General features: G+C 65.1%; 98 protein-coding genes, 1 tRNA gene and 2 pseudogenes (2 of these 101 cut by a window edge). 21 read left to right on the forward strand and 80 right to left on the reverse strand.

Features of this window, described 5'->3' with window-relative positions; genetic code table 11:
- The 5 genes in view from tal to pgl are tightly spaced (each overlapping or abutting the next) and all read left to right on the forward strand, a layout consistent with a single transcriptional unit that may run on beyond the window.
- Positions 1–142, forward strand: the 3' end of a protein-coding gene (tal, locus tag G557_RS0100290; protein ID WP_028244509.1) for a transaldolase. It extends 968 nt beyond the left edge of the window; the window shows 142 of its 1,110 coding nt (coding positions 969–1,110); the start codon falls outside the window, past its left edge; its stop codon occupies positions 140–142.
- Positions 139–1,779, forward strand: coding sequence for a glucose-6-phosphate isomerase (locus tag G557_RS0100295; RefSeq protein WP_028244510.1), 1,641 nt, complete (start codon positions 139–141; stop codon positions 1,777–1,779). The genes tal and G557_RS0100295 overlap by 4 nt, the downstream gene beginning before the upstream one ends.
- Entirely contained in the window at positions 1,776–3,314 is a 1,539-nt protein-coding gene (zwf, locus tag G557_RS0100300) for a glucose-6-phosphate dehydrogenase (RefSeq protein WP_028244511.1), read from the forward strand. Before G557_RS0100295 ends, zwf begins: the two co-directional genes overlap by 4 nt.
- Positions 3,311–4,255 (forward strand): glucose-6-phosphate dehydrogenase assembly protein OpcA, encoded by a 945-nt coding sequence (locus G557_RS0100305; protein ID WP_028244512.1) that lies wholly within the window; start codon positions 3,311–3,313, stop codon positions 4,253–4,255. Before zwf ends, G557_RS0100305 begins: the two co-directional genes overlap by 4 nt.
- Positions 4,252–5,010, forward strand: a complete 759-nt coding sequence (pgl, locus tag G557_RS10620; protein ID WP_051223954.1) for a 6-phosphogluconolactonase — start codon at positions 4,252–4,254, stop codon at positions 5,008–5,010. The genes G557_RS0100305 and pgl overlap by 4 nt, the downstream gene beginning before the upstream one ends.
- A gap of 78 nt (positions 5,011–5,088) precedes the next feature.
- On the opposite strand, the gene secG is transcribed toward pgl, so the two are convergent.
- From secG to polA, 15 genes are all read right to left on the reverse strand, one after another.
- Entirely contained in the window at positions 5,089–5,337 is a 249-nt protein-coding gene (secG, locus tag G557_RS0100315; RefSeq protein WP_028244513.1) for a preprotein translocase subunit SecG, read from the reverse strand.
- Between the two features lie 55 nt (positions 5,338–5,392).
- Positions 5,393–6,229: a triose-phosphate isomerase gene (tpiA, locus tag G557_RS0100320; protein WP_028244514.1), complete on the reverse strand. Its 837-nt coding sequence runs from the start codon at positions 6,227–6,229 to the stop codon at positions 5,393–5,395.
- Positions 6,226–7,446, reverse strand: coding sequence for a phosphoglycerate kinase (locus G557_RS0100325; protein ID WP_028244515.1), 1,221 nt, complete (start codon positions 7,444–7,446; stop codon positions 6,226–6,228). The genes tpiA and G557_RS0100325 overlap by 4 nt, the downstream gene beginning before the upstream one ends.
- A gap of 3 nt (positions 7,447–7,449) precedes the next feature.
- Positions 7,450–8,460, reverse strand: a complete 1,011-nt coding sequence (gene gap / locus G557_RS0100330) for a type I glyceraldehyde-3-phosphate dehydrogenase (protein WP_028244516.1) — start codon at positions 8,458–8,460, stop codon at positions 7,450–7,452.
- Between the two features lie 235 nt (positions 8,461–8,695).
- Entirely contained in the window at positions 8,696–9,316 is a 621-nt protein-coding gene (locus G557_RS0100335; RefSeq protein ID WP_028244517.1) for a superoxide dismutase, read from the reverse strand.
- Positions 9,317–9,476: 160 nt separating this feature from the next.
- Complete coding sequence (whiA, locus tag G557_RS0100340) at positions 9,477–10,439, reverse strand: DNA-binding protein WhiA (protein ID WP_028244518.1); 963 nt, start codon at positions 10,437–10,439, stop codon at positions 9,477–9,479.
- Positions 10,440–10,445: 6 nt separating this feature from the next.
- A complete protein-coding gene (rapZ, locus tag G557_RS0100345) occupies positions 10,446–11,309 on the reverse strand; it encodes an RNase adapter RapZ (protein WP_028244519.1) in 864 nt (287 codons plus the stop codon).
- Positions 11,299–13,215: an excinuclease ABC subunit UvrC gene (uvrC, locus tag G557_RS10625; protein ID WP_051223956.1), complete on the reverse strand. Its 1,917-nt coding sequence runs from the start codon at positions 13,213–13,215 to the stop codon at positions 11,299–11,301. Before uvrC ends, rapZ begins: the two co-directional genes overlap by 11 nt.
- Before the next feature lie 2 nt (positions 13,216–13,217).
- Positions 13,218–16,097: an excinuclease ABC subunit UvrA gene (gene uvrA / locus G557_RS0100355; protein ID WP_028244520.1), complete on the reverse strand. Its 2,880-nt coding sequence runs from the start codon at positions 16,095–16,097 to the stop codon at positions 13,218–13,220.
- On the reverse strand, positions 16,097–18,142 hold the full coding sequence (gene uvrB, locus G557_RS0100360) for an excinuclease ABC subunit UvrB (protein ID WP_028244521.1): 2,046 nt from the start codon (positions 18,140–18,142) through the stop codon (positions 16,097–16,099). Before uvrB ends, uvrA begins: the two co-directional genes overlap by 1 nt.
- Before the next feature lie 67 nt (positions 18,143–18,209).
- The gene (locus tag G557_RS0100365) at positions 18,210–18,515 is read right to left on the reverse strand and encodes a GNAT family N-acetyltransferase (protein ID WP_028244522.1); all 306 of its coding nucleotides are present in this window, start codon (positions 18,513–18,515) and stop codon (positions 18,210–18,212) included.
- Between the two features lie 34 nt (positions 18,516–18,549).
- On the reverse strand, positions 18,550–19,149 hold the full coding sequence (gene coaE / locus G557_RS0100370) for a dephospho-CoA kinase (RefSeq protein ID WP_036960192.1): 600 nt from the start codon (positions 19,147–19,149) through the stop codon (positions 18,550–18,552).
- A 188-nt stretch (positions 19,150–19,337) separates the two neighbouring features.
- Positions 19,338–20,789, reverse strand: a complete 1,452-nt coding sequence (rpsA, locus tag G557_RS0100375; RefSeq protein WP_028244524.1) for a 30S ribosomal protein S1 — start codon at positions 20,787–20,789, stop codon at positions 19,338–19,340.
- Positions 20,790–20,968: 179 nt separating this feature from the next.
- Positions 20,969–21,979 (reverse strand): thiamine-phosphate kinase, encoded by a 1,011-nt coding sequence (gene thiL / locus G557_RS0100380; RefSeq protein WP_036960194.1) that lies wholly within the window; start codon positions 21,977–21,979, stop codon positions 20,969–20,971.
- Positions 21,979–24,729: a DNA polymerase I gene (gene polA, locus G557_RS0100385; protein WP_028244526.1), complete on the reverse strand. Its 2,751-nt coding sequence runs from the start codon at positions 24,727–24,729 to the stop codon at positions 21,979–21,981. The genes thiL and polA overlap by 1 nt, the downstream gene beginning before the upstream one ends.
- Before the next feature lie 125 nt (positions 24,730–24,854).
- Here polA and G557_RS0100390 point away from each other — a divergent pair, with 125 nt between their 5' ends.
- Complete coding sequence (locus tag G557_RS0100390) at positions 24,855–25,286, forward strand: PaaI family thioesterase (RefSeq protein ID WP_028244527.1); 432 nt, start codon at positions 24,855–24,857, stop codon at positions 25,284–25,286.
- Between the two features lie 50 nt (positions 25,287–25,336).
- Here G557_RS0100390 and G557_RS0100395 read toward each other — a convergent pair whose 3' ends face one another.
- Complete coding sequence (locus tag G557_RS0100395) at positions 25,337–25,969, reverse strand: ANTAR domain-containing response regulator (protein WP_028244528.1); 633 nt, start codon at positions 25,967–25,969, stop codon at positions 25,337–25,339.
- Between the two features lie 51 nt (positions 25,970–26,020).
- On the opposite strand from G557_RS0100395, the gene G557_RS0100400 reads away from it, so the two are divergent.
- Positions 26,021–26,103: transfer RNA gene (locus tag G557_RS0100400), tRNA-Leu, on the forward strand.
- 258 nt (positions 26,104–26,361) lie between these two features.
- On the opposite strand, the gene G557_RS10630 is transcribed toward G557_RS0100400, so the two are convergent.
- Positions 26,362–26,922: a hypothetical protein gene (locus G557_RS10630; protein WP_245542732.1), complete on the reverse strand. Its 561-nt coding sequence runs from the start codon at positions 26,920–26,922 to the stop codon at positions 26,362–26,364.
- Positions 26,923–27,048: 126 nt separating this feature from the next.
- Here G557_RS10630 and G557_RS0100410 point away from each other — a divergent pair, with 126 nt between their 5' ends.
- Positions 27,049–27,240, forward strand: a complete 192-nt coding sequence (locus tag G557_RS0100410; protein ID WP_028244529.1) for a hypothetical protein — start codon at positions 27,049–27,051, stop codon at positions 27,238–27,240.
- 152 nt (positions 27,241–27,392) lie between these two features.
- On the opposite strand, the gene G557_RS0100415 is transcribed toward G557_RS0100410, so the two are convergent.
- The 4 genes from G557_RS0100415 to G557_RS0100435 all read right to left on the reverse strand — a co-directional run bounded on the left by G557_RS0100415 (position 27,393) and on the right by G557_RS0100435 (position 30,696).
- Entirely contained in the window at positions 27,393–27,692 is a 300-nt protein-coding gene (locus G557_RS0100415; protein ID WP_156877033.1) for a hypothetical protein, read from the reverse strand.
- A complete protein-coding gene (locus G557_RS0100420; protein ID WP_028244531.1) occupies positions 27,689–28,069 on the reverse strand; it encodes a thioredoxin family protein in 381 nt (126 codons plus the stop codon). The genes G557_RS0100415 and G557_RS0100420 overlap by 4 nt, the downstream gene beginning before the upstream one ends.
- A gap of 598 nt (positions 28,070–28,667) precedes the next feature.
- Entirely contained in the window at positions 28,668–29,297 is a 630-nt protein-coding gene (locus tag G557_RS0100430) for a histidine phosphatase family protein (RefSeq protein WP_028244533.1), read from the reverse strand.
- 1 nt (position 29,298) lies between these two features.
- A complete protein-coding gene (locus G557_RS0100435; RefSeq protein ID WP_028244534.1) occupies positions 29,299–30,696 on the reverse strand; it encodes an FAD-binding oxidoreductase in 1,398 nt (465 codons plus the stop codon).
- Positions 30,697–30,812: 116 nt separating this feature from the next.
- Between G557_RS0100435 and G557_RS10635 the strand changes: the two genes are divergently transcribed.
- Genes G557_RS10635 through mnhG form a run of 6 tightly spaced genes read left to right on the forward strand, consistent with a single transcriptional unit; the run spans position 30,813 to position 37,091 of the window.
- Complete coding sequence (locus G557_RS10635) at positions 30,813–33,812, forward strand: Na+/H+ antiporter subunit A (protein WP_245542733.1); 3,000 nt, start codon at positions 30,813–30,815, stop codon at positions 33,810–33,812.
- Positions 33,809–34,288: an NADH-quinone oxidoreductase subunit K gene (locus G557_RS0100445; protein ID WP_028244535.1), complete on the forward strand. Its 480-nt coding sequence runs from the start codon at positions 33,809–33,811 to the stop codon at positions 34,286–34,288. The genes G557_RS10635 and G557_RS0100445 overlap by 4 nt, the downstream gene beginning before the upstream one ends.
- On the forward strand, positions 34,285–35,838 hold the full coding sequence (locus G557_RS0100450) for a Na+/H+ antiporter subunit D (protein WP_028244536.1): 1,554 nt from the start codon (positions 34,285–34,287) through the stop codon (positions 35,836–35,838). Before G557_RS0100445 ends, G557_RS0100450 begins: the two co-directional genes overlap by 4 nt.
- Complete coding sequence (locus G557_RS10640) at positions 35,835–36,395, forward strand: Na+/H+ antiporter subunit E (RefSeq protein WP_036960448.1); 561 nt, start codon at positions 35,835–35,837, stop codon at positions 36,393–36,395. Before G557_RS0100450 ends, G557_RS10640 begins: the two co-directional genes overlap by 4 nt.
- On the forward strand, positions 36,392–36,727 hold the full coding sequence (locus G557_RS10645) for a monovalent cation/H+ antiporter complex subunit F (RefSeq protein WP_084626867.1): 336 nt from the start codon (positions 36,392–36,394) through the stop codon (positions 36,725–36,727). The genes G557_RS10640 and G557_RS10645 overlap by 4 nt, the downstream gene beginning before the upstream one ends.
- Positions 36,717–37,091: a monovalent cation/H(+) antiporter subunit G gene (gene mnhG, locus G557_RS10650; protein WP_036960202.1), complete on the forward strand. Its 375-nt coding sequence runs from the start codon at positions 36,717–36,719 to the stop codon at positions 37,089–37,091. The genes G557_RS10645 and mnhG overlap by 11 nt, the downstream gene beginning before the upstream one ends.
- Before the next feature lie 147 nt (positions 37,092–37,238).
- Here the strand turns inward: mnhG and G557_RS13860 are convergent, their stop codons facing one another.
- The 18 genes from G557_RS13860 to rpe all read right to left on the reverse strand — a co-directional run bounded on the left by G557_RS13860 (position 37,239) and on the right by rpe (position 57,560).
- Positions 37,239–37,529, reverse strand: a complete 291-nt coding sequence (locus tag G557_RS13860) for a hypothetical protein (RefSeq protein WP_156877034.1) — start codon at positions 37,527–37,529, stop codon at positions 37,239–37,241.
- 52 nt (positions 37,530–37,581) lie between these two features.
- Positions 37,582–39,084: a pyruvate kinase gene (gene pyk, locus G557_RS10655; protein WP_051223957.1), complete on the reverse strand. Its 1,503-nt coding sequence runs from the start codon at positions 39,082–39,084 to the stop codon at positions 37,582–37,584.
- Positions 39,085–39,185: 101 nt separating this feature from the next.
- A complete protein-coding gene (locus G557_RS0100480; RefSeq protein WP_028244538.1) occupies positions 39,186–40,658 on the reverse strand; it encodes a glutamate synthase subunit beta in 1,473 nt (490 codons plus the stop codon).
- Positions 40,651–45,222, reverse strand: a complete 4,572-nt coding sequence (gltB, locus tag G557_RS0100485) for a glutamate synthase large subunit (RefSeq protein ID WP_028244539.1) — start codon at positions 45,220–45,222, stop codon at positions 40,651–40,653. Before gltB ends, G557_RS0100480 begins: the two co-directional genes overlap by 8 nt.
- A 189-nt stretch (positions 45,223–45,411) precedes the next feature.
- On the reverse strand, positions 45,412–46,341 hold the full coding sequence (gene lgt / locus G557_RS10660; protein WP_084626868.1) for a prolipoprotein diacylglyceryl transferase: 930 nt from the start codon (positions 46,339–46,341) through the stop codon (positions 45,412–45,414).
- A gap of 9 nt (positions 46,342–46,350) precedes the next feature.
- Positions 46,351–47,139: a tryptophan synthase subunit alpha gene (gene trpA, locus G557_RS10665; protein WP_051223959.1), complete on the reverse strand. Its 789-nt coding sequence runs from the start codon at positions 47,137–47,139 to the stop codon at positions 46,351–46,353.
- Positions 47,136–48,368, reverse strand: coding sequence for a tryptophan synthase subunit beta (gene trpB, locus G557_RS0100500; protein ID WP_028244540.1), 1,233 nt, complete (start codon positions 48,366–48,368; stop codon positions 47,136–47,138). The genes trpA and trpB overlap by 4 nt, the downstream gene beginning before the upstream one ends.
- 5 nt (positions 48,369–48,373) lie before the next feature.
- Positions 48,374–49,162, reverse strand: a complete 789-nt coding sequence (trpC, locus tag G557_RS0100505) for an indole-3-glycerol phosphate synthase TrpC (protein WP_028244541.1) — start codon at positions 49,160–49,162, stop codon at positions 48,374–48,376.
- A 5-nt stretch (positions 49,163–49,167) separates the two neighbouring features.
- Complete coding sequence (locus G557_RS0100510) at positions 49,168–49,419, reverse strand: DUF6704 family protein (RefSeq protein WP_051223961.1); 252 nt, start codon at positions 49,417–49,419, stop codon at positions 49,168–49,170.
- A 64-nt stretch (positions 49,420–49,483) separates the two neighbouring features.
- Positions 49,484–51,757 carry a catalase/peroxidase HPI gene (gene katG / locus G557_RS0100515; RefSeq protein WP_084626869.1) on the reverse strand — a complete coding sequence of 758 codons (2,274 nt, stop codon included), beginning with the start codon at positions 51,755–51,757 and terminating at the stop codon, positions 49,484–49,486.
- Positions 51,750–52,268, reverse strand: coding sequence for a Fur family transcriptional regulator (locus G557_RS0100520; RefSeq protein WP_028244544.1), 519 nt, complete (start codon positions 52,266–52,268; stop codon positions 51,750–51,752). Before G557_RS0100520 ends, katG begins: the two co-directional genes overlap by 8 nt.
- Before the next feature lie 35 nt (positions 52,269–52,303).
- A complete protein-coding gene (locus G557_RS0100525; protein ID WP_028244545.1) occupies positions 52,304–52,939 on the reverse strand; it encodes a Trp biosynthesis-associated membrane protein in 636 nt (211 codons plus the stop codon).
- Positions 52,932–54,494: a chorismate-binding protein gene (locus G557_RS0100530; RefSeq protein WP_028244546.1), complete on the reverse strand. Its 1,563-nt coding sequence runs from the start codon at positions 54,492–54,494 to the stop codon at positions 52,932–52,934. The genes G557_RS0100525 and G557_RS0100530 overlap by 8 nt, the downstream gene beginning before the upstream one ends.
- The gene (gene hisI / locus G557_RS10670; RefSeq protein WP_084626870.1) at positions 54,491–54,910 is read right to left on the reverse strand and encodes a phosphoribosyl-AMP cyclohydrolase; all 420 of its coding nucleotides are present in this window, start codon (positions 54,908–54,910) and stop codon (positions 54,491–54,493) included. The genes G557_RS0100530 and hisI overlap by 4 nt, the downstream gene beginning before the upstream one ends.
- Positions 54,907–55,689, reverse strand: coding sequence for an imidazole glycerol phosphate synthase subunit HisF (hisF, locus tag G557_RS0100540; RefSeq protein WP_028244547.1), 783 nt, complete (start codon positions 55,687–55,689; stop codon positions 54,907–54,909). The genes hisI and hisF overlap by 4 nt, the downstream gene beginning before the upstream one ends.
- Positions 55,689–56,546, reverse strand: a complete 858-nt coding sequence (hisG, locus tag G557_RS0100545; RefSeq protein WP_028244548.1) for an ATP phosphoribosyltransferase — start codon at positions 56,544–56,546, stop codon at positions 55,689–55,691. The genes hisF and hisG overlap by 1 nt, the downstream gene beginning before the upstream one ends.
- A gap of 70 nt (positions 56,547–56,616) precedes the next feature.
- A complete protein-coding gene (locus tag G557_RS0100550) occupies positions 56,617–56,880 on the reverse strand; it encodes a phosphoribosyl-ATP diphosphatase (RefSeq protein ID WP_028244549.1) in 264 nt (87 codons plus the stop codon).
- Between the two features lie 11 nt (positions 56,881–56,891).
- Entirely contained in the window at positions 56,892–57,560 is a 669-nt protein-coding gene (rpe, locus tag G557_RS0100555) for a ribulose-phosphate 3-epimerase (RefSeq protein ID WP_028244550.1), read from the reverse strand.
- A 328-nt stretch (positions 57,561–57,888) separates the two neighbouring features.
- Between rpe and G557_RS10675 the strand changes: the two genes are divergently transcribed.
- From G557_RS10675 to G557_RS0100580, 5 genes are all read left to right on the forward strand, one after another.
- Entirely contained in the window at positions 57,889–62,586 is a 4,698-nt protein-coding gene (locus G557_RS10675; protein ID WP_036960207.1) for a SpaA isopeptide-forming pilin-related protein, read from the forward strand.
- Positions 62,587–62,698: 112 nt separating this feature from the next.
- Positions 62,699–64,327, forward strand: coding sequence for a SpaH/EbpB family LPXTG-anchored major pilin (locus G557_RS0100565; protein ID WP_028244551.1), 1,629 nt, complete (start codon positions 62,699–62,701; stop codon positions 64,325–64,327).
- A gap of 51 nt (positions 64,328–64,378) precedes the next feature.
- Positions 64,379–65,404 carry a class C sortase gene (locus G557_RS10680; protein ID WP_245542734.1) on the forward strand — a complete coding sequence of 342 codons (1,026 nt, stop codon included), beginning with the start codon at positions 64,379–64,381 and terminating at the stop codon, positions 65,402–65,404.
- On the forward strand, positions 65,401–67,044 hold the full coding sequence (locus G557_RS10685; RefSeq protein ID WP_036960211.1) for a SpaH/EbpB family LPXTG-anchored major pilin: 1,644 nt from the start codon (positions 65,401–65,403) through the stop codon (positions 67,042–67,044). The genes G557_RS10680 and G557_RS10685 overlap by 4 nt, the downstream gene beginning before the upstream one ends.
- A complete protein-coding gene (locus tag G557_RS0100580; RefSeq protein ID WP_051223963.1) occupies positions 67,041–67,991 on the forward strand; it encodes a class C sortase in 951 nt (316 codons plus the stop codon). The genes G557_RS10685 and G557_RS0100580 overlap by 4 nt, the downstream gene beginning before the upstream one ends.
- A 153-nt stretch (positions 67,992–68,144) precedes the next feature.
- Here G557_RS0100580 and rarD read toward each other — a convergent pair whose 3' ends face one another.
- From rarD to G557_RS0100695, 23 genes and pseudogenes are all read right to left on the reverse strand, one after another.
- On the reverse strand, positions 68,145–69,065 hold the full coding sequence (gene rarD, locus G557_RS0100585) for an EamA family transporter RarD (RefSeq protein WP_028244553.1): 921 nt from the start codon (positions 69,063–69,065) through the stop codon (positions 68,145–68,147).
- Positions 69,062–70,441: a transcription antitermination factor NusB gene (locus G557_RS0100590; RefSeq protein ID WP_028244554.1), complete on the reverse strand. Its 1,380-nt coding sequence runs from the start codon at positions 70,439–70,441 to the stop codon at positions 69,062–69,064. The genes rarD and G557_RS0100590 overlap by 4 nt, the downstream gene beginning before the upstream one ends.
- A complete protein-coding gene (gene fmt / locus G557_RS0100595) occupies positions 70,438–71,367 on the reverse strand; it encodes a methionyl-tRNA formyltransferase (protein ID WP_028244555.1) in 930 nt (309 codons plus the stop codon). The genes G557_RS0100590 and fmt overlap by 4 nt, the downstream gene beginning before the upstream one ends.
- A 38-nt stretch (positions 71,368–71,405) precedes the next feature.
- Positions 71,406–72,242 carry a glycosyltransferase family 39 protein gene (locus G557_RS13150; protein WP_028244556.1) on the reverse strand — a complete coding sequence of 279 codons (837 nt, stop codon included), beginning with the start codon at positions 72,240–72,242 and terminating at the stop codon, positions 71,406–71,408.
- A gap of 167 nt (positions 72,243–72,409) precedes the next feature.
- Positions 72,410–74,275, reverse strand: a complete 1,866-nt coding sequence (locus tag G557_RS10695) for a primosomal protein N' family DNA-binding protein (protein WP_051223964.1) — start codon at positions 74,273–74,275, stop codon at positions 72,410–72,412.
- A 257-nt stretch (positions 74,276–74,532) separates the two neighbouring features.
- On the reverse strand, positions 74,533–75,732 hold the full coding sequence (metK, locus tag G557_RS0100610; protein WP_028244557.1) for a methionine adenosyltransferase: 1,200 nt from the start codon (positions 75,730–75,732) through the stop codon (positions 74,533–74,535).
- A gap of 53 nt (positions 75,733–75,785) precedes the next feature.
- On the reverse strand, positions 75,786–76,970 hold the full coding sequence (gene coaBC, locus G557_RS0100615) for a bifunctional phosphopantothenoylcysteine decarboxylase/phosphopantothenate--cysteine ligase CoaBC (RefSeq protein WP_028244558.1): 1,185 nt from the start codon (positions 76,968–76,970) through the stop codon (positions 75,786–75,788).
- 135 nt (positions 76,971–77,105) lie between these two features.
- Positions 77,106–77,357 (reverse strand): annotated as a pseudogene (gene rpoZ, locus G557_RS0100620) (DNA-directed RNA polymerase subunit omega); the annotation flags it as partial.
- A gap of 2 nt (positions 77,358–77,359) precedes the next feature.
- A pseudogene (gene gmk / locus G557_RS0100625) lies at positions 77,360–77,926 on the reverse strand (guanylate kinase); the annotation flags it as partial.
- A 414-nt stretch (positions 77,927–78,340) separates the two neighbouring features.
- Positions 78,341–78,799, reverse strand: a complete 459-nt coding sequence (locus G557_RS14405) for a helix-turn-helix domain-containing protein (protein ID WP_084626873.1) — start codon at positions 78,797–78,799, stop codon at positions 78,341–78,343.
- Positions 78,800–78,817: 18 nt separating this feature from the next.
- Positions 78,818–79,240 (reverse strand): hypothetical protein, encoded by a 423-nt coding sequence (locus tag G557_RS10705; protein WP_036960215.1) that lies wholly within the window; start codon positions 79,238–79,240, stop codon positions 78,818–78,820.
- Between the two features lie 191 nt (positions 79,241–79,431).
- Positions 79,432–80,544 carry a type I restriction endonuclease gene (locus G557_RS0100640; protein WP_028244561.1) on the reverse strand — a complete coding sequence of 371 codons (1,113 nt, stop codon included), beginning with the start codon at positions 80,542–80,544 and terminating at the stop codon, positions 79,432–79,434.
- A gap of 374 nt (positions 80,545–80,918) precedes the next feature.
- A complete protein-coding gene (gene pyrF, locus G557_RS10710) occupies positions 80,919–81,824 on the reverse strand; it encodes an orotidine-5'-phosphate decarboxylase (RefSeq protein ID WP_051223967.1) in 906 nt (301 codons plus the stop codon).
- Positions 81,824–85,123 (reverse strand): carbamoyl-phosphate synthase large subunit, encoded by a 3,300-nt coding sequence (carB, locus tag G557_RS0100650; protein WP_028244562.1) that lies wholly within the window; start codon positions 85,121–85,123, stop codon positions 81,824–81,826. Before carB ends, pyrF begins: the two co-directional genes overlap by 1 nt.
- On the reverse strand, positions 85,123–86,286 hold the full coding sequence (gene carA, locus G557_RS0100655) for a glutamine-hydrolyzing carbamoyl-phosphate synthase small subunit (protein WP_028244563.1): 1,164 nt from the start codon (positions 86,284–86,286) through the stop codon (positions 85,123–85,125). The genes carB and carA overlap by 1 nt, the downstream gene beginning before the upstream one ends.
- Positions 86,287–86,352: 66 nt before the next feature.
- Positions 86,353–86,883, reverse strand: a complete 531-nt coding sequence (locus G557_RS0100660; protein ID WP_028244564.1) for a PH-like domain-containing protein — start codon at positions 86,881–86,883, stop codon at positions 86,353–86,355.
- On the reverse strand, positions 86,868–88,202 hold the full coding sequence (locus tag G557_RS10715; protein WP_051223970.1) for a dihydroorotase: 1,335 nt from the start codon (positions 88,200–88,202) through the stop codon (positions 86,868–86,870). Before G557_RS10715 ends, G557_RS0100660 begins: the two co-directional genes overlap by 16 nt.
- A complete protein-coding gene (locus G557_RS0100670) occupies positions 88,199–89,152 on the reverse strand; it encodes an aspartate carbamoyltransferase catalytic subunit (protein ID WP_028244565.1) in 954 nt (317 codons plus the stop codon). The genes G557_RS10715 and G557_RS0100670 overlap by 4 nt, the downstream gene beginning before the upstream one ends.
- The gene (pyrR, locus tag G557_RS0100675; RefSeq protein WP_028244566.1) at positions 89,149–89,682 is read right to left on the reverse strand and encodes a bifunctional pyr operon transcriptional regulator/uracil phosphoribosyltransferase PyrR; all 534 of its coding nucleotides are present in this window, start codon (positions 89,680–89,682) and stop codon (positions 89,149–89,151) included. Before pyrR ends, G557_RS0100670 begins: the two co-directional genes overlap by 4 nt.
- A 439-nt stretch (positions 89,683–90,121) precedes the next feature.
- The gene (locus tag G557_RS0100680) at positions 90,122–90,478 is read right to left on the reverse strand and encodes a hypothetical protein (protein ID WP_028244567.1); all 357 of its coding nucleotides are present in this window, start codon (positions 90,476–90,478) and stop codon (positions 90,122–90,124) included.
- A 52-nt stretch (positions 90,479–90,530) separates the two neighbouring features.
- Positions 90,531–91,097, reverse strand: coding sequence for a hypothetical protein (locus G557_RS0100685; protein WP_028244568.1), 567 nt, complete (start codon positions 91,095–91,097; stop codon positions 90,531–90,533).
- Between the two features lie 780 nt (positions 91,098–91,877).
- A complete protein-coding gene (locus tag G557_RS0100690) occupies positions 91,878–92,567 on the reverse strand; it encodes a nucleotidyl transferase AbiEii/AbiGii toxin family protein (protein ID WP_028244569.1) in 690 nt (229 codons plus the stop codon).
- Between the two features lie 32 nt (positions 92,568–92,599).
- On the reverse strand, positions 92,600–93,292 hold the full coding sequence (locus G557_RS0100695) for a winged helix-turn-helix domain-containing protein (protein WP_028244570.1): 693 nt from the start codon (positions 93,290–93,292) through the stop codon (positions 92,600–92,602).
- Between the two features lie 1,045 nt (positions 93,293–94,337).
- Between G557_RS0100695 and G557_RS0100700 the strand changes: the two genes are divergently transcribed.
- Together G557_RS0100700 and G557_RS0100705 are read left to right on the forward strand one after the other, a co-directional pair.
- Positions 94,338–94,547, forward strand: a complete 210-nt coding sequence (locus G557_RS0100700) for a type II toxin-antitoxin system HicA family toxin (RefSeq protein WP_028244571.1) — start codon at positions 94,338–94,340, stop codon at positions 94,545–94,547.
- Entirely contained in the window at positions 94,544–94,951 is a 408-nt protein-coding gene (locus G557_RS0100705; protein ID WP_051223972.1) for a hypothetical protein, read from the forward strand. The genes G557_RS0100700 and G557_RS0100705 overlap by 4 nt, the downstream gene beginning before the upstream one ends.
- A 346-nt stretch (positions 94,952–95,297) precedes the next feature.
- Here the strand turns inward: G557_RS0100705 and G557_RS13160 are convergent, their stop codons facing one another.
- From G557_RS13160 to G557_RS0100795, 18 genes are all read right to left on the reverse strand, one after another.
- On the reverse strand, positions 95,298–96,224 hold the full coding sequence (locus tag G557_RS13160) for an FKBP-type peptidyl-prolyl cis-trans isomerase (RefSeq protein WP_169337730.1): 927 nt from the start codon (positions 96,222–96,224) through the stop codon (positions 95,298–95,300).
- A gap of 232 nt (positions 96,225–96,456) precedes the next feature.
- Positions 96,457–97,812 carry a DnaJ domain-containing protein gene (locus G557_RS13165; RefSeq protein WP_051223974.1) on the reverse strand — a complete coding sequence of 452 codons (1,356 nt, stop codon included), beginning with the start codon at positions 97,810–97,812 and terminating at the stop codon, positions 96,457–96,459.
- Positions 97,809–99,017 (reverse strand): hypothetical protein, encoded by a 1,209-nt coding sequence (locus G557_RS0100720; RefSeq protein ID WP_028244574.1) that lies wholly within the window; start codon positions 99,015–99,017, stop codon positions 97,809–97,811. Before G557_RS0100720 ends, G557_RS13165 begins: the two co-directional genes overlap by 4 nt.
- Positions 99,014–99,649, reverse strand: coding sequence for a protoglobin domain-containing protein (locus tag G557_RS10730; protein WP_084626874.1), 636 nt, complete (start codon positions 99,647–99,649; stop codon positions 99,014–99,016). Before G557_RS10730 ends, G557_RS0100720 begins: the two co-directional genes overlap by 4 nt.
- Positions 99,646–100,011, reverse strand: a complete 366-nt coding sequence (locus G557_RS0100730; protein WP_028244576.1) for a roadblock/LC7 domain-containing protein — start codon at positions 100,009–100,011, stop codon at positions 99,646–99,648. The genes G557_RS10730 and G557_RS0100730 overlap by 4 nt, the downstream gene beginning before the upstream one ends.
- Before the next feature lie 95 nt (positions 100,012–100,106).
- Positions 100,107–100,847 carry a type 4a pilus biogenesis protein PilO gene (gene pilO, locus G557_RS0100735; protein WP_028244577.1) on the reverse strand — a complete coding sequence of 247 codons (741 nt, stop codon included), beginning with the start codon at positions 100,845–100,847 and terminating at the stop codon, positions 100,107–100,109.
- Positions 100,847–101,557 (reverse strand): hypothetical protein, encoded by a 711-nt coding sequence (locus G557_RS0100740; RefSeq protein ID WP_036960222.1) that lies wholly within the window; start codon positions 101,555–101,557, stop codon positions 100,847–100,849. Before G557_RS0100740 ends, pilO begins: the two co-directional genes overlap by 1 nt.
- 2 nt (positions 101,558–101,559) lie before the next feature.
- Positions 101,560–102,633 carry a pilus assembly protein PilM gene (pilM, locus tag G557_RS0100745; protein WP_028244579.1) on the reverse strand — a complete coding sequence of 358 codons (1,074 nt, stop codon included), beginning with the start codon at positions 102,631–102,633 and terminating at the stop codon, positions 101,560–101,562.
- Between the two features lie 31 nt (positions 102,634–102,664).
- Positions 102,665–103,489, reverse strand: coding sequence for a prepilin peptidase (locus G557_RS0100750; protein WP_028244580.1), 825 nt, complete (start codon positions 103,487–103,489; stop codon positions 102,665–102,667).
- The gene (locus G557_RS0100755) at positions 103,489–106,389 is read right to left on the reverse strand and encodes a hypothetical protein (RefSeq protein WP_028244581.1); all 2,901 of its coding nucleotides are present in this window, start codon (positions 106,387–106,389) and stop codon (positions 103,489–103,491) included. Before G557_RS0100755 ends, G557_RS0100750 begins: the two co-directional genes overlap by 1 nt.
- A gap of 10 nt (positions 106,390–106,399) precedes the next feature.
- Entirely contained in the window at positions 106,400–107,248 is an 849-nt protein-coding gene (locus G557_RS0100760; protein ID WP_028244582.1) for a PilW family protein, read from the reverse strand.
- The gene (locus tag G557_RS0100765; protein WP_156877036.1) at positions 107,245–108,012 is read right to left on the reverse strand and encodes a hypothetical protein; all 768 of its coding nucleotides are present in this window, start codon (positions 108,010–108,012) and stop codon (positions 107,245–107,247) included. The genes G557_RS0100760 and G557_RS0100765 overlap by 4 nt, the downstream gene beginning before the upstream one ends.
- Before the next feature lie 237 nt (positions 108,013–108,249).
- Entirely contained in the window at positions 108,250–108,699 is a 450-nt protein-coding gene (locus G557_RS14350) for a prepilin-type N-terminal cleavage/methylation domain-containing protein (RefSeq protein ID WP_051223977.1), read from the reverse strand.
- 195 nt (positions 108,700–108,894) lie between these two features.
- Complete coding sequence (locus tag G557_RS10740) at positions 108,895–110,127, reverse strand: type II secretion system F family protein (protein WP_051223979.1); 1,233 nt, start codon at positions 110,125–110,127, stop codon at positions 108,895–108,897.
- A gap of 21 nt (positions 110,128–110,148) precedes the next feature.
- On the reverse strand, positions 110,149–111,741 hold the full coding sequence (locus G557_RS10745; RefSeq protein WP_245542735.1) for a type IV pilus twitching motility protein PilT: 1,593 nt from the start codon (positions 111,739–111,741) through the stop codon (positions 110,149–110,151).
- Complete coding sequence (locus G557_RS0100785; RefSeq protein ID WP_245542736.1) at positions 111,728–113,386, reverse strand: GspE/PulE family protein; 1,659 nt, start codon at positions 113,384–113,386, stop codon at positions 111,728–111,730. The genes G557_RS10745 and G557_RS0100785 overlap by 14 nt, the downstream gene beginning before the upstream one ends.
- Before the next feature lie 296 nt (positions 113,387–113,682).
- Positions 113,683–114,534, reverse strand: a complete 852-nt coding sequence (locus G557_RS0100790) for a type IV toxin-antitoxin system AbiEi family antitoxin domain-containing protein (RefSeq protein WP_028244585.1) — start codon at positions 114,532–114,534, stop codon at positions 113,683–113,685.
- Positions 114,535–115,287: 753 nt separating this feature from the next.
- On the reverse strand, positions 115,288–115,343 hold the 3' end of the coding sequence (locus G557_RS0100795) for a hypothetical protein (RefSeq protein ID WP_028244586.1). Its footprint extends 166 nt past the window's final position; the window shows 56 of its 222 coding nt (coding positions 167–222); its start codon lies off the right edge, out of view; its stop codon occupies positions 115,288–115,290.

Below are 115,343 nucleotides of genomic sequence, written 5' to 3' on the forward strand. Positions count from 1 at the left end.
CACGCTCGACCGCATTCAGGCCGTGGGTGTCTCACTCACCGAAGTCTCTGAAACCCTCGAAGCCGAGGGCGTGCAGAAATTCGTCGACGCCTGGCAGCATCTGCTTGCCACCGTCGAGACCGAGCTGAAGGAGCGCCGATGAGCACGATCACCGTCACCATTCCCGACCGTCGGGTCAGTGCCTCCGCGCAGGCGCTGCAGCGACTGATCGAGTCGTCATTCGCGTCTCGCCTGTGGAGCGGCGATGACACAATCTGGGGGGCCGAGGCACAGCCCGAGGCGTCGATTCGCCTGGGCTGGCTGCGGGCGGCCGAGATCAGCGCACCACTCGTGCCCGAAATTCTGGCTCTGCGCGATGCCCTCGCCGAGCGCGGCGTCGATCGCTTCGTGCTCGCTGGCATGGGCGGGTCGTCGCTGGCACCAGAGTTGATCACCCAGGCTGCGGGTGTGCGGCTGCACATTCTCGACACCACCGACCCCCAGCAGCTGCGCGCGGTCATCGAGCACGATCTCGACCGCACGGCCGTTGTGGTCTCTTCAAAGTCGGGCTCCACCCTCGAGACCGATTCGCAGCGCCGCGCCTATGAGCAGGCCTTCCGAGAAGCCGGCATCGACCCGGCCGAGCGCATCATCGTGGTCACCGACCCGGGGTCACCGCTCGACGAGAACGCTCGTGCAGCCGGGTACCGCGTGTTCAACGCCGATGCCAACGTCGGTGGCCGCTATTCCGCGCTCACCGCATTCGGGCTGGTGCCGTCTGGGCTGGCCGGTGTCGATATCGTCACGCTGCTCGATGAGGCCCGTGCGGCGTCAGCCGAGCTCGTGGCCGACAGCGTTGACAACCCCGCGCTGAGGCTGGCTGCGACGCTGGCAGCTGATCCCGCGCAGGTCGATAAATTCGCCGTGGCCGCCGGTGACGGCAAGCTTGCGCAGCTGCCCGCATGGATCGAGCAGTTGGTCGCTGAGTCCACCGGCAAACAGGGCGTCGGTGTGCTGCCGATCGCGGTTCGGGTGCACTCCCCCGAAATCACCAGCCCGACCGCCGATGTGCAGCCGGTGCTGGTCGGCACCTCGTTCGAGCCGCTTGCCGAGTACTCGCTAAGTGGTGCGCTGAGCGTCGTCGCACCGCTGGGCGCGCAGCTTCTGGTCTGGGAGGTCGCCACGGCGGCACTTGGCGCATTGCTCGAGATCAACCCGTTCGATCAGCCCGATGTTGAGAGCGCGAAGGCTGCGGCGCGTGCGTTGCTCGAGCATCCGCTCGACGACGCGAAGCCGGCGTATACCGAAGCCGGTGTGCGCGTCTATGCTCCTGGTGCACAGCCCGACCTGCACGCGGTGTCGTCGCTGACCGGTGCGCTCGAGGCGCTGTTCGCCACGCTCGACCCTGAGCTTGGTTACCTGGCCGTGCAGATCTACGCCGACCGACTGGGTCACAATGCTCTCGAGCAGGTGCGCGACGAGTTCGCGCAGGCGCTGAACCGCCCGGTGACCTTCGGATGGGGCCCTCGCTTCCTGCACTCTACCGGCCAGTATCACAAGGGTGGCCCTGCTGAGGGCGTGTTCTTGCAGATCACTCGGGTGAGCGACGATGCCTTGGCCATTCCCGACCGCCCGTTCGGGTTCGCTCAACTGCTGCGCGCCCAGGCCACCGGAGACGCCCAGGTGCTGGCCGATCACGGCCTGCCCGTGCTGCGCATCGAGATCGACGACGACGCACACTTGCAGCAGGTGCTGCAGACTGCCGTGTCTGTCGCTGGTCGGCAGGTCGGCGAGGCATGAGCCAGACGCAGCCGCTGGGGCTGAACCCGCTGCGCTCGGCCGATGACCGTCGCCTGTTGCGCATCGCCGGCCCCGGCGCGCTCGTGATCTTCGGTGTGACCGGCGATCTCGCACAGCGCAAGCTGCTGCCTGCGGTCTATGACCTTGCCAACCGGGGGCTGCTGCCACCGGGGTTCAGCTTGGTCGGCTTCGGTCGCCGCGAGTGGAGCCATGAGCAGTTTGCCGAGTTCGTCGCCCAGAGCGTGCGCCGATCGGCCCGCACGCCGTTTCGCGAGTCGGTTTGGCAACAGCTGTCAGCTGGGCTCCGATTCGTCAGCGGCGCCTTCGACGACCCGGCGGCCTATGCCACGCTCAGCGAGGTGCTCAGCGAACTCGAGAGCTCGCGCGGCACTCGTGGCAACGCCGCGTTCTACCTCTCGATTCCACCCCGCCACTTCTCTGATGTGTGCGATCGCCTGGCTCGTGAAGGTCTGGCCGACCACGACGAGAACACCTGGCGACGCGTGGTCATCGAGAAGCCCTTCGGTCACGACCTCGAGAGCGCGCAGCGTCTCAACGCCGTGGTCGAGCAGGTGTTCGCACGCGACGACATTTTTCGCATCGATCACTATCTCGGCAAAGAGACCGTGCAGAACATCTTGGCGTTCCGCTTCGCCAACAGCGTGTTCGAGCCGCTGTGGAATGCGAACTACGTCGACCACGTGCAGATCACCATGGCCGAAGACATCGGCATCGGCGGGCGCGCCGGATACTACGACGGCATCGGTGCAGCTCGTGACGTCATTCAGAACCACCTGCTGCAGCTGCTCGCGCTGACCGCCATGGAAGAGCCCACTTCATTCGACCCGCGCGCACTGCGTAGCGAGAAGATCAAAGTGCTGAACGCCGTCGGGCTGCCCGACGATCTCGCCGCCAACACCGCACGCGGGCAGTATCTCGGCGGCTGGCAGGGCGGTCGCGAAGTCGTGGGCTACCTCGACGAAGAGGGCACAGCGCCCAATTCGGTCACTGAGACCTATGCGGCATTCCGGGTGGATGTGCACACCAGACGCTGGGCTGGGGTGCCGTTCTATCTGCGGGCTGGCAAGCGTCTCGGGCGACGCGTCACTGAGATTGCTCTGGTCTTCAAGCGCATTCCTCAGCTGCTATTCACCGAGCATCAGACCGCGGCCCTCGGGCAGAACGCTCTGGTGATCCGCGTACAGCCAGAAGAGGGCATCACCATCCGCTTCGGATCGAAAGTGCCCGACACCAACATGGAGGTTCGCGATGTGAGCATGGACTTCGGGTACGGCCACTCCTTCACCGAGTCGAGCCCCGAGGCCTATGAGCGGCTGATTCTCGATGTGCTGCTCGGCGAGCCACCGCTGTTTCCGCAGCACCGAGAGGTGGAGCTGAGCTGGCGCATCCTTGACCCCATCGAGCGCTTCTGGGCGGCCTCGGGCCAGCCAGAAGGGTATCGCCCCGGAACTTGGGGCCCGGCCTCGGCCGACGCCATGCTCGCCCGCGAAGGAAGAACCTGGCGACGCCCATGATCATCGAACTCACCGACACCGACACCACCGCGATCTCGAAACAACTTGTGCGGGCACGCGAGCAGACCGGGCTGGGCACGCTCGGCCGTGTGCTCACGCTGGTGGTCTTCACCGACGCAGCACATGAGGCCGCCGCCATCGCAACTGCCGATGACACCGCGCGCGAGCACTCCATGCGTGTGATCGTCGTGGTGGCCGCGCCCGACGATACCGTCGATCGCGTTGATGCGCAGCTGCGTCTGGGTACCGATACCGGGGCCAGCGAGGTCATCGTGATTCGCGCCCGCGGTTCGGTCGCCTCAGCGCTCGACACCCTGGTTATCGGCCTCCTGCTGCCCGACACCCCCGTGGTGCTGTGGTTCACCGGCGGTCAGCCCATCAGTCAGGCGGGTGCCCTCGACACCTTGGCCGTGCGCCGCATCACTGATGTGTCGCAGACCGAAGACCCCGTGCGCGGCCTTCGTGAACTCGCCCGCGAATATCGGCCTGGCGCCACTGATCTGGCCTGGGCACAGCTCAGCCTGCTGCGCGGACAGCTCGCGGCCACCCTCGATCAGCCGCCGTTTCTGACCGTCACCCAAGTCGCCGTCAGCGGTGACCCGTGCAAGCCCGAGTTGCGGCTGCTTGCCGCATGGCTGGCTCAGCGTCTCGGGGTACCCGTGCAGATTACGCGAGCCGAGTCGGTGCTCTCCGTGCTCGAGGTGCGGCTGACCCGCCCCGACGGCGACATCGTGCTCACCGGCGACCCGCAGGCTGGTCTCAGCCGCCTGCAGGTGCCTGACCTGCCCGAGCAGACCATCCCGCTGACCCAACGCACCGCTGCCGAGTGTCTCTCCGAAGATCTACGCAGCCTCGATGAAGACACCGTCTACGCGCAAGTGCTGCGGCACGGCCTGCCACTGGTCGCCGACGCCGCCGACGCCGCCGTTCGCCGCTCATGACTCGAGTCTGGCGGCATCTGCAGGTCGCCGATCTCAATGAAGCCGTCGACGCGGCGGCTCGTGCGGTGCTGCACACCCTCGAGACGTGCGAACACCCGCAGATCGGGCTCACCGGAGGCACCGCCGGTACGCTGCTGACCAAACGCCTGGCTGCGACAGACACTCCCGGGTGGCGCCAAGCGACCCTCTGGTACGGCGACGAGCGCTGGCAGCCGCTGGAGCATCCTGACCGCAACGATCTGACTGCCGTGCAGCAGGCCAGCCTCTCCCCCGCCTTCGCGCAGGCCCGCCTCGAACGCGTCGCAGCGCCTGCGCAGATGACGTTGGATGCGGCTGCCGCAGACTATGCCGAGCGTCTCGCCGCAGCCGCCCCGGCCGACGCCCAAGGCACCCCCGTTCTCGATGTACTCGTGCTCGGCATCGGCCCTGACGGCCATGTGGCGTCGCTGTTTCCGCAGCACCCGGTGTTCACGAGTGATCTGCAGCTGCTCGCCGAGCACCGCCTCGAAGAGGGCGCGCTCACCCATGCGGTGTCGCACAGCCCGAAACCACCCGCACAGCGGGTCACGCTCTCACTGCGCACGATTCGCGCGGCACGTCAGGTGGTGCTGCTGGGGGCTGGTGCGCAGAAAGCCGATGCCGTCGCCCACGTGCTGCAGACGGCGCTGCGACCCGAGCCGATCGCCGATGCAACGGCTCTGCCCGCTGCGGTCAGTGTTGGAGCAGAGTCGACGCTGCTGATCAGCAGCGAATAACGGCCTGCCGCCTCGATCAGAATGCAGTCGAGGCCGACAGGCCGAAAAGGCGCCCGCAGGCGCAAGTGCTGGGTTGTATCAGAGCTGGTCGAAGCGAACGAGCAGACCGATGCCCACGATCGAGATGAACCAGACGCTGCTGATGATGATCGTGATGCGGTTGAGGTTGCGCTGAGCCACGCCCGACGAGTTGAAGCTGCTGGTGGTGCCGCCGCCGAACATATCGCTCAGACCGCCGCCGCGCCCCTTGTGCAGCAGGATGAGCAGGGTCAGCAGAATGCTGGTCACTGTCAGCAGCACGTTGAGGGTAATGATCAGAGCAGTCACATCGGCCTTTCGTCAGTCGCCCGTCGGCAACTCTCCAAGTATACGTATATGCGGTTCAGTTCGTGCGCACATGTTTGCGGAACTGGGCGATCTGCGCGAATTTGGTGGCGTCAAGGCTTGCGCCCCCGACCAGCGCACCGTCAATATCGGGCTGGGCCAGGAAGCCAGCCACGTTGTCGACCGCGACCGAGCCGCCATAGAGCACGCGCACGGATGCCGCCCAGGCCTGCGCCTGCGCCTCACCGAGCGTCGGGGTCAGCGAGTCTGCCACGGCAGCCCGCAGGCGCGCGATGACCTGTTGTGCCTGCTCTGGCGACGCCGCTTGGCCGCTGCCGATTGCCCAGACCGGTTCGTAGGCCACCACCAGCGGCGCAGCATCGGGCTCGACGCCGTCGAGATCGGCTGCAATGGTCTCAAGCACGGCGGTCAGCTGTGCCACTGGCACGGCTGCAGGCCCCTGCGCTTCGAGATCATCAGCGGTCTCGCCGACACAGATGACCGGCACGAGCCCGTTGCGACGCGCAGCGATGGTCTTCTGCGCCACGACCTCATCGGTCTCGTGATGGTACTGACGCCGTTCGGAGTGACCGACCAGGGCGTAGCGCGCGTCGAGCTTGGCGATGAACGCACCAGAGATCTCGCCGGTGTATGCACCGCTGTCGTGCACCGATAGGTCTTGCGCGCCGTAGGTGATCGGCAGACGGTCTGCGGCGACCAGCGACTGCACGCTGCGCAGGTCGGTGAACGGCGGAAACACCGCAACTTCGACGTCATCGAAGTCGTGATCTGCGTCACGAAGAGTCCAAGCGAGCTTCTGCACGAGCGCGATGGCGTGCAGATGGTCGATGTTGTTCTTCCAGTTGCCCGCGATCAGTGGGGTGCGGTTGCTCATGCGGCCTGCCACCCGAGCACCTCAAGGCCGGGCAGAGTCTTGCCCTCGAGCAGCTCGAGGCTCGCTCCCCCGCCGGTCGAGATGTGCCCGAAGTCGGTGTCAGAGAAGCCGAACGCCCGCGCAGCTGCCGCCGAGTCGCCGCCGCCGATGACGGTGTACCCGTCAGAGTCGGCCAGGGCCTGCGCCACCGTGCGGGTCCCCCCCGCGAAGGGCTCGAACTCGAACACGCCGAGCGGGCCGTTCCAGAAGACGGTCTTGGAGGCCTTGACCACTTCGGCATACTCGGTGGCGGTTTCAGGGCCCACATCGAGACCCAGCGCGGTCTTGCCCAGCGGGCTCGCCTCGATCGCATCGACCGGGGTGACCGCATGTGCCGCATCGGCAGCGAACTTGTCGGCAACCACAATGTCGACGGGCAGATGCACGTGCACGCCGAGCCGCTCAGCCTCATCGAGGTAGTCACGGGCACGATCGATCTGGTCGGCTTCGACCAAGGAGGCGCCGATGGCGTCGCCACGAGCTGCCAGGAACGTATAGACCATGCCCCCGCCGATCAGAATGTGGTCGACCTTCGGCAGCAGATTGTCGATGACGGCGATTTTGTCAGAGACCTTCGAGCCACCCAGCACCACGGTATAGGGGCGCTCCGGCGAATCGAGCAGACGGCCGAGCGCGGCGAGTTCGCTCTCGATCAGCAGCCCGGCTGCGTGCGGTAGCAGGGTGGCCAGCTCGTAGACGCTCGCCTGCTTGCGATGCACCACGCCGAACCCATCTGAGACGTAGGCATCGCCAAAAGCGGCCAGTTCGCGAGCGAACGCCAGGCGCTCGTCTGCGTCTTTCGAGGTCTCTGCGGCGTTGAAGCGCAGGTTCTCGAGCACCAGCACCTGCCCCGGAGCCAGCGCGGCGACCTTGGCCTGCGCATCGGCACCAACGGTGTCTACGGCGAAGGCCACCGGCCGACCGAGCAGCTCGGCGAGGCGCTCGGCTGCCGGACGAAGCGACAGCTCGGGCACTACCGCACCCTTGGGCCGACCAAGGTGAGCAATGATGACCAGCGCAGCCCCGGCATCCAGCAGTCGCTGATAGGTGGGCAGCGAGGCACGGATGCGGCCGTCATCGGTGATCACACCGTCGGCCAGCGGCACATTGAGGTCGCTGCGCACAATGACGCGGCGGCCGTTGAGGTCAGGCAGGGAGTCGAGCGTCTGCAGTGCCATGGATCAGGCGAGCTTCGAGGCGACGAGCGACGTGAGATCGACGACACGGCGAGAGTAGCCGTATTCGTTGTCGTACCAGCCGACGAGCTTGACAGTGTTGCCGATCACGCGCACCAGCGGTGCGTCGAAGATCGTGGAGTGGCCGTTGCCGACGATGTCGCTTGAGACGATCGGTGCTTCGCTGTATTCGAGGATGCCCGCGAGTTCGCCATCGGCAGCCTCACGGTAGACCTCGAGGATGTCTTCGACAGACACGGTGCGCGACGATTCGATGGTGACGTCGGTCAGCGAGCCGTCGGGCACGGGCACCCGAACGGCGAACCCGTCAAGTTTGCCTTTGAGTTCGGGCAGCACCAGGCCGATGGCCTTGGCCGCACCAGTCGAGGTGGGCACGAGGTTGACTGCAGCCGAACGGGCGCGGCGCAGATCTTTGTGCTTGGAGTCGACCAGACGCTGATCGCCGGTGTACGCGTGCACCGTGGTCATCAGGCCGCGCTCAATGCCGAAGTGGTCGAGGAAGGGCTTGAGCAGCGGCGCCAGGCAGTTGGTAGTGCACGATGCGTTCGAGATGACATGCTGGGTCTCGGGGTCGTACTGGTCGTCGTTGACGCCCATGACGAACGTGCCGTCTTCGTGCTTGGCAGGAGCAGTGATGACGACCTTCTTGGCGCCGGCCTCAAGGTGCGCGCGCGCCTTGTCTGCGTCGTTGAACTTGCCGGTGCCCTCGATGACGATGTCGACGCCGAGGTCGCCCCAGCCGAGTTCGGCGGGCTCGCGGGAGCTCAGCGCGGTGATCTCTTTGCCGTCGATGAGCAGCTTGCCCTCGGCGGTCTGCACGTCGTGGTTCCAGATGCCGTGCACGGAATCGTACTTGAGCAGGTGAGCCTGAGTCTCAAGGTCGCCCAAATCGTTGGCCGCCACGATCTCGAAGCCGGTCTCCGGCTGATCGAGGGCCGCGCGCAGGACAGTCCTGCCAATGCGACCGAACCCATTGATGCCAACTCGAACTGTCACGAGCGTTCTCCTTGATGTTCAGATTTCACGTGCACGACGGATTCCCCGCCGGTGTCATTCTACGGGAGATCACGGTCTGAATTCACCTGACACGGCGATGGAACCACCACCCGCACCGGTGGCAACCGGCGGCCGCAGACGCGACGAAGCCCCGCATCCTGGGGTGGATGCGGGGCTTCGAAACGCACTCGCGCGTAGCTTTCAATCTCTGCCGACCGGCGCGCGACGTCGAGGGTCAGCGAGCGATGAGGCCCTTGCCCGCGGTGCGAGCGGTCTCGAGACGAGCGGCAACATCTTGCCAGTTGGTGATGTTCCAGATGGCCTTGACGTAGTCGGCCTTGACGTTGAGGTAGTCGAGGTAGAAGGCGTGCTCCCACATGTCAACGAGGAACAGTGGCACCGTGCCGGTGGCGTGCTCGCTCTGGTGATCGTGCCACTGCTCGACCAGCAGCTTCTCGCTCAGCGAATCGTAGGTGAGCGCGGCCCAGCCAGAGCCCTGGATGCCCAGAGCAGCAGCAGCGAACTGGCCCTGGAACTTCTCGAATGAGCCGAAGTTCTCGGTGATGGCAGCGTCGAGCTCGCCCTCGGGGCGCTGGGTCTCAGGGGTGAGGTTCTCCCAGAACACGGTGTGGTTGGCGTGGCCGGCGAGGTTGAACGCGAGGTCTTTCTCGAGCTTGTTGATGTTGGCGAAATCGCCCGACTCGCGTGCGGCCTCAAGCTGCTCGAGCGCGGTGTTGGCGCCCTTTACATAGGTCGCGTGATGCTTGTCGTGGTGCAGTTCCATGATCTTGCCGCTGATGTTGGGCTCGAGCGCGCTGTAGTCGTAGGGCAGCTCGGGAAGTGTGTAGACAGCCATGAAGACTCCTCATTAGTCGTTCCGTGCGTGAGCCTCGGTTGGGGCTCGTTTCATTGAGTGTAGTCACCCAAGCGCCCGCGGGGCACGACATGCGGAAAGTTGTCACGACACGTTCACTGAACGCGAAATCGCGGGTGGATGCCGCACTCGCCTCGCGGGCTCAGGCCACGTCTTCGGGCACGTTCGAGTCAGTACCCGGCACACCGAGCTCTTCGGCCCGCTTGTCTGCCATGGCGAGCAGCCGGCGGATGCGCCCGGCGACCGCGTCTTTGGTCAGCGGTGGGTCGGCCAGGCGCCCGAGTTCGTCGAGACTGGCCTGCCGATGTGCCAGGCGCAGCTGCCCCGCATAGCGCAGGTGCTCGGGAATCTCGTCACCCAGAATCTCGAGTGCGCGCTCGACGCGGGCCCCCGAGGTGACCGCGGCCTGTGCCGACCGACGCAGGTTGGCGTCGTCGAAGTTCACCAGGCGGTTGACGTTGGCGCGCACCTCTTTGCGGCGGCGCACGTCTTCCCAGTCAGCCAGCGTATGCGTGGCGCCGAGCAGACGCAGCAGAGCGGCAATGGCATCGGGCTCGCGAACCACCACGCGGTGCGCGTTGCGAATCTCGCGGGCCTTGACGGAGACGCCCAACCGGCGGGCATTGCCCACGAGCGCCATGGCCGCCTCGTTCAGCGGCGCGGTGATCTCGAGCGAGCTGGAGCGTCCGGGGTCGGTGAGCACGCCTGCGGCGAGGAATGCGCCACGCCACACTGCCGCGGAAATCGCCGGCGACCCGTTGACCAACGCACTCGGCAGACCGCGGATGGGGCGGTTGCGAGCATCGATGAGCCCGGTCTGGCGGGCCAGAATCTCACCACCGCGAGAAATGCGCACGAGGTATTCGTCGGCCCCGCTGACCGCGTCGACCACCTGAGAGCGTGTGCCATAGAGCTCATAGAGAGCTTTCTGCACGCGATCGGTGAGCTCGGGCGAGTCAAGGGTCACCTCGACGACCAGTACGCCGGAGATCTGATGGAGCCCTCCCCCGAACCGCAGCGTGGTCGCCAGTTCAGCGGCACGCTCGCGCCCATGCGCGTATCGATGTCTGATCAGCTCGTGTTTGACCTGTGATGTCAACGGCACGGAGGGTCATTCCTTTCCGAGGTCACGATGCGTGACCTTGACCGAGAGTCGGGGATGTTGGGCCAGTCGTCTGGCCATCTCGATGGCGCTTGCCACCGAACGATGCTTGCCGCCGGTGCAGCCGAAAGCGAACATCGCGTGTCTCTTGTTCTCACGCAGGTAACCCGCCAGCACTGTGGTGAGCGCACGTTCGTATTCGTCGAGAAACTCTTTGGCGCCCGGCTGCGAGAGCACGAAGTCGCTGACCGCTCGGTCTTCACCGGTCTTGCTGCGCAGCGATTCGTCCCAGAATGGGTTGGGCAGAAAGCGCATATCGGCGACCATGTCAGCGTCGAGCGGCAGCCCGTATTTGAACCCAAAGCTGGTGATCGTCACCGTGACGGTGTCAGCCTGCGCCTCGCCGAACAGTTCGAACACGCGATTGGTCAGCTGGTGCACGTTCATGGTCGTCGTGTCGATGATGGTCTGCGCCCGACTGCGCAGGCCGCTCAGACGCTGCCGCTCCGCGCGAATGCTGTCGAGCAGCGTGCCACCGACCTGCAGCGGGTGGGGTCGACGAACCTTCTCGAAACGCCGCACCAATGACTCGTCGCTGGCTTCGAGGTAGACGACGTTGACGCGCACTTCAAGCCCGTCCAGCTCGTCGAGCTGTGCCTCGAGGTCACTGAACAACTCACCGCCACGCACGTCGATAACGACGGCGAGGCGGTCGATCTCGTGTGCCGGATCTTCGATGAAGTGCGCGAGCGGCACCAGCATCTTGGGCGGGAGGTTGTCGATGACGTACCAGCCCAGGTCTTCGAGCGCGTTGGCAACCGTGGAGCGCCCTGCACCGGAGAGCCCGGTCAGGATCAAGAACTCACTGCTCACTGGCTTTCCCTTCGCGACTGACCGTCTTTACAATAGCGGCATTTTCATGCTGCCACGTCACCAGCCGCTGAGCAGTGGTCGGCCCGATGCCTTCTACCTCGCATAGCTGCTGAACGCTGGCCTGGGCGATACGCGCTGGCGACCCAAAGTGTCGCAGCAGATCTCGAGCACGGCGCGCACCAACGCCGGGCACCGCGGCCAGGCCGGTCTCGTAGGCTTTGGTGCGGGAGTTGCGCTGATAGGTGATGGCGAAGCGGTGGGCCTCGTCGCGAATGCGCTGCACCATGAACATGGCTTCGCTGTTGCGACGCAGGATGACCGGGTAGTCGTCATCGGGCACCCAGAGTTCTTCGAGGCGTTTGGCGATACCCGCAAGGGCGATGCGCCCGCTCAGCCCCGCTTCGTCGATGGCGCGCTGAGCCGCCGCGACCTGTGGAGCGCCACCGTCGACGATGATCAGCCCCGGAAAATACGAGAACGAGGGTTTCTGCTGCCCATCGGTGTCGGGAGTCTCGTCGTTGAGGTGGGCCAGCCGCCGCGTGATCACTTGGTGAATGGAGGCGGTGTCGTCGGTGGTGCCGGTGATCGAGAATTTGCGGTAGTCGCGCTTCTTGGGCAGACCGTCTTCGAAGACCACCATCGAGGCCACCACATCGGTGCCCCCGAGGTGCGAGATGTCATAGCACTCCATGCGCAGCGGGGCCTCGGCGAGCCTGAGGGCATCCGCAATCTCGGTCAAGGCCATCGAACGGGCGGTGTAGTCGCTAGATCGCTTCATTTTGTACTGCCGTAGCGCTTCGGCCGCGTTCGCGGTCACGGTGTGCTGCAGCGAGAGCTTCTCGCCGCGTTGAGGCACGTGCAGGTGCACCGGGCCCTGACGGCGTTCGCGCAGCATCTCAGTGATCGCGTCGGCGCCGGCGGGCATCGTCGGCAGCAGAATCTGCACCGGCACCTCGAGTGGGTCGTCGTCTTCGTCGAGGTAGATGTGCTGCAGCGCCTGGTTCAAGAATTCGGCAGTGTCGACTTCGAGCTCTTTGTCGATCAGCCAGGTGCGCACGCCGCGGATGCGGCCACCGCGCACGGTGAACACATGCACCGCTGCGTTGAGTTCGTCTTCGAACAACCCCAGCACGTCGGCGTTGTCGTGGTCAGAGAGCACTACCGATGAACTGGCCAGCACCGAATCGAGTGCCTGCAATTGGTCGCGCAGTTTTGCCGCCTCTTCGAACTCCAATGCGTCGCTGGCCGCCTGCATGCGACCTCGGAGATCGCGAATGTACGTTTGGTCGTGCCCCGACATGAACCGGATCACGTCGTCGACAATGGCTCGGTGGGCCTCGATGCTGACTCGGCCGACGCAGGGTGCCGAGCACTTGCCGATATCGCCGAGCAGGCACGGCTTGCCGCTGCGCTGGGCGGCCTTCAGTGTGGAGGCTTTGCAGCTGCGCATCGGAAAGACCTTGAGCAGTGAGTCGATGGTGGTGCGCAGTGGGTACACCTTGACGTAGGGGCCGAAGTAGCGGTCGCCCCGCTTGTGCCGCCCACGGGTGATCGCCACCCGGGGAATCTCCTCAGAGGTGGTCACCGTCAGGTAGGGGTACGATTTGTCGTCTTTGAACTGCACGTTGAACGGCGGATCGAACTGCTTGATCCAGGTGTATTCGAGCTGCAGTGCCTCGAATTCGCTGCCCACGATGGTCCATTGCAGATCGCGTGCGGTGGTCACCATGCGGCGCGTGCGCTCGTGCAACGTCTCGAGCGGAGCGAAGTAGCTGCTCAGCCGGGCCCGCAGATTCTTGGCTTTGCCCACGTAGATGACACGGCCGCTGCCATCAAGCCAGCGATACACCCCCGGTTTTGAGGGAATGTCACCGGTACGCGGACGCCACGAGAGAGCGTCGGACATGGTCAGCTCGCCGCCGCACGATCGAGAATCTCAGCCAAGAATCGCCCGGTATGACTGCCCGGCGTGGCCGCGACCTGCTCGGGTGTGCCCTGCGCGATGACTGTGCCGCCGCCAGAACCACCTTCGGGCCCCATGTCGATGATCCAGTCGGCGCTCTTGATCACGTCGAGGTTGTGCTCGATCACGATGACGGTGTTGCCCTTGTCAACGAGCTCTTCGAGCACCACGATCAATTTGCGCACATCTTCGAAGTGCAGGCCCGTGGTGGGCTCGTCGAGCACGTAGACGCTGCGCCCGGTGGAACGGCGCTGCAGCTCGGTCGCGAGCTTTACGCGCTGGGCTTCGCCCCCAGAGAGCGTTGTCGCGCTCTGGCCGAGGGTCACGTAGCCCAGCCCAACGTCAACGAGGGTCTGCAGGTAGCGATGAATGGCGCGGATGGGCTCGAAGAACTCGGCCGCCTCGGCGATCGACATGTCGAGCACCTCGGCGATGTTGCGGCCTTTGTAGGTCACGGCCAGGGTGTCGCGATTGTAGCGCGCGCCGTGACAGACCTCGCAGTCGACATACACGTCGGGCAGAAAGTTCATCTCGATTTTCAGCGTGCCATCGCCGCCACATGCTTCGCAGCGGCCGCCCTTGACGTTGAATGAGAAGCGCCCAGGCTGATATCCGCGCACCTGCGCTTCAGGAGTTTGGGCGAAGAGCTTGCGAATGTGGTCGAACACCCCGGTGTAGGTGGCCGGGTTGGAGCGTGGGGTGCGCCCGATCGGGCTCTGATCGACATGCACGACCTTGTCGAGCTGGTCGATGCCGGTGACTCGCGTGTGTTTGCCGGCCACTGCCCGTGCACGATTGAGACGCTGCGCGAGCACGCGGTAAAGGATGTCGTTGACCAGCGTAGATTTACCTGAGCCACTGACTCCGGTGACTGCGGTGAGCACACCAACGGGGAACGACACATCGACATTACGCAGATTGTTCTCGCGCGCACCGACCACCTTGATCTGCCGCTGTTTCGAGGTTTTGCGACGCTTGGCCGGCACTGGAATGCTGCGACGACCGGCGAGATAGTCACCGGTGATCGACTCGCGGTTTTCGAGCAGCTCGGCATAGGTGCCGGAGTGAATGACCCGACCGCCTTCGACGCCGGCACCGGGGCCGATGTCGACGATCCAGTCGGCCGCCTGAATGGTCTCTTCGTCGTGCTCGACCACCAGCAGCGTGTTGCCTAGGTCGCGCAGCTTGAGCAGGGTCTCGATGAGTCGTCGATTGTCGCGCTGGTGCAGGCCGATGCTCGGCTCGTCAAGCACGTAGAGCACTCCGGTGAGCCCTGAGCCGATCTGGGTGGCGAGTCGGATGCGCTGAGCCTCACCACCAGAGAGCGTGCCAGCCGAACGCTCCAATGACAGGTACCCGAGCCCCACCTCGAGCAGGAAGTCGAGTCGAGCGCGAATCTCGCGCAGCACCGGGGCCGCGATGGCTGCCTGACGTTCGTCGAGTGTGAGCTCTGCGAAGAAACGCTGAGCCGCATCAAGCGGCATGCGCACGACATCCCAAATGCTCAGACCGTCGACCTTGACGGCGAGCACCTCGGGCTTAAGTCGGGCGCCGTGGCACACCGCACAGGGCACCTCGCGCAGGTATTGACCGTAGCGCTCGCGAGCCGCATCGCTCTCGGCCTCACGCCAATGGCGCTCGATATACGGGATCACCCCTTCAAACCCGGAGGTGTATTTGATGTCGCGCCCGAAACGGTTGCGATAGCGCACCTTGACCGAGAAGTCTTTGCCGTGCAGCACGATATCGCGAGCTGCCTGTGGCAGCCGGCGCCACGGCGTGGTCAGCGAGAAGTCGTTGTCGGCAGCCAGACTCCCGAGCACGTGCGTGAAGAAGTTCGACAGCCCCTTGCCTTGAGTGCTCCACGGCAGAATGGCCCCATCAGCGATCGAGGCGTCGGGGTCACCGATGATCAGATCGTCGTCGACAGCCATGGCGGTGCCGAGGCCTGAGCACTCGGGGCAGGCGCCGAAGGGCGCGTTGAACGAGAAGGTGCGCGGTTCGAAGTCGGTCACCGTGATGTCGTGACCGTTGGGGCACGACAACTTCTCTGAAAAGGTGCGCCGCCGCCCGGCGTCATCGGCTTCGAGCGAGACGAAGTCGGCGACCACCACACCCTCGGCGAGCTTGAGCGCCGTCTCGACAGAATCGGTCAGACGCGTCTCGATGCCCGGCTTGGCCACGAGTCGGTCGACGACCACATCGATGCTGTGCTTGTACGACTTCTTGAGTTTGGGCGCCTCAGACAGCTGCACCATCTCACCGTCGACCACAGCGCGGGCGAACCCCTGCGCCTGCAGGTTGGCGAACAGGTCGACGAACTCACCCTTGCGCTGCTGCACCACGGGCGCCAGCACCTGAAAGCGCGTACCCGTCTCAAGGCGCATCAGAGAGTCGACGATCTGCTGCACCGTCTGACGTTCGATGGGAGCGTCACACACCGGGCAGTGCGGTGTGCCGGCGCGGCTGAACAGCAGGCGCAGATAGTCGTAGATCTCAGTGATGGTGCCCACCGTTGAACGTGGGTTGCGGTTGGTCGACTTCTGATCGATCGACACGGCCGGGCTCAGCCCCTCGATGAAGTCGACATCGGGGCGGTCGACTTGCCCCAAGAATTGCCTCGCGTAGGCCGACAGGCTCTCGACGTAGCGTCGCTGGCCCTCGGCGAAGATGGTGTCGAATGCCAGCGAAGACTTGCCCGAGCCGCTCAACCCGGTAAACAGCACCAGCGAGTCACGGGGAAAGCTCACGTCGATGTTGCGCAGATTATGCACGCGTGCGCCGCGCACCACCAGCTGATTGTCGGTGTCGGGGGTCTTGTGCATTATCGTCCTGTCTGCCCGGCGGACTGTGCCGCACGCAGCTCGGTTTTGAGGTCACGCAGTTCGTCGCGCAGACGCGCTGCCAGCTCGAACTGCAGCTGTCTGGCGGCCTCGAGCATTTGGTCGTTGAGATCGGCGACGAGCTGCTCGAGTTCGCCGGCGGTATGCGCGTCACGCGGAGCTGGCCCCGTCTGCTCAGTGCTGCCGACTAGGCGCCGGGTGTCGCTGTCTTCGCGAATGAGCTGGTCGGTGATATCGGCGATGCGTTTGCGCAGCGGCTGCGGGTCGATGCCGTGATCGGCGTTGTACTTCTGCTGAATCTCGCGACGGCGGTTGGTCTCATCGATGGCCCTGGCCATCGAGTCGGTGATCTTGTCGGCATACATGTGCACCTCGCCGCTGACGTTGCGGGCGGCGCGACCAATGGTCTGCACCAGTGAGGTGGTCGAGCGCAGAAAGCCCTCTTTGTCGGCATCAAGGATGGCCACCAGGCTGACTTCGGGAAGGTCGAGCCCCTCACGAAGCAGGTTGATGCCCACCAGCACGTCGAACGATCCGCGTCTGAGCTCGGTGAGCAGCTCGACACGGCGGAGGGTGTCGACGTCGGAGTGCAGGTATTCGACGCGCACACCGTTCTCAGAGAGGTACTCGGTGAGGTCTTCAGACATCTTCTTGGTGAGTGTGGTCACTAGCACGCGCTCATCGCGCTCGACCCGCAGCCGGATTTGTTCGAGCAGGTCGTCGATCTGCCCCTTTGAGGGCTTGACCACGATGAGCGGGTCGATCAGCCCCGTCGGGCGGATGATCTGTTCGACAACACCATCGGCGTGGTCGAGTTCATAGTTGCCCGGAGTCGCTGAGAGGTAGACCGTCTGCCCCACCCGCTGCTCGAACTCGTTCCAGCGCAGCGGCCGGTTGTCCATGGCGCTGGGCAGGCGAAACCCGTGCTCGACGAGTGTGCGCTTGCGCGACATGTCGCCTTCGAACATGCCGCCGATCTGCGGCACGGTGACGTGCGACTCGTCGATGACGGTGAGAAAGTCGTCGGGAAAATAGTCGAGCAGGCAGTGCGGTGGCTCACCGGGTGATCGCCCGTCGATGTAGCGCGAGTAGTTCTCGATGCCCGAGCAGAAACCGATCTGCTCGAGCATCTCAAGATCGTAGGTGGTGCGCATTTTGAGGCGCTGGGCTTCGAGCAGTTTCTGCTGTTTGTCGAACACCTGCAGCTGCGCGTCGAGGTCGTCGCGGATCTCGTTCATGGCACGGCGCATCGTGGCGTCACTGGCGACGTAGTGCGACGCCGGAAAGATCGCGACCGACTCGATGGGTTTGATGATCTCGCCGGTAAGTGGATGCAGTTGACTCATCGACTCGATCTCGTCGCCGAACAGCTCGATGCGCAGCGCCACTTCGTCGTACATGGGGATGATCTCGATGGTGTCGCCGCGCACGCGGAAGTTGCCGCGTACGAACTCGACATCGTTGCGCTTGTACTGCATCGCGAGAAAGTGGCGAATCAGATCGTCGCGGTCGAACTGATCACCGACGTGCAGCGGCAGCATGGCTTGCAAGTATTCTTCGGGTGTGGCCAGGCCGTAGATGCACGAGACCGTCGAAACCACCACGACGTCGCGACGACTGAGCAGCGACCGAGTGGCCGAGTGCCGCAGGCGCTCGACCTCGCTGTTGATCGAGGAGTCTTTCTCGATGAAAGTGTCGGTCTGCGGCACGTAGGCCTCGGGCTGGTAATAGTCGTAGTACGACACGAAGTACTCAACCGCATTGTGCGGCAGCAGCTCGCGAAACTCATTGGCCAGCTGCGCAGCGAGCGTTTTATTGTGCGCGAGCACCAGCGTCGGCCGCTGCAGCCGTTCGATCAGCCAGGCGGTGGTGGCTGATTTGCCGGTGCCGGTTGCGCCAAGCAGCACCACGTCGCGTTCACCGTCTTGGATGCGGCGGGCAAGCTCGTCGATGGCCTGGGGCTGATCGCCCGACGGCTGATAGGGGCTCTCCACCTTGAAGGGGTGGACTTCACGAGTCGGCTGCACGCGTTCAGTGTACCAACCGAACAGCCCATATTCGAATCTTTGTTCGAATCGCCTGTGAACGGTTCGCTCAGGGCTGAGTATCGGCTCCGGCAAGCAGATCTGCATGCTCGGGATGCCGATCGAACCACTGTGCCGCATACCAACAGGTGGGTCGAACGGTACCCACCCGCGCATCCGTGCGCAGCTCGTCGACCACCGCCCGCATGAGGTCGGCAGCATAGCCGTGCCCACGCAGTGGAGCCGGTGTAAACACGTGGGTGAGGGCAATGCTGTCGCCATTGCGGGCGTAGTCGACCGCGCTAAGCAGCTTGCCGGACGCGTCGCGCAGCAGGTAACGCGAGTTCGCCTGATCGTCAGTGAGGGTCGTCGTCATGCCCTCATGGTAGCCGCAGAACGCTCAGATCGGTTCACAGGAAGGTGGCAGCCAGCTGGTGCCAGACCTGTCGCGCGTGGCGCTGGGTGTCTTCGAGCGAGCCTGAGGCATCGACCACGAAATCGGCAGCCTCTTCGCGCTCGGCATCGCTGGCCTGGGCCGCAACGCGCTGAGCGGCCTCTTCGGGGGTGTAGCCACGCTCGGCGATCAGCCGATCGATGCGCGCCTGTTCGGGGGCGCTCACCGTCACGATGGCATCGAAGGATCGCGGCAGGTTCGCCTCGACCAGCAGCGGCACGTCGTAGACCACGATCGACTCTTCCGGGGCCGAGTCGATGCGCTCGGCGACCCGCTGCCGCACCCGCGGATGCACGATGGCGTTGAGCTTCGCCAGCTGCTCGGGATCGCTGAACACGATGGCCGCCAGTGCATGGCGGTCGAGCGAGCCGTCAGCGGCGACGACCTGCGGCCCGAAGGCTGCCACGATCTCGTCGAAAGCTGGCTCACCCGGTTCGACGACCTCGCGCGAGACCTTGTCGGCGTCGATGACTCGCGCTCCCAGCTCAGAGAACAGGCGGGCCACGGTGGACTTGCCGGCGGCGATTCCTCCGGTCAGTGCGATGACTGTGGGCATGAGCGCCAGTCTACTCGGCAAGCGCGCGCTCGCTGGTCACACCGTGTGCTCGCTGGTCACTGCCTGGGTGCGTGCTGACCAACGACAACACACCGTGACCAACGAACGCACATTCGCACTGCAGACACAGAACGGGAGCCGCCCGAAGGCGACTCCCGTTGCTGTGTTCAGCTCAGTAAGACCTGAGCTCAGTTCTGCTCGAGCTGCTCTTTCAGAGCGGCCAGCGACGCATCGTCGGCCAGAGTGCCCTCGTGGTCGCTCGATGAGTACGAGGTTGCTGCCTCGCCCGGGGCCAAGCCGGCCTCGGCATCCTGAGCGAGCTGCTCGCGCACCTGCTCCTTGTGGCGCTCCCACAGAGCCTGAGCCTTGGCGTACTCCTGCTCCCACTGGATGCGAGCCTCTTCGAAACCGGGCTTCCACTCGTTGGTCTCGGGGTCGAAGCCCTCGGGGTACTTGTAGTTGCCCTGCTCGTCATACTCGGTGACCATGCCGTACAGCGCCGGATCGAAGTCGGTCGAATCGGGATCGACGCCCTCGTTGGCCTGCTTGAGCGACAGCGAGATGCGACGACGATCGAGATCGATGTCGATGATGCGCACGAAGACCTCCTGGCCCACGCTGACGACCTGCTCGGCGAGGTCGACGTGGCGGTTGGAGAGCTCGGAGATGTGCACCAGACCCTCGATGCCGTCGGCAACGCGAACGAATGCACCGAAGGGCACCAGCTTGGTGACCTTGCCGGGTGCAACCTGGCCGATGGCGTGGGTGCGGGCAAAGACCTGCCACGGATCTTCTTGAGTCGCCTTGAGCGACAGCGACACGCGCTCGCGATCGAGCTCGACCGAAAGCACCTCGACGGTGACCTCCTGGCCGACCTTGACCACATCTGAGGCGTGTTCGATGTGCTTCCAGCTGAGCTCGGAGACGTGCACCAGACCGTCGACGCCACCGAGGTCGACGAACGCACCGAAGTTGACGATCGACGAGACGACGCCCTTGCGGATCTGACCGGGGCGCAGTTCGTTGAGGAACGAGCTGCGGGTGGCCGACTGGGTCTCTTCGAGCAGCGCACGGCGCGAGAGCACCACGTTGTTGCGGTTCTTGTCGAGCTCGAGGATCTTCGCCTCGATCTCCTGGCCCAGGTACGGGGTCAGGTCGCGCACGCGGCGCAGCTCGATCAGCGATGCGGGCAGGAAGCCGCGCAGGCCGATGTCGACGATCAGGCCGCCCTTGACCACCTCGATGACCGTGCCCTTGACAACACCGTCAGCCTCTTTGATCTTCTCGACGTCGCCCCAGGCACGCTCGTACTGGGCGCGCTTCTTCGACAGAATGAGGCGGCCTTCTTTGTCTTCTTTCTGCAGCACCAGCGCCTCGATGGTGTCGCCGACCTTGACGACCTCGTCGGGGTTCACATCGTGCTTGATGGAAAGCTCGCGGGAGGGGATGACACCCTCGGTCTTGTAACCGACATCGAGGAGCACCTCGTCACGGTCGATCTTGACGACGGTGCCTTCGATGAGGTCGCCGTCGTTGAAGAATTTGAGCGTCTTTTCGACCGCTGCCAGGAAGTCCTCAGCGCTGCCGATGTCGTTGACAGCGATCTCTGCGGGGGCCTTCTGGTCTACATTGCTTGACATTGAGTGGGTACTCCAGTGTGTGTGCTACTCGGGCCGGTTGCTGCGGCATTGCGCTGGGCTTCCGGCAATGGATATGGACAGGCTTTGCGCCCAGTGTGCAACACTATCGGCTTTATGCGGCGCGGGCAAATATCTGAGCGCAACGACACGCCCGGATGTGAGCGGCGCGATCGGCGCGATCAGTGCGATCCGCTGAAGTGGTCGAACCCGAGATACTCGGTTTGTCGGCCGCTGAGCAGCACCCCGTGCTCGCCACGCGGCACGACCTCGCCAATGACCTCGAACCCCGCGGGCAGGTTGGCTCCCTTGGCGAAGGTCGCCAGCAGACCGAAGTCTTCGCCGCCGGCCATCACCAGCTCCCACGGGTCGACGTTGAGGGTATGCCGCACCCAGCCGAGCTCTGCGCAGTGCCCAGACAGCGCACTCGAGGCGAAGTCGAGGGTGACTTCAGAGGCCAGACCGATGCGCGCACCGTCGCGAGCGAGACCGTCACTTACATCGATCATCGCGTGTGCGCCGGCCGCGGCGGCCACGGCACCCAGCGCAACCGGCGGGGTCGGCCGCAGCTGAGCCTCCACCGCACGCTCGACGATGCCGGTGCGCTCGACGCCCTGCAGTTCGGCCGAGCGGTCGCGCTGCCCCACTAGGATGCGCAGACCGGCGGCGGCATACCCCAGCTGACCTGCGTAGGCGATGACATCGCCGACCTGGGCACCAGAGCGCGAGATCGGGTTGGTCACCACACCGTAACTGGTGGCCTGCGAGATCATCAGAGCAGAGTTGCTCAGGTCGCCGCCCCAGATCGACACCTCGGGGCTGATGCGCGCAACCGCCTCGCGCACTCCGCGCGCATAGCCGACCAGCTCGGCGACGGTCGATCGGCGGTTGATGCCGAGAGTCACGAGCAGCCCGGTGGGCGTGCCGCCCATCGCCCCGATGTCGGAGAGGTTGACCGCGGCGGTCTTCCAGCCCACGTCGTAGGCGGAGAACTCGGGAAACACGAAGTCTTCGTTTTCGATGAGCACGTCGCTGGAGGTGGCCAACCGCGCCTCGACCGGCACCGACACCACGGCGGCGTCGTCGTTGTCGATCTCGGTCGGATTGTCGCCCTTGGGATAGCTCGTGCGCAGAATCGCGATGATCTGCTCTTCTGAGAGCTCGGACAGCTGTGTGGAGAGAGAGACCTTCATCAGTGCGCCGCCTGTGCCCAAGTGGGGCCGACGCCGACATGCACGTCGAGGTGCACGTCAAGCGTGGCCGCCGAACCCATGGCGTCGACGAGCAGGTCGGTGACCGCGTCGCGCTCGCCGGGCGCCACCTCGACGATGAGCTCGTCATGCACCTGCAGCAGCAGCCGCGAGGTGAGCCCCTGGTCGCGCAGGCGTCGGTCAACGGCGATCATGGCGAGCTTGATGATGTCGGCGGCGCTGCCCTGGATGGGTGCGTTGAGTGCGGCGCGCTCGGCGTTATCGCGCAGCACCCGGTTCTTGGAGTGGAGGTCGCCGAAGGGCCGCCGCCGCCCGTAGATGGTCTCGGTGTAGCCGTCGACGCGCGCCTGCTCGACCACGTTGCGCAGGTAGTCGCGCACTCCCCCGAAGCGTCGGAAGTATCCCGACATGAGGTCGCGCGCCTCGTCGCGGCTGATGCCGAGCTGCTTGGCCAGCCCGAATGCGCTGAGTCCGTAGACCAGCCCGTAGCTCATCGCCTTGACCTTTGAGCGCATCTCGCTGGTGACCTCTGCCGGGGTGACCCCGAACACCTTTGAGCCCACATAGCGGTGCAGATCTTCGCCCGAGTTGAAGGCCTCGATGAGCCCTTCGTCGCGCGAGACGTGCGCCATGATGCGCATCTCGATCTGCGAGTAGTCGGCACTGATCAGGGTCTCGTAGCCCTCACCGGCAACGAACTGATCGCGGATGCGCCGCCCCTCTTCGCTGCGCACAGGGATGTTCTGCAGGTTGGGGTCGGTAGAACTCAGGCGGCCGGTGGCGGTGCCGGTCTGCTGATAAGTGGTGTGCACACGGCCGTCGTCGGCGATGCTGCGGCGCAGAGTCTGCACCATCTGCGCGAGCTTGGTGGCGTCTCGGTGTGCCCCCAGCAGCTCGAGGAATGGGTGCTGGGTCTTTTCGTAGAGCGCGCTCAGCGAGGCCTGATCAGTGGAGTACCCGGTTTTGGTCTTGCGTGTGGTGGGCATGCCCAGCTCGTCGAAGAGCACCTGCTGCAACTGCTTGGGGCTGGCCAGATTGGTTTCGTGACCGATGACTTTGTACGCCTCGCTGGCAATGTCGCGTGCCCGATCGGTGAAAGTGTCGGCCAGCGACTCGAGCCCCTCGGCGTTGACGGCGATGCCGGTGGCCTCCATTTGGGCGAGCACCGGCGCGAGCGGCTGCTCGATGTCGCGCAGCACCTGCCCGCCGCGGGTGGTGTCGAGCGAGCGCACCAGCGCACGACCGAGCAGCAGGGTCTGCCAGGCGGCGATCGCCGTCTCGGCGTCGGGCCCGGCAAGAGCGCCCTCGGCTGCGTCAGCGGTGTCGGCGAACAGCGCATCGGCGTCAGGATGCGCGAACTGGTGAGTGAAGTACAGCTGTTCGCTGGCCGCCAGCGAGTAGTCGCTGCGGGTGGAGTCGAAGAGATACCACGCCAGCTCGCTGTCGACCACCACATTGTCGATGGTGGCCTCGATGCGGGCCAGCTGGTGGATGGCCTGCTTCAGCCCGTGCACAGCTTTGGGCTGGCTGCCGCTCAGCCACTCGAGCAGTGGATGCCCGGCTGCGGCAGCGTCGTCGAGTGCAGCAAAGCCCACCCGCGTCGGCTGCCCGGCGGAGGCGACTGCCAGACCGAGCGCCACTGGTCGCTGGTCGACCGTCTGCAGGCTCACCCCGACGGTATCGTCGGCGGTGACTCCGGCGAGCCACTCGAGTGCGACGGCCTCGCTGGTGAGACGAGTCGGCAGCGGCGGCTCGTCGGTGATCACGGGCACACGAAGCTCGCCGGGAACGGCGATGGCCGACGGCGCGGCCGCAGTGGCTGATCCTTCGATGCCCTCGACAGGCACCGCGCGCTGCGAGCTGCGGTGCAGCTGAGCATCAAGCCCCTGCACACGTGCCTTCATGGTGCGCAGTTCGAGCGCGCTGAACACGGCCTCGACTCGCTCGTGATCGACTTCACGCACCTTGAGGTCATCGAGCCCGACCGGCAGCTCAAGGTCGCGGCGCAGACGGTTGAGTCGGCGATTGCGCTCGACATCGGCGATATGCTCGCGCAGGCTCTCGCCCACCTTGCCTTTGATCTGATCGGCGTTGGCGATGATCTGATACACGTCGCCGTAGGCGTTGACCCACTTGGCTGCGGTTTTGGGGCCCACGCCGGGCACACCGGGCAGGTTATCGCTGGTCTCGCCCACCAGCGCTGCGATATCGGGATAGTGCTCAGGAGGCACACCGTATTTGTCGTGAACGGCCTCAGGCGTGTAGCGAGTCAATGTGCTGACGCCCTTGACTGGGTAAAGCAGGGTGACCTGGTCGTCGACCAGCTGGAAGGTGTCGCGATCTCCGCTGACCACCAGCACTTTGGCGCCCGACTGCTCGCCCGTGAGGCTGAGCGTGGCGAGAATATCGTCTGCCTCGTAGTTCTCTTTGGTGAGCACCGTGATGTTCATCGCCTCGAGCACTTGCTGCAGATTTTCGACCTGCCCCTTGAACTCTTCGGGGGTGTCGCCGCGGGTGCCCTTGTACTCGGGGTACTCTTCGGTGCGGAACGAATGCCGCGACCGGTCGAAGGCCACGGCGATGCGGGTGGGGCGCTCTTTGTCGAGCAGGTTGAGCAGCATTCCCAGAAAACCGTGGATGGCGTTGGTGTGCTGACCCGATTCAAGCTGGAAGCTCTCGGGCGGCAGCGCGTAGAAGGCCCGGAAGGCAAGAGAGTGCCCGTCGATGATCATCAGGGTGTCGCGCGTCTCAGTCACGCCAGCCAGCTTACCCGCTGCCTGTGACACGCCGACGACCGTGTTAGCGTGAAGGGCACCGCGCCCGCGATGCAGCGGGCGCCCAACGCAAAGGAGCCGCCATGTCTTTCATCGATGCCGCACAGAATGACGCCGCCCGCCAGCTGCTCGAAGCCCGTGGCGACCTCGGTGAGCTCGCTGAGAAGCTCGGCATTGAGCTGGTGAGCCTCTCAGCTGAAGAGGCCGTGGCCACCATGCCGGCGGCTGGCAACCGACAGCCCTACGGCGTGATCAACGGCGGTGCATATGTGACTCTCGGTGAGACGCTTGGGTCGTTTGCTGCGAACGTGCATGCGCTCGGCCGCGACAAAGTGGCCGTGGGCATCGAGATCAACGCCACACACACCAGGTCAGTGCGGGATGGCGTGGTCACCGGAACTTGTCGGGCCTTGCACTTGGGCGGCACTTTGACTACTCACGAAATCGTGATCCGCGATGAGCAGGAGCGCCTCGTCTCGACGGTGCGCATCACAAACTTTCTACGCGACCGCTGAGCAGGTGCGGCCGCTGAACTGCGGCGAGCGCCCGGCCGTGGCGGTCGACCTCAGTGCTCGTCGGTTTTGTCGTGCTTGGAGTGCTCGGGATCGAGCTGGTCGATCACGGCCTGCGCCACTTGGTGCATGGTGAGACGGCGATCCATGCTCGCCTTCTGAATCCAGCGAAATGCCTCTGGCTCGGTCAGCTGCATGCGCTGGTTGAGCAGACCCTTGGCGCGGTCGAGAACCTTACGGGTCTCGAAGCGCTCGACGATGTCGGCCACCTCATCTTCGAGGGCCTTGATCTGTGCGTGGCGTGACAGGGCGATCTCGATGGCGGGAATCAGCTCCCCCGGGGTGAATGGTTTGACCACATAGGCCATGGCGCCGGCCTCTGCAGCGCGCTCGACCAGCTCTTTCTGGCTGAACGCGGTGAGCAGCACGACCGGGGCGATGCCTTCGGCCGTAATGTGTTGGGCCGCGGTGATGCCGTCCATTTCGGGCATTTTGACATCGAGCACCACGAGGTCGGGCTTAAGTTCACGAGCCAGCTCGACGGCTTTGGCTCCATCACCAGCCTGGCCGACGACGTCGAACCCGGCATCTTGCAGCGTGTCGACGATGTCCATGCGGATGAGCGACTCGTCTTCGGCGACAACGACGCGTCGCAGGGCTTCGGGGGTAGGGTTCTGATCACTCACGTGACCAGCTTACGATAAGATGGCTCAGGTCGTGGCTCACGCAGTCACTTGGCCCAAGTGGCGGAACGGCAGACGCGGAGCACTCAAAATGCTTTGTCCGAGAGGGCGTGTGGGTTCGAATCCCACCTTGGGCACTTCCTGCCTCACCTGTGTTCACAGAGGTGAGGCAGCACTGCGGAGCCACGACCGATGTGTTTTCGGCACAGCCAACTGCTAGTTCTCGCGCGGCTCGATCACTGCATTCAGGCCATCGTCAGGGTGATACGACCACGACACCTCAAATCTCCCCCATTCCTCCTCCTGACGACCGCCGAAAGCCCGGGTCTGCCCCATGCGAGTCACGATTGAAGAGGGTGCTTCCAGTCTGATCACGGCAGCCAGATGCCGCGCGATCAGCCTTGGGCCCGCACGTCGCGGTAGGCATCCTGACGGCGAGCCGGATTGGGGTACCAATCGCGCATCCGGTCGCTGGTCAAATAGTCGCCGACCCCGAGCAGCAGCACGCTGAAGACGATCTGTTCGATGGTCATCCACAGCGGGTACAGCCCCGGGATGGCTGCGATCACCAGCGTGACCACGGGAAAGATCTGGCTGAACAGGCGCAGGCGCCAGTAGGCCCACCACCATCCGCGTTGGGCGGCCCAGGCGAACCCGAACAGCGTCAGCGTCATCGCGAGCACGACCGATCCGCGAAACCAGGATGCCCAGGTCACCATGCCGGGCACGTCGCGCAGCACGAAGGCGACCACGAGGGTGGCCACGCCCACCAGCACTTCAAGACTCAGCAGCACAGTGATGGCTCGCCAGACTTTGGTGGCTTCTGGTGGCGTCGAGCGCACCTGCAGGCTCGACTTACGCCCGCCGATCAGGCGTGATGACAGCACGCGATCGATCGCAGAGAGCTCGGCGGTTGGGGCCTTGGCGCGCGGTGCCTGTTCGGGGGTGCTCAACATAGAGCGATTGTATGCCCGCGGGGCGCCGGGTTTGCGCGAGGTGCCGGGCTTGCGCGAGGTGCCTGCCCTACACGCGCGGTGTCGGTCCTGCGCTTGGTGACGGTGGGTGCCACTAGGGTCGGTGGCATGGATGTGATCGAGATCAACCCACAGCTGTGGCGCGTCGAGCGTGACGGGGCGGTTGTCGGCTACGTCGCCGAGGTGCGCGGCCGCTTCGGCGACCTGCGCTGGCGAGCGCACCGCATCGGCACGCGTCGTCTGCTGGGGGTCAAAGTGTGTGAGTCATGGCAACGCGACGAGGCGATCGCTGCGCTCTGAGCGCCATCAGTGCCACCTGCGTCGGCGCACCCCGAGCCCCTGCAACTTCGCTTGCCACCACGCACCATCGCTGGTCACAAGCACCACCCGCACTGACCAACGAACACACATCGTGACCAGCGAGCACACCAACTGACCAACGCGCGCACCCCTCACTCGCTGCGCGGCGCGTTCTGCTCCGCTTCGGGCGAGGTCGCATCGAGCGAGATTGCCTGCCGAGCCTCTGGGATGCCCAGGTCGTTGGGTGCCACGGCCTCCGGTTTGCGTTGAAACAGCGCGGTCGGACACCAACCCGTGATCGCACCGACCGCCATGCACAGGCTGCAGACGCCGGCCGGGATCGCACACCATAGATTGGGCAGTGCACCGAGGGCGAACGCTGCGGTGATGACCGACATCATTCCCCGACCTATGCGCTCAGCGGGTGTTGTCGCGCACGCTCCAGCGCTCATGCTCGCTCCTTCTCATCGCTTTCGGTCAGGCCGGCCTGGTGGCGAACCTGGGTCATGTCGAGATTGCGCACCCCGGTGATCAGGCGTTCGAGGGCGGCGGATGAGAGCGCTCCAGCCTGGGCGAACACCAGCACGCCTTCTCTGAAAGCCAGCAGCGTCGGAATAGAGGTCACGTGAAACCCCGCGGCCAGATCGCGTTCGGCCTCGGTGTCGACTTTGCCGAACAGCACATCAGGATGCTCGAGTGCAGCCTGCTCGAATACCGGTGCAAACGCGCGGCATGGGCCGCACCACGACGCCCACAAATCGAGCAGCACGATGTCATGCTCGCTGAGTGCTGAGGACAGCTCAGCTGCGGTGATGGGGACAGTCGCCATGCCAGCAACAATACCATAGGGGGTATTTGCTCAAGCCCTGCTTCTTCGCTTGCCACCACGCACCATCTCTGGTCACAAGCACCACCCGCACTGACCAACGACCACACCTACTGACCAACGAGCACTCATCACAGCGCACGCTGGGCTGCCGGAGCACGCATCTCAGCGCACGCTGGGCTGCCGGAGCACGCGCCTCAGCGCGCACACCGCATCAGCACACACCACCTGCGCCACCCGCACCACCTGCGTCGGCCGCACCCCGAGCCCCTGCTTCTTCGCTTGCCACCACGCACCATCACTGGTCACAAGCACCACCCGCACTGACCAACGAACACACCTACTGACCAACGAGCACACATCACAGCGCACGCTGGGCTGCCCGAACACACGCCTCAGCGCGCCCACCGCATCAGCACACACCACCTGCGCCACCCGCACCACCTGCGTCGGCCGCACCCCGAGCCCCTGCTTCTTCGCTTGCCACCACGCACCATCACTGGTCGCAAACACCCCCGACACTGTCAAACGAGCACACCTACTGACCAGCGAGCAGACATCGCGACCAGCACACGCACCTACTGACCAGCGAACACGCGCCTCAGCGCACGCTGGGCTGCCCGAACACCCGGTCGACCTGCCAGCCGGATGCCCCATCGCCGGCGAGCACAACCACTCCCCCGTTTTCGATGTGCACGGGTTCGGCGTGGCCGATCGCCTCCAACGTGCATCTGATGAACGTGCCATGTGCCACGGCAATCACCCCTGCGTCGGGTTCCGAGACGGTCATCCCTGCGAGATCGGCCAGCGCGCGCACGCCGCGAGCGCGCACCGACTCGATGGGTTCGGCTCGGTCTACCAGCCCCGCCGCGATCAGCCGGTCGAGTACGCCGGGGCGGCCGCGGTCATCCATCGGCACCTGCCATCGTTCGTAGAGTTCGGCGAAGGTAAGCCCTTCGGCGGCGCCGTAGCGGCGTTCGCACAGTTCGTCGAGGCTGGGCTGCACGGCTAGGCCGAGCTGGGTGCCGATGTGTGCTGCGGTCTCTCGGGCTCGTCGCTGGGGTGAGCTGGTGAGGGTGCACCAGTTGAGCCCGCAGGAGGCGAGTGCATCGGCGGCTCGTTCGGCCTGGTGCACTCCTTCGGTGGCGAGCGCGGCTTCGCTCTCGCCTTGGATGCGGCCGCCGAGGTTCAGCGCGGTGGCGCCGTGTCGAACGAGGGCGATGCGGGTCATGTCAGATCTTTCGGCCGGGGTTGAGGATGCCCTGTGGGTCGAAGGCGGCTTTGACGCGCACCTGCAGGGCGCGCACTGCGGGTGAGAGCTCGCGGGCGAGTGCGTTTCGCTTCATGTGGCCGACGCCGTGTTCGCCGGTGATGGTGCCGCCGAGTTCGACGGTGCGTTCAAGGATGATGTCGAAGGCTTGGGCTGCTCGGGCCAAGCTGTCGGCGTCGGCTGGGTCGTAGCCGATGATCGGGTGCAGGTTGCCGTCGCCGACGTGGCCGCCGGTGGCCACTGGTGCTCCGCTCTCGGCTGCGGCAGCTTCGATGATGGTGAGCAGTTCGAGCAGCCGGCCGCGGGGCACGGCGATGTCTTCGGTGAGTACTGCCGGGTAGGCGCGCATCAGCCCGGGGTGCAGGTTGCGGCGGATCTCGAGCAGCTGGTCGACTTCGGTGGCACTGCGGGCCAGGTCGATGCGCAGCGCGTGGTGGGCGCGGAAGACTTCGGCGTAGGCGTCGACGTCGGCTGCGGCGCGGTCGAGTTCGTCTGACTCGACGATGAGCATTGCAGCTGCATCGTCGGGCAGCGCTTCGAGCGTGCCCAGCGTGTTGATGGCCTGGATTGATGGGCGATCGAGCAGTTCGAGCGCACTCGGCCGACGTGGGCCGGAGCCGATTTCGGCGGCGGCCGAGAGCGCGTCGGCGAGGGTCGGAAACCAGGCTGCCGCACCGGCGGCATCGCCGGGTGCAGGCCGCAGTGCGAGGGTGGCCTCGGTGACCACGGCAAGCGTGCCTTCTGAGCCGACGATCAATGAGGTGAGGTCGAGCCCGGCGACCCCTTTGATCGAGTCATGGCCGGTGTGAATGATGGTTCCGTCGGCGAGCACTGCGGTCAGTGAGCGCACCGAGTCGCCGGTGACACCGTATTTGACGCAGCGCATGCCGCCCGCGTTGGTGGCGATGTTGCCGCCGATTGACGAGATGTGCACCGACCCCGGATCGACCGGGTAGAACAGGCCGTGCTCGCGCGCTGCATCGGCCAGGTGCTGAGTGATCACGCCGGGCTGCACGGTGGCGAGCTGGTCGGCGGTGTCGATGGAGATGATGCGGTCGAGCCTGGTGAGGTCGAGCAGAATCGCGCCGGGCACAGCATCCGCCGCACCGACGACCCCGGTGCGTCGCCCCTGCGGCACCACCGGCACCACGAAGGTGCTGGCGATGCGCAGCACGGCACTGACTTCGTCGGTGGATGCGGGGCTCACCACTGCGAGCGCGCGGGCTTGTGTGGCCGCGGTGCTGTGGTCGTGGCTGTGCTCGTCGAGGGTGGCGTCGTCGGTGTGCACATGGTCGTTGCCCACCGCCTGGTGAAGTGCTGTGAGGATCTGCTGCTGGGTGGCGGTGTGGGCGGAGTTCATGGGCTCAGGCTACCGCAGCCGGGCGGGTGAGAGAAAAACATTTGCCGAGTCGGGAATATGTCGGTACACAGTGTGGTTACAGCAGTCACACATCCCCCGACTGATGAGGTGAGCCTGTGCCGATCGCTTTCGCTCTGCTCGCTTTTGCCACGCTCGTGGCTTGGCCTGCGGTGCGACGGTGGGGTTCGCGCGGCTTTCTCGTGCCGGCGGCAGCTGTGGCGGGGTCTTTCGTCTCGGTGCTTTCTCTGGCACCAGCAGTCATTGGGCGCGGTGAGGCGCTGACTGTTTCGATTCCCTGGATTCCCTCTTTAGGTGTGTCTCTGTCTTTCCGCATGGATGCGCTGGCCTGGCTGGTGAGTCTGGTGGTCACCGGGGTCGGCGCACTGGTGCTGGTCTACAGCAGCGCGTACTTCAGCGATGACGAGCCGGCACTGCCGCGATTCGCGGCGCTGTTGACTGGGTTCGCGGCGGTGATGTTCGGCCTCGTGGCCAGCGACGACATCGTGGTGATGTTCATGTTCTGGGAGATCACCAGTGTGCTCTCATATCTGCTGATCGGGCATACTTCTGACCGGCGTGAGTCGCGTGGTGCCGCGCTGCAGGCGCTGTTGGTCACCACGTTCGGCGGTTTGGTGATGCTCGTCGGTGTGGCCATGCTCGTTGTCGACAATGGCACCACGTCGCTGGCGCAGATCGTGGCCGACCCGGTGATCACCTCACACACGTCGTGGGCGGTGGTGCTGGTGATCGTGGGGGCGCTCAGCAAATCGGCGATCGTGCCCTTCCATTTCTGGCTGCCCTCGGCGATGGCTGCCCCCACCCCGGTCAGCGCCTACCTGCACGCGGCGGCCATGGTGAAGGCGGGCATCTACTTGGTGCTGCGTCTGGCTCCCGGCTATGCCGGGGTGCCCGGTTGGCTTGAGACGCTGCTGCCGCTGGGTGTGGCCACCTTGCTGGTGGGCGCCTGGCGTGCCCTGCGTCAGTTCGATCTGAAGCTGTTGTTGGCTTATGGCACGGTCAGCCAGTTGGGTCTGATGATCACGGTCGCGGCCGTAGGCACTCACGACGCCATGGTCGCAGCTCTCGGCCTGCTCGTCGCGCACGCGCTGTTCAAGGCCACACTGTTCATGGTGGTGGGCGTCATCGATCACAACTGCGGCACCCGCGACTGGCGGGCGCTCAGCGGGCTCGGCCGATCGGCACCGTGGCTGGCCACCGTCGGAGTGCTGAGTGCTGCGTCAATGGCGGGCCTGCCGCCGCTACTCGGGTTCATCGCCAAAGAGGGCGCTCTCTCGGCCCTGCTTGAGGCACCCACTTGGCTGGCAACACCTGTGGTGGTCGGCGTCGTGGTGGGCTCCGCACTGACCTTCGGCTACAGCTGGCGTTTCGCCTGGGGTGCGTTCGCCACCCGGCGAGCCGATCCACGGCGCACGCATACGGCGAGCATTCCCACGTTGGTCGACTGCACCAGCCCACACGCCCGGGGCAACGCCGGCCTGACCGCACCCACCGTGCTGCTGGCGATCAGTCTGGTGCTGGCATTCTGGGTGACTCCGCTCGACGTGGTCGTGCAGGCCGCAGCCGCAGTGCTGCCGCAGCCCGAGCATCCTGCGCACCTGGCCCTGTGGCACGGGTTCACGCCTGCCCTGGCACTGACCGTGCTGGTCATCGTCGGCGGTGTGCTGTTGGCGGCGGGCCGCCGCCGCGTGGCACGCCTACAGCAGGCGGTGCCCAGCTGGATCGACCTGTCACGCTGCTACACCTGGGCGCTGACCGCCACCGATTGGGTGTCGGCCCGAGTCACCCTGTTCGCCCAGCGCGGCGGCCTGCCCGGGTATCTGGCCACCATCTTCTGGTCGCTGGTGATCGCCCTCGGCTACGCGGCGACTCGCGCGTTCGCCTGGCCGGCGCACTGGGTGATCGCCGACTCTTGGGGGCAGCTGGCGATCGCGGCGCTGATGGCCGTCGCCGGTCTGCTCGCGGTGCGGGCCAGCCGACGCATGGCGGCAGTGCTGCTCGTGGGGGTCACCGGCTACGGCATGGTGGCGTTGTTCGCCCTGCACGGCGCACCCGATCTGGCTCTCACCCAGCTGCTGGTCGAGACCATCAGCGTGGTCATTTTCGTGCTCGTGCTGCGGCGTCTGCCTCGGCACTTCGAGCGCGCCCAGGGCATTGTGCGGGTGTGGCCGCGGGTGCTGCTGGCGGTCTGCGTCGGCGTGGTGATGGCTGCGGTCGCCCTCGTTGCGGTGTCGGCCCGCACGGCCACCCCCATCTCTGAGCGCTTCCCCGAACTGGCCTACCTTGAGGCGCACGGGCGCAACATCGTCAACGTGCTGCTGGTCGACATCCGTGCCTGGGACACCATGGGCGAGATCTCGGTGCTCGTGGTGGTCGCCACCGGTGTCGCCAGTCTGGTATTCATCACTCAGCGCACCGGGCGGGCGCCCACCATCTCGGGTTCGCGTCGACACCGGCACGGCACCGCACGGCTGACCCCGGTGATCGAGCCGATTACCGCGGCCATCCCAGTGATTCGCACGGAGGCTGACGGCAGCACCACCAGCGATCTCGCGCCCGATACCCTCGATGCCGAGTCAACTCGGCGCAGCTGGCTGATGGCCGGCCGGGCTCTTTCTCCACACCATCGCTCGCTGATGGTCGAGGTGGTCGTGCGGCTGATTTTCTGGCCGATCATGCTGGTGTCTGTCTGGCTGCTGATCGCCGGCCACAACCAGCCGGGCGGCGGCTTCGCCGGCGGGTTGGTCGCCGGCCTCGCCCTCGTGCTGCGCTACCTGGCGGCCGGGCGATACGAACTCGGTGAGGCCCTGCCGATCGACGCCGGGCGTCTGCTCGGCGCTGGCCTGGCCATGGCCGTCGGCACCGGTGTGCTGTCGATGCTCTTCGGCGAGCCGATGCTCACTTCGCTGTGGTGGGAGGGCGAGCTGCCGCTGTTCGGCGAACTGGCATTGGGCACCCCCACCCTGTTCGACATCGGCGTATATCTCGTGGTGCTGGGGTTGGTGCTCGACATTCTGCGCTCTCTCGGTGCCGGGGTCGACGAACAGGCTGCCGACGACTCGTCGATCGTTGACGACTGGGCGGTTGATCGCTCATGAGCGTCTCTCTGGCCCTGATCATCGTGATGGCCGTGCTCTATGCGGCCGGCGTCTACGCCATGACCGAACGAAGCCTCAGCCGCATTCTCATCGGCTTTCTGCTGATGGGCAACGCCACCAACATTCTGTTGCTGATCGTCTCGGGTGCGCCCGGCGAAGCGCCGATCGTCACCGACGGGGTCGACAATGGGCAGATGGCCGACTCGCTGCCGCAGGCGCTGATTCTCACCGCCATCGTGATCACTTTCGGCATCAGCGCCCTGCTGCTGGCGCTGATCTACCGCAACTGGCGAGTGGCCCGTCAAGAGCATGTCACCGAAGACACAGCGGTGCCCGGTGCCGACAGTCACGATGACGACGAATCAGGGCAGGTCTCGGCCCAGACGCACGAAGATGACGAAGCCCTGCACGAGGCGATCGACGCCAGCGACGAACACGAAGACGATGAAGACGACGACACCGGGAGGCCCGCATGAACGTCGCCGCACTGATTCCGCTGATCGTCGCTCTGCCGCTGCTCGGTGCCGCCGTGTCTCTGCTGATCGGGCGGCATCCGCGCGCACAGATTGTGGCCACCATCGGCGCCTTTGCCCTGGTGCTCGCCGTGGCGATCACCGTGCTGCTCAACGTCGACCACAGCGGGCGCATGAGCGTGGTGATCGGTGGCTGGGAGGCTCCCTGGGGCATCGAGTTGGTCGCCGACCGGCTCAGCGCAATTCTGGTGGTGGTCGCCACACTGATGCTGCTTGGTGTGCTGATGTACGCCACTGGTCAGGGCGTCACCGACGGCGACGCCGAAACCCCGGTCACCATCTTCCAGCCCACCTACCTGGTGTTGGCCGCCGGGCTCTACAACGCATTTCTAGCCGGCGACCTGTTCAACATGTTCGTCGGGTTCGAGATCATGCTCGCCGCCAGCTACGTGCTGATCACCCTCGGCGGCACCGGTGCGCGCATCCGCTCAGGCGTGATCTACATCGTCGTGTCACTGGTGTCGTCCACCCTGTTCTTGACGGCGATCGCGCTGCTCTATGGTGCAACGGGCACCGTGAACATGGCACAGCTGGCCGAGCGCATCCCACAGCTGCCCGAGCCGGTGCAGCTGATCGTGCACTTGGCGCTGCTGCTCGGCTTCTGCATCAAAGCCGCAGTGTTCCCGGTGTCGTTCTGGCTGCCAGACTCGTACCCCACTGCCCCGGCGCCGGTGACCGCAGTGTTCGCCGGGCTACTGACCAAGGTGGGTGTCTACGCGATCATCCGCACCGAGACACAATTGTTCGCCGGCCACGACGTGAACACCCCACTGATGGTGCTCTCGCTGTTCACCCTGCTGATCGGCATCATGGGAGCCATCGCGCAGGCCGACATTCGGCGTCTGCTGTCGTTCACGCTGGTCAGCCACATCGGCTATATGCTCTTCGGCATTTCACTGGGCACCGAGGCTGCATTGGCCGCCACTGTCTATTACATGGTGCACCACATCACGGTGCAGACCACACTGTTCTTATCCATCGGGCTGGTTGAGCGCATCGGCGGCACCGCCTCACTGACCCGCCTGGCCGGCGTGCTCAGGGCATCACCGCTGATCTCTGCACTGTTTCTCCTCCCAGCACTGAATCTGGGAGGCATCCCACCGTTCAGCGGGTTCATCGGCAAGCTCGCACTCATCGTCGATGCGGCGGCCCTCGACACACCACTGGCGTGGGTGGGCATCGGCGTGATGGTCGCCACCTCCCTGCTGACCCTCTATCCGCTCATGCGCGTGTGGAACCTCGCCTTCTGGCGGCCGAGTGTCGACCCCAACCGCGCTAACACGGGGCTGCTGCGCTCGCTGCAGGAGAACCCCATCGCCAGCAGCACCGTCGCCCAGCGCTCGGTGTCACGCCTGATGGTCGGCGTCACCATCGCCATGGTGCTGTTGATGCTCGCGCTCACCGTGTTCGCCGGGCCGCTGTTCGGGCTGGCCGAACGCGCTGCCGACGGCATCATGAATCTGTCAGCCACCTCGATCGGGGGTCGCCGATGAACACGACGACCCGCTCTCGCGCTCTGCTGCAGGAGGTTGTCACCGTTGCGGTGATGACCGTGCTGTGGTGTCTGCTCTGGGGCAACGCGCACCCGTTCACCGTGGTGGGCGGTGCGGTGATCAGCTGGCTGCTGACCGTGATCTTCTACCTGCCACCGCTGCAGATCACCGGTCGGCTGCACCCGCTGTCAGCGCTGTGGGCGTTCGCCGTGCTGACCGTCGACATCGTGCGAGCCTCGCTGACCGTCGCCGCCCAGGCGCTCTGGCCGTGGTGGCACCCGGTGGGTGCGGTGGTGCGCATGAACCTGCACTCCACCGATGATCTGATCATCACGCTGACTGCAGAGTCGATCTCGCTGGTGCCGGGCTCGCTGGTCGTCGACATCGACCGCAACAACGGGGTGCTCTACGTGCACACCTTCGGCACCCGCACCCGCACCCAGATCGAACATGCCAGGGCCCAGGCGCTGGCGCAGGAGGCGCGCATCATCATGGCGCTCGGCACCGATGCCGATCGGGCCGCGGTGCGCAAGATACGACGAAGGAGGCGCGCATGAGTGACTGGCTGACCATTGCCCTGACCGCGGTCTACGCCACGACCGCCACACTGTGCGTGATCCGCATCGTGCGCGGACCCGGCGTGCTCGACCGCATCGTCGCCAGCGATGTGCTGCTGGTGACCCTGATGTGCGCACTCGGCACCGAGATGGCCGTCAACGGCCATACCGCCAACCTGCCGATTCTGCTCGTGCTGGCCATGTTCGGCGTGGTCGGCTCGTTCGCCGTCTCGAGATTCCTGGTGACCGCCAGCGATCCGTCACGTGACGACGAAGCCGCAGCCGGACATCCATCGGCCACGAACCATACCGGAGGCCCCGATGCACGCTGAAGAGATTCGCTGGATCATCGCCTCGGTGCTGCTCGGTCTGGGCGCACTGCTATCGCTGTCAGCGGCGGTGGGTCTGCTGCGCTTTCCCGACCTGCTCTCTCGCATTCATGCCGCCACCAAACCGCAGATTCTGGGTCTGATGTGCGTGGGTGCGGGCATCGCCGTGCTACAGCCGACGCCCGTGGTGATCGGCACCATCATCGTGGTGATCACCCTGCAGATGCTCACCGCGCCGATCTCAGCGCACATGGTCGGGCGGGCGCACTACCGCAGTGACGACCTGCGAAACGACCTGCTGGTCGTCGATGAGCTGGCCGAGGGCGTGGCCGCCCAGGAGCAGAGCACACCCGAGCCCCTGCGCTGAGTTCATGCGTCGGATGCACGAGTCGCTGGTGCAACAAATGCAGCGTCGTAGGCGGTTACCGTGTCACGAAGTCGCCAGATGCGTGCCAGCAAAGGAGCATGATCGAAAAGGCGAATGCCAAGATCACTGAAAATACTGATTGCCTGCTCAGCCTTCCTCGATCGAGTTGTACCCCGCTTGCACTCTGCGACAGAGAACCTGCAGAATTTCGATCGAAAGCAGCTGCGGTGCAGCGATCTTCCAATTCTGTGCTTCAAGATACCGCTGGACTTCACTGGCCAATGGCAGTGCCAGCAGCAGCTCGATCGCTGCGGAGGTGTCTAGGACAATCATCGCGCATCGCGCTCGGCCCGAGTAGATTCGGCAGCCGTCTGCAGCACGGATCTTCAATCTGCGGTGCAGATCTTCTGGCACATTACGTACTTGAATCAGGCTCACGCCATAATGATGACATCATCACATCTGCATGACCAGGGCAACGGCGGCATCATCACTGAATGATGGTCTCACGGGATTCCTCGACCGCATCACGCATCAGCTGCGAGGCGGTCTGCCGGTAGCCGGGCGGGGTCTGGGCCACAACCTCGCCTACGGTGAGCACTCGGAGATCGTTGGTCGACCCGGGCACCCCCGGCGGACTGCCGGCCACCACGATGACCCGATCGCCGGGTTTGGCGCGCTGCGATTCAAGCAGGTAGGTGTCGACGCTCAGCACGATCTCGTCGGTGGTCTGCAGAAATGGCACCAGCACCGACTCGACGCCCCAGATCGGGGTCATCGATCGACGTGTCGACTCGTCGTAGGTGAACACGAGCATGGGCAGCCCGTCGCGCAGTCTCGCGATGCGCCGGGCACTGTTGCCGCTGGCGGTGAACACGCACAGGTAGCGGGCGTCGATGTTGTGCGCCACCTCGACTGCCGCGCGCGTGATGGCTCCGGCCATGGTGTGCGGGCGGGTGCCCAGCGGCGAGATGCGGTCGAGACCGTGCACCTCGGTCGACTCGATGATGCTCGCCATCACGTCGACTGCGGCCACCGGATGCGCACCCACCGAAGTCTCACCGCTGAGCATCAGCGCATCGGCGCCGTCAAGCACCGCATTGGCGCAGTCAGAGGCCTCGGCTCGGGTGGGTCGAGCATTGGTGATCATCGACTCGAGCATCTGTGTGGCCACGATCACGGGCCTGGCGCAGGCGCGGGCCAATTCGATCGCGCGCTTTTGCACCACCGGCACCTGTTCCAGTGGCAGCTCGACCCCCAAGTCGCCACGGGCGACCATGATCATGTCAAAGGCCTCGGTGATCTCTTCAAGGTGGTCGACGGCCTGCGGCTTCTCGATCTTGGCCACCACGGGAATGCGCATGCCGTGCTCGGCCTGAATCTGCCGCACTCGGGTCACATCGTCGGCGCTGCGCACAAACGACAGCGCAATCAGATCGACCTGCTGTTCAAGCGCCCAGTGTAGATCGGCCTCGTCGCGTGCACTCAGTGCCGGCACGTCGACGGCGACGCCGGGGAGGTTGATGCCCTTGTGATCGGAGACCCAGCCACCGACGAGCACGCGTGTGGTCACGGTGGTGTCGCTGACCCCAGTGGCCTCGAGCACCACATTGCCATCGTCGATCAGCAGACGATCGCCCACATGCACGTTGGCCGGCAGCCCGACGAACGTGGTACCGACCAGTGCACGGTCACCGGGCACCTGGTCGGTGGTGATGGCGAACTGGTCGCCCGCAGCCAGCTGCTGCGGCCCGGAGGCGAACGTGGCGAGTCTGATCTTCGGCCCCTGCAGATCGGCCATGATGCCCACCGGTTTGTGCAGTCGCGCAGCCGTCTCACGCACCGTCGCGATATAGCGAGCATGCTGGGCATGGTCGCCGTGACTCATGTTCACACGCGCCACATCGAGCCCGGCTCGAATCAGCCGTTCGATGGTCTCAGCGGAGTCTGTGGCTGGCCCCAGCGTGGCGATGATCTTGGCCCTGCGACGCATATGCCTGCCCTCTCTGTGCCGGGTGCGCGACGAGCGCGTTGACCCTCACAGTCTAGCCAGTGCCGCTTGACGCGACAGGTACAGAATGGATGCCCAGGTCGTCAGACCCGCAGCGCCCGGTCGGTCGCGTGCACCGGCGCAGGCAGCACGGTCTGCCCCTCAAGGTAGGCGTCGACCTTGGCAGCCGCGGCACGGCCTTCGGCGATCGCCCACACAATCAGTGACTGCCCGCGCCCGGCATCACCGGCCACGAACACTCCGTCGGCTGCGGTCGAGTAGTCGGCCTCACGCTCAAACGCACCCTTGCCGGTGAACCCGAGCCCCAGCTGGTCGTCGGCCCCGTTGGCCTCCGGCCCGGTGAATCCCATCGCGATAAACACCAGATCAGCCGGAATCTCGACCTCAGTGCCGTCTTTGGGCCCACGTGAGCCGTCAGGCAGGTATTCGGTCTCAGCAACCTTCAGCGCGCGCACGTGCCCCTGGTCGTCTTTGACGAACTCGACGGTCGAAGCCAGCCACTTGCGCTCGCCCGAATGCGCATCGGCCTCTTCGTGCGAGGTCGACACTTCGTAGAGCTGCGGCATGGTCGGCCAGGGCTGCGACGCCGACCGGCTGATACCGGGCTGGCGGCCAATGGCCAGGTTGGTCACCGATGCTGCTCCCTGACGCACCGCGGTGCCGATGCAGTCTGAGCCAGTGTCGCCACCGCCGATGACCACCACGTGGCGGCCGGCGGCATCGATCGGGTCGGCCAGGCGCTCGCCGGCGACCTGCCGGTTGGCCTCGACCAGATACTCCATTGCATAGTGGATGCCCGAAGCGTCACGGCCAGGAATCGACAGATCGCGCGGCACGGTAGACCCGGTTGCCACTACAACGGCGTCAAAGCGCTCGCGCAGCTGCTGCCAGGTGACGTCGGTGCCGACATTGACACCAGCGCGGAAGCGGGTGCCCTCGGCCATCATCTGGTTCAGGCGCGCATCGAGGGTCTTCTTCTCGAGCTTGAAGTCGGGAATGCCGTAACGCAGCAGGCCGCCAATACGGTCATCGCGCTCATACACCACCACCGTGTGACCGGCGCGGGTCAGTTGCTGAGCGGCGGCGAGGCCAGCCGGCCCGGAGCCGATCACGGCCACAGCCTTGCCAGTCAGACGCTCCGGCGGGTGCGGCTGCACCCAGCCACGATCGTAGGCCTGGTTGATGATCGAGACCTCGATCTGCTTGATCGTCACCGCAGGCTGATTGATGCCCAGCACACAGGCCGACTCGCACGGAGCCGGGCACAACCGCCCGGTGAACTCCGGAAAGTTGTTGGTCTCGTGCAGCCGGTCAATGGCATCTTGGGGATGCTGCTGCCAAGTCAGATCGTTCCACTCGGGAATCAAGTTGCCCAGTGGGCATCCACTGTGACAGAACGGCACACCGCAGTCCATGCAGCGCGACGCCTGCCGCTGCAGCTGTGCCGGGTCTTGACGCTCGTAGATCTCTTTGAAATCTTGGATGCGCACATCGACCGGGCGACGCTTGGGCAGCTCGCGCTGCCGAATGTTGAGAAAACCGCGTGGATCAGCCATGAGTGACCTCCAGAATCTTGTGCCAGACCTCGGAGCCATCGGGATCGAGCCCGGCTTCGAGGGCGTCGGCCCGCGTGCGCAGCACACGTGCGTAGTTGGCCGGCAGGAGCTTGGTGAAGTGTGTGACCGACTCGTCGAAGTCGGCAAGCAGTCGGTCGGCGACAGCTGACCCGGTCTCGACGCGATGCCGCTCAAGCAGCTCGCGCAGGGTGGCCCGGTCGTCGGCATCGAGTTCGACCAACTCGATCTCGCCGGCGGCAACTGCCTCGACGTTCAGGCGCTGGCGGTCGAGGTCGTGCACGAATGCCACACCGCCCGACATGCCTGCGCCGATGTTGCGGCCGGTCGGCCCCAAGATCACTGCGAGGCCGCCGGTCATGTATTCGAGGGCGTGGTCGCCCACTCCCTCGACGACCGCGGTGGCACCCGAGTTGCGCACCAAGAACCGCTCGCCCACGAGGCCGCGGATGAACATGGTGCCGCTGGTGGCCCCGTAGCCGATGACGTTGCCGGCGATCACGTTGTCTTCGGCCACGAAGGTGGAGCTCTTCGGCGGGTAGAGCACAACCTGGCCGCCAGACAGCCCCTTGCCCACGTAGTCGTTGCTGTCGCCCTCGAGCCGCAGCGTGATGCCGCGCGGCATGAATGCGCCCAGCGACTGCCCGGCTGAGCCGTGCAGCGTGACGTCGATGGTGCCGTCGGGCAGCCCCTCAGCACCGTGCGCCTTGGTCACGTAGTAGCCGAGCATCGTGCCGACGGCACGCTCGGTATTGCGAATCGGCAGGTCGATATGGCTCGGCTCGCCGTGATCGAGCGCAGCCGAAGCCAGCGCGATCAGCTGGTTGTCGAAGTGCTCAGAGAGCTCGTGATCTTGGGCCACCAAGTGACGACGCGGAGCATCCGCCGGCACATCGGCACCCTCGAGAATCGGCGTGAGATCGAGGCCGCGGGCCTTGTAGTGCGACAGCGCCGGAGTGACGTCGAGCAGATCAGTGCGCCCCACCAGCTCGTCGATGGTGCGCACGCCGAGTTCGGCCATGTATTCGCGCACCTGCTGGGCAATGAACTGGAAGAACGTCACCACATGCTCGGCCTTGCCGCTGAAGCGCTCGCGCAGCTCGGGGTTCTGCGTGGCCACGCCCACCGGGCAGGTGTCGAGATGGCACACGCGCATCATGATGCAGCCCTCGACCACCAATGGCGCGGTCGCGAAGCCGAACTCCTCGGCGCCCAGCAGCGCGGCGATCACCACGTCACGACCAGTCTTCAGCTGACCGTCAGCCTGCACCACCACCCGGTCGCGCAGCCCGTTGAGCTGCAGCGTCTGCTGTGCCTCGGCCAAGCCGATCTCCCACGGAGTGCCGGCGTGCTTCAGCGAGTTCAGCGGGCTGGCACCCGTGCCTCCGTCGTGACCCGAGATGAGAATGACGTCGGCTTTGGCCTTGGCCACACCGGCGGCAACTGCGCCGATGCCGTTTTGGCTGACCAGCTTCACATGGATGCGCGCAGTCGGATTCGCCCGCTTCAGATCGAAGATCAGCTGCTTGAGATCTTCAATCGAGTAGATGTCGTGGTGCGGCGGCGGCGAGATCAGCCCAACACCGGCGGTGCTGTGACGCGTGCGTGCCACCCACGGGTACATCTTCTGCGGTGGCAGCTGACCACCCTCGCCGGGTTTGGCGCCCTGAGCGAGTTTGATCTGAATGTCGTCGGCATGCGTGAGATACATGCTGGTGACGCCGAAACGCCCCGAGGCCACCTGCTTGATGGCGCTGCGCCGCTCGGGGTCGAGCAGGCGATCGAGGTCTTCGCCTCCCTCACCGGTGTTCGACTTCGCACCGATGCGGTTCATGGCGATCGCCAGCGTCTCGTGTGCCTCACGAGAGATCGAGCCGTAGCTCATCGCACCGGTCGAGAAGCGCTTGAGAATCGACTCAATCGGCTCGACCTCGTCGATGGGAATGCTCTGCCCCGGCTCGACATGGAACTTCAGCAGACCGCGAATGGTCTTGAGCGACTCGGCCTGGTTGTCGACCAGCTCGGTGTACTCCTTGAAGATGTCGTAGCGGCGAGTGCGCGTCGAGTGCTGCAGGCGGAAGATCGTGTCGGGGTTGAACAGGTGCTCGGCTCCGTCACGCCGCCACTTGAACTCGCCGCCAGAGGGCAGGTGCTCGTGCACCGTGGCCGCCGGCTCGAGCGGGTAGGCCAGAGCATGACGCAGGCTCGTGTCGTGCTCGATCTCGACCAGGCCGATGCCGCCGAGCTTCGACACGGTGCCGGTGAAGAACTCGTCGATGACCTCTTGCGAGAGGCCAACGGCCTCGAAGGTCTGTGCGCCGATGTACGAGGCGACCGTCGAGATGCCCATCTTCGACATGATCTTGAGCACGCCCTTACCGAGCGCCTTGATGAGGTTCTTGACCGCGTCTTCGGCAGAGACGCCGGTGACGAAGCCGGAGCGCACCAGCTGCTCGGCGCTCTCCATGGCCAGGTAGGGGTTGACCGCGCTGGCGCCGTAGCCGAGCAGCGTGGCCACGTGATGCACCTCGCGCACATCGCCGGCCTCGGCGATCAGACCGACCCGCAGACGGCACTCGTGACGCACCAGGTAGTGGTTGACGGCACCAACGGCAAGCAGCGAAGGGATGGGCGCCTGGTCAGCGGTGGAATCGCGATCACTGAGCACGATGAACTGTGCTCCCTGCTCAACGGCGGCCAGCGCTTCGTCGCACAACTCGTCGAGGCGTCGACGCAGACCGATCGCCCCGTCGTGTACCGGGTAGGTGGAGCGCAGGGTGACCGTCTTCGTGAAGCCGGTGTGGCGATCCAGATGCTGAATCTTGGCCAGCTGATCGTTGTTGATCACCGGGAAGTCGATCTCGACCTGGCGAATGTTTTCAGGCTCGAGGCTCAGCAGGTTCTGCTCGGGGCCGATGCCCACCGACAGTGCGGTGACCATCTGCTCGCGAATGGAGTCGAGCGGCGGGTTGGTCACCTGGGCGAACGACTGCGTGAAGTAGTCGAACAGCAGGCGCGGCTTTTCGCTCAGCGCGGCAATCGGGGTGTCGGTGCCCATCGCACCGAGAGGCTCTGCGCCGGTGCGAGCCATCGGGCCGATCTGCAGTTTGAGGTCTTCTTCGGTGTAGCCGAAGGTGCGCTGACGGCGCAGCACCGACCCGGGCGTGTGCCGAATGTGCTCGCGCTCGGGCAGATCGCTCAATCGCACCTGCACGTCGTCGAGCCAGTTGCGCCACGGCTTGCTCTCAGCAAGTGAACGTTTGATCTCTTCGTCTGGCACAATGCGCCCGCCCGCGGTGTCGACCAAGAACATGCGGCCCGGCTGCAGACGGCCGCGACGCAGCACGTTGTCGGGCTCGACGTCGATGACGCCGGTCTCGCTGCCGACGACGACCAGGCCGTCGCGGGTGATCACGTAGCGCCCCGGGCGCAGACCGTTGCGGTCGAGGGTGGCGCCAACCAGGGTGCCGTCGGTGAACGAGATGGCGGCCGGGCCGTCCCAAGGTTCGATCACGGTGGCGTGGTACGCGTAGAAGGCCTTGAGTTCGTCGTCCATCTCGGTGTTGTGCTCCCAGGCTTCGGGAACCATCATCAGCACTGCGTGCGGCAGTGAGCGACCGCCCAGATGCAGCAGCTCGAGAGTCTCGTCGAAGGAGGCCGAGTCACTGGCGCCACCCGACACGAGCGGGGTCAGCGGCTTCAGATCGCCGAGCAGCGGGCTCGAGATCTGCGACTGGCGTGCGCGCATCCAGTTGCGGTTGCCCTGCACGGTGTTGATCTCGCCGTTGTGCGCGATCATGCGGAACGGCTGGGCCAGCGGCCAAGACGGGAAGGTGTTCGTCGAGTAGCGCGAGTGCACGAGGGCCAGTTCGGTCTCGAAGCGCGGGTCAGACAGATCAGGAAAGAACGGTTCGAGCTGCAGCGTGGTGACCATGCCCTTGTAGACGATGGTGCGGCTTGACAGCGAGGGAATGTATACCGAGGTAGCGAGGCTCGCCCGGCGACGCAGCCGGTAGACCACGCGGTCGAGGTCGAGGCCCGACGCGGTGGGCCCTCCGACGCCGAGCTTGGCGACGAAGATCTGCTCGAAGGCGGGCATCGTGGCCAGGGCCTGCTGACCGATGGTCGACGGGTCGGTGGGCACTTCGCGCCAGCCCAGTACGGTCAGACCCTCTTCTCGGGCGATCAGGTCGATGTCACGCCGGGCACGGGTGCGCTCGGTCTCATGGGTGGGCAGATAGACCATGCCCGCTGCGTACTGCCCTGCCTCGGGCAGATCGAAGTCGACGACCTCGCTGAAGAAGCGATGGGGAATCTGCGTCAGGATGCCTGCGCCGTCACCAGTGCCGGCGTCGGAGCCGACAGCGCCGCGGTGTTCGAGGTGGCGCAGGGCGTTGAGCGCATGGTCGACGATGTCGTGGCCGGCAGAGCCGCGCAGTGTGGCCACCATGGCCAGACCGCAGGCGTCTTTCTCGGCCGCACGGTTGTACATGCCGTGATCGTTGGGTAGATCACTGAACCTTTGCAATTCGGAGGTGTGCTGCATGTGAACTCCTTCGGCACGCATGTGGCGGCGTCAACGAAGGTGAAGTGCAGCGGCGAGAGTGGGGGCGTCTCGGGTGGCTCAATCCTGTCGTGTGTGCATTCCGTCACATAATCTGGGAGCTGTGACTCTACGGGAGTTTTGTTTCGGGAATGTTACACCGGCCTGAGTGCTGGCCGACAGCCCCCTGCACTACTGCTGTTCGGCAGTTGAGGGCTCGACCGTGGCCGGCCGCTGGCGAGCCAGACGCTCGGTCTGTGCGTCGACGACCTCGGGGTGCAGTTCGAGAAAATCGGCCCGGTACACATTGGGCTCGGCGCCGGGATGCTGACGGCCGCGAATGGCGATCACCAAGATGCCCACCGCCACGATGATCACTGCGGTGAGCTGGTTCACGCGCGAGCCCAGGAACACCAGGCTCGGGTCAAGGCGAATCGCTTCGATGAAGAATCGCCCGATGCCGTACCACACCAGGTAGAGCCCGAACAGACGCCCCCACTGCAGGCGCAGTTTGTGGCCGGCCCAGATGAGTACGAACACGCCCAGTAGATCCCACAGTGACTCGTAGAGGAACGCCGGGTGGAAGAGCGTGTCAGCGGGCAGACCGACAGGGAACGCCGAGTTGGTGGTCGGGATCTTGATGCCCCACGGCAGATCGGTGGGCTGGCCGAACAGCTCGTTGTTGAAGTAGTTGCCCCACCGGCCGAGGGCCTGCGCGAGCAGCACGCCGGGTGCGGCGGCGTCGAGCAGCGCGCCGAAGCGCAGCCCGCTCAGGTGCGAGCCAACCCACGCGCCGAAGGCACCGAGCACGATTGCGCCGAAGATGGCCAGGCCACCCTCCCAGACATACAGGATGGCCAGCGGATTGGCCCCGGCGTAGAAGTAGTCGCCCGGGTGGGTGAACACGTGATAGAGACGCCCGCCCAAAATGCCCAGCGGCACGGCCCACAGAGCCACATCGAGCACCAGCCAGCCGTCAGCGCCACGGCGCTGCAGTCGCACGCCGGTCAGGGCCGCCGCGAGGATGATGCCGACCGCGATGATCAGCCCGTAGAAGTGGATGGTCACCGACCCGATCGAGAACGAACTGATGTCGGGGCTGGGGAACGTCGCGAGATTCACGTGATGATCCTAGTCTCTTTTGCCTTGCGCGAGCTGAGAAGCACGTTCGGCAACGCCGCGCACTCCCCCGTCACCGAGCGCACGCACAAACGCGGAGCCCACGATGGCGGCGTCTGCGGTGGTGAGCACATCGGCGACCTGATCGGGCCGCGAGATGCCGAGGCCGACCGCCAGCGGCTGATCGGTGACGGCGCGCAGACGTGCAGTCAGCTCGGCGGCGCGCGAGTCGACCTCGGTGCGCGTGCCGGTGACGCCCATGGTCGAGACCACGTAGACGAACCCGCGCGAAGAGTCGGTGATCAGGCGCAGACGCTCGTCACTTGACGATGGCGCAGCCAAGAACACTCGGTCGAGATCGTGCGTTTCGCTGGCAGTGATCCAAGCGGCAGCCTCGTCGGGCACCAGGTCGGGAGTGATGAGGCCGTCGCCGCCGGCCTGCGCGAGATCGCGGGCATAGGCGTCGACACCGTGTTGCAGCACCAGGTTCCAGTAGCTCATTACCAGCACCGGTACGTCGACCCGCTCGCGAATACGTTCGATCGCCCGAAACACATCAGCGACGCGGAACCCATTCTCCAGAGCCTGCACGGTGGCCGCCTGAATCACGGGGCCGTCCATCACCGGGTCAGAGTAGGGCACGCCCAGCTCGATCACGTCGACGCCGTTTTCGGCCAACGCGACCACGGCATCCACCGAGGTGTCAAAGTCGGGGAACCCGACCGGCAGATAGCCGATCAGCGAACCGTGCTCGCCGCCGAGACCGGCTGCGCGGGTGCGAAGCAGTGGATCGATGCTCATGCCTGGCCTCCGTCGTGCTTGTCGAGATAGCCGAAGTAGCGCGCGGCCGTCTCCATGTCTTTGTCGCCACGGCCCGACAGCGACACCAGCAGCAGCGCATCGGGGCCGAGGCGTCGGCCTTCGCGAATGGCGCCGGCGACTGCGTGAGCCGACTCGATGGCCGGAATGATGCCCTCAGTGCGCGCCAGCTCACGGAAGGCGGTCATGGCGTCGGTGTCGGTGACGCCCTCGTAGCGGGCTCGGCCGATGTCGGCCAGCCACGAGTGCTCGGGGCCCACACCCGGGTAGTCGAGGCCGGCTGAGATCGAGTGGCTCTCGATGGTCTGGCCGTCGTCGTCTTGCAGCAGGTAGCTGTAGGCGCCGTGCAGCGCACCGGGGCGGCCACGTTCGATGGTTGCGGCATGGTGCGGCGTGTCGATGCCGTCACCGGCGGCCTCGATGCCGAGCAGCTGCACGTCGGCGTCGTCGAGGAAGGCGTGGAAGATGCCCATGGCGTTGGAGCCGCCGCCCACGCAGGCGATGACCTCGTCGGGCAGGCGCCCGGCCTTCTCGAGAATCTGTGCTCGCGCCTCTTCGCCGATGACCTTCTGCAGATCGCGCACGATTTCGGGGAAAGGATGCGGCCCGGCGACGGTGCCCATGAGGTAGTGGGTCGTGTCGAGATTCGCGACCCAATCGCGCAGCCCCTCGTTGATGGCGTCTTTCAAGGTGCGCGACCCGGTCTTGGCCGGAATCACCTGGGCACCGAGCAGCTCCATGCGGGCGACGTTGAGCGCCTGGCGCTCGATATCGACCTCGCCCATGTAGATCTGGCATTCGAAGCCGAACAGCGCCGCGGCGGTGGCGGTGGCCACACCGTGCTGGCCGGCACCGGTCTCGGCGATCAGGCGGGTCTTGCCCAGCCGCTTGGCCAGCAGCGCCTGCCCGAGCACGTTGTTGATCTTGTGTGCGCCGGTGTGGTTGAGATCTTCGCGCTTGAGCCAGATCTCGGCACCGCCGGCGACCTCGCTCAGCCGTGGCGCCTTGGTCAGCAGTGACGGCCGACCGGTGTAGTCACGGGCCAGTCGGTCGATCTCTGCGGCGAAGGCCGGATCTGCCTGAGCCTGGCGCCACGCCTGCTCGAGTTCGTCGAGGGCGCTGATCAGCGGTTCGGGCACGAAGCGCCCGCCGTATGCCCCGAAGTAGGGCCCGGTGGCGCTGCGCAGTTCGGCTGGCGTGGGTTCGGTCATAAGGGTCAGTGCTCTCCTTGTGGTGAGACGGCGACGAATTCTGCGAGTTGAGCGGCTGGATCGCCGGTGACGAGCGCCTGCCCGATCAGCACGGCATCGGCGCCCGCGTTGCTGTACGCGCGCACGTCGTCGACATCGTGCACGGCTGACTCGGCGACGCGCACGACGCCAGCCGGAATGTCGTCGACCAGCGACGCGAAACGCGACGGGTCTTCGGCGAAGGTGGTGAGATCGCGGGCGTTGACCCCGATGATGCGGGCGCCCGAGCGAATGGCTGTTGTCAGCTCGTCGCCGTCGTGGGTCTCGACCAGCGCGTTCATGCCGAGTGACTCGGCCAGTTCTCGCAGAGCGACCAGCTGCTCGAAGTCGAGCCCGGCCACGATCAGCAGAATGAGGTCGGCGCCTGCGGCTCGCGCCTCGTACACCTGGTATTCGGTGGCGATGAAGTCTTTGCGCAGCACCGGAATGTCGACGCGCGCACGCACCGCACGCAGGTCGTCGAGCGACCCGTGAAAGCGGGTGCGTTCGGTGAGCACCGAGATGACCGATGCGCCGTTGCGCTCGTAAATGGCGGCCAGATGCGCCGGGTCGGGAATGTCGGCCAACGCCCCGCGAGAGGGGCTGGCGCGCTTGACCTCGGCGATCACATGCACGTTGGTGCGCGGTGCGAGCGCCTGCAGGGCATCGAGAGCGGGAGAAGCAGCAGCCGCCTGGCGACGCACGGTCGCTAGGTCGGTCTGCTGCTCTCGCTCGTGGGCGTCGTTCAGGGCAGCCTCATAGAGGCTGGCCAGAATCGACATCAGTGGCCTTTGGCGTGGTACTTGGGGCCGCGCACGCCATAGCCGAGCTTGGCGAGCACGATGCCGACGATCACGCCGACTGCAGCGATCACCGTGGCGATGAGGATGCCCGTGCCGTTGCCGCTCTCAAAGAACAACGCGCCCACAACGAAGGCGATCAGCACTGTGATGTTGGCGACCCAAGCCGCCGGCGAGGTGCCGTGACCGGGGTTGATGATCTCGTCGCTGATCTGAGTGATCTCGCTGCTCATGGGACTCCTTGCACTTTCAGATGTACGCACACCAGTCTAGCGGGTCGAGCCCGCCCCGTTTCGGTCACGCCACGGTGGGTGTGCCGCGCTGCAGATCGAAGCGATCTGCGTTGATGACCTTGTTCCAGGCCGCCACGAAGTCGCGCACGAAGATCTCGTTCGCGTCGTCGCCGGCGTAGTACTCGGTGACCGCGCGCAGCTCCGAGTTGGCCGAGAACACCAGGTCGAAGCGGCTGGCGCGCCAGATCACCTGGTCGTCGCCGAAGCGAGTGGCCTCGAAGGTGTTCTGCTCATCATCGACGGCGTGCCACACCGTGCCGTTCTCGAGCAGGTTGCGGTACCAGTCGTTGCTCAGCACGCCCGGACGGGTGGTCAGCACGCCCAGATCGGTGTCTTTGTAGGTGACACCGAGGGCGCGCAGGCCGCCGATCAGGGCAGTGACCTCGGGCACGCGCAACCCGAGCAGCTGCGACCGATCGATCAGCAGGTTCTCGGCGGGCAGCGAGTGGCCGGGGCGCAGGTAGTTGCGGAACCCGTCGTTGGTTGGCTCCAGGTAGGCGAAGGTCTCGGGGTCGGTGTCGGCCTGAGTGGCGTCGACGCGGCCGGGGGCGAAGGGCACCTCGATCTCGACGCCGCCCTCGGCAGCGGCCTGCTCGATGGCCGCGGCACCGCCGAGTACGATCAGATCGGCCAGCGACACATGGCGCGGCGCGTTGGTCTCGTTGAAGTCACGCTGAATGCCTTCGTAGACGGCCAGCACAGTGTCGAGCTGCTCGGGCTCGTTGACTTCCCAGTGGCGCTGGGGCTCCAGCCGGATGCGCGCGCCGTTGGCCCCACCGCGGAAGTCGGTGGCGCGATAGGTTGATGCCGAAGCCCAAGCCGTCTTGATCAGCTGCTGTCGGGTCAGCCCCGAGTTCAGCACCGTCTGCTTGAGTGCGGCGATGTCGCTGCCGAGCAGGGGCTCACCGGTTGCTGCAGGCAGCGGATCTTGCCAGATGAAGTCTTCAGCGGGCACCTCGGGGCCGAGGTAGCGCGACTTCGGGCCCATGTCGCGGTGCACGAGCTTGAACCAGGCGTTCGCGAACTCCTTCTCGAACGTCTTGTGATCGGCCAAGAACTCGCGAGCAATGCGCTCGTAGTCGGGGTCGACGCGCAGGGCGAGGTCAGTGGTGAACATACGAGGCTCGCGGTGGCCGTCGGAGTGCGCCAGGGGCACCATGTCAGCGCCGGCACCGTCTTTGGGGCGCCACTGCCAGTGACCACCCTCGCCTTTGAACAGCTCCCATTCGTAGGCGAACAGAATGTGCAGGAACTCGTTGTCCCAACGGGTGGGGTGATAGGTCCAGGTGACCTCGAGGCCCGAGGTGATGGTGTCATCGCCGACGCCGGTGCCGAAGTCGTTCTTCCAGCCGAGGCCCTGATCTTGCAGCGGCGCCTCAGCGGGGCTCTCGTGCACGTGATCGCCGTCGGGTGCGGCGCCGTGTGCCTTACCGAAGGTGTGGCCGCCGGCGATCAGTGCCAGAGTCTCACGGTCGTTCATGCCCATGCGGGCGAAGGTCTCGCGAATGTCGTGTGCAGCGCGGGCCGGGTCGGGCTGGCCCTCGGGGCCCTCGGGGTCGACGTAGATCAGGCCCATCACAGTAGCGCCCAGCGGCTTTTCGAGCTCGCGCTTCTCTTCGTCGGTGATGCGGTCTTCAGTGCCCTTCCACTGCGGCTCTGAGCCCCAGTAGACGTTCTCGGGCTCCCAGGCGTCGATGCGCCCGCCGCCGAAACCGGTGGTCGGCAGGCCCATGATCTCGAGCGCGACGTTGCCGGCGAGCACGATCAGATCGGCCCAAGAGATACTGCGGCCATACTTCTGCTTGACCGGCCAGAGCAGGCGGCGGCCTTTGTCGGTGCTGACGTTGTCGGGCCAGGACTCAGTCGGCGAGAAACGCTGCTGACCGGTGCTCACGCCACCGCGGCCGTCGAACTGGCGGTAGGTGCCGGCGCTGTGCCAGGCCACGCGGATGATCAGCGGCCCGTAGTTGCCGAAGTCGGCCGGCCACCAGGGCTGTGAGGTGGTAAGCACCTCGGCGATGTCTTTTTTGACCTCAGCCAGATCGAGTGCCTCGAACGCGGCGCGGTAGTCGAACCCGCTCTCATGCGGGTCTCGCTCGCGTGGGTTTTCGTCGAGCAGGCCGACGTTGAGGTGCTTGGGCCACCAGCGGTAGCTGGCATCGCCCTGGGTAGGGTGCGGCAGCTCGTTCTGGGGCACGTTCCGCAGCATGACGCCAGGAGCGCCGGCAGCCACTGTTTCGCCGGTCTCGTGATTGATGGGGCATTTCGACTCAGACATGGGCGCTTCTCTCTGTTGGGGCCGCCGGGGCGGCGATTGATGGATGGTGTGAGTGGTCGTCGTCGTGTATCTCAGCCTCGCAGTCGGCGCACACGCCGCGATAGGTGACCTCGGCCACCAGCACACGTATGCCGTGCGTCTGCGAGGGGGTGAGGCAGGGCGCATGCCCCACGGCACAGTCGACATCTTCGATGCGACCGCACACCACGCACTGCACGTGGTGGTGGTTGTCGCGGGTGCGCGTCTCATAGCGGGCTGCCGTGGAGTCGGGCAGATCGATGCGTCGAATGAGCTCGTGCTCGGTGAGGTCGTGCACAATATTGTGCACCGACTGGGCTGAGATGCTCGGCAGCTGTGGCTCGAGCACCTCGAGCACTTCGGCCGCAGAGCTGTGCGGATGCGCCTCGAGGTATTCGAGCACCGCCACTCGGCCGCCCGTGACCCGCAGCCCGACCGCGCGCAGGCGATCAGCCCATGCGGGGTGTTCCGCTGGGATGCTCGGCGACGTCATGCATCCATGATACCGCTGATTTTGAATGACTCAAATCAACGCTGATCGGTGGGGTCTTCGCCAGCCGAGAAGGCATCCCAGACCTGCGCCGACTCCGCGGCGTCGATGGCGCTGCGACTGGTGAGCGGCTCACTGGCCCGCGTCTGAAAGCGGCGCGAGGGTTTGGGCCAACGGCGCGCCACCACCGCCACCCAGATCGCATGCACCCCGAGCAGCGCCGCGGCCACCAGTGCGGTCCAGAACCATCCGGTGAACGACACCGTGCCGCCTTGGGCGGCCCACGTCTGCTCGCCAGACACGCCGGTGAGCTCGGCCAGTCGGTCGATGCTCACGCCCAGCGCGTTGTCATGTGCATGCCATACCGACGAGACCGCACCGATCGCCAGTGCGAACTCGACCACCGAGAGCACCATGCCGGCGATGGGGCCTGCAAGGCTCAGCGCCGCCGAAACGGCGAGCACCGCGAGGGCAAAGGCCTGCACGCCAGCCGCAGCCTGCATGCCGGTGACGCTGACGGCGTCGGGCAGGATGTCGAAGTTCCACACCAGCCACGGTTGCGGCGTGATCAGCACGAGTGCGCCCCCGAGCAGCAGACCGAGCCCGGCGAGCGTCGACCGCGCAGTCAGTCGCCCGGGCTTGGCCGGCGCTGCCGTCGACGCCTGCTCACTCATCGGCGCCCGCTCGGCGGATCGTGCCGGCGATGGCTGCCGCGCGCAGGGGCGCCGCCGCCTTGTTCACCGACTCCTGGTATTCGGTTTCGGGCACCGAGTCGGCGACCAGACCGGCACCGGCCTGCACGCTGACCGTGCCGCCGCTGACGACGGCGGTGCGAATCGCGATGGCCAGATCGGCGTTGCCGGCGAAGTCGAAGTAGCCGACCACTCCACCGTAGACGCCGCGAGTCGAGGGCTCCTGCTCGGTGATGATCTCGAGGGCCCTGGGCTTGGGCGCGCCTGAGAGCGTGCCGGCCGGGAACGTGGCGGCCAGCACATCCACCGCATCGATGCCGTCGCGGGTGCGCCCCTCGACCGACGACGAGATGTGCATGATGTGGCTGAACCGCTCGATGATCATGAACTCGCTGACCCGAACACTCGTGGGCTCGCACACCTTCAGCAGGTCGTTGCGGGCCAGATCGACGAGCATCAGGTGCTCCGAGCGCTCTTTCTCGTCGGCGAGCAGCTCTTCGGCCAATGCCTGGTCACGCTCGGGTGAGGCCCCGCGCGGGCGGGAGCCGGCGATCGGGTGCGAGACCACTGCCCCGTCAGAGACCTTAACCAGCGCCTCGGGCGACGACCCGACGACATGCACGGGCTCGCCGTTGACGCCCAGATGCGTCTGCAGATACATGTACGGGCTCGGGTTCAGCGTGCGCAGCACCCGGTAGATGTCGAGCGGGCGAGCCGCGGAGTCGATGTCGAAGCGCTGGCTGATCACCACCTGGAACACGTCGCCGGCCCGGATGTGTCGCTTGGCGACCTCGACGCTTTCGAGGAAGTCGGCCTTGGCTGTGCGGTGCCGCGGCATCGCCTGCACGTCGAAGTCGATCTCGTCGAGGGATGCGGGGGTGGGCTTTGCGAGACTGGCGACCAGGGCATCCAGCGCCTGCTGCGACTGCGCCCAGATCTCGGCGAGGTCTCGGCCCTGGTCGATCAGGGCGTTGTGCACGAGCCAGACCGTGCCGTAGCGGTGGTCGATGGCCACCAGGTCGCGCACGAACGACAGGCTGACCGCGGCGGCCGGGGTCTCGACGGCACGCGGTTCGGGCAGGCGTTCGAGCTCGCGCACGGCCTCCCACGACACGTAGCCGATCAGCCCACTGGTCAGCGGCGGCACGCCGGGCACGCGGGCGGTGCGCCAGCGGCGGGTGACCGTCTGGATGGCGTCGAAGGCCCGGTCGGGCACCTCGCCTCCGAAGGCGCGCGCCTCGTCGACCGTCTCGGCGCCCAGATCGGCCGGCTGCCACACCGGCCGGCCGGCGCCGTCGGTGCTGAGGGTGCCGTAGGAGGAGGCGCCCACGAACGAGAAGCGGCCCCATTCGCCGGCCGAGTCGGCCGACTCGAGCAGGAACGTGCCGGGCCGCTCGTCGGCGAGCTTGCGGTAGACGCCCATGGGGGTCTCGGAGTCGCCGAGCAGGCGGCGCACCACGGGCACGATGGCGTGCGAGGTGGCGAGCTCGGCGAAGCGCTCGAAGGTGGTCTGGTGTGATCCGAAGGCGGTGGTCATGCGTGCTCCTCGTCTGATCCCGGGGCCTCGACCGCTGCCCAGACGAGCCGGTCGGTGAAGCAGGTGCGGGTGCCGGTGTGGCAGGCGGCGCCGACCTGGTCGACCCGGGCGAGCAAGGTGTCGGCGTCGCAGTCGACGGCCAGTGACACCAGCCGCTGGGTGTGGCCGCTGGTCTCGCCCTTGCGCCAGATCTCCTGGCGTGAGCGCGACCAGAACACGGTGCGCCCCTCGGCCAGGGTCAGTCTCACGGTCTCGGCGTTCATCCAGGCCATCATGAGCACCTCGCCGGTGTCGTGCTGCTGCACGATCACGGGCACCAGCCCGTCGGCGTTGTAGACGACGTCGTCGAGGCGACCGGCGTCTGCGCTGCCGGCGTCTGCGCTGCCGGCGTCTGCGCTGCTGGCCCGGTCGCTCATCGGTCTGCGGTCTCCGCCAGGCGCACCTCGAAGCCAGCCTCGGCCAGTGCGCGCTTGACCTCGTCGATGGCGATCTGACGGCGGTGGAACACGCTGGCGGCGAGCACGGCGTCGGCTCCAGCGCGGGCGGCGGCCACGAAGTGCTCGGGCCTTCCCGCACCACCCGAGGCGATCAGCGGCGCGCTCACCAGTGCGCGCAGGCGCTCGATGAGCTCCAGGTCGAAGCCGTCTTGCGTGCCGTCGGCGTCGATCGAGTTGACCAGCAGCTCGCCGGCACCCAGATCGACCGCGCGCTGCGCCCAGTCGAGGGCGTCGAGGTCGGTCTCGGTGCGGCCGCCGTGTGTGGTGACCACGAAGCCCGACGGGGTGCGGTCGGTGCGCTTGATGTCGAGCGAGAGCACGGTCACCTGCGCGCCGAAACGATCGGCGATCGCGGTGAGCACCTCGGGATGCGCGATGGCCGCCGAGTTGATGCTGATCTTGTCTGCACCTGAGGCGAGCAGCCGGGCCACATCATCGACGGTGCGCACTCCCCCGCCCACGGTCAACGGGATGAACACCTGCTCGGCGGTGCGCGAGACCACGTCATACATGGTGGCCCGGTTCTCGACCGTGGCCGTGACGTCGAGGAAGGTGACCTCGTCGGCGCCCTCGCGGTAGTAGCGGGCGGCCAGCTCCACCGGGTCGCCCTCGTCGCGCAGGTCTTTGAAGTTGACGCCCTTGACCACGCGGCCGTCGGCCACGTCGAGGCACGGGATCACGCGAATGGCCAGCGCCATCAGATTCTCGCGGTGTTGATCGTGCTGACCAGGATGGCGCGAGCCCCCAGCGCATACAGCGCATCGACGGTGTCGTTGATGTGCTCGCGCGGGGCCATCGAGCGTACGGCCACCCAGTCTGACTTGGCCAGGGGCGACACGGTGGGCGACTCGAGACCAGGGGTGAGCGCGGCGGCGCGATCAAGGTCGTCCTTGTGCACGTCGTAGTCGAGCAGCACATATTCGCGGGCCACCCGCACGCCCTGCAGCCGCTCGGAGAGGGTGCGGGCCTGGTCTTTGAGCTCGCCGTCGACGAGCGCCTGGGGTGCGCCGATGAGCACGGCGCTCGAGGCGAGGATCACCGGGCCGAAGATCTCGAGCCCGGCGTTGCGCAACGTGGTGCCCGTCTCGACGACGTCGGCGACCACATCGGCCACGCCCAGGCGAATGGCGTTCTCGACGGCTCCGTCGAGGTGCACGAGGTCGACCGAGATGTGCTTGTCGGCCAGGAAGTCGCTGACCAGTTTGGGGTAGCTGGTCGCCACGCGCAGCCCGTCGATGTCTTCGAGCGTCTGGAATCTGCCGGCGGGGCCGGCGAAGCGGAACCGCGAGTTGCCGAACTGCAGGTTGTCGACCTCGGCGGCCTGTGTCTCGGAGTCGAGCAGAAAGTCGCGGCCGGTGATGCCCACATCGAGCGCGCCGGAGCCCACATAGGTGGCGATGTCGCGGGGGCGCAGGTAGAAGAAGTCGACGTCGTTGTGCTCGTCGAACACGTACAGGTCGCGGGTGTCGCGCCGCACGGCGTACCCGGCCTGCTTGAGCATGTCGATGGCGGCCTGACTGAGCACGCCTTTGTTGGGAATGGCTACACGCAGCACGTTCGCTCCATGGTTCGTGGCCCGAGGGCCGATGACCTGCCCCCACGGGCGGGGCGCAGTGTGCTGAGACTCACAGCACCTTGTAGACGTCTTCGAGGCTGATGCCCCGCTTGATGAGCATCACCTGCAGGTGGTAGATGAGCTGGCTGGCCTCGGCGGCGAGCTCGGCGTCGGTCTCGTGCTCGGCGGCCAGCCACACCTCGGCGGCCTCTTCGACCACCTTCTTGCCGATGGCGTGCACGCCGGCGTCGAGCTCGGCGACGGTCTTCGAGCCCTCGGGGCGGGTGGCCGCCTTCTCGGTGAGCTCGCTGAACAGTTCCTCGAAAGTCTTCATCGCAGCCCATCTTACCGCGCGGAGGCTGCCACGGCGCGCAGGCTCGCGATCGCCTGCGCGGCGTCGTCGGCCGAGAACACGCTCGAACCGGCCACCAGCGAGGTGGCGCCAGCAGACACGGCGATGGCTGCGGTGTGTGCGTTGACCCCGCCGTCGACCTGCAGCACCAGGTCGTGCAGCCCCTGCTGTTCGGCGCGGGCGGCGAGGCGCTGCAGCTTCTGTGTGGTGCCGGCCTCGATGTATGACTGGCCGCCGAAGCCGGGCTCGACCGTCATCACCAGCACGCGGTCGAAATACTCGAGCAGATCGATCACCGTCTCAACCGGGGTGGCGGGCTTCAGCGCGATGCCGGCGGATGCCCCCAGTGAGCGCAGCGTTCGCGCCACACTCAGCGGAGAGGTGGCCGCCTCCAGATGGAACGTGACGGCGGCCGCCCCCAGCTCGGCGTAGGCGGGGGCCCAGCGATCCGGGTCTTCGATCATCAGGTGCACGTCGAGCGGGATCGGCGAGTACTGCTGAATGAACTTCACCACCGGCGCACCGAACGTGAGATTGGGCACGAAGTGGTTGTCCATCACGTCGATGTGGGCGGTGTCGGCGGTGGCGATCTGACGCAGGGTGGTGCGAAGGTCGCCGAGGTCGGCGTTGAGGATGCTGGGGCTGATCTGCACGGTGCTCACCCGTCGATTCTAAAGGTGCATTGGCCCGGCGAGGCGACCGCCGCATCCATTCGCGTACCCGACGCCGATGAGCACCGTGCCGAGCTGCGCGGTGCCGAACTACACGGTGCACAGGCGCACAGTGCCAAGCCGCACCTGTGTTGCCTGCCTCTGTGCAGTCGGTTAGAATTATGGGAGGTGTCATGCTCTATTACTGGTGCGTGTCACCGTCGTGCGCATGCAGGTGCGCACCAGGGGGAACCGACCACGTACGGCTGCGCAGACTGCGCCGCCGCCCGGCCGATTCGACATATTGGGGAGAACTGTTCGTCGTTTCTGGGGAACCGTCGTGTCGACCGCACTCGCGGCGACCGTCGTGCTGTCCACGTTTCTGCCGTCGTCGTCACTGACGGCGATCGCCAGCGAGAACGTCATCGACTCGACCGCCACCAGCGAGACCACCTCGCTCGATTCCGCCGCCGAGACCAGCGACGGCACGGCCACCACAGATGGCGCCGAGACCAGCGCCACCAGCGAGACCGACGAGAGCACGGGCACGGACGATGCCTCTGGCGACTCCGCCGGCACGAGCGCCCAGACGCAGAGCCTCGGTGCCACTGCACTCGCCGCTACCGAGGCCACCGAAGAGACCTCAGACTCCAACGATGTCAACGCCCCGGGTGTCGACCCCGTCGTCAACCCGTCGGGCGAGGCCGGCGGCCCGCTGCCCACGGTGACCAGCTCGTGGGTGACGACAGGCTCGACTTCGGGCTCCACCCGCACGTTCACCATCACCTACGAGAACAAGGGCTCGACGGCGATCACCAACGGACGCATCTGGCACCAGTTCATGGCCCGCGTCGGTCACAGCACGGCGTATTCTGTCTCGTGTGCAGCGTCGGGCACGAGCTGCCCGACCAACGGCACGAACGCCGGCATCCCCAGCGGCACCAACACCATCACCGGCAGCGACCACATCTACTACCGCACGTTCTGGGCCGTGGTCGACATTCCGGCGGGGGCGTCGCTCACCTTCACCATCACCACGACGACCACCACCACCACGTGTGCCGACAGCACCACGCCGATGATCGGCGGCTGGGCGCGCTTCAGCCGCACCGGCTTCAACATGCCCGACGACATCGACGCCAGCGCGTCGAACGCCGGCGTGATCACCGGCGTCACCCAGTGCGGTGACGGCACTGTGGCGATGACCAATGCAACGGCCTCCCCGCTCACCAACGGCACCCCGGTGCGTGTGCTCTCCGGTGACCAGCGCACCTTCACCGCCACGTGGACGAACACCAGCTCGACCGCCTCTGTCACCGTGCCGATCCGCTACACCTACTACGTGCCCTACACGGGGCAGGTGACCCAGGCCACGTGGTCCTGCGCGATGAGCGGCGGCGGCTCGTGCCCCACGTGGGCGACAAACACCGCGGGGCGCACGGTCAACCACGACAATGCGGGCGAAGACCCCGATGTGATCTTCGGCGATGCGGGCACGCCCAACCTCAACGGTGCGACGGTGACTGACAACGGCATCAACGTGACCCTCGCGGCGAGCCAATCGATCACGTTCACCATCACCTTGGCGACCACCATCAACACCTGCACGCAAGACGGCTACCTGCGCGTGCAGACCTATGCCGAGCGCGGAGCCACCGAGGGCGAGACCGGCACCTATCGCAAGTCCGCGCCGAGCGAGCTGGTCGAGATCGGCTGCTCGACGTGGCTGATGGATGAAACCTTTTCGGGAACGTCCGTCAGCGATTCGGCATGGAAGGGCCTCAACGAGGCGTGCCTGACGAAGTCGACGGGCGCCGCCACCTCTGGAACCGTGCTCGGCAGCTGCACGAATCGCACGCGAGTTCCTGCCACGAATTTCAACTCCGGGTCGACTGGCCTTCCCGCCGGATATCTGAAGCTCACCGACGACAGCACAGACAAAGTGGGCGCCGCTCTCTATGACCGTGCGCTTCCCTCCAAGAACGGGCTGGTGCTCGAGTTCACTCAGTATCAATTCGGCAACAGCACAGACGGCGACGCAGCCGACGGCATCGGCTTCTTCCTGACTGACGGCGCCTACAGTCTGACCAGCGCCGGCAGCAAGGGCGGAGCCTTGGGCTATGCCAACAAATCCAGTGACGATGGACTGGCTCATGCCTACTTGGGCGTCGGCTTCGATGAGTTCGGCAACTTCGCCGACACATCGACCGACATCACGCCGCAGTGCTATTCCGGCACACCAACACCGAAGAAGAACGCCGTGACGCTTCGCGGACCGGGCAATGGGCAGACCGGATACTGCGTGGTGGGTGCGACGAAGAAGGTCACCGATCTCAACGCCTCCTACTCCCTGCGCGCTCAGCGGACAGGCACTTCATATACGAATGCGAACATGCAATCGGTACTCCAGGCGTCGGCTCGCAAGACCCGCGTGACGGTGTATCCGTTGAAGGATGGCGAGACGAACCCCACGGTCACTGTGGAGATGGATTTCGGTGACGGCTATGTCACCGTGCTCAGTGAGACAATGACCGCAGCGGCACCCGATCTCATCAAGTTCGGCTTTTTGGGATCGACCGGCGGTTCGCGAGACACACATCTGATCAGCTCTGTGCGCGTCGGTACCGTACTGCCCATGGAGTCCCTCGATCTCGTGAAGAGCATCGACCCGACCGCGAGCTCGTACCAGGCGGACGGCACGTACGACGTCGCGCAGCAGATCCCCTACATGTTCACGGCGACCAATACCTCCGAGTCATCGATCTTCGACTTCACGCTGACCGATGCTCAGCTCGATGCCGCGGCGACGTGCACGCCATCCACGGGCGAGATCGCCGCAGGCGGATCCGTCACCTGCACGGGCGTGCACACCGTCACCACCTCCGACCAGAGCTCCGGTCAGGTGGTCAACACGGCGACGGCGAAGGCCAAGACCTCTGCGACAGGTGAATACAACCTCACCGCCACCGACACCAAGACCGTTGCGGTCAACCCCACGGCGGATGACGCCTCGCGGGTGATCAGCCCGGGCGGCACGACGACGTTCCAGGTGGTCGACAACGGCAGCACCGCCGGCATCGTCACCCCGGACGACGCGAGCAAGCTCACCATCGAGGTGTACAACCCGAACACGTCGCAGTGGGTCACCGTGCCGGCGAGTGGCGCGGCAGATGTCAGTATCACTGCCACGAATACGTCAAGCGAGACCGAGGGCACCTGGACGATCAAGGCCGGCAATACCGTGACCTTCACCGGTGCTAACGGCTACACGGGCACCGTGACCGACCTGAAATACCGCGCGACCAACGCATACGGCGGCACGGACGAGGGCCTGCTCAAGGTCACCATCAACGTGAACCCGCTGAACGTGTGCACCTCAGCCGAGCAGGCGGCCAGCGACAGCGTGTGGGCGTTCGGCGACGATGCCCGGTTCGACTGGGACACGTCGACGCAGGCTGTGACCGCCGGCACCTTCAGCGATCTCAGCGGCGCATCCAGCACGTTCACCGTGACCGACTCGACGGGTGAGCTGCAGTTCGTCGTTGACAGCGACGGCACGATCCGCAGCGCAGACGGCACGGCGATGACCGACACCAACAGCAGCGCTGTCTCGCTCGGCACGCTCACCGGGGCGTCCCCGGTGACGGCCTTCCCCGCCGCACAGGGCACCGGGAAGTACTACGTGGTGTGGAGCACCGCCGGCTCCACGGCAAGTGACGCCGGTCAGCTGAAATACCGCATCGTCGACATGACCAAGAACAATGGTGCCGGTGCGATCGAGACCGCTGAGGGAACGCTCTCCTCCTCGAACGCTTCGACCGCAGTGACTGCGGTGCCGAACGCTGACGGCACCGGCTACTGGGTGATCAACCCGCAGAAGGTCAACGCGAACATCAGCGGTGACGCCTACACCATCGACACGTATCTGTTTCACGCGAGCGGCTTCACCGGCACACACACCGTCTCTTCCGACCTCGGGTATTCGGTCGTCTCCTCTACGAGCAGCTATCCGGCCTCTGAGGACATCGTCTTCACCAGCGACTATGGGCGGTTCGTTGCCATGGCATCCGAGGATGGTCTGACGGACACCAGCTACGTGTACGTACTCAGCTTCGACGCGCTGAACGGTGAGTTCACGTTCATTCACGATCACTCCGCCACGCTTCTCACCGGGGTCGGGTACAGCGTGGCGCTCTCCCCAGATGACGCATACGTGTACTGGGCGTTGACCGGTTCGACGAACAGAGTGTACCGACACGCGCTGAACGACAACCTCACTTGGACGTTCGGCAGTGCAATTCACTCGAGCGGTTACGGCGGCGCGATCCGGCTTGGCGCGGATGATCGACTGTACTGGGCGCAGAGCGGGCAGAGCAGTGTGCCGGTGCTGACGAATCCTGAAGCGAGCAGCGGCTTGAACTGGACGACGCAGAGCCTCGCGGGTGGAACCACGTCGACAGCGGGCCTCACGAACACCCTCACCGACTGCGGCATTTCGCCTACGGGCTTCAAGGTGCAGAAGAACGACTCCTCCGGCGCCGCGGTTGACGGCGCCGAGTTCGCCCTCTACCCCGACAACGGCAATGGTGCTGCGTCAGACACCGCCACCGAGGCCACGTTCACCGCTGTCAGCGGCAGCACAGGGCTGTTCAGCATCGACGACCTCGCACCGGGCCGCTACTGGCTTCGCGAGACGAAGGCGCCCAGCGGGCATTCTCTGCTGGCGCAGGATGTGCGTGTCGATATCGAACTGCGCGGCGGCGTGGCCGTGGCGACCACGTCGAATCCTCAGGTGACACTCAGCGGAGATGCCACCACGGGATACACAATCACCGTCACCGACACGGCCGCGATGGGCCTGCCGCTGACCGGCGGGCAGTGGGCCGCGCTGCTGACGGCCTTGGGCATCCTGCTGCTGGCCGCAGCCGCCGCGGGCACCGCCTGGTGGCGACGCCGGGCCGGGGTGCGGCTGGCGACGACTTCCGGGGTGCAGCCGGCACCCGGGCAGAACCCGAGCGACGGAGGTGATGCGCACTGATCGGCCACATGCATGATCGGCCGCGGGCGCCCACGACCGCCCGACGCGCCGCCCTTAGGCGGGGCAGCAACCACAAACCCACAAACCACCACATCAACCAGAGGGGATGGAAATGAACACACACACCAAACGCCGAGGCATCTTCGCCTCGGTCGGCGCGCTGCTGACCGCAGCGGCGCTGGCGCTCACGGGAGCGGGGCTGGCGACGGCCGCGCCGACGATTCCAGACAGCGGGGCGACGGCGAACCTGCACATCACGAAGCTGACGACGCCGAGGGGCGGAGCCGAGGCGAACGCCAATGGCGCGCAGCAGGCGACGCCCGCCGGCAGCACCGGCATCGCGGGTGTGGGCTTCTCCGTCACGCAGATCCCGGGCATCAATCTGGGAACCAACGCCGGCTGGCAGACGGCCGCCACCTACACGCTCGACCTCACGAATCCGGAGACCCCGGTGGTCAAGGATGGCTCCAACTCCGCGGTAGACCTGACCGGAGCCACTTCATACACCGGCACCACTGGTGCAGGCGGCGTGCTCGACTTCACCGACAAGCCCATCGGCCTATACCTCGTGCAGGAGACCTCGACCCCGGCCGGCGTGACGCCGGCGGTGCCGTTCCTGGTCACCCTTCCGATCACGAATCCGACGGACAAGAACGCCTGGGTCTATAACGTGTACGTGTACCCGAAGAACTCCACGACCGCGATCACCAAGACCGTCGATGACTCGGCGGCCTGGAAGTCGGGCGACACCGTCACCTGGACGATCAAGGCCGACGTGCCCCGCATCCCCGGGTCCGCTGCGGGCGCCTACGTCAAGCCGACTGACTACGTCATCACCGATACGATCCCGGCGAATCTGAAGCCCACTGGGGTAACGGTCTCATCGGTGAAATCCGACGGCACCTCGGCGAGCACCACGCTCGACTCCGGCGACTACACCATCACCCCGTCCGACCTGTCTGCTGCTGCAGCCGGAGACGACGTCACCGTCACCTTCACCGCGACGGGACTCGGCAAGCTGCAGACCCTCGCAGCCACCGAAGGCACCAAGATCCAGGTGGTCGTGACCACTCAGGTGACCGGATCTGATCTCGGAGCCGTGTCGAGCGGCGCCGCACAGAACATCGAGAACAGTGCCTCCGTGAAGACCACAGCGAATGGAAAAGACACCACCGCCACCACCTCGAGCGACCCGGTGACCAAGTGGACGACGCTGAGCTTCACCAAGAAGCTCACCGACGGCACGACCACTTCTGCACTGTCTGGCGCCACCTTCACCCTGTACAAGACGAAGGCCGCCGCTGATGCCGGCACCACCACCGGTGACGATGTCCTGGGTGTCTCCACCAGTGCGGACTCCACGGGCACGGTGACCTTCGCGGGGCTGCGTGCCTCCGACTTCCAGAACAACGAGACGCTCACAGACGGCTCGCTGCGCGTGTACTGGCTGGCGGAGACCGCCGCACCTGCAGGCGCCGAGCTGCTCGCCGACACCGTCCCGGTCGTGCTCGGAAGTGATGGCAAGGTATACAACGCGACGAGCGTGAATACCACGACCAACACCGGCACCAAGGGCACCGAGCTCACCGAGATCGTCGACGTCGAGAAGAACGCCGGGTTCACCCTGCCGCTCACCGGTGGCACGGGCACCCTGGTGCTGACCATCGGCGGCATCGCGATCCTCGCAGTCGTGCTGCTGGTGGCACGCCGCCGCCGCAGCAGCGAGGCCGCGGCCGAGTAGTCGACCGCACCACCGCATCCATCGGCTGAGCATTAGAGAGGAGGTGTCGACATGGCCGAATCGAGCATCATCGATGAGCGTCGGGTCGACGCCTCCCCTGCCGCGGCCGGCACCCCCTCGGTGAGCACGTCGGCTCCGCATGCACAGCGTGTGCGGGGCCGGGGCCTGCTCGCCCCCATCAGTCTGCAGGTGATCGCCATGCTCGGCATCGGCGCCCTGCTCTACCCCACCGCGGCCGGCTGGTTCGCCACGCTCGGCCACGACTCCGAGATCTCGGGATACACCGAGGCCGTTGGCCGACTGAGCGACGCCACGCGCACCGCGAAGCTCGAAGCGGCCCGGGCCTACAACGCGACACTGCCGGCCGGCGTGCTGCGCGATCCATACACCGCCGGGTCGCAGGAGGCCGCCACCGCCGACGCCGACGCGTACGCCGCCTACCAGCGGGTGCTGCAGATCGACGGCACGGACGCGATCGGCACACTCTCGTACTCGGCCATCGGCGTCGCGCTGCCGATCTACGCCGGCACCGACGATGCCACGCTGCGCCGGGGCGTGGGCCACCTGTTCGGGTCGTCGCTGCCGATCGGCGGCGCGTCGACGCACTCGGTGCTCACCTCGCACTCGGGGCTGATCAACGCCTCGCTGTTCACCCCGCTCACCCGGGCGCAGGCCGGCGACACGTTCCAGATCAGCGTGCTCGGCGAGACCCACAACTACCAGGTGAGCGGCATCGAGACCGTGAGCCCCGAAGACACCGACTCGCTGCAGGTGGTCGCCGGGCAAGATCTGGTCACCCTCGTCACCTGCACACCCATCGGCATCAACAGCCACCGGCTGCTCGTGCACGCCACGCGCATCGCGGATGACGCGGCCGGCACCGCTCAGACCATCGCCGGAGACGGCCGCACGGCCGGATTCCCGTGGTGGGCTGTGATCTTCGTGGCCGCATCCGGGGTGATGGCGTGGCTGCTGTTCCGCCCCGTGCGCGCCCGCACCGCGCCTGCGGGCGCCACAGGCACTGCGGTCGCCCCCAGCGCGGCCGATACCGACTCAGCACAGGAGCTCGACGCATGAGATCCCCGCACACGCTCTTTTCATCTGCCGGCGCTTCACGCACCGGCGCCGCGGCCGGACGCCGCCCACTCGGCGCGGTGCTCGCCGCACTGACGCTGCTGGCCGCCCTGTTGGTCGTTCTGGTGCCCGCAGTGCGCGCCGACGCTGTGCCTGCAGGGCCCGCGGTGCAGCCGCAGGCCGCCATCGACCCCGACGCGACCACGAGCATTCAGGTGCACAAGTTCGCCCAGCCCGAACAGCTCGGCGAGCCCTCCAGCGGCCTCGAGCAGGACACCACCGGGCTCACCCCGGTCGCAGGCGCCACGTTCACCGCGACGAAGGTGCCCGGCATCGACACCACGACCGACGCCGGGCGCCAGGCCGCCGCGGACCTCAGCGTGGCCGAGGCCATCGCGGCGATCGGCTCGGCCGCGCCCGCGGCCACCGAGACCACCGACGCCGCCGGCGACGCACCGCTGACCGGGCTCGGCGTGGCGCTGTACCTCGTGCAGGAGACGTTCACCCCCACCGGCTACGTCGCCTCCGACCCGTTTCTGGTGCTGCTGCCGCTGACGAACCCCGGCACCGGCGACAACTGGCTCTACACCGTGCACGTGTACCCCAAGAACGCGCACGTGACCGCCACCATCGACGTGGACGACGCCGCGGCCGTCAGCGCGGCCGATGCGGTGCGCTGGACGTCGCACACCACCATCCCCCGTCGCACGTCCATCACCGCCTACGTGGTGCGCAACCTGGTCGACACCCGGCTGACCCTGCTCGATGCCGCCTCTGACATACAGGTGAGTCTGGAGTGCTCCGGTTGCGACTCCGGGCTGGATGCCTCGGACTTCACCACCTCGATCGTCACCTACGACGGTCACGAGACCATCGAGGTCGTGTTCTCCGAAGCAGGACGCGCCAAGCTTGCGACCGCTCGCGCGGCAGACCCCGATGCAAAGATCGACGTCAGCTATCGCACTGCGGTGACTGCCGCGCTGGCCAATGCCAGCGGCGCAGACCCGGGAGTGAATGGCACATTCACCAACGAGGTTCGTCTGTTCCCCGATTCGAATACGCTCGCCGGGCGCGGCACCGCAGCCAGCGATGCCACGAGCACGAAGTTCGGGCCGCTCGAGATCATTGTTCATGAGAAGGGCAACGATGCCAACCGTATTCCGGGGGCTCGTTTCCAGCTGTTCCTGACTGCTGAGGATGCGGCCAATCGCACCAACCCGGTGACCGTCTGGGGGGTCTCTGAATGGACCACCGATGCCGACGGATCGATCGTGATCGACGGGCTGCGCTTCTCCGACTTTGCCAACGGCCTCGACCGTGACTCGTCAGACCCGTTGTATCGCACGTACTACATTCGCATGATCGAGGTGCCCGCAGGGTGGACCGGCAGCACCGACCCGATCGGGCTCGTGGTCAACTCGTCGACCGAGGCGCAGGTCGCGCTCGTCGAGCTCTACCGGGCAGAGGAAGGCGGCTCCACTGGCGGGCTGGCGCTCACCGGCGGTCAGATCGCCGGAGCTTGGGTGCTCGGCGCGGTGCTCGTGGTACTCGGCATCTTGGCACTGCTCGCCCGGCGCAGAAAGCGTGAAGACAGCACCGCCGACAGCGCCACCTCCACGGGTGACGATCCGGGTGCCCGGTGAACGACTCCCCTGAACCGGCTGCCGAGCCGGTCACCAAGCGCCGAGCCCGCAGACGCCGCCGTACCCCGAAACAGCGTCGCCAGCTGATTCGCGGGCTGATTCTGCAGGGCATGGCGATGATCGGCATCGGGTTGCTGGTCTACCCAGATGCGGCAGACTGGTTTGCGACTCTGCAGCACAACTCCGAGATCTCAGGCTACATCGACAAGGTGCAGCAGACGCCCAGCGCCGAGCGGCAGCGCATTCTGCAAGCGGCATATGCCTACAATGATCAGCTGGAACCCGGGCCGCTGACCGACCCGTACATCTCGCAGAACTCCGACGAGGCCAAGCGCACCGCCGTGTACCAGGCCTACGAGGAGCTGCTGCGCATCAGCGGCACCGATGTGATCGGCACGCTGAGCTACCCGGCGATCGACGTGGCGCTGCCGATCTACCATGGCACGGCCGATGCGACGATCTCGAAGGGGGTCGGGCATCTCTACGGAACCTCGCTGCCTGTCGGAGGCCCCTCGACGCATTCGGTGCTCACTTCACACTCGGGGCTGCCTCAGGCGAAGCTGCTCACGAACCTCTCCAAGGCGCAGGTGGGCGATACCTTCTGGATCAGTGTGCTCGGCGAGGACCACTACTACCGTGTCGAGAGCATCGAGACCGTGCTGCCGGGCGAGACCGACTCGCTGAAGATCACCGAAGGCGAAGACTGGGTGACGCTGTTCACCTGCACCCCGATCGGCGTCAACAGCCACCGGTTGATGGTGCATGCCGTGCGCATTGACTCCCCTGACGATGACAGCGGGGCGGCCATCGCCGGCGATGGGCTGAAAGCGGGGTTCCCATGGTGGGCCGTGTGGTTTGTCGGCGGTTCGACGGTCACGGGGGTGATCATCTTCGCGCCGCCCCGGCGGCGCGGCAAGAAGAAGGTGCCTGCGACGAAGCAGTCGTGAGGGCGGGTGTACCGTCGTGCCCAGTGATCGCGCACTCTACGTTGCACGCGCGCTCCACACCGCGCGAGAATACAGGCTCCACCGTGCACCTCGCGCGACAGACCCCGCGATCGCTGGGCAGGAGTGCACGCCCCGACGAGAGACAAGGCTCCCTCAGTACACGCGGTGAGCTCGCGCCTGCCGCGCCCCATCGACGATGAGCACCACAATGGCCAGCCAGATCAGCGCGAAGCCGGCCCATCGCGCCGGTGGCATATCCTCACGCAACACCGCGACGCCCAGAGTGAACTGCAGCACCGGCCCGAGATACTGCAGAAATCCCAGCCAGGCCAGCGGCAGCCGGCGTGACGCCGAGGCGAAGGTCAGTAGCGGCACGGCCGTGACGATGCCGGTGCTGGCCAGCAGCAGTGAGTGACCGACGCCTGAGCTGCCGAATGTGAGCCCGCCGCCGATCGTCTGCACCAGCACCAGCACCACAGTGGCCACTGGCAGCAGCAGCGTGGTCTCGACGGTGAGACCGGTCAGCGAGTCGACCTGCCCGCCGACTCTGGCCTTGATGAGCCCATAGAACCCGAAGCTCAGCGCCAGACCGAGCCCGATCCAGGGCACCTGTCCGTAGGCCACGGCGAGCACCAGCACAGCCAGAGCCGAGATGCCCACGGCACTCCACTGCGCCACGGTCAGGCGTTCGCGCTGCACAAGCACGGCCAGCAACACGGTGAATACCGGGTTGATGAAGTAGCCGAGCGAGGCCTCGAGCACATGTCCGCTGGTGGCCGCGATGACGTACAGCTGCCAGTTCAGGTAGATGAGCCCGGCTGCCAGGGCGAACAGTCCCAGGGTGCGCGGCGAGCGGAACACCTCTCCGAGCACTCGCCAGGCCCGGGTGAACATCACCAGCAGCGCACAGAACAGCGCTGAGAAGACCACCCTCGCCGACACGAGCTCGAACGGCCCGGTGGGTGACATCGCCACGAAGTACAGCGGCAGCACTCCCCAGATCAGATAGGTGATGAGCCCATACGCCAAACCGCTGCGACGGGCGGTGCGGGGTGCTGAGCCGGCGGCGCTCACCTGCGCCTCAGCAGCGAGATGAACATTCCATCGGTGGCATGGATGTGCGGCCACAGCTGCACCCCGGGTGCACCGCTGCCGATGTCGAGGGATGCCGGGGCGACGGCATCGGCGAGCACACGCGCCGCGTCAATCACCTCGAGTTCCCCGGAATGCCGCTCGAGCGCCGCATCGACCTGCTGCCGGGTCTCGGCCAGATGCGGCGAGCAGGTGATGTAGGCGATCACCGAGCCGGGCTGGGCCGAGGCGACGGCGGCGTCGATGAGCCGAGTCTGCAGCGCGGTGAGCTCTCGCAGGTCGCCGGGCTGTTTGCGCCAGCGTGCCTCGGGGCGTCGGCGCAGCGCGCCGAGCCCGGTGCAGGGCGCGTCGATGAGCGCGCGCTGCCATCCGGCACCGACAAGGGCCTGGGCGCCGTCGAGTTCAGAGACCGGCACCGCGTCGAATCCGGCCTCACGCAGTGCCTGGCGCACGAGTTCGGCCCGGTGCGGCACCGGTTCGTTGGCTGCGACTTGGGCGGCAGGATGCCGCTGGGCCGCCAGCGCGGCCAGCAGCGCGGTCTTGCCACCGGGCCCAGCGCACACGTCGATCCACTGTTCGCTCTCGAGCGCCCCGGGGGCCGCTGGTGTCGCGGCCAGCGCGAGTGCGGCCAGCTGCGACCCCTCGTCCTGCACGCGCACTCCCCTGCCGGTCAGCGCGGCGGGGTCGCCGTGGGCCAGACGTGCTCCGAACGGCGAGAGCACATCGGGGGTGGTCTCAGCCAGATCGGCGCGCGTGGCCAGCCCGGGCAGGGCCACGAGATTGACCGCGGGCGGTTCATTGTCTGCGGCCAGCAGCGCCTCCAGCGTGTCGCCGCGCCCGTCGGCCTCGAGCGAGCGGCGCAGCGCGCGCACGATCCATTCGGGGTGCGACCAGCGCACGCTGAGGTATCGGTCGGCTGGCAGATCGGCCTTGAGCGTGGCAGCCCACTCGTCGAGGGTGTGCTCGCTCAACCGTCGGGTGGCAGCGTTGATCAGCCCCGACGCGCGGCCCGAGCGGGTGCGTTTTGCCAGCGTGACGGCCTCGTTCACGGCAGCATGTGCCGGAACGCGCATATGCAGCAGCTGGTGTGCCGACAGGCGCAGAATCTCGAGCACGCGTCGGTCGAGTGTAGCCGCGTCGCGTTTGGCTGCGCGCCCGATCAGCTCGTCATAGAGCCGCCGCCAGCGCAGCGTGCCGTAGACCAGTTCGGTGGCGAACCCACGATCGCGGGCGCTGAGAGCTGACTCGGCAAGACGGGTGGGCAGCAGCAGGTTTGCGTAGGCGTCGTTGGCGTCGACCTCTTCAAGCACACCGAGCGCGAGCGCACGAGGGTCGCTGCGGCGCAGATCTTCACTCATGCGAACACCGCCTCGCTCTGGCGCCCGTTGATCCATGCCCGAGCAGGCATGGCTGCGCGCCCGGCCGGCTGCACGGTCACCAGCTGCAGCCAACCGTCGCCCGTGGCAGCGAGCACCCGCTTGCGATGCAGCACCACACTGCCTGGGCTGGCCTGTTCGGCGGGCAGCGCCTCTGGGTCGTCGATCAGCGCAACTTCCACCACCTTGAACGTCGCATCATCGAGCGTGCTCCACGCGCCGGGCTCAGGCGTGGCCGCGCGCCAGCGGTTGAACACGTCGCGGGTGGGCAGGCTCCAGTCGAGGCGGCCGAAGTCGCGGTCGAGCTTCGCGGCAATGCTCACCGGCCCGGTCTGCGCGGTGGGATGCGCGGTGCCGGCAGCCAGCGCATCAACCGCCGCCAGCACATCCTGCGCGCCCTCATCGCCCATGCGTGCCAGCACCTGGCCGGCGGTGGCCCGTTCGAGCCCCGCGATGGGCCGCTGCGTGAGAATGTCGCCGGCGTCGAGTTCCGAGGTGACCTGAATGACCGAGAGCCCCAGCGGATCATCGCCGGCGGCGATCGCCCGCTGCACCGGGGCAGCCCCGCGCCACGCCGGCAGCAGCGAGACGTGCAGGTTGATCCAGCCGTGCTCAGGCACCGCAAGCAGACGGTCGGGCAGCAACGCACCATAGGCCACGACCACCCCGAGCTCAGGCGCCTTCGCCGCAACGGCGTCGACAACTTCGTCGGTGACCCGGGTGGCGCGCACCACAGGGATGCCGTGCCCCTCGGCCAACGCCGCGACCGGGCTGGGAGTGAGCGTGCGGCGGCGCCCGATGGGGGCATCCGGGCGGGTGAGCACGCCGACCACCTCGTGCGGTGAGTCGATCAACTGCTGCAGCACGGCGGCAGCAATGTCGGGGGTTCCAGCAAAGAAGATGCGCACCAGCACAGTCTAGCGAGCGCTGTGCGGGGCCGGGCGCCTCACTCGGCCGCGCGGGTGTAGTGGTCGAGGGTGAGGCCGTCGAAGGCGGTGACCATGGTCAGCGCGTTCGCGAGTGTCTCGATGCCGACGGGGCTGCCGTTGGCCGCGAGTGCACCGTTGGTGGCCTGCTGCGCGGCGACGGGCACCCACGGCGCGAATAGCAGCAAGGATGCGGCATATGTCCACAGCCACGGCTGACGGAACAGCGTGCGCTCGTCGTGGTTCCACCAGTGCGCCAGCAGCCAGATCGCGTGTGCCAGCCAGATCAGCACCGACACGTAGAGGGTGTACATGCCGGCGACGACGAGCAGGCCATAAAGCACCCAGTGGTGCCAGCGGCCGCTGCGCATCGCCCGCACCAACATGAGGGTGGCGAGCAGGCTGATGAGCGTGGCGAGCGAGTACATGCGCACCTCGAACCCGTAGCGCAAGATCAGCGGGTTCAGCGCGAACAGGGGCAGGGCGACAGCTGCTATTCGTGCATCGAACAGGCGGCGCAGCAGCGCGAACCCGGTGATAACGGCGAGCCCAGTCAGCAGCGCGGGCATCAGGCGCAGCGCGGGCAGGCTCGTGCCGAACACAGACACCCAGGCTTTGAGCAGCAGGTAAAACAACGGTGGATGCACATCGACGGCGGTCAGCGAGATGATGTCGGGCACCGAATGCTCGACAACCAGCACGGTGTAGGCCTCGTCGAACCAGATCGACTGGTCGCTGCCGAGCCAGAACGCAAGTGACGTTGATATGGCCCCCATCAGCACGGCGAACAGCCATGCGCGGGCGCTGCTGCGTGTGGCTCGATGCGGGTCTCGTGCGCGCAGGCGCGTCTCGGTCATGACTCACTCCCCTGCCAAGTGTGCTGCCTGGCCATTTAAGTGTATTCGAGTGCGACAGGGCGCACGACGGGGCTCGCGAGCGCTGAGCTGCCGCTGAGCTGGCTGCGGGGTGGCGCTGGGCTCTCAGTGGGCCAGCGCTGCGCTGCCGCCGAGCTGGCTGGGGCCGACTACTGCGTGATGAAGCGGCGCAGATCGTCGGCGTGCACGCGCAGGCGGTGCTGGCGTTTGGCTGGGCCGGTGGTGGCCCGCACCACGGCCGCCTTGAGCGCTTTGGCTGCGGCCTCGCCTGCGCTGTAGGGAACGCGTAGCAACGTGACCTCGTCGTCAGGTTCGCCCGGGGCGCCGGGCTCGAGCTCGGTGGAGAGCACCTGCACCTCGGTCGGCAGGCCGGCGTGCTCAAGCACGTGACCGGTGCCACCGGGGTCGGTGACGATCGAGAAGAAGCGCACCGCCGGCGGAAACCCGAGGCTCGCCCGCTCGGCCAGCTCGGCAGATGAGAACACTTCAGGGCTCCATGTGATGAGTGCGCGGGCGAGCCGCCCGTCGACCCCGGTAAGCACCACCTGCCCATCGGGAGCGGCCAGCGCGGCGGCGTTGAACCAGTGCCGCAAGGCATCTTCGCTGGCGAACAGCCCCTCACGAGACACGACTGAGAGTGCATCGAGTAGCAGCACGGCCTGGTAACCGTTGCGGCAGCGTGGTTCGGCCCCGGCCGTGGCGATCACCAGGGCGGGCGTGTCACCGACCTGGTCGCGCACCTGGTCGCCGGTGGCCACGATCACGGGGGTCTCGGCGAAGGCGCGGCCGAGTTCGTCGGCGGTGCGACCGGCCCCTGCAAGGGTGCGCGTGCCCTGCTCGGTCTCGACCTCACGCTGATACCCGGCGCGTGCCACTTGAATGAGCACCGGCCCCGAGCGCAGCGCCTGACGCGCCACCGCATATGCGATCTCGGGAATGCGCGCGGCACTCAGCAGCGGATCGTCTCCCCAGACCGCAGCGGCGGGAATCACGTGCGGGTGCGGCGGCACCGGGCCAGCCTGCACATAGCCGATCTCGACCAGGCGTTCGAGCGCCACCGAGCGCGAGTGCGCCAAGAAGGTGAGATCAGCCCCAGACTGCTGTTGCCGTATGAGCGCCACGTCGCGCACATGTGCATACGGAGCGTGGGGTTCGCGAAACGAGGGGTCTCCGTCGTCGACGAGAATGATCTCGCCAAGATCGGGCGCCGGCGCGTAAATCGCGGTGCGGGTGCCGACGATGATGCGGGAGCATCCTGCGAGCGAGTCAAGAAAACTGCGGTAGCGCGCGTCGTCGTCGATGCCGGCGTCGAGTCTGGCGACCGTTTCGTCGGGGAAACGCTCGGTGAGGGCGGCGGCCAGCTGTGCCACGTCGCGGAAGTCGGGCACGGCGACGATGGTGGTGCGCCCCCGCGCGAGCTGAGCACGCACCCGCTCGACCACGTCGGTGACCCAGGCCGAGACCACGAGCCCATTGGCCATGAAGTCGCAGCCGACGTGCGGGCGCTGGTGGATGCGCGCCGGCCGCCGTGCGGTGTCGGCGTCTGACGTCGGTGCTGATTCGGACCCTGAAGTCACATCTCGCTGAGGCGAACCGGAAGTGCTGTGCTCTTGCCCATCGGCCGGCTCTTGTGAGAGAGCTAGAGCAATCTCGGGATGCGCCTTGACCCAAGCGGTTTCGGTGCGCGCGTGGCGTGTGGGTATGGCCAGGCGCAGCACGTCAGAGACGATGCCGGCTTGTCGGTCTGCGACGGCTCGGGCGAGGCGCCAGACCGCGGCATCGAGCGGTGGAATACGCCCGACTACCTTCGACAGCTGCTGCAGCTGCCCCTCGAACGAGGCGGTGGGCGCCAGCGACACGATGTAGCCGTCGAGCTGTCTGCGGCGAAACCCGAAGGGCACCTTGACACGCGCGCCGACAACCGCCTGCTGCGCGAGCTCGTCGGGCACCTCGTATTCGAAGAGCCTGTCGAGGTGCGGCAGCGGCGAGTCGATACACACGCTGGCAACCTTCATGTGCTCAGGATACCGGCACCCTCTGAAGCCCTGCGCAACTCTGCACCACACATGTGCGATAGGGGTGAAGAAAACCCGAAATGCGCACCAGGGGTGAAACAGCCTCACCCCCACCGCAGGCTTTCACCCCCACGGCACACCACACCCCAGCTAGAACCCCGCAGCGCCTCGGCCACCCAGTGGCACGACCCCGCGGCACAGGCACCGCGGCACAGGCCCCGCGACGCGCCCAGCGGCACAGGCCAATCAGTACAGAGTTAGAGCCCCGCGGTCTCGCGCAGGTCGTCGACGCGGTCGAGCGCCTCCCAGGTGAACCCGGGCTCGTTGCGCCCGAAGTGCCCGTAGGCAGCAGTCTGCTGGTAAATCGGGCGGCGCAGGTCGAGATCGTTGATGATCGCCTGCGGGCGCAGATCGAACACCTCACTGATGATCTGTGCGATGCGCTGGTCGTCGAACGCCCCGGTGCCGAACGAGTCGGCGTACAGCCCCACCGGGCGCGCCTTGCCGATGGCATACGCGATCTGAATCTCGAGCCGATCGGCGAGCCCCGCAGCCACAGCGTTCTTGGCAGCATGGCGCAGCGCATATGCCGCCGAGCGGTCAACCTTCGACGGGTCTTTGCCGCTGAACGCGCCACCGCCGTGGTGCGCCGCACCACCGTAGGTGTCGACGATGATCTTGCGCCCGGTCAGCCCCGCGTCAGAGCCCGGCCCGCCCTCGACGAACCCGCCCGAGGGGTTGATGTAGTAGTCGACGTCACTGAGGTCGAGCCCGGTATCGGCCAGCACGGGGTCGATCACATGCTCGCGCACAAGCGCACGGATCTCGCCCTGGGTCAGCGACGGGTCGTGCTGCGTCGAGACGACCACCGCATCCACCGAGCGCGGCACCGCACCATCGTAGCCAAGGGTGACCTGCGCCTTGCCGTCGGGCCGCAGCCACGGCAGTTTGCCACTGTGCCGCAGTTCGGCCAGCCGCCGGGTGAGCTTGTGCGCGGTGGCGATCGGCGCCGGCAGATATTCGGGCGTCTCGTTGGTGGCGTACCCGAACATGATGCCTTGGTCGCCGGCCCCCTGGCTGTCGTAGGGGTCGGTCGACCCGAGCTCGCGCACCTCGTACGAAGTGAGCACGCCCTCGCGAATCTCGACCGACTGCTGCCCGATCGACAGCGACACACCGCAGCTGCGGCCGTCGAAGCCGATCTCGCTCGAGGTGTAGCCGATGCCGGTGATCACGTTGCGCACGATCTCGGGAATCTCGACGTACCCCTCGGTCTTGATCTCGCCGACCACGTGCACGAGCCCCTTGGTGGCGACCGTCTCGATGGCGGTCAGGCTCTGGTCGTCGACCTTGAGCAGCTCGTCGAGGATGGCGTCGGAGACCTGGTCGCAGACCTTGTCGGGGTGGCCTTCGGTCACCGACTCGCTGCTGACGAGGCGCAGGCGTGAATCAGTCATGGAAAAACTCCGTCTCTTGCGAATGTGAACGTCTGTGTGCCGGGAGGCCGCGTCTACAGCGAGAGCACGACCTGATCGAGCAGGGCCTCGGCGACCTCGCGCTTGGTGCCCGACGTCTGCGTGACGATCTGCCCCTCGCGATCGAGGATGGCCACAGTGTTGTCGTCGAACCCGAACGTCTTGCCCTCACCCACCTCGTTGACCACGAGCAGGTCGCAGCCTTTCTTGGCGATCTTGGCGCGTCCGAGTTCAAGCAGTTCGTCGCCCTGGGCAGTTTCGGCGGCGAACCCCACGATGAGGTTGTCGCGCCCGGCTTGGTGCGAGATCTCGGCAAGGATGTCGGGGTTGGCAACCAGCTTCAGGTTGAGTTCGCTGCCCTCGGTGGCCTTCTTGAGCTTGCTGCGTGACGGCTCGGCCGGTCGGTAGTCGGCGATCGCGGCGGCCATGATGACCACATCGGCCTCATCAGCGAGCGACACGATCGCCTGGCGCATCGACTCGGTGTATCGCGCCTTGATGACCTCGGCCCCGCGCGGCGGATGCACGTCGAGGTGCCCGGCCACGATGATGACCTCGGCACCGCGTGCGAGCGCCTCTTCGGCGATGGCGATGCCCTGCTTGCCCGACGAGTCGTTGCCGAGAAAGCGCACCGGGTCGACGCGCTCACGGGTGCCGCCCGCACTGACCACGACAGTGCGGCCGACGAGGTCTTTGGGGCGCAGCTGCTGGTCGACGGCCTGAGCGATGTCTTCGGGGTCGACCAGGCGCCCAATGCCCTGGTCGTCGCCGGTGAGCGCACCCACGTCGGGGCCCAGAATGCGCACGCCACGGTTTTTGAGCGTGGCGATGTTGGCCTGCGTGGCCGGATGCTTCCACATCTGCGAGTGCATGGCCGGGGCCAAGATCACCGGCGCATGCGTCACCAGCAGGGATGCGGTGAGCAGGTCATCGGCTTGGCCGGCGGCGGCACGGGCGATGAAGTCGGCGGTCGCCGGGGCCACAACCACAAGGTCGGCCTCAGCGCCTAGCGAGACGTGACGCACCTCATCGACAGACTCGAACAGCTCGGTGGTCACCGTGTTGTGCGAGATGGCCTCCCATGTGGGCTGGCCCACGAAGCGCAGCGCGTTGGGAGTGGGCACCACATGCACGTCGTGGCCTGCTTGCGTCAGCAGGCGAACGGCCTGCACCGCTTTATAGGCCGCGATGCCGCCGGTGACCCCGAAAAGGATGCGCACGTCAGTCGATCACTCGGCGTCGGCGTCTGCCGACGCGTCGGTCTCGGTGGTGGTCTGTGTCCCGGTGACCGCGTCGACAGCTGCGGCGTCTGCCGCGTCTGCAGCGGCGTCAGCGGCAGCGGCCTCGGCGGCGGGATCGATCTTCGTCAGCACGAGCTTGTCTTCGGCGATCTCGCGCAGCGCGATCGAGAGGGCCTCGTCTTCAACGCTCGAGTCGACGAGCGGCCCGACGTTGTTGAACAGGCTGCCGTCTTGCAGGTCGGCGTAGTAGTCGTTGATCTGTCGAGCCCGCTTGGAGGCGAAGATGACCAGCCCGAATTTGGAGTCGACGCGCTTGAGCAGCTCGTCGATGGGCGGGTTGATAATGCCTTCATACGTGTTGGCCATGTTCAGCGGGTCTCCTTCGTGGGGTTGATGCCCATCAAGTGTACGACTTCCTCTGCCGCACGTGCGACTGAATCGTTCACAACTTCGTCATCGAACTCGCTGCGTGCAGCAAGTTCGACCTTCGCGGTCTCGAGGCGACGGGCCTGTTCCTCGGGCGTCTCAGTGCCCCGCCCGACAAGGCGGTGCACAAGTTCGTCCCAGGATGGAGGCGACAGGAACACCAGCCGGGCGTCCGGTGCGTTGCCGCGCACCTGGCGCGCCCCCTGCAGATCGATCTCGAGCAGCACGGGCCGGCCCGCGGCGAGCGCCTCGTCGACGGGCCTGCGCGGGGTGCCGTAGCGGTACGAGTTGTGCACGGTGGCGTGCTCGAGGAGCTCGTGCTGGACGATCATGCGGTCGAACGCTTCATCGTCGACGAAGAAGTAGTGCACCCCGTCGATCTCGCCCGGCCGGGGCCTGCGCGTGGTGGCCGACACCGACAGCGCCACCTGCGGGTAGTGCTCGCGGATGTAGGCCGCGACCGTGCCCTTGCCCACGGCGGTGGGCCCGGCCAGCACGGTCAGGCGGGCGGGTGAGGATGCGCTGGTGTCGAACTCGGTCATGATCTGCAATTCTCCCACATCACCGTGCCCCCACCGTGGCAAAACCTGCCAACCCGCACCATCGCTGGTCACGACCAGCCCGGCGTTGACCAGCGAACGCGCGCAGTGGCACGTTGTGTCCCAGCCGCCGGCCCGCACCCGCCCGCCTGCGCGCACGGGCGACTTCGCCCCTGCATCTCTGCCCACCGATCGCGGCCAGACCGCCACCCTCCAGCACCTCCCACCCCCCCCGGAGACACGCGGGCGCGCCACGCCGGCCCCCACCACCGCACCGCGATCACCGGGCAGAATGCAGCACCCCACCCCGCCCCGGCAGCAGCGATCTTGCGGTGTCCGGCGATCGCGCGCAGCGGCAAGTTTTGCAGCGGCGACCGCCCGCGACTAGCGACCTGCGTGCACAGATTGCCTCACGCCAGATGCGGACGGGATTTCTCTCTCATCTGTCCGAGCTGTAGCTGGCGATTCCACAATCTGCAGCCGAGCGTGCACTGCGGTCGAAATGGCGACCAACGTATGCATGGTCGGGTTCCCGAGACCCCGCTCGACTGCACTGACATCGGTCTGTCTCACACCGGCGCGTGTTGCAACGTCCGCTTGACGCAGCCCGAGCTCGAGTCTGCAACGTTTGAGCGTCTGCCCGATCTGTCTGCGCAGATCGTCTTCATAGAGCGCGCGACTACCGGCAGCCATCGCGTCCGCGACTTCACGTGCCTCAGGGCGCCATGAGCGCTGAAGATCGTGTGAGAACTCCCCGTATGAGCGCCCCATCACCATCACCTCCGTAGTCGTTATACCGACTTTACCATCGTCAGGTCTCCTGCTCACCCCGTCGTTCTTCATCCCACCCTGGCGCTGAGCTCACCACTTTCGAATCACTCGCGCAGCAATGGTGCGCGCTGTGGCTATGGCCGCCTGCTGCTTCTTCTTGCTTGGGTCTCGGCCCTTGTCATACGCAGTCAACAACAGGATCAATCTTCGTCCGTGCGTCATGAAGAAAACACGTAGCGTCACTGTCTGTTCGTCTCCAGGGGCAGGCTTGTAGTCAGGGTCGACCCGCTGCATCACCTGCTTCTTAGATTTCTTGTGCACCCGGAATTCGTAGAGACCCTGCCCAAGAGGTTTGCCCCACTGTGTTCGGCAGACATCGACACCTTCCGTCAGCAGCACTCCCCGCACCGCGCCATCGAGCAGCTCCTGCTGGTACTCATTCAGTTCTCGAGTCACAGCCCGCTCATACTCAGGCTCCACCTCGATGCGCCATCCCTGCTCATCACCTGCCATGGTTCCCCCCTAACGAGCGAGATCGACATTGAGTGCTACCAAGCGCCCCCCAAATCTAACGATGGCAGCCGGTCCAACGCGGCCCCGCGAACAGAAGCCGATTTATGCTCCAGTGCCGCCGATGCAGTGTAGGACCCGGCCCAGCTAAGATTCAGTGTGCTCCCACGCCAGCTGCATCAGAATGTCTGCCATTAGTCATAGAAGTGCACTGTTTCACGAAGATGATCGGCAAAGCGATAGATCTCATCGAGAGAATCGATCGCCTCACGGGTCTCCTGCTTATCGGCATCGAACAAGCCGATGTACTTCTGCCCGGTGTTGAAGTGGAGTCGTGCGATCGGTTTCCGATTGTTATCGTCAAGCAGGATGCCGAAGTACGACTTGGTATCCCGCTGAGCGATGCGAGACGGTGAGACTTCACTGCAGACAATCGCCCGAACGATTTGGTAGCCTTCCACCTCCTCTAGTGTCGTTTCAATGCCTTTGTCAGTCTTCTCATCGAAACTGTCGACACTCGCCTGCGCCGCGGCGGCACTGGCTCCCGCGCCTGAAACCGTCCCATCGTCTGGCTCAGCCTGATAAGACTGGCTTCCCAGCGCAGCCTTCAGACGATCATTGACCTGGTCGGCGAGAAACTGCTTTTGCGCCTTCGGCACGAGCACACCGAAGAGTTCGCGAACCTTCTGCGTGAAGGCCCCATCGTAGACACGCGATGCCACGGCCTTGACCCAATCATCATCTGGTGCTTTGAACTGAGCGGCAAGGACACGTTTCAGTTCTCCGACATACTTCAGCTCTTCTGCCGCATTGAGCACTGAATCAAGATCGAAGACCTCTTTCGTCAGTTTGTTCAGTTCTGGAATCACCACAGGATCGAGGTCAGAGAGCTGGAACCGCAGGAAGGGCTTCTCATCCATTCGGTTCTGGCGATCGAGATCGGTGTAGAACCGGTACTCGTCTCCATTGGTGAGAATAGCGATACGCGCATTCGTCACCGCAAAGTAGCGAAAGAGCTGAGAGGCATGGTTGATATTGAGTTCTTCCCCGATCTTCTTGCATTCCACGAGGATCTGAACGACATCATCTTTGATAATCGCATAGTCGATCTTCTCGCCCTTCTTGGTCCCGATGTCTGCGGTGTATTCGGGGACCACTTCACTGGGGTTGAATACGTCATACCCCAGCACGAGAGAGATGAAAGGCATCACGAATGCATTCTTCGTGGCTTCTTCAGTTTCGATCGATCCTCGCTGCTTCTCGATCTTCAGTGCAAGGCTGTTCAGACGTTCAGTGATTTCGGACAAGGTAGTCTCCCAGTAAAGTTACGATTGTGAGAGATTCTACTTGGTGCCGCTGACACCCTCTCAAATCACTTTCTCCTGCACCGCACAGCGCAGCCGGCGGCAGTTCCCGTAGCAAACCTGCCATCCTGCATCAACACTGGTCACGATCGACCCCGTTCTGACCAGCGAACGCGCGCAGTGGCACGCGCTGTCTCACCTGCCCACCTGCACCCGCCCCCTGCACTTCTGCCCACCGATCGTGGCCAGACCACCGCCCTCCAGCACCTCCACCCCGGAAACACGCGGGCGCGCCACGCCGCCCCCGCCGCCACACCGCGATCGCCGGGCGGAAATGCAGCGCGCATCGACAGAACCTGCCGCGGGCCCGGCGGCGCTCAGCTCCAGGCACCGCGCAGCCGCTCCACATGCTCCGCGATGAGACGGCCGGCCTCGGACGCCGACGCACCCGCCACCGAGCGCGAGACGCTCGCGAGCAGGCGGGAGGCGCATCCCGGAAACAGCACCGCCGCATCTTCCAGCCGCGCGCCTTGAGCCCCGAAGCCGGGGGCCAGCACGGGGAGGGTGTTGCCCGTGGTGCGCACGTCGAGCCCGCGGCTGACCGGCGCCTGGGTGGCGCCGAACACGATGCCGAACGATCCGGGGGCGGTGGCGTTCCATATGCCCACCTCGTGCGCCACGTGCGCGGCGAGCGAGCCCTGCCCAACTCCCGCAGCCTGCCCCACACCCGCAGCCTGCCCCACACCCGCGGCCTGCCCGGCGCCTGCAGCCAGCCCCACGCCAGCGGCCTGCACCGGCTCGGCCTGCGGGTTGCTGGTGGCCGCCAGCACGAACAGGCCGGCGCCGTTTGCCCGAGCCGTCTCGTAGAGCGGGTCGAGCGCGTGCACGCCCAGGTAGGGCGAGACCGTCAGTGCGTCACTGGCCAGCGGCGCCTCGGCGGCCAGCCACGCGTCGGCGTAACCCTGATTAGTCGAGCCGATGTCGCCGCGCTTGGCGTCGGCGATCACCAGCAGTCCGGCTGAGCGAGCCTCCGTGATCACCCGCTCAAGCACGGCCAGCCCGGCCGCGCCGTACCGCTCGAAGAAGGCGACCTGTGGCTTGACAATGCCCACACGATCCGCCGCCTGCTCGACCATCGCAAGACTGAAGCGCTCAAGGCCGGCCACCCCGCCGGGCAGCCCCCACGCGTCGAGCAGGTGCGCGTGGGGGTCGATGCCGACGGTCAGCCCGCCGAAGCGGGTGATCGCCTGCGCGAGCCGGGTGCCGAACGAGGTGATGCCCATCAGGCGTCGAGGGCCTCGGCCGCAGCGGCGGCAGCGGCACGGTCGGCGGCGTACTCCTGCAGGGAACGCACCGAGAAGGGCCCGTCGACGACCTCGAGCGAGGTCACCAGCGAGTTCAGCGCGGCGATCGTGGTGAACACGGGCACGTTGTGCGCGGTGGCGGCGGCGCGAATCTCGTAGCCGTCGGTGCGTGCGGTGCGCCCTGACGGGGTGTTGACCACCATCGAGATCTCACCGCGGGTGATGCGCTCAACGATGTCGTGATCGCCCTCGCCGCGCTTGTTGATCGGCTGTGCGACGATGCCGTTGCGGCGCAGCACCTTGAGCGTGCCCTCGGTGGCCACGATGTCGAAGCCCTGCGTCTGCAGGCGCAGCACCGGCAGCACCACGTTGCGCTTGTCGTCGTCGGCAACCGACACGAACACCGTGCCGCGGCGCGGCAGCGAGCCGACCGTGGCGGTCTCGGCCTTGGCGAACGCGATCGGGAAGTTCGCGTCGATGCCCATGACCTCGCCGGTCGAGCGCATCTCGGGGCCGAGCAGCGAGTCGACCACAGTGCCCTCGGGCGTCTGGAAGCGGTTGAACGGCAGCACGGCTTCTTTCACCGAGATCGGTGAGGATGCTGGCACAAACGTGCTGTCGGCCGCCGGCAGCAGCCCCTCAGCTTGCAGCTCGGCGATCGAGCGCCCCGCCATGATCAGGCTGGCCGCCTTGGCCAGCGGCAGCCCCAGCGCCTTGGAGACGAACGGCACCGTGCGGCTGGCGCGCGGGTTCGCCTCGATCACGTAGAGCACTCCGGCGGCGATCGCGTACTGCACGTTCAGCAGGCCGTCGACGCCGATGCCCTGGGCGATGGCGAGGGTGGCCTCGCGCACGGCGCGCAGGTGCGAGTCGCCGAGGCTGACCGCCGGCAGCGAGCAGCTCGAGTCGCCGGAGTGGATGCCGGCCTCTTCGATGTGCTCCATGATGCCGCCGATGAACAGCTGCTCGCCGTCGTACAGCGCGTCGACGTCGAGCTCCACCGCGTCGTCGAGGAACCGGTCGACCAGCAGCGGGTTGGTCTCGGAGACCAGCGCCTGCCCGCCGATGCGTTCGAAGTAGTCGACGATCGACTCGCGGTCGTAGACGATCTCCATGCCCCGGCCGCCGAGCACGAACGAAGGACGCACGAGTACGGGATACCCGATGTGCTCGGCCACGTCGATGGCTTCGTCGACGTTTGTGGCGATGCCGTTGCGTGGTGCGAGCAGGTTGCCCTTCTCGAGAATCTCAGCGAACAGGCCACGCTCTTCGGCGAGGTCGATCGCCTCGGGGGTGGTGCCGAGAATCGGCACACCCGCAGCTTTGAGGCCCTTGGCCAGGCCCAGCGGCGTCTGCCCGCCGAGCTGCACGATCACGCCGACCAGCTCACCGGCCTGGCTCTCGGCGTGAATCACCTCGAGCACGTCTTCGAGCGTCAGCGGCTCGAAGTACAGGCGGTCTGAGGTGTCGTAGTCGGTCGAGACTGTCTCGGGGTTGCAGTTGACCATGATGGTCTCGTAGCCGGCGTCGTGCAGAGCGAACGAGGCGTGCACGCACGAGAAGTCGAACTCCACGCCCTGACCGATGCGGTTGGGCCCCGAGCCGAGAATCACAATGCGTTTCTTGCCCGAGTACGCAACCTCAGACTCCTGCTCGTAGGTCGAGTAGTGATACGGGGTGAGCGCCGGAAACTCGCCGGCACAGGTGTCGACCGTCTTGTAGACCGGTCGCAGCCCGGCGAAGTGGCGAATGTCGCGCACCTGCTGCTCGCTGGTGCCGCGCAGCTGGGCGATTTGAGCGTCGCTGAAGCCCTCTTCTTTGGCCACGCGCAGCACGTGCAGATCAAGCTCGTCGGCTGCGTGCACCCAGTCGGCGACCTCGTTGATGTGCACGATCTGGTCGATGAACCACGGGTCGATGCCGGTGGCCTCATGCGCCTGCTCGGGCGTGGCACCGGCTCGCAGTGCCTGCTGCAGGGTCACGATGCGACCGTCGGTGGGCACGGATGCTTTCTCAAGCAGCGTCGCCGCGTCACCTTCGATCTCGCCCCAGTGGAAGTTCGAGCCTTTCTTCTCGAGCGAGCGCAACGCCTTCTGCAGCGCCTGCGAGAAGGTGCGACCGATGGCCATCGCCTCGCCCACCGACTTCATAGTGGTGGTCAGGCGGGCGTCTGCGGCCGGGAACTTCTCGAACGCGAAGCGCGGCACCTTCACCACGATGTAGTCGAGCGTGGGCTCGAAGCTGGCCGGGGTGACCTGGGTGATGTCGTTGGGAATCTCATCGAGGCGGTAGCCGACCGCGAGTTTCGCGGCGATCTTGGCGATCGGGAAGCCGGTGGCTTTCGAGGCGAGGGCCGATGACCGAGAGACGCGCGGGTTCATCTCGATGACGATCACGCGGCCGGTCGCCGGGTCGATCGCGAACTGAATGTTGCAGCCTCCGGTATCAACGCCCACGGCGCGGATGATGCGGATGCCGATGTCACGCAGGTTCTGATATTCGAGGTCGGTCAGGGTCAGCGCGGGCGCCACCGTGATCGAGTCGCCGGTATGCACGCCGACCGGGTCGACGTTCTCGATCGAGCAGACGACCACCGTGTTGTCGGCGTTGTCGCGCATCAGCTCGAGCTCGTACTCTTTCCAGCCGAGAATCGACTCTTCGAGCAGCACCTCGGCCGTCGGCGAGGCATCGAGGCCGGCCCCGGCGATGCGGATCAGGTCTTCTTGGGTGTAGGCGAAGCCCGAGCCGAGCCCGCCCATGGTGAACGAGGGGCGCACCACCAGCGGGTAGCCGAGGTCTTCGGCGAAGGCGAGGCATTCGTCGAGCGTGTGGGCGATGTGTGAGCGGGCCACGTCGGCGCCGCAGTCGAGCACGAGCTCTTTGAAGGTCTCGCGGTTCTCGCCGCGCTCGATGGCGTCGACCTTCGCGCCGATGAGCTCCACATCGTATTTCTCGAGAATGCCCGCCTTGTCGAGCGCGATGGCGGCGTTCAGTGCGGTCTGGCCGCCCAGGGTCGGCAGGATGGCGTCGGGCCGCTCTTTGGCGATGATCGCCTCGATGACCTCGGTGGTGATCGGCTCGATGTATGTGGCATCGGCGAAATCGGGGTCGGTCATGATGGTCGCCGGGTTCGAGTTGACCAAGATGACTCGGATGCCCTCGGCCCGCAGCACGCGGCAGGCCTGGGTGCCCGAGTAGTCGAACTCGCAGGCCTGGCCGATGACGATCGGCCCGGAGCCGATGACCAGCACACTGTTGATGTCTGCTCTGCGTGGCATTAGTTTGCGGCTCCTTCGGTGGTGGCGGCACCCTCACGGGTGGCGACGATGAGGTCTTTGAATCGGGTGAACAGGTAGTCGGAGTCGTGCGGGCCGGCGGTGGCCTCGGGGTGGTACTGCACAGAGAACGCGGGGATGTCGAGGCAGTTGAGGCCCTCGACCACCTGGTCGTTGAGCCCGACGTGGCTGACCTCGACGCGGCCGAAGCCCGACGGCGAGTCGATCACACCCTCGGTGTCGGCCTTGACGGCGAAGCCGTGGTTCTGCGCAGTGATCTCGACCCGGCCGGTGGCCTTGTCGAGCACAGGCTGGTTGATGCCACGGTGACCGAACGGCAGCTTGTAGGTGTCGAGCCCGAGCGCACGGCCGAGCAGCTGGTTGCCGAAGCAGATGCCGAAGAACGGGATGCGCTGGGCGAGCACCTGGCTGAGCGTCGAGATGACCTCGCGGCTGGCCGCCGGGTCACCCGGCCCGTTCGAGAAGAACACGCCGGCCGGTTGCAGGGCCACGATCTGCTCGAAGGTGGCGCTGTACGGCAGCACATGCACGTCGAAGCCCTGCTCGCTGAGCTTGCGCACCGTGGCGCGCTTGACGCCCAGGTCGACGACCACGAGGTTGCCGAGGCTCTCGCCGACGGCGGGCACCACATACTCTTCGGGTGTGGTGACCTGGCCGGAGAGGTTCAGGCCTGCCATGCGCGGTGAGCGCTGCACCTGGGCGAGCTGCTCAGAGGCGTCGAGATCGGCGTCTGCGCCGGAGAAGATGCCGGCGCGCTGGGCGCCCTTGTCGCGCAGGTGACGGGTCAGTGCACGGGTGTCGACATGAGAGATGCCCACGATGTGCTGGCGCACCAGCTCGTCATTGAGTGAGCTGGTGGCCCGCCAGTTCGACACGATGCGGCTGGGCTCGCGCACCACGTAGCCGGCCACCCAGATGCGGCTCGACTCGTTGTCGACGTCATTGACGCCGGTGTTGCCGATATGCGGCGCGGTCTGAATGACGATCTGGCCCGCGTACGACGGGTCGGTCAGGGTCTCTTGGTAGCCGGTCATCCCGGTGGCGAACACGGCTTCGCCGAATGTGGTGCCGCGTGCGCCGTAGGCACGTCCGGTGAATCTGGTGCCATCTTCGAGAACGAGGATGGCCGGGTCGAACACTGGCATGTGCTTGCTCCTTGCTGTGTGAGGTTCAAAAGGTCTGAGTGGTGCGGGGGTGCTGCGAGCTGTGCGTCAGAACATCAGCTCGCGGCTTCGTCGCTCGGCGCTCGGCGGCGGGGTGAGCGCATTGACCGCGGCGATCACGGCAGGCCCATCGCTGGCCTCGCGGGGCCGCAGAAAGGTGGTCACGTCGAACTCGCCCCAGGCCCAGTGCACAGCGATCAGGCCGCCGCGCTCCACACCCTTGTCGATGGTCCAGTCGGCTGCCTCAGCACCCAGCAGCGACTCGCTGGCGATGAACAGCGGCTCGGCGCCGGCGCGTTCGATGACCACGCCCTCAGGGTGCACGAACACCTCGCCGTGCGCTCGAAAACCCAGCCTGCGCGCAGTGATGCGATCGAGTGGGTCGGTGAGTCGAGTGGTCGCCGCGTAGAGCACGCGAGCCTGTGCCACCACATCACCGAGCTGGGACGGCAGGGCGGGCAGGGGCGGGAGTTCGGCATCCTGCGAGCGCGTACGGCGCCGCCACCCAACCCACATGCCCACGAACGCGAGCAGCACGATGGCGATAGTGATCGTCGTCGGGATCACTTTTTCGTCCATTGGGCCACCTCCTCGGGGGTGCGCAGGTGGCCGTCGAGCACCGTCGGGGTGCCGGCGCTGATCGTGGCGACGACGCGGCCGGGCAGCTCACGGCCGACGAACGGTGAGTTGTCGCTCAGGCTGACCAGCTCGGCGGCGTCGAGCACGTGCGGGCTGGCCGCATCGTAGAGAGTGATGTTGGCCGGCTCGCCCACAGCGATGGGGCGGCCCTGGCGCTCGTCGCGGGCCAGCAGCGCCGGGGCGGAGCTGACCAGCCGGGCGATGTCGGCCCAGCCGAGCACACCGGTGTCGACCAGGGCGGCCTGCAGCACGGGCAGGGTGGTCTGCAGCCCGGTGACGCCGAACGCGGCGTGCACCCACTCGCACTCTTTGTCTTCGTGCGGGTACGGGGCGTGGTCGGTGGCGATCACGTCGATGGTGCCGTCGGCCACTCCGGCACGCAGCGCGTCGACATCGGTCTGAGTGCGCAGCGGCGGGTTGACCTTGAACCGCGGGTCGTAGCCAGTGATCTCGGCCTCGGTCAGCAGCAGATGATGCGGGGTGGTGTCGGCCGTGACTTGAAAGCCTCGGCCCTTGGCCCAGCGCAGCACCTCGACGGCGCCGGCGGTCGACACATGGCGCACATGGAGGCGCGAGCCCACGTGGTGAGCCAGCAGCACGTCGCGGGCAATGACCGATTCTTCGGCCACAGGGGCGAACCCGGCCAGGCCGAGACGGCTGGCCAGCTCGCCTTCGTTGGCTTGGGCGTCGCGAGTCAGCTGAGGGTCTTGGGCGTGCTGGGCGACGAGCCCGTCGAAGGCCTTGACGTATTCGAGGGCGCGGCGCAGCAGCAGCGAGTCGTTCACTCCCCCTTCGTCGGCGAACACCCGCACCTGGGCGGCTGAGTCGGCCATGGCGCCGATCTCGGCGAGGCGCTCGCCACGCTGGCCGACGGTGACCGCCCCGATCGGGTACACCTGCACGTAGCCGGCGGCTGCCCCTAAGCGGGCCACGAGTTCGACGGTGCCGGCGGTGTCGGCTGCCGGGTCGCTGTCTGCGGTGGCGTGCACGGCCGTGTAGCCGCCGAGTGCGGCTGCCTGGCTGGCGCTCAGCACGGTCTCGACCTGCTCGTGGCCGGGCTCGCGCAGGTGCGCGCCCAGATCGACCAGCCCTGGCAGCACCACGAGCCCGGCGGCGTCGATGGTGAGTTCGGCGCTGTCGGTGTCGATGCATCCGGCGGGTTGAATCGAGACGATGGTGTCGTCGGTGATGCGAATGTCGACCGGCCCCTGGTCGGGGGTTGACGTCAGCGTCGCAGTGGTGATGATCAGGGAACTCACGCGCCCACCTCCTCTCGTGGGCCGAGCAGGGTGTAGAGCGCGGCCATCCTGACCGAAACGCCGTTGGCGACCTGCTCGCGCACGGTGGCCTGCGGTGAGTCAGCGGCCTCGGAGCTGATCTCGAGGCCGCGGTTCATCGGGCCGGGGTGCATGATCAGTGCGCGCGGCGACAGACGTGCCAGCCGCTGCGGGCCGAGGCCCCAGAGGCGGGTGTACTCCTGGCTGGTCGGAAAGAATGCGTCGTGCATGCGCTCGAGCTGAATGCGCAGCATGATCACCACGTCGAAGTCTTCGACGAGCGCGGTGTCGAAGTCGTCGAAGATGCGCACTGGCCAGTGCTCGGCAGCGAATGGAATGAGCGTGGGCGGGCCGGCGAAGGCCACCTCTGCGCCGAGGGTGTGCAGCAGCCAGAGGTCGCTGCGGGCCACTCTGGAGTGGTCGATGTCGCCCACGATGAGCACGCGCACGCCGTCGAGGGCTTTGCCGCGCGAAGCGTCGCCGTGCAGGCGCTTGCGAATGGTGAACGCGTCGAGCAGCGCCTGGGTGGGATGCTCGTGGGTGCCGTCGCCGGCGTTGATCACGCCCGCGTCGATCCAGTCGGTCTGTGCCAGGCGATGGGCGGCACCACTGGCGCTGTGTCTGATGACCACGCCATCCGCCCCGATCGCGGCGAGCGTCTGGGCGGTGTCTTTGAGCGACTCGCCCTTGGAGACGCTGGAGCCCTTGGCGCTGAAGTTGATCACGTCGGCCGACAGGCGCTTGGCCGCGGCCTCGAACGAGATGCGCGTGCGGGTGGAGTCCTCGTAGAACAGGTTGACCACGGTGCGCCCGCGCAGGGTGGGCAGCTTCTTGATCTCGCGCCGGTTGACGGCGTCCATGTCTTCGGCCACGTCGAGCAGGCCGAGGGCCTCGTCGCGGCTCAAATCGAGGGTGCTCAGCAGGTGTCTCATGCGATCACCACGCGATCTTCGGCGTCGAGCGGGGTGAGTTCGACTTTGACCTGCTCGTCGCGCGAGGTCGGCAGGTTTTTGCCCACGTAGTCGGCTCTGATCGGCAGCTCGCGGTGCCCCCGGTCGACGAGCACCGCCAGGCGCACCGTGCGGGGCCGGCCGAGCTCTTGCAGGGCGTCGAGTGCGGCGCGCACCGACCGGCCCGAGTAAAGCACGTCGTCGACGAGCACCACGGTTTTGTCGTCGATGCCGCTGAGTGGAATCTCGGTGGGGTGCGGGTGTTTGAGGGGCCGGGCGCGCAGATCGTCGCGGTACATGGTGATGTCGATTGACCCGGTGATGGCCTTCGCGTCGGGCAGCGACTCAGTGTGGGCGATGCGCTCGGCGAGGCGAGCGGCAAGCGGCACCCCGCGGCTGGGGATACCCAGCAGCACAAGGTTCTCGGCGCCCTTGTTGCCCTCGAGGATCTCGAAAGCGATGCGGGTCAGGGCGCGATCGATGTCGCCCGCCTGCATGACAGTGGTGGCCATGGCTGGTCCTTTCCCGCCTCACAGGACGGTCGTTAAAGGATGATTCGGCTGACAGCCATGCTACACCGTTGCGATTTGTGACACGCGCGGCGTGCCGTGCCTCACCCCACCGTGCGCCGCAGGGGTGAATCACGTTCACCCCTACCGCACACCGCAGAGCCGAACCCGCACCGCAGGGGTGAAACCGCTCCGCAGGGGTGAAGAACCCCCGACATGCGCCGTAGGGGTGAACCACCTTCACCCCTACGGCAGGTTTTCACCCCTACTGCACGCCCGCCCCACACAGGTGTCAGCACATGCGGTTATCAGGCCACTTACCCACAAACCGTGACACCTGTACCCTGATATGCGGAATCCCACCATCGTGACACCGACGCGCATATCCGTGAGGCATGATGGTTAGCGCATCCCTCCATAAGGGCCGCCGAGCTCCATGGGATCACCAATGCGTACGCCGCGGCAGAGGCTGGACCGGCGGAGCAGGACTCCACAGCAGAGCGCCGGTGTCGCGGCAGTCCGTGGGCTGGCTGGGCAGTGAGCGCACTGCGGATGAGGTGGCCCCAGCAGCTGTCGTCAAGCTGGAACCTGCCAGATCGACGATCGACTCAAGGTCTGCGACCTGCCCGGGCGCGACCGCAACGATGTCGTTCTGCGTCACGCCGATGGTGGACAGCCCTCCGACCATGCCACCGATCTGTGTGATGGCCGCCGCCTCGTCAGCGGTGGTCCCCGTCGCCTCGTCAGCAGATGCAGCCGTGGTGGGTGACGCACCAACCAGCCCCAGAGTGAGCGCCACAGTTACGCCGCCGCCGTGTACGCACCGCCTCGCGCCCTCATGTTCGATGCTTTCATGACCCCTCCGACTTGATTCTCCGGCGAACGAACATGCTCGCACGGTCGCATGGATTGAAGTATGTACCGATCAGGAACAGTGCAGTGCACACCAGCGCAGCACTGTAATAGATAAACATGACAGTGTGCGCCCCCGCCAACGCTGCCTCCTGACTGACCCCGCGGGTGGGCGCCGCGACCCGTTCCTGTAGCAGTGGCTGCAGGTAGAGTTGCGCGAAAGCAAGTGCCCCGACCAGATAGATGGCTGCGACAGCGATTTCCCAGCCCAGTGCCGGGCGAAACCAGCGCAGCACCACTGATTGGAAATACTGCCAGTCATGACCAGAGTTATGCACCATCAGTACGGTGAAAATAGCGAAGGCGCCAACGGCAGTCATTCGGGTATCCCGCGGGTAGCGTGAAGGACCGCCCAGGGAAAGGACGAGTCCGTGGTCGTAAGCCACGTCGAACCAGACAATCGGGGTGATTAAAGCGATCGCGACTACTGCGATACCAATCCAGGCCTGCACACGGGAGTTACGTCGCCTGAGCTGGAGCTCATCCCAATCCTGCGAGACCTGCACGTCGGCGAGTGCCCGGTCGGTGGAGATCCTAGACTCATGAGGTACACCGCAGGCGCTGCATATATGCAGATCTCCCCGGTCAAAGTACCCACACGCTGCGCAACGCATTGGCTTGAACACCCACTACCCCCTTATCTGGAGTGTAGTTCCGCCTTCAGCGTGGATCAATGGAAGGTGTCAGACACCGTATACGCTGCAGCCCCGAGCCAGATCTGGGGAGACATCGACATCAGCGCGGCAGCTGTAGATCGACAGCGACAGCCACATCTCCTGGGTAGCACCCAAACCATGCAGGGGGTGAAGAACCCCCGAAATGTGCACTGGGGGTGAACCACATTCACCCTGACGGCGAACTTTCACCCCTACGGCAGACTTTCACCCCTGCCGCACGCCCACCCCAGCACAGGTGTCACCGCATGCGGCTATCAGGCCACTCACCCACAAACCGTGACACCTGTGCGTACCTCGCTCCGACTCCGCACAATCCAGGCATAGGAAACCAACCCGGAGCACCCACCCCACACCCGAGTCAGGGTGCCACTGTGCGCACCACCGTGCACTCCTGCCCAGTGATCGAACGCTCCAGCCTCAACTCCAGCCCAGAAAACCCCGCCGCGATCCGGCCGCGCCGCAAATCACCGCACGATCACTGGGCACGAAGGTACACCCCCACACGCAAAAAGAGGGTGACCAGGCGGTCTCCCGTCTCATCGCCCCTCAAAAATCCACGAGCACGCCCCGCCCCCACCAAGACGCCGGCATACTTCTGCACACACGTGCTCAGAACACGAGCTGTCGCAATATTGACGGCTGCCTGTCTTTCCAATAGGCGACGACATCGTCACGGCTGACTGGCAGACCCGGATCTTCAGCCACATCATCGAAGTAACCGAATGAACGCACGATCATCTCGATCTGCTGCGCCGGAACAGCCGGCCGATACTTATCCAAGTACATGCGCACACCGTCGACGACATTGAGTTCAGTGTCCGTCTCTATACGCATGAGATCGAAATAGTCGCGCAGCTCGGCACGATCGACAATCACTTTAATCTTCGTAGCGAGAACATCTTCTACTGAAGAGACCCGCAAACCAGCCACTGTCTCCGTCTCGTGCAACAACTGCAATTGCGGTGCGGCGAGAAACTGCACTTTGGTACTCCCGATCACACCATTGACGGTGCCAGCCGCTACCATCTGAGGCACGAAGTCAGAAAAACGCTGCGAAAGCGTCGCAGCAAGCACCTCGGCATCAAAGTCACGTTCAGCGAAGAGGTCAAGGTCTCGGCTCACTCGGTGATGCAAGTGAACGGCCAAGGCCGTGCCTCCCGAAAGATAGAACCAATCTGGAACAATAGGCGCCAGTCTCAGCCAAGCCTGTGTGGTTCCTTCGGGTAGGCAGGCGGCATGGGCTTCAAGCTCATCTTTCAACTTCGCTGCCAAGCCCTCATCGAGCTCCTGAGATTCCATCCAGCCTCCTTCCAAACGCCTAAGCGCGATGATCAATGCCTGAACCAGTTATCAACCAGAGCGCTGACGCTTGGGTGAATACCGCGCCCCCGCACGGCCGCTCTCACCTCTGCCTCAGGAATATGCTGCAGCGCCCAAAGCTCCGCTCCCGGGTCGAACGAGGTCAGCATTCTGCGCGCGATGTACTGGCCGTCTGTGCCGACGCGGAGCTTCGCAGGATCGGCGTTCCAGAACAGATGCCAATACCCTCGTGGAACTTTCTGCTCAGGCAGGCTCTTCGGCATCAACCGCTCTCGGTGACGATTCAGCAGCGGTCGCATTTCTTGCCAGAACGGCCCGTCAACAGCGCGAATCACTGGAACGGTGTGAACATCTCCCCCATCAACTCGCGCCTCATCTCGTTCATCGACCAGGCCGAGCCGAATCATGCGGTCAACGTATCTGCTGGCCGTGGTCGGGCTCACTCCGGCCCGTCGCGACAGCGCACGCCTCGAGACGTACCCCAGTGGTGCAGGCCAAAGCGCCGTGAGGATGCGCAGCTCGGTTTCCGAAACACCTTCCGAAGCATCGTTCAAGATGGCTGTCGCAGCGGCGGCAGGCACAGCCCGGGCACTGCCCCGGCCACTCCTAGGCACACCCTGTTGATCGAGCAGCTTGTGCACGGTTGGCAGCGACACGCCAGCCTCAGCCGCGAGTTGCGGTGCGGTCATCATGCTGCTGTCCATATCGTTTATTCTACGCGAGACACACCGTTTGAGGAGCGACGCATCTGAGCCTCATCGCAGCAGCCTTCGCAACTGCACCTGGGCGCGTCCGCCACCTTGGTCAGCCAGCGACAGTTCAGCCACATCCCCAAAGAGCTAAAGTTCAGCCGCATCAGTCCGGCTGCAACAGCCACATCGCTCAGGCGGCACCCAAACCATGCGGTAGGGGTGAAGAATGCCCGAATTGTGCAGTGGGGGTGAAGGATTTTCACCCCTACGGCAGGCCTTCACCCCTACCGCACAGGCCACCCCACACAGATGTCACCGCATGCGACTATCAAGCCGCATACCCACAAACCCTGACACCTGTGCGCCTTTTGCTCCGACTCTGCACCGTTCAGTCGTCGAGGACACCACCACACCTCACGCCCCACGCCCGTGCAACGGTTCCGCTTCGCACCCTGCCGTGCACTCTTGCCCAGTGATCGAACACTCCTGCGCAGAAACCCCGGCTACGGCCCGGGCGAACTGCACTTCACCACGCGATCACTGGGCACGAAGGTACAGCCTTGGAGAATACACAAAGAGAGGGCGACGAGGCGACCTCCCGTCTCATCACCCTCTTCCAGTTCGGCCACATCAGCCAAGCAGCTACATCTCAGCCACATCAATCGCACAGGACTCAAAACCTACGAGCAGACGGCGCCCGGCGAGAGCACCACTGTCCATCTGCCAGGCTCTGAGCACACACAACGCTGACACGGACTGCCTGACGACGGCACGTCTCGCCAAGAGGACGAACTAGAAGAGGAGACCGGATTGCCGCGGACTATCACCCACTCTCCGATCTACCTTCTCGTAGCCCAGCCGAGCCTTAAAACCTTCCTGACGCTGACATCGCGCCTTTCGCACCCTCTGGATAGGTCAAGCGCAAGGCGAAGTAGACCCTCGTCGTCCGACGAGTTGGGTACGTCGCTCAGCACGAGTCGACGTAGCAGGACCCCACACCATCAAGTTGATGCTTAGCCGCTTGACACTTGACATGCTTAGCCGCTAAACAGTAGACATGAAGGCGAAAGAGCTCATGAAATGCATCGAACAAGCCGGTGAGCAATTGATCAGACAACGCGGCTCACACCTTCGCTACCGGCTCGAACGAGACGACATGACACTCTTCACCACAATTCCGCAGCACGGCGGGGACATCCCCACCGGAACGCTCTCGGCCATAGACCGAGACCTCGCACCGATCCTCGGAAAAGGATGGACACGATGACCACCTACCATGTACGTGCATATCGCGACGGCACCCAGTGGTCCGTCGATGTCGCAGAGGCACCCACTGCACACACCTTCGCTGGCAACCTCACAGCCCTCGATCGGAATGTCCGCGAGGCAATCGCTGTCACCGACGACCTGCCCGAGGGCGCCGAGGCAACTCTCGATCTCGTGTGGGACTTCGAACACGTCGATCCTGCGATCGCAGAAGCCGCCGCTGTGGGACGGCAGCGCCGCCGCGCACTCCACGATGTCGAGGCCGCCACCGCACGTGCCCGCAAGGCCGCTATAACCCTTGCCGCAGCCGGCTGGTCACAGCGTGACATCGCTCCTCTGCTAGGCCTTACTGCGGGGCGAGTCTCGCAGATCCTCGCTGAGAAGCATGATCACGTCCGTAGCTAACGGGTCAACTTTCCCTTACTCACCCCCACGGCAGACTTTCACCCCTACCGCACAGGCCACGCAGCCACAGCCACCTCGGCAGACCCCGCGGGCCCAGCGACAGCCACCTCGGCAGACCCGGCCGCAGCCGCCCCGGCGCCACCCAAACCATGCAGTAGGGGTGAAGAAAGGCCGAAACGTGCCGTGGGGGTGAAGCACTTTCACCCCTATGGCAGGCTTTCACCCCTACCGCACAGGCCACACAGCTACAGCCACCACGGCAGACCCGAGAACACGCAAAAGAGGGCGACGAGGCGGTCTCCCGGCTCATCGCCCTCTTGTGGCTCAGTCACCGCAGCCCAGCGGCCTACTCGGTCGCGGCCGCGGTCGAGTCGATCGTCAGCACGAACACCAAGGCCTCATGCTGCAAAGTGTGCCCTGAAATAGATCCATATGCCTCCGACGGAGGGATCACAGCAAGCACTGTCGAACCAACTTTTTGTCCTACCATCGCAGTCACGAACCCCTGGATAGACCCGTTGCTGTCTTCGGAATCCGCAACAGTCGTATAGATATTGTCCGCGTCGCCATAGTTGGTCTCGATCTGCTTGCCGTCACGCAGACGCGTTAGCTGGTAGTACACAGAAACCGTGTCACCGGCAGCAACGGTGTCTCCGTCGCCCTCTTTGATGACCTTCACCTGGGTGGTCGACGGCGTCACGCCAGTCGTGATCGTAGTGGTCGGCGTGCCCGAATCATCGAGCGTCACCGTCGGAAAATCCGCGTCGGTGAAGGTGTCAGACAGCTCCGGGTCAGTGGTCTGCACGGAGTCCACCAAGTCGACCACAGTCACCAGCGGGTCGCTGTCTTCCATCCCGAGAACTGTCGAGGCGTTTCCTTCACCTGTGAGGTCAGCTGCTGTACTCACAATGCTCAATCGGGTTCCGTAGGTCTTCCCCTCGAGAAGATCAGTCAGAGAGGGGAAATAACTCGACAGAGTTGTCGTAGTGTACCCGGTGCTGTAAGCCGCCAACTCAGAACCTGCGGTCGGGTCGTAAATGGTCAGCCCCACCTCAGCGTTGTCATCGCTGTTGAACGTGTCACCATCGCCCGTAATCAACTCTCGCGAGCTCAGCGACGACGTATCAAGATCGCCCGACACGCTGACAGTTGCCGCAGTGCCGAAGTCACCGGTGACCTCGACACCCTTCTGCGCGCCAGTCGCCGATGAGCATCCGACGAGCCCGACGGCCGCCACCGCGGCCATGATCCCTGCTGCAAGCTTCTTGTGCACGCGCACTCCACCACTCTCCTGAAGACCCCGCAGGATCACTCTGTCGTCGCGATGCATCTCACCGCGACCCCACACCATTGTCGCCGACCTCACTGGCCGGTCAGTCAGTGGCTCCGATGAATCCGCTGTGCATCGCAGGCCGAGGTCGCCGCAAGCCTGACGCAGCAAGCCCGCAGCAGCAAGCCCGCCGCAGCAAATCCACACCCGGCAGCGCCTCAAACCACCCCGCACCTCAGCGTGTGCGCGGCACGATTCTTGTCTGCCCGTCACCCGGGTGGTTCTCGCTCAGCCACTCGAAGAAGCGCCGTTCGGGGTCGGTGATGCGTCGCGGCGTGATCACCCTGGCGATGAGCCGCAGGTCTCCGAAGCCGCCCTCGCCGTCGGGCGCGCCTTGCCCGGCGACCACCAGCACGTCATCGGTCTGCGTGCACGCGGGCACCTGCACGGTACGCGTCTCGCCCCGCGGCGTCGTCACCTCGACCGAGGTGCCGAGCACCGCATCCGCCAGCGGAATGTCAAGCTGCCCCACGAGCCCCTCGCCGTCGTCGGCGAACAGTTCGCCGCCGGCTTGCGGCTGGTCATTGGTCACGACCGTGGGCGTCAGGATGTCCACCAGCTCATCCGGCGACAGCACCACGCGCACATTGCGCTCGAGGAGTCGAGTCGAGCCTGTGTTCTCGCGCTCAGGTGCGGCGGCTGGTTGGGGTTCCAGCACAGTCTCTGTCACCTGTACACCACGCGCGACCTCTTCCGTGAGGTCGCTGTGATGGCTTTGCTTCTTCAGCTCTTCGGCGGCACGCCGAGCTTTCTCCGCCTCGGCGAACAACCGAGCGGTCTCAGACTCAACATCGGCGGCACGCTCGTCGACAGACTTCGCCGCGCGCGCCTCCTCAGCGATGCGCCGCGCCTCTTTCTCAGCCTCGGCGGCACGACGTGCCTCTTCGGCTTCGGCGAACAGTTTTGCGATGCGAGCCTCAGCCTCATGGTCTGCGGCATGCCGGGCGGCGACCTCAGCAGCCTCGGCCTCGGCTCGGGCAGCACGCTGCGCCTCTTCTGCTGCTGCACGTCGCTGCGCCTCGGCCGCAGCCTCAGCCCGGCGGCGCTCTTCGGCGGCGGCTGCCTCTGCGGCAGCGCGACGAGCCTGCTCGGCTTCATCGGCACGACGTTGCGCCTCAGCAGCGGCCGCAGCAGCAGCCTCGGCTTGAGCTGCCTCTGCAGCGGCACGTCGACTCGCCTCGGCCTGCTCGGCGGCGCGGCGCGCGGCATCGTCAGCAGCAGCGTGCGACGACGCACCAGCTTCGGGCGCGGGCTCGGGTGCCGACTCTGGCACAGGCTGCTCACCAGCACCAGCACCAGCACCAGCACCAGCGGCATCTTCTCCGCGCGGCTGCCAGAACTGATGGTATTTGCGATCTTCTTGAATCGCCTCGTAGGCGGCGGTCACCGCTTTGAACTGCTCAGCAGCGTTCTCGTCGTCGGTGACATCGGGATGCAGCGTGCGCGCGAGCATCATGAACGCGCGGCGCACCTGCTTGTCGGTGGCGTCAGGCCGCACCCCGAGCATGGCATATGCGGTTGTCGCAATCATTCACCCGCGCCCTTCGACTCTTTGCCAAGCTGCGACCGCAGATCGTCGATCGTGCGCTCCGAAATCACCAGCTTGCCTTCCAGGTCGCGGCGTTTGCGACTCTCTTCGGCCAACTTCGTGGTCAGCTGATCGATGTGAGCCTCGCTCGAGTTGATCGCATCTTCAAGCGCTCGCAGAGCACCCGACTCGAGCTCGCCATACTGAGCGGCATAGGTGCGCTCAATCTCGTCGATGCGACGCTGGTACTCCTCGCGAATCGCGTCTTCGGCCCCGTCATCGGCTACGGGCAGGTATGCACCACCGACCCTGATGCCTTTGGCTCCCTCTGCGTGCTGATCACCCTCAGGCGCAGCTTGGGTTTCGCCCGTCGCTGCGGCTGCGGTCTGCACCGGCACGGCTCCGGTGGCCGTGCTGACCACGTTTGCGGTCACTGCAGCGGCGACCGTGCGCACGGCCTCGACGAACTCCTCCGGAAACTCTTCGGTCTGCGGCGCAGCCTCAGGGTCGCTGTGTCGCCCCTGCCTGCGTTTCTGGTCAGTGATGATCGGAATGCCCGAGGTCGCCAGCTGTGCCAGCACACTGCGCACCTGGGCGTCAAGCGCCTCTTGGTCGACCGGCGCAGCTGGCACGGTGGATGCCGCAGCCTGCGTCGCGCCAACCGGCGGCGTGGTCTCAGGTGACTCGACGCCCTGGGGCTGTGCGACCGGTTGCGCTGCAGCCTGCGGCTCAGCAGTCAGCCCCTCAGGCTCTGCAGCGCTCTCCGCTGCAGCACTGTCTGCTGAATCGCTGTCGCCTGCAGCAGCATCTGACGCATCGTCTGCTGCCGGAAACGCCCGAGCGACCCAGTCACGGCCCGTATCGTGCACCGCAGCAACAGTCTGCTCAGGTTCGTCATCGCCTAGTGCAGCCGCTGGCTCGTGCAGTCCGAGGGCGGCAGCGGTCCGGTCGGGAGCCGGCAGCTCACCCGCGATGCGGGGTGGCTCGGGCTCTCGGGTGGGGGCCGGCGTGGGGGGCGCCTGCCACTGGTAGCCTCCAGCTTGCGGAAAGATCGGCGAGCCGTCTGAAGTGGCTGCCCGCTTGGCGGCCAGCTCCTCTCGGGCTTGCTTCTCACGACTGCGCTTGCGCAGCAGCACCACACCGAGCACGACCAGGGCGACGACGGCGATGACGCCGGGGACGGCGATGGCGATCAGGAAGGTGCTCATGACTGAATCTGCGGCCCGATCTCCCCACGCACACGCACCAGAGCCTGTGAGATCTCCTGGTCACGCAGGCGGTGCAGCAGTGCCATCGGCATGCCGGCCACGTCGAACAGTGCAGCCTCGGTGGCCACGTCGTAGCCGTGGGCGATCACGGCAGACACCGTGCTCATCAGGCGGCCGAATGAGGCGTTGAGGCGGTCTGCGTCGGCTTCAGAGAGCTGCTCATCGGCCTGCTGTGCGACAACCTCGGCCACGTGATCGCCCATCGAGAGCATCATCGGGTTGGTCACGCCGCGCAGCACGTGCACGAGGCCGACCATGGCCATCCAGTTGAAGTACGAGTCAGTGAGCGGGCCGTTAACGGTGCGCTCCCACCAGTCGGCGAGCGTGCGCTCACGAGCGGCGCGCTCCCCTGCCTTGAAGATCGCCGCAGTGGGCGGGTAGGCGTAGAGGGTGTCATAGAACTTGTGCAGCAGCAGCGGGCCGAGCGAGTACAAGAAGTCTTTGTAGTCACGCAGCACATCGGCATCGTGCTCGGTGAACGAAGTGCCCGGGGGCATCTGCTCACGCGCGGTGCGCGCCACCAGTTCAACGTCGAAGCTGTCGTGCGGCTGGTTCGATCCTTCGCTGCTCATCGCATTGCCTCCGTGATCTTCGCTGAAGCGGACCGTGCTTCGATGCGCATCAGTCCGAGGTTGCTGTTGGCCGGGCCGCTGAGCACGAGCACGATGGACTCTCCGCAGGGGTAGACGACCAAGTAGCCGTCGCGGCCGCGGAACACGCTCTCGGCGAGTTCGCCGAGGTTGGTGCGCTCGGCAACACGGTGGCCGAGGCCCAAGGCGGTGGCCGACATGGCGGCCAAACGGTCTGCCTCAGATTCAGGAAAGTCGTGCACAATCGGCAGACCATCTGAAGTGGCGACCATCACACCGGTCAGGGTCGGAATCGAGCTCCGAATATCTCCGATGATGTGAACCAGGTCATCTTGACGGCTCATCTGAGTGGGTTCCTCTCTAGGGTGGAGATTGCCGTAGGGGACAGCTTCTCTGTTCTTATGGTTTTCATTTTACGCTCACAGGATGACACTCAGTTTCACCCTGCGTCAGGGCGAATGAATGTGTAGCCGCTCAGCACCGCGGTGAACTGCGTTGCACCGTCACTGCTGCTGTCTTGGCTGACGTTGATGCCGTTGACCCAGTAAATGCGGTCGAGGTGTTGCGCCGACGAAATGAACCCGGCCATCCTGTCGAATGTGCCGGTGACGGTGATGCTCACCGGCACTGCCTGCAGCTGAGTATCGCTCACCGCGGCTTCAAGCGCCGCATTGACCTGGGCGTAGACCTTCTGCTGATCGGCGGTCACGCTGGTCGGCTGCACCGGGTAATCAGCGACGATTTTCGTGAAGTCCGCGAACGTGATCGCGTCTTTCCAGTTGATCGACCCGAGTGAGACGGCGTTGCTGCCGACGATGTCGTTGACCTTGCGCAGAAAGCCCTCTTGGTCGATCTGTGTGGGAATCTCACTCTGCAACTGCGCCAACGTCTCCTGCAGCGCGGCCAACTGGGTATTCTGCGCCTTGGCCTCGTTGATCTGCTGCTGCAGCGACGCCTGCGTCGACTCTTCGGCAGCGATCTCGCTGCGCGTCTGCGAATTGTTGCTGTACATCGGCACGAGCACGAACAGCACGATCAGCACCTGCACGAGCAACAGCCCGATTACTGCCACCAGCGTCAGGGATTTCGGCGACAGTGACAGCGAACTCTTCGGCTTTGCCGCCGGGGCAGGTTGAGGACTCGGCTCGGTCTCCTGCAGATCTGGCTGAAGCTGAGTCATCACTCGCCTCCCTGTTCGGTGCTGACGAATCGGTTCGTGAAGCGGGCCGCGCTCACGGTGATGGTCAGCTGTGACTGGTATGTGGTGGCTGCCGAGGTCGACGAGCTGTCAGTCTGGCTGTCGATCTGCTGAGCCGACACGTCGCTGACTCCATTGATGGTGCGCACGTTGTCGATCCACTGGCTGATATTGGGCAGGTCATTGCTCTCTGCAGTGACTTTCACCGTACCGATGTTGTCGGCGCTGGGAGTCGTGGCAGACGACGAGCTGCCGCTGCTGGATGACCCAACGGTCTGCAGGTTGAACACTGTGATGGTCATGCCAGACGGGGTGGCTGCGGTGACCTGCTGCAGCAGATCGTTCCAGTCTCCTTCGCGTGCGGTGACCGCGATACGGTCTTGTTGCAGCTGGTCAATGTCAGACGAGATTGTCAGTGCGTCGGAGTTCTGCTTCAGCGTGATCTGCATCTGCTGAGTCGTGCTCTTGGCTGAAGTGAGTTCTGACGAGGCACCGTTCTGAATAAAGGTGCCGACGCCGATGAGCAGGCCGTTGACGACCACGAACGCAATGCCGAGGCCAAGGGCGGCCTTGCCCGACTTCTGCAGGTCGAGCGACTTGTGCACGCTCGGCGGCAGCATGTTGACCGTGGGCACAACGGGCAGCTGGTCATCGCCGCTCTGCTTGGAGGTGCGCTTGAGTTTGATTGCCATGGTCAGACCTCCGTGCATCCGATAGCCACCGCTGTGGTGGGCAGGTGGTCGTAGGCGCGTGATTCCACTTCTGCAGATTCGAACGTCACGCCTTTAAGCGGCTCGCCGAGGTAGACCGGCAGACCCAGCATGTTGACCAGCTGCTGCTGCAGACCGGGCATGCGCGATCCTCCGCCGGTGATCGTCACTCGGTCGACGTTCTCTAGCCCAGCGGTCGTGTTGCGGAAGAACGAGATCGTGTCACCGATTGATGCCATCAGACGGTCGGTCACGGCGACCAGCGACATCTCGGTCGGCGTGCTCGCAGCTGTGCCCAAATATCCTCTGGTGTGCTTGAACTGTTCGGCTACTTCGAACGGCATGTCTTCGGCTCCGGCGATCACCTCGGTGATGTCGTCGCCGCCGGTGGGCAGCATGCGCACAGCGAGCGGCCGTGCGCCTCGAGCGGCCACGATCTGCGTCGTGCCGGCACCAAAGTCGATGATCAAATCGGTGACCACGCGCTCGATCGCGCTGCCGCTGCCCGAGGTGGTGCTGTTCGCCTCGGCACGACGAGGGTCAAAGGCTCGCACCAGAGCGAGTGCGGTCAGGTCAACACCCACCAGCTGCATCTTGGCCTTGCGAATGGCATCGGCGACCTGCTCGAGTGGCTCAGTTTCGGCCGCGACCAGCAAGCCCGTGTAGGTGGGCTGACCTGCGGTGACGCTCTGCGAGGTCGGAAAGAAGTCGAGCATCGCCTTGTCGGGGTCGATGGGCAGCAGGTCGTCGATTTGGTAGCGCAGGCTGTCTTTGAGCATGTCCAGCGGCACACGCTGCACCGTGTGCTCACGCACATAGACGTGGCGGTTGCCAACTGCCAGCCGCGCCTGGCGCGCGGTGAACTCCCCCTCGTCATGCAGCTGTTTGAGTGCAGCGGTCAGGGTGCTCACATCATGCACATCGCCTTGGCTGATCACGCCACGCGGCAGCGGCACTTCGTGATATTGCACCACGGTGGCCTGGCCGCGCTGGTAGCGAACTTGGGCGCCGCGTACGGCGGTCTGGCCGATGTCGAGACCGATTATCTGTCTGGGCATGTGTTCTCCTCAGCTGAGCAGTTGGCTTTCATCAGGCTAGCCCCCAAAGGGCGAGATACCAGGTGAGCAGGGGCTTACCCCACAGCAGTGTGATCGTGGCGCCGAGACTCATCGATGGGCCGAACGGAATGCCGGTCTTACGGCCCGCACGCCGAGCGAGCAGCAGCACGATGGCAACGACTGCACCGATTAAGAACGGCAGGATGATGCCGGTCACGGTCATTCCCCACCCATGCCACCCGAGAGTGAGGCCGATCAGGGCGGCGTACTTCACATCGCCAAGGCCCATGCCACGTGGTGAGATGAAGGCGACGAGCAGGTAGAGCCCACCAATAGTTACCAAGCCGAGCACAACGGTGAGCAGGTTGCCCCATGCACCGCTGAACATTGCCGCCACCGTTTCAAGTACTGCGATGACCACGATGCTCGGATAGATGATTCTGTTGGGCAGTAGCTTCGTGCGCAGATCGATCGCGGCCAGCGCGATGGCTGCCGCTATGAACCACAGCGCAGCAAGCAGCACGGCCACTGCGGCGATGATCTGCGCCGGGTCAGTTGCCTCGACGATGGGCTGACCCACGGTGTAGGCGGCAACGCCGAAGAGCACTGCGGTGAGCGCTTCGACCGCCGGATACTGCACCGAAATGCGCGTGCCGCAGCTACGGCACCGACCGCGCAGAGCGAGCCAGCTCAGCAGCGGGATGTTCTCCCACCAAGCCAGCCGATGACCGCAGCTCATGCAGTGGCTGCCCGGCTGCGAGAGCGACTGTTTGTCGGGCAGGCGGTAGATCACCACATTGAGGAATGAGCCGATCACCAACCCGAGCACAGCCGCCAGAGCAATGAGAACCGTCATCACTCGTCCTTGGTCAGGCGGTTGATGACCTGCACACGCGCTGCGTAGAGCTTGCCGTCATTGCTGGGCAGTCCGGTGCCGGTGCCATTGATGACCTTTGCAGGCATGTCCATGCTGGGCACAAACCAGACTTGGCGATTGTCGACGGCATCTCTGATGTACGTCATGCCCGCAACGATGCTGCCGCGGAAGGCCACATTGTCATTCAAATCGACAGTGCATGGAGTGAATGCATAGACGTTGATTTCGTCAGAGAATACGAAGTCGCCCTGACCGCCAAACTTGATGACCCCGTTGGGTCCGTCTGCCTCACTGAGCTGCGTATCAGAGAAGACCGTATGCCCGTCGGGGTTCTTCGTCGGGTCGTAGACCACTTGGGTCATCGTGTCGCCCGTCGCATCCTTCACTATGTTGCCGTCATCATCAGTTTTTGGCTTTACGCAGTAGTTCGTTTGGCTGGCATAGTCGTCAGAGCCCGGATCGTTGTAATCAGTGGGCACTAGCAGGTAGAGGTTGTGGTTGGGATTCATCGCGGTTGACTCGGTGCCGCTCGACAGCATCCTGAAGCCGCGATCAGAGACTATGGCGACATCTTGAGTCTGACGGATGCGATCCAACGTTGACGTGATCGTTGTGGAGTCGACGGTCAGCGGCTGTTCACAGTCAGCAATGAGCATCACATTCTGTGTCTTGTCCCACCCCTGAGAGCCCACTGCGTTGAGCAGGCTGCCGGCAAGATCGGTACAGGTACCGAGATAAGTCGCGCCGCGGTACCACGAGTTCGAAGTGTCTTTGCGCTTTTCATCAGCGAAGTAGTACTTCTTCCAGGTCGCCAGCGTCGACTCTTGCAGAATGTACTTCTTGGTCATCACTGGCTGCTTCTTCTGCTCTTCGACAGTTGTCACCGTGTCCCAGCCGTCCGGCAGGTGCAGAATACCAAGATCCACGTCAGAAACGACTGGAGCAGCACCACAGGCCGGTAGTGAGTCCCGCCATCCAACGTTCGTGGGGCTAGGGCTCGTCGCCGCGCACGAACGTCGCGATGAAAGAGAGGATCCAGTCCCGTCGGTCACGTCGCCGTAGTGACTCCCACTCCAATAGTTATACGGAAGCGCCGAGGTGTTGTTATACGCGTGGATGCCGTTTTGAGCCACCAATGTGACAGAGTTGCTCTGGGTCTGCAGCTGCCCGAGCCCCGTCTGACCGATGAAAGAGGCACCACCATCAGGGATTGAGAATTTCTGATGAGTTGCAGCATCCGAATCACAGATAGATGGATTCTCTGGGGTATCGCAGTAGATGTAAGGATATGGATCGCCATATTGAACATTGCCATTCAGTACATAGACGTTGCCATAAACAGTCGGGTTCGCACGTGAGCTGTACGCATTCGAGTGAGCGTAATACAAGCCATTTCCTGCCCAAACGTCACCATGCACTTGATCATTATTCCAATACCCTGATGTATAACCGCTACCTGTGACTTCTTGTCCATCTTTGAGGTTTTGTAGGCTGACCCAGCCGGTCTGCGCGGTAACATTTCCACCGTAAACAGTGACACGTCTCAACATCACATTCTGTTTCGCCCAGATCGATCCACCAGAGGCGACCAAGAATCTGGTTGCGTATACAGACCCTTCTAGCGAGACCACATTTCTTTTGACGTTGTAGCCGCAGTTATCGCCAGTACAGGCAGTCCTGCTCCACACAACAGTGACGTCTTTTTTGGCAACCAAGTCTTCGCCTACGGTGAATTTTCCGGCCATTTTGATGCTGCCACCTGCATAAACGCTGGCCGCGTAATTGACTTCCGTGTCACCCTCAGAAATCGAGATGATGTCACCATCAACCTTGACATCACCTTCGATGTTGAAGTTGCCATCAAGATAGAGGTTGCCACCGACATTAACCGTTGACCCGTACTCTGTAACTAGTCCAGCTCCAGAAGGGGATTTAACAGTCAAATTGCCCTGAACTGTAATGCTCTGAGCTACGTTACATTTCATCTTGTCCAAGTCAGGAGTCTTATACCTCCCAGAACCCTTATAGATGATGTCCTTGGTCCCCAGCGTCGCATCCCCTGTCACCGTCAATGTGCCTTGCACATCGGTGCCCATACAGCCGTCAAGGTTGCCGTCGACGTAGACGTTCACGTCGGGGTTGGCAGTATCGGCGCCTGTACCGTTGGGGTCACGTGTGCCAAAAGTAGTGTTGATCAGGTTCGTATCACCACGGCTGATATAGGTGTCTTCGCCGTTCACGCAGCCAAAGAGCGTCGGATCGCTGGTGCAGTCGACCGTCGTGCCTCCGCGCGAAGGCTGCACCACGATATCCGCAGTCGTAGCATTCGTCACCGGGTCTCGAGTGCGCATCGACAGAGCGGTGCTGGTTACCGTCGCCTCAGAAATAAGAGAAAGTGTGAACGTATCGGTCTCGAGCGGTGCCGCAGCTCCTGTGTCATCGTGAGCATCCTGTGCGTTCTGCCAGGTGTTGTTTGTGGCATACACATGTGCGTTGGAGAGCCAATCAGGCGCACTGATTCCACTCAGATCATGCAGCAGGTCTGTTCCCGCACGATAGACATGCTCAGAGTCATCATCATTCGTTTTGGCTGCTTCGACCCCTTGAAGGGTCGACGTCGAGATCTGCCCGCTCACGATCGCGCTGCGAACGAAGTCGAGCGCCGCATTCGCCTGCGAGGTCGCTTCAGACTCGGCCTTGGCTGCTTCTGCCACGCCGTTGGCCGCCAGTGCCGTAGACCCCACCGACCCAACGATCAGCGAGGTGATCGCCAGCAGTAGGATGACCGTTGGCAGCGCGATGCCCGATTCTGGGTCTCGCAGGTCGCTTGGAGCGAAGGTGCGGAGCCAGCTGCGATGATGCTTGCGAAAGAGCTTCATGAGTGTTCACCTATCTGCTTCCCAGGCAAGATGCATTGGCATCCCACCGAATGGTCGTGCCCGCTATTGAGAGAGCCGTGCCGGTCGAGAATCTAGAATCCATTGTGATCGCAGTTGAGGCAGAGCTGCTTCGCCACGTCTGTGTGCTGATCGAGTAGTGCAGTCGCACGGCACTGAGCTGTTCGGCTCCAGTCGATGCAGTTACCGAAGTCGCTTGTTCCTGCTCGGTAAAAATCAGCGAACCGTCTTCCACTGGGTCAATCGAGGCCACATCTGGATTATTACTGCCGTCGACTGTGCCCCCAGCGACTCTCCGCCACCCGCTCATATCGTCGCCGTCGATGGCGTCAACCGGGTGATCGATCTTCGTGCCCTCAACACTTACGGTGACCGTTTGCGCGGCAGAAGCGTCGCGCACGAAGACGGCATGTTCCGAGGGCACATAGGCCCACACCCGACAGGTGCCCGTCACCGAGGTAATGGTCACCTGGTCGTTGTTTGTGGCATCAGGGTCGCTGGCTGCGCCGTCAGTGGTGACGAATGCCGAGAGGTACTGCACGCCGTCTCGCGCAGACACGCTGTCAGTGGGTTTTGGGGCCGTCTGCACGAGCACCGCGTTGCCGAGTTGCTGCTGCAATGACCGCGAAAGCACGCTCGCTTGAGTGTTCATGTTGCTCGTGCGAGTAACTGTACTGTCAACGTGCATCGACGAGATCATGAGGCCGCCCGCGACAGCCAGCACAACTACGGTGAATGCTCCAGCAATCAGCAGCTCCACCAAGGTGATGCCTGCTTGCGTGTCACCGCCGAATCGCTCGCGAAGCCTGGCCGCGACTGCCCGAACCCGCGTGGTGATCATGAGATACCTCCCACGCGAACCGGCACCACGGCATGCTGCGAGGTGAGCTCAGTGCCGTCAGCGCTGTCAAGCTTCACCGTGACGGTGTACTCCAGCCAACCAATGCTGCAGGTGGTAGTTGAGTTGCATTTCTCAACGGTCACCGTCGGCGCGCACAGCGAGTTTACCGATCTTGTGTTCTCAGAATCTGTGCTGGCGGCGATCGACTGATTCTTAATTGGATCATCTGCTCCGGGGAATGAGACTGTCACGTTCTGCTCGATATACAGCTTGCCAGCACGGCCACCGAAATCGCGCACACCGACGAATGCCGGGTGCTCCGCCCTGTTGTAAATCAATCCCCCCTCTGGGCCGAAGAGCGTCTTTAGGCGCTCGTCATTGGCTTGGCCCTCGCTCAATACGTAGCTGCTCTTCTCCTTGTCGGTACCGGTCGAGAATGCTTGATTGGCGATGATCGCAATGTTCTGCAGTGTGGTGCCGCACGTATATGTCGAAGCACCCGAGGTGTTCGAAGCATCGACGTCGTTGGAGTTTGCGGTGGCCATGACGCCAGAGACCTGGCCAGAGGCAAAGGTGCTCGCAGCTGATGTGGCCGCACTGATGCGGGTGAGGTTCAGTACCGAAAGAATGGCCGGGACGATGAAGATTGCGACCAAAGACAAGATACCCAGCGAAATGATCACTTCAGTGAAGGAGATACCGTGCTGGCGCTCGTCCGCCGGTCTCAGATGCCGGCGGGGCTTCCCCTGGGATGCTGTGCTCACTGACTCCGCCTCACAGTTTTAGATACTTCCACGAAGCTTTCGTTGCGGATTCGATATAAACCGATCTGGGAGCCCCTCCAAGAGAGAATGCACATTACTTTGCATGATCAGCATCACCGCACGTTCTTCAAAGACTCACACGCCCTGCACACCGCCATGTGTATGAAGTTGAGCTTTTGACAGGAAGCGCTTGGGGATGGCCTAATGCCACCCCCAAGCGCTGGTCACACGACTGGACTACTTAGTAGTCGTTGTGTACGTGATCTCGCCGTTTTCAGCTACTTTCATAACCACCGTAGTATTATTCTGAGTGCCAGTGAGCGTGTAGGCACCGGTAATTTCTGACAACTTCTTGTCCTTATCCGCATCTGCAGCAGTGATCGTGATGCCATTGCCGGTTGCAGTGGCGCTGTAACCCGCCTTTGAAATGGCCGCTGTCAGGGTTTCAGATGGAGTGCTAACTGAATCTGCTGCAATTGTGTTCTGCACACTCTGCAGTGCACTCTTGACGGCGGATTCCCGAGCAGAATTCTGCGAGTTCATGTACAGCGGGATAGCGACTGCCGCCAAGATCGCGATGATCGCGACAACGACGAGCAGCTCGACCAGCGTGAAGCCCTTCTGATCGTCGCCTCGCTCACGCAGAGCCTTGGAACGGGCAGCCATTGCATTGGCCAACTTCTTCATAAGAATCCCCTAGATTCTCTCATATTCCATGGCGCCAGCCGAAGTTGGTGACACCAGCACAGCTCTACGCTGTACACCAACAAGTGTAGGAGAAATCCGCCGAAAAGGCGAATTCTCGATGACTTTTTTTCGACACGACACGAGTAAGCCAAGGCTGCACATACCTATCAGGTAATATGCCTCGCCGCGCACTTGTCAGGCATTGCCCACCATCGAGTTAATCTGGAACATCGGCAGGTAGAGTGCAACCACCATGCCACCGATGATCACACCGATGACCACGATCATTATTGGCTCCATCATGGCCGTCAGTCGTTCCGTTGCCGACTGCACCTCTTGATCGTAATAGCCGGCGACTTTGCTCAACATGCTGTCGAGTTCACCCGAGGCCTCACCAGCCGCAACCATCTGCACTGCTGTGTTCGGAAAGACCGTTTCGGCACGCATAGCTGAGGCGAACGACTCACCGTTGCTCACCGCCGTGCTGATACGCGCAATGGCGTCTTCGACTACGGCGTTGCCCGCCGTACCGGCCACGGTGTTCAAGGATTGCGTGAGCGAAACACCGGCGCGCGAGAGCACCGACAGGTTGCGCATAAAGCGGCTGATCGCGACCTTGCGCGCGAGCTCACCAAAGACGGGGGTCTTCAGCACAATCGGGTCAACTATGTGCCGGAGTTTCGGGTTGTCACTATTGGCCTTGTAGAGCATAATGCCCGCCACACTCACCACGATAATGAGTGGGCCGAGCCAGGGCATGACGTGGCTGAGATTGACCAATACCTGCGTAGGCAGTGGAAGTTCTCCGCCCAGTTGCTCGAACATGTCCTGGAAGATCGGCACGATGAACCACGTGATGCCGATGACCGCGAGGATCGCGATCACGAGCACGACTATAGGGTAGGTCATCGCTCCTTTGATCTCCGACTGCAGTTTTACCTGACGTTCATAGGAGTCGGCGATGCCAGAGAGCGCAATGTCAAGGTTACCGCTGACCTCGCCAGCCGTCACCAGCTGCACGAACAGGTCGGGAAACACTTTTGGATACTGCCCGAACGCGCTGGAGAGCGACACACCCTGCTCGACCTGCAGCCGCACACCGTCGACCGCCTCGCGCACGGTTTTGTTTTCGATCTGATCTTTGGTGATGTTGAGCACCGTGACCAGCGGCAGACCGGCAGCAACCAGCGTTGACATCTGTCGGGAAAGCAGTGCCAGATCGCCGAGCTTGACCCCTCCGCCGAAGCCGGGGATTTTGATCTCTTTGTTGAGACCAGTGTGCTCAATCTCGGTCATGCTGGTGGGCAGCACACCGATGCTCGTCAGCTTGTTGGCCGCGGCATCCTCATTGGCCGCCGTGATGCTGCCCTTGACCTTCTTATTGCGTCGGTCGAGCCCGACATACCGAAACTCGGATTCCTCAGCCATGCGGTTACTCCTTCAGAAGACTCAGTAGTTCGAAATGCGGTTGCGCAGCGAGCGGAACGCTTGCGGGTCTTTCACATAGACCTCTGCCTCGGAGCGCTCCACCTGACCGGTGCCCACCAGCTCGGCAAGGTTCTGGTCGAGCGTGTGCATACCGTATTGCGACCCGGCCTGCAGCGCAGTGTAGAGCAGGTGGGTCTTGCCTTCGCGGATCATGTTGGCCACGGCGCTGGTGCCCAGCAGAATCTCGCTGGCGGCTACTCGGCCACCGCCGACGCGCTTGAGCAGTGTCTGCGAGACCACACCGCGCAGTGTGCCAGCCAACTGGGTGCGAATCTGCCCCTGCTGTGCGGCCGGAAACACGTCGATGATACGGTCAACCGTCTGCACGCTGTCTTGGGTGTGCAGGGTTGAGAGCACAAGGTGACCGGTCTCGGCTGCGGTGAGCGCAACCTGAATGGTCTCGTGATCACGGAGCTCGCCGACCAGAATCACATCGGGGTCTTGACGCAGGGCGCGGCGCAGAGCCTCGTTGAACGACTTGGTGTCGCGGCCCACTTCGCGCTGGTTGACCACCGCGCGTTTGGCCTTATGCACGTACTCAATTGGGTCTTCGATGGTCAGGATGTGGCAGGCCCGGCTTTCATTGACCCGGTCAATCATCGCCGCCAAGGTCGTCGATTTACCAGAGCCCGTCGGCCCCGTCACCAGCACCAGCCCGCGAGGCATGTCGGCCAGCTTGTATAACGACTCGGGCATATTGAGATCGCGCAGGCTCTTGACCTCATTGGGAATCAGACGCAGCACGGCGGCCACACCCAAGCGGTCGAAGGCAAGGTTCACACGAAAGCGGTAGTTCTCGTCGTAGTCGATCGCGAGGTCGAGCTCGAGCTCGTCAACGAGCTGCTTGAACTCTTCAGGCGTGAGAATCGACTTGACCACCTCGTGCAGGCGCTCATGCGGCCACGGTTCGCTCTGCTCTGGCAGGTGCACCAAGTCACCGTCGATGCGAAAGCTCGGTGCCACGTCGACACCGAGATGCAGGTCAGAGCCGCCACGTTCGATGACCAGCCGCAGGCACTCGTGCAGCGCAGGATGCATCGACTGTTCGAGGCCCGCACGAAGCCGCTGCTGGTCGCGCTGCTGCACCACCTTGTCTGCTTCTGGAGTGCTGGCCTGCGCAGCGAACCCGGCCTCTTCTTCTACCTCAGCTGCCGGCGCAGGCGCTGCGGCAGGTGCGGGTTCGGGCTCAGCCACCGCGGTCGGCTCGACAACGGGCTGGGGTGCCGGCGCCACGTACTGGTGCACCGGCTGCGGCTCGGGTTCGACGACCGGCTGCGGCGCCGGTGCCTGAGCCTGCACCGGTGCAGGCTCAGGCTCTGCAATGGACGACGGCGTCACATCGTATGGTGCGAGTTGCTCGAGCGGTTCGGCCGGTGAGATGTCGATGGGCTCTTCTGGCATGCTCCACTGCTCAGCCTTTTCGCGAGCGCGCCGAGCAATGGCCTCCAGCCGCGCCAAGGCATCTGAAGCGCCGGTATCGTCGAGTGAGAAGACGCGCTCCCCTGATGACTCTCCCCCGGCACCATTCTGTTGATACGAGTCAAGAGACGACACGCAGCACCTCCTCGATTGTGGTGAACCCTTCACGAACCTTCGTCCAGCCGTCGCGGCGCATCGATGTGGCGCCCTCTGACCAGGCCTGTTCGGCCAGTTGGCCTGCTCCGGCGCCCTCAAGCGTCATCTTCGACAGAGCCGGCGACATCTCGATGATCTCGTGCACACCCATACGGGAGCGGTAACCGCTGCCCTGGCATCGCGAGCAGCCTTTGGCCTCGTAGATGTGCAGATCTTCGAAGTCGTCTGCGGTGGCGATGCCCACCTGGCGTGCCTGGTCAAGCGGCATCGTGGTCTCGGCGCGGCAATACTGGCACAGCCGACGCACAAGTCGCTGGCCGACCACCGCGGTGAGCGCTGACGACACCAAGTAGGGCTCGACGCCCATCTCGGCCAGACGAGTCACCGCACTGGCGGCGTCGTTGGTGTGCAGTGTGGCGAGCACAAGGTGGCCGGTCAGCGAGGCCTCGATGGCGATCTTCGCGGTCTCTTCGTCTCGAATCTCACCGATGAGCACAATGTCGGGGTCGGCACGCAGAATGGAGCGCAGCGCCGCCGCGAAGGTCATGCCGGCCTTGGCATTGACCTGCACCTGGTTGATGCCGGCGAATCGGAACTCGACCGGGTCTTCGACGGTGATGACGTTCACCTCGGGGGTAGCCACCTCACGCAGGGCCGCATAGAGGGTGGTCGATTTACCCGAACCGGTGGGGCCAGTCACCAACACCAACCCGTGCGACGTGTGAATCGCTTTGTTGAAGGTCTGCAGCTGATCAGGCTCGAACCCCAGATCGTTGAGCGTCACCGGGGCACTCTTGGCATCGAGCAGACGCATGACGACCGTCTCACCCCACACCGTGGGCAAGGTCGCCACACGCAGATCAACTTTGCGATCGCCGGTGGAAACCGAGAATCGGCCATCCTGCGGCACGCGCTTCTCGGCGATGTTCATGCCCGCCATGATCTTCAGACGCGAGACGATGCCGCTGTGAATATCAGAGTCAGAACGCTGCACCTCGTGCAGAATGCCGTCGACGCGGTAGCGCACCACGGTCTGGCGCTCACCCGGATCAATATGGATATCGCTCGCCCCATCGTGAATGGCCTGATTGATGAGCAGGTTGACCACGCGCACGATAGGCGCAGAGTCATCGTCGGCGCCGGTGGTGTCGGTCTCGGTGTGGCGGCTCTGCACCTCTTCGCTCAGGGCATTGGTGAGAGCGTTGAGCTCTTTGTCGGAGCGGTGGTACTTGTTGATCGCCGCGAGAATCTCGTTGGCGCCGGCGACCACTGGGGTGATTGGGCGGCCCGAAGACATCTGCGCGTCGTCGATGGCGAGCACGTTGGTGGGGTCTTGCATCGCGAGCACGATGCGGCCACGGTCGCTGATCGCGATGGGCAACACGACGTGTCTGCGACACACGTTGACGGGCACCATCGACACGGCAGACGAGTCAATGCGCACCCGGTCGAGATCAACGTATTCGAGGTTTTCGCGGGCTGCGATCACCTGCGCCAGGTCAGCTGATTTGACCTTGGTATGTTCGGTGAGCCACTGCGCCTCTTTCGGGGTGCCACGTACGGTGACGGGCACGCTTCGCGCTTCCTGCTCGGTCAGCGCTCCGCGCACGAGCAGGTCAGGCACCAGTGAGAGCATGAGTCGACCTTCCCCAGTCACGGAGTCGGCACCGTGACGCACTCAGTTTAGCGGTCTGCAGACTTCTCCGACAAACGTCGGGCAGCCTTCTCGGCGCGCCGCGCCAGCCGTGGGCGGGCAAGTGGTAGGGCGATGCTTGCGTGTGGTGGTGTGCATTGCTGCCCAGTGATCGGCGGTGACAGGTGTGGGAGTGTGGTCGGTGGTGCTTGTTTCGGCGGTTGGAGGGGGCTGCTGGGCGGGTGTTGACGGGTGCACGGGTTGATCGGTGGGCAGTTCGGTACAGGTCACAGGGTCGTGCGCCAGCGATGCCGCTGCCCGATCGCCTGGTGGATGACGCGCATGACGAAGTCGCGCTCGTTGAGCACCTGACGTCCAGTGAACTGCAGCAGCGGCAGCGCTTGCAGCGCGGCGACGTTGGCCCGCCGCAGATCTTCGGCCCACTGCTGTGCATCGTTGTGATATTTCTCGCCATGCACCTCGGTGTAGAGCCAGCCCTCGATGCGCAGGTCAACATGACCGAGCCCTGGCACCCACACTTGAGTCTCGACCCCGAGCCGATCACGCTGGCACGCATACCGAAGAATGGTCTCGACAATTGACTGCGACTTCGGATCGATGAGGGCGAGGATGGCGCGGATTGGGGCATCCCTGCGGCCGTCGAAATAGGCAAAGAGATCGTCGAGCTGCACGTGCCCCAGCACCACCGCCGATTCAGCCACGATGAGCGCGTCGAGTTCGGGCAGGCAGCGCAGCGCGTGCACGACGATGGCCATGGTGGGTGCGGCCCAGGGGTGGGCGGCCGAGCCAGCGAACCCGTTGAGGCGGTGCGTCGGCACGGGCGCGAGAGTGTGGCGGTGGCAGGCCAGGTGCACCGGGGCGACCGCGGGCCGCACCCAGAGGCCGGCGCGACGGGCACCGCTCAGGCAGGTGAGCAGGGCGCCGTGGTCGGCGGCGAGCCTGACGTCGCGATCGCAACCGGGCAGTGCGTAGATGCCGCGGGCGGGTTGCACGATGGCGCCCTGCTCGCAGGCGCGCTGCAGGGCTCTGCGGGTGACGCCGTGGCTGAGCAGGTGTTCGCGGCGGGCGGCGCCGCCGGCTGCGTCGACGATGTGAATGATGACTTCTGTTGGATGCATGCCTTTCAGTGCAGCGGGGCTGCGGGGTGCCCGCACCCGGATTCGCGCGGTTGTGGAGAGATTGGTGCCTGGTACGTGGCTGTGCAGAACCGGTGCGCGGGGTGGGGTGGGGCTTCCTGCCCAGCGGAGCGGTGGTTGCGTCTGTATAGCTGACGCGTGGTGTAGGTGCCCCCGTGCCTTCCTGCCCTGTGACCGCTGGCAGGTGCCGGGCGGGGCTGTACCTTCCTGCCCAGTGATCGCTAATAGCTGCAGGCTTGCTGTACCTTCCTGCCCAGTGACCGCTGGCAGACGCACCGCTGCTGACTGAGCAACCCGCACAAACGCGCGCCACAGAGCCCCACTCCCCCAGCACAACCGAGCCACATCACCTGGTCACTGGGCAGGAAGGCACAGCACCACCAAGAAACGCGAGTGTTGGCTGGGCACGAAGGTACAGCTCCACCAGAACACATGCACGATCACGGGGCAAGACAGTACGGAACGCCTGACCGCTAAGGGCGAGACGTTAAGTTCGAGTCAGGTTCACGGACGCGCCCTTTCGCAGGATCGAGAGGCTTCGACGTCAAGTGATGCACCCCGCGCTGCGAACAGTGCGTCAAGAGCGATGCATCCCGGAGGATGCGACCGCACTACTGCGAGGAATACCCGACAACTGTTTCAAATGGCCTTCGACGCGTTCGGCAAATCGTGGACACCCTGCCGCACGCAGCCTTTCCGCAAGCTTGGGCGAGTCATTCCGCTCGAGCCAGCATCTCAGCTGTCCCGCATTTGGTCCACCAGCTGCACGATCACCCTGCCGTTGGCTTCAT

It is taken from the genome of Pseudoclavibacter soli DSM 23366 (assembly GCF_000423505.1).
Lineage (GTDB): Bacteria > Actinomycetota > Actinomycetes > Actinomycetales > Microbacteriaceae > Pseudoclavibacter_A > Pseudoclavibacter_A soli.

What these genes read in the sequence shown, in the direction of transcription:
- G557_RS0100325 (WP_028244515.1), bottom strand. Translation starts at nt 7,446, where the DNA reads ATGGCACTGCAGACGCTCGACTCCCTGCCTGACCTCAACGGCCGCCGC.
- coaE (WP_036960192.1), bottom strand. Translation starts at nt 19,149, where the DNA reads ATGCCCACAGTCATCGCACTGACCGGAGGAATCGCCGCCGGCAAGTCC.
- polA (WP_028244526.1), bottom strand. Translation starts at nt 24,729, where the DNA reads ATGATCATCGACGGGCACTCTCTTGCCTTCCGGGCCTTCTACGCGCTG.
- pyrF (WP_051223967.1), bottom strand. Translation starts at nt 81,824, where the DNA reads ATGGGCATCACCTCGTTCGGCACCCGGCTCGCGCAGGCGATCACCCGC.
- carA (WP_028244563.1), bottom strand. Translation starts at nt 86,286, where the DNA reads ATGCCAGTGTTCGACCCGGCCATCCTCGTTCTCGAAGATGGCACCAGA.
- G557_RS10740 (WP_051223979.1), bottom strand. Translation starts at nt 110,127, where the DNA reads ATGGCTGAGGAATCCGAGTTTCGGTATGTCGGGCTCGACCGACGCAAT.
- G557_RS0100760 (WP_028244582.1), bottom strand. Translation starts at nt 107,248, where the DNA reads ATGATCACCACGCGGGTTCGGGCAGTCGCGGCCAGGCTTCGCGAGCGA.
- G557_RS0100415 (WP_156877033.1), bottom strand. Translation starts at nt 27,692, where the DNA reads ATGAGCGCTGGAGCGTGCGCGACAACACCCGCTGAGCGCATAGGTCGG.
- G557_RS0100590 (WP_028244554.1), bottom strand. Translation starts at nt 70,441, where the DNA reads ATGAGTGAAGATCTGCGCCGCAGCGACCCTCGTGCGCTCGCGCTCGGT.
- G557_RS10645 (WP_084626867.1), top strand. Translation starts at nt 36,392, where the DNA reads ATGAGTGACTGGCTGACCATTGCCCTGACCGCGGTCTACGCCACGACC.
- G557_RS0100510 (WP_051223961.1), bottom strand. Translation starts at nt 49,419, where the DNA reads ATGAGCAGCGAGATCACTCAGATCAGCGACGAGATCATCAACCCCGGT.
- G557_RS0100430 (WP_028244533.1), bottom strand. Translation starts at nt 29,297, where the DNA reads ATGACCCGCATCGCCCTCGTTCGACACGGCGCCACCGCGCTGAACCTC.
- G557_RS0100295 (WP_028244510.1), top strand. Translation starts at nt 139, where the DNA reads ATGAGCACGATCACCGTCACCATTCCCGACCGTCGGGTCAGTGCCTCC.
- G557_RS0100450 (WP_028244536.1), top strand. Translation starts at nt 34,285, where the DNA reads ATGAACGTCGCCGCACTGATTCCGCTGATCGTCGCTCTGCCGCTGCTC.
- G557_RS10640 (WP_036960448.1), top strand. Translation starts at nt 35,835, where the DNA reads ATGAACACGACGACCCGCTCTCGCGCTCTGCTGCAGGAGGTTGTCACC.
- carB (WP_028244562.1), bottom strand. Translation starts at nt 85,123, where the DNA reads ATGCCACGCAGAGCAGACATCAACAGTGTGCTGGTCATCGGCTCCGGG.
- G557_RS0100730 (WP_028244576.1), bottom strand. Translation starts at nt 100,011, where the DNA reads ATGAGCCGTCAAGATGACCTGGTTCACATCATCGGAGATATTCGGAGC.
- G557_RS0100520 (WP_028244544.1), bottom strand. Translation starts at nt 52,268, where the DNA reads ATGACGTCGCCGAGCATCCCAGCGGAACACCCCGCATGGGCTGATCGC.
- G557_RS0100445 (WP_028244535.1), top strand. Translation starts at nt 33,809, where the DNA reads ATGAGCGTCTCTCTGGCCCTGATCATCGTGATGGCCGTGCTCTATGCG.
- thiL (WP_036960194.1), bottom strand. Translation starts at nt 21,979, where the DNA reads ATGAAGGTCTCTCTCTCCACACAGCTGTCCGAGCTCTCAGAAGAGCAG.
- G557_RS0100305 (WP_028244512.1), top strand. Translation starts at nt 3,311, where the DNA reads ATGATCATCGAACTCACCGACACCGACACCACCGCGATCTCGAAACAA.
- metK (WP_028244557.1), bottom strand. Translation starts at nt 75,732, where the DNA reads ATGACTGATTCACGCCTGCGCCTCGTCAGCAGCGAGTCGGTGACCGAA.
- hisI (WP_084626870.1), bottom strand. Translation starts at nt 54,910, where the DNA reads ATGAGCGACCGGGCCAGCAGCGCAGACGCCGGCAGCGCAGACGCCGGC.
- katG (WP_084626869.1), bottom strand. Translation starts at nt 51,757, where the DNA reads ATGTCTGAGTCGAAATGCCCCATCAATCACGAGACCGGCGAAACAGTG.
- G557_RS0100705 (WP_051223972.1), top strand. Translation starts at nt 94,544, where the DNA reads ATGACCACCTACCATGTACGTGCATATCGCGACGGCACCCAGTGGTCC.
- G557_RS0100420 (WP_028244531.1), bottom strand. Translation starts at nt 28,069, where the DNA reads ATGGCGACTGTCCCCATCACCGCAGCTGAGCTGTCCTCAGCACTCAGC.
- pilM (WP_028244579.1), bottom strand. Translation starts at nt 102,633, where the DNA reads ATGCCCAGACAGATAATCGGTCTCGACATCGGCCAGACCGCCGTACGC.
- tpiA (WP_028244514.1), bottom strand. Translation starts at nt 6,229, where the DNA reads ATGAGCAACCGCACCCCACTGATCGCGGGCAACTGGAAGAACAACATC.
- G557_RS0100740 (WP_036960222.1), bottom strand. Translation starts at nt 101,557, where the DNA reads ATGGCAATCAAACTCAAGCGCACCTCCAAGCAGAGCGGCGATGACCAG.
- G557_RS0100750 (WP_028244580.1), bottom strand. Translation starts at nt 103,489, where the DNA reads ATGACGGTTCTCATTGCTCTGGCGGCTGTGCTCGGGTTGGTGATCGGC.
- pyrR (WP_028244566.1), bottom strand. Translation starts at nt 89,682, where the DNA reads ATGGCCACCACTGTCATGCAGGCGGGCGACATCGATCGCGCCCTGACC.
- mnhG (WP_036960202.1), top strand. Translation starts at nt 36,717, where the DNA reads ATGCACGCTGAAGAGATTCGCTGGATCATCGCCTCGGTGCTGCTCGGT.
- G557_RS0100530 (WP_028244546.1), bottom strand. Translation starts at nt 54,494, where the DNA reads ATGACCACCGCCTTCGGATCACACCAGACCACCTTCGAGCGCTTCGCC.
- G557_RS0100695 (WP_028244570.1), bottom strand. Translation starts at nt 93,292, where the DNA reads ATGGACAGCAGCATGATGACCGCACCGCAACTCGCGGCTGAGGCTGGC.
- G557_RS0100525 (WP_028244545.1), bottom strand. Translation starts at nt 52,939, where the DNA reads ATGAGTGAGCAGGCGTCGACGGCAGCGCCGGCCAAGCCCGGGCGACTG.
- G557_RS10630 (WP_245542732.1), bottom strand. Translation starts at nt 26,922, where the DNA reads ATGTTGAGCACCCCCGAACAGGCACCGCGCGCCAAGGCCCCAACCGCC.
- G557_RS0100565 (WP_028244551.1), top strand. Translation starts at nt 62,699, where the DNA reads ATGAACACACACACCAAACGCCGAGGCATCTTCGCCTCGGTCGGCGCG.
- trpB (WP_028244540.1), bottom strand. Translation starts at nt 48,368, where the DNA reads ATGACCGAACCCACGCCAGCCGAACTGCGCAGCGCCACCGGGCCCTAC.
- zwf (WP_028244511.1), top strand. Translation starts at nt 1,776, where the DNA reads ATGAGCCAGACGCAGCCGCTGGGGCTGAACCCGCTGCGCTCGGCCGAT.
- G557_RS0100480 (WP_028244538.1), bottom strand. Translation starts at nt 40,658, where the DNA reads ATGGCTGATCCACGCGGTTTTCTCAACATTCGGCAGCGCGAGCTGCCC.
- G557_RS0100790 (WP_028244585.1), bottom strand. Translation starts at nt 114,534, where the DNA reads ATGCATCCAACAGAAGTCATCATTCACATCGTCGACGCAGCCGGCGGC.
- pyk (WP_051223957.1), bottom strand. Translation starts at nt 39,084, where the DNA reads ATGCGTCGCAGGGCCAAGATCATCGCCACGCTGGGGCCAGCCACAGAC.
- G557_RS0100390 (WP_028244527.1), top strand. Translation starts at nt 24,855, where the DNA reads ATGTCTTTCATCGATGCCGCACAGAATGACGCCGCCCGCCAGCTGCTC.
- rpsA (WP_028244524.1), bottom strand. Translation starts at nt 20,789, where the DNA reads ATGTCAAGCAATGTAGACCAGAAGGCCCCCGCAGAGATCGCTGTCAAC.
- G557_RS0100720 (WP_028244574.1), bottom strand. Translation starts at nt 99,017, where the DNA reads ATGAGCACCTTCCTGATCGCCATCGCCGTCCCCGGCGTCATCGCCGTC.
- G557_RS0100690 (WP_028244569.1), bottom strand. Translation starts at nt 92,567, where the DNA reads ATGGAATCTCAGGAGCTCGATGAGGGCTTGGCAGCGAAGTTGAAAGAT.
- G557_RS10680 (WP_245542734.1), top strand. Translation starts at nt 64,379, where the DNA reads ATGGCCGAATCGAGCATCATCGATGAGCGTCGGGTCGACGCCTCCCCT.
- uvrC (WP_051223956.1), bottom strand. Translation starts at nt 13,215, where the DNA reads ATGTCCGACGCTCTCTCGTGGCGTCCGCGTACCGGTGACATTCCCTCA.
- G557_RS0100435 (WP_028244534.1), bottom strand. Translation starts at nt 30,696, where the DNA reads ATGAACTCCGCCCACACCGCCACCCAGCAGCAGATCCTCACAGCACTT.
- G557_RS10730 (WP_084626874.1), bottom strand. Translation starts at nt 99,649, where the DNA reads ATGAGCAGCGAAGGATCGAACCAGCCGCACGACAGCTTCGACGTTGAA.
- G557_RS10695 (WP_051223964.1), bottom strand. Translation starts at nt 74,275, where the DNA reads ATGAAGGTTGCCAGCGTGTGTATCGACTCGCCGCTGCCGCACCTCGAC.
- G557_RS0100700 (WP_028244571.1), top strand. Translation starts at nt 94,338, where the DNA reads ATGAAGGCGAAAGAGCTCATGAAATGCATCGAACAAGCCGGTGAGCAA.
- G557_RS0100660 (WP_028244564.1), bottom strand. Translation starts at nt 86,883, where the DNA reads ATGGACGAAAAAGTGATCCCGACGACGATCACTATCGCCATCGTGCTG.
- trpA (WP_051223959.1), bottom strand. Translation starts at nt 47,139, where the DNA reads ATGAGCATCGATCCACTGCTTCGCACCCGCGCAGCCGGTCTCGGCGGC.
- G557_RS0100335 (WP_028244517.1), bottom strand. Translation starts at nt 9,316, where the DNA reads ATGGCTGTCTACACACTTCCCGAGCTGCCCTACGACTACAGCGCGCTC.
- uvrA (WP_028244520.1), bottom strand. Translation starts at nt 16,097, where the DNA reads ATGCACAAGACCCCCGACACCGACAATCAGCTGGTGGTGCGCGGCGCA.
- G557_RS0100550 (WP_028244549.1), bottom strand. Translation starts at nt 56,880, where the DNA reads ATGAAGACTTTCGAGGAACTGTTCAGCGAGCTCACCGAGAAGGCGGCC.
- G557_RS14405 (WP_084626873.1), bottom strand. Translation starts at nt 78,799, where the DNA reads ATGAAGAACGACGGGGTGAGCAGGAGACCTGACGATGGTAAAGTCGGT.
- G557_RS14350 (WP_051223977.1), bottom strand. Translation starts at nt 108,699, where the DNA reads ATGAAGAAGTTGGCCAATGCAATGGCTGCCCGTTCCAAGGCTCTGCGT.
- G557_RS13165 (WP_051223974.1), bottom strand. Translation starts at nt 97,812, where the DNA reads ATGATTGCGACAACCGCATATGCCATGCTCGGGGTGCGGCCTGACGCC.
- hisF (WP_028244547.1), bottom strand. Translation starts at nt 55,689, where the DNA reads ATGGCGCTGGCCATTCGCGTGATCCCGTGCCTCGACGTGGCCGACGGC.
- gltB (WP_028244539.1), bottom strand. Translation starts at nt 45,222, where the DNA reads ATGCAGCACACCTCCGAATTGCAAAGGTTCAGTGATCTACCCAACGAT.
- pgl (WP_051223954.1), top strand. Translation starts at nt 4,252, where the DNA reads ATGACTCGAGTCTGGCGGCATCTGCAGGTCGCCGATCTCAATGAAGCC.
- G557_RS0100410 (WP_028244529.1), top strand. Translation starts at nt 27,049, where the DNA reads ATGGATGTGATCGAGATCAACCCACAGCTGTGGCGCGTCGAGCGTGAC.
- G557_RS13150 (WP_028244556.1), bottom strand. Translation starts at nt 72,242, where the DNA reads ATGACCGAGACGCGCCTGCGCGCACGAGACCCGCATCGAGCCACACGC.
- G557_RS0100365 (WP_028244522.1), bottom strand. Translation starts at nt 18,515, where the DNA reads ATGACGACGACCCTCACTGACGATCAGGCGAACTCGCGTTACCTGCTG.
- G557_RS0100670 (WP_028244565.1), bottom strand. Translation starts at nt 89,152, where the DNA reads ATGAGACACCTGCTGAGCACCCTCGATTTGAGCCGCGACGAGGCCCTC.
- pilO (WP_028244577.1), bottom strand. Translation starts at nt 100,847, where the DNA reads ATGACTCAGCTTCAGCCAGATCTGCAGGAGACCGAGCCGAGTCCTCAA.
- G557_RS10705 (WP_036960215.1), bottom strand. Translation starts at nt 79,240, where the DNA reads ATGGCAGGTGATGAGCAGGGATGGCGCATCGAGGTGGAGCCTGAGTAT.
- G557_RS0100755 (WP_028244581.1), bottom strand. Translation starts at nt 106,389, where the DNA reads ATGAAGCTCTTTCGCAAGCATCATCGCAGCTGGCTCCGCACCTTCGCT.
- G557_RS10685 (WP_036960211.1), top strand. Translation starts at nt 65,401, where the DNA reads ATGAGATCCCCGCACACGCTCTTTTCATCTGCCGGCGCTTCACGCACC.